The organism is Betaproteobacteria bacterium, from assembly GCA_016713305.1.
In the GTDB taxonomy this organism is placed as follows: domain Bacteria; phylum Pseudomonadota; class Gammaproteobacteria; order Burkholderiales.
Map to the genome: position 1 here is coordinate 288,356 of JADJPK010000031.1, position 113,469 is coordinate 401,824.

Below are 113,469 nucleotides of genomic sequence, written 5' to 3' on the forward strand. Positions count from 1 at the left end.
GGTCGTCGCCGAATTGACGCGCGGACGAAAGGAGTCCCACTGGAGCTGGTTCATCTTCCCTCAGCTGTCCGGTCTCGGCTCGAGTGCCATGGCGGCCCGGTACGCCATCAGCTCGCTCGCGGAGGCCTCGGCGTATCTGGATCATCCGATCCTCGGCGCAAGGCTGCGGGAGTGTGTCAGTGCGATGAACCGGCACGAAGGCACCGGCGCGGAGTACATCCTCGGTCACGTCGATGCGTTGAAGTTCCGGTCGTGCCTCACGCTGTTCCTGGAGATCTCCGAGCCGGATCCTGCGTTCCGGAAGGCGCTGGAACAGTTCTTCGGCGGTGAACCCGATGCCATGACCCTGTCCCTTCTCGGGGCGCGACGCGAGGAAAGCCGGCCATGAAATGGATCTATCTGGGCATTGCCATCATGGCGGAAGTCGTCGCCACGTCCGCACTCAAGGCCGCGGAAGGATTCACGAAGCCTTGGCCCTCCGTCGTGGTGTGCATCGGCTATGCATGCGCGTTCTATTTCCTGTCGCTGACCCTGCGATTCATTCCTGTCGGTATCGCCTACGCCATCTGGTCCGGGGTCGGTGTGTTGCTGGTGACGGCGATCGGATGGCTCGTCTGCGGGCAGACCCTCGACGCCGCCGCCATCGCCGGGCTGGTGCTGATCGTGGCCGGGGTCATCGTGCTTAACGTCTTCTCGAAGTCGGTGGCACACTGAGGAACCCTTGCGGGGCTGCCGTCAGGAGTCGCCTGCCCCGCGAAACTCGAGGAAAAGGATCTCATGCAGGACGCCAGGAACATCACTCAGCACTACGCACGCCAGCATGATCTCCTGACCCGCCTCAAGGCAGCACTCGTCGCCGACGGAGCCGACCCGGACCGTCCGACCATCGACGCGCTCGCGCCGTACGACCAGTTCCATGGCCGGGGCATGGAGGCGACGCTCGAGATTGCGGCACTGATGGAAGCCGAAGCCGCCCATCACCTGCTCGACGTGGGCAGCGGCATCGGCGGGCCCGCGAGATTCTTCGCGGACCGCATTGGCTGCCGGGTGACGGGCATCGATCTCACGCCCGAGTTCTGTGAGCTGGCCACGCACCTCACGCGGCTCACCGGGGCTCGAGGACCGGGTGCGCTTCGAGGTCGGCAATGCCTTGTCCATGCCCTTCTCAGGCGGTACGTTCGATGTGGCCTACTCCATGAACGTCTCCATGAACATCGAGGACAAGCCGGGTCTGTACGCGGAGATTCGCCGAGTCCTGAAACCCGGGGGCTGGCTCATCCTGTCGGAGCTCGCACGCGGCACCGGCGGCATGCTGCAGTATCCGACCCCCTGGGCCGCGTCGGAGGCGACGAGCTTTCTTGCGACCCCGGACGAAACGCGCGAAGGTCTCACGGCAGCAGGATTCGACGTGGTGCTCATGCGCAGTACCCGAGACGCGACGCTCGAGTTCGGCGCGCGTTCTCGCGCCATGGTGGAGCGCGGAGAGAAGGCTCCGCACCGCTCGGTGATGCTGATTCACGAAGATCTCGCGAAGACCGCCATGGCCAATACCGCGCGCGGCGTGGCTGAGGGCGCGATCGAGCCGGTCGAGATCCTGGCAAGAAAGCGGCACTGAACCGGGCTATCCTGTGCCATCACGGAAAACCGGTCGGGAGGACACACCATGAATTCTGCGCTGGCATTCGACCACGTTCACCTCATCAGCCACGACGCCCGGGCTACGGCGCGGTGGTACTGCGAGATGTTCGGCGGAGAGATCTCCAACGAGCAGGAGAACCTTCGCGGCGCACCACAGATCGACGTGCGCGTGGGTGGGATGACGATCGTCGTGCGCGGCTCGCGTCCCGGCGAGTCACCGGATGCGACGAAGCCGATGCAGCACTTCGACGGCTTTTCCAGTCACGACGAATGGGGCACCGATCACTTCGGGTTCACCTATCGCGGCGATCTGCGTGCGTTCTGCGATGAACTGAAGCGCAAGGGCGTGCGCATGGCGGTCGAGCCGTGGGAGTTCAAGCCGGGGATGGTGCTGTGCTATGTCGCCGCCCCTGACGGGGTCAGCATCGAACTGATCCAGACAGCCTGATCCGGAGCAGCCGGCCCCGCGCGGCCGTCACCGGTCGGGTCATTGCAGGAGTCGGTCGGGCCTCCCCGCGCAGCCTCGTATCTCCAGCAGGAGGGCGTCATGCGAATCGAACTGGATCACACGATCGTCCCTGCACGGGACCGGATCGCAGCGGCAAGACAACTGGCCTCACTGCTCGACGTTCCCTGGGCCGAGACTTCTTTCGGGCTGTTCTCCCCCGTCTACGTGAACGACGGCCTGACGCTGGATTTCATTCAGACTGACGATCCGTTCCCGGTCTACCATTTCTGCTTCCGCGTGAACGATCAGGACTTCGATGGGATCCTCGCCCGGCTGCGGACCGCCGGGATTGCCTATCGGAGTGCCGTTCGTGGGCCGAACGACAGCAAGGTGAACACGGACCATGGCGGGCGTCTGGTGTACTGGAACGCACCGGAAGGTCACCAATGGGAAATGCTGACGGTCAGCTACGCTCGGAACACCACGCCCGGGTGACGTGAACGTGTGCCTCGGGAACAGGGATACGGCAGCCATGACGCAGGAGGATCAAGCATGAGCGCTTCGACGGAAACCTCCCGTGCGGAGGCCCTGATCGACGAGTACTGCGCCGCGTGGAGCGCACCCGATCCGGCGCAACGGGCGGAAGTGCTCGCGCGCGTGTGGTCCCACGGCGCCACGTACACGGATCCGAAGGTGCACGCGCCCTCTGCCGACCGGTTGCTGGATCACATTGCCGGAGTGCTTGCCGGACGCCCAGGCGCAAAGGTGGTACGGACCAGCCGGGTCGACATGCATCACGGGCTCGGCAGATTCTCCTGGCAGGTGGTCCAGGCTGACGGCACTGCATTGCCGGAAGGTCTCGACCTCGTGGAATTCACGGAGGACGTCACGCGCATCCGCCGCATCGTGGGGTTCTTCGGACCATTGAAGCGGGACTGACGGCGCAGTCCGCGGCCCGCGACGCGCACCGGTCCCGGGACCCCGCTCGTCCTCCGCATCAAACGATCTTCACGAATCGATCAGACCTTTCTCAGGAGCGCCTCCATGGACATCTATCACATATGGTGCAATCTCAAGCCCGGCGTGAGCGACATGGCGTTCGTCGAGCACCTGGAGAGTTACCTCGGACGTCTGAGGGAAGAGCAACAGCTCGCGGCGTTCCGCATCACCCGATGCAAGCTCGGTTTTCGTCCACCCCAGCTGCGCGAGTTCCACATCATGCTCGAGTTCAACGACATGACGCAGATGCAGGCGGCGTTCGATCAGGTTTCTTCACGCGCAGATCCTGTGGAAAGCCTGCATCATGCCGTCAACTCGCAAGTGCAGGACATCTTCTTCGCGCTGTACCGGGATTTCCCCGACGAAGGCCGGGTGACGGGACAGGAAAAGTTCTGATTCGGGAGAGGCAGACCCCGCCCAGCTCGCGTGGGGCGGGCACGAATTCGAAGATTCGGTGGTCCGGCGTCACGCCGGCATTCGAACGCGTCTTGCCGGGGGTCGTCGAAACGGGACCCATCACTTCCGGAGCCGCCCATGGCCAGCCTCAATGCCGTCGAACTCAAGACTTTCGTCCCCGCGCGGGATTTCCGGCTCAGTCTGCTGTTCTACCGTGACCTCGGCTTCGAAGTGCCGTGGGAAACGGAGGAACTGGCTTCCCTGCGCATGGACCGGGTCAGCTTTCTCCTGCAGAACTTCTATGTGAAGGAGCTTGCCGAGAATCTCATGCTCCACCTGCTCGTCGATGACGTCGACGGGTGGTGGCAAAGCATCTCGACGAAGCGCATCGCCGAGCGCTATTCGGTGCGATGCCAGCCGCCCCAGCTTCGTCCATGGGGCATGCGCGATTTCACGATGCTGGATCCGTCAGGCGTGCTGTGGCGTATCGGACAGACGGCGTCCGACGAATGAGCGCCCGTTCTCCCGGAAACTTCGCGTGCGAAGGATGTCGATCCAGGCTGAAGCCGTTCGACAAGGAATCAACGGACGGACGTCCGTGACCCGCCCTTCATTCAGGAGACCGCCATGCCTGCGCTTCGTACCATCGCTCCCTGCCTCTGGTTCGACCATCAGGCGGAGGAAGCCGCCGCCTTCTACGTTTCGATCTTTCCGGGCTCACGCATCGGCCGCATCGCACGCTACGGCGAGGCGGGTCACGAATTCCACGGCAGGGCCGCCGGTTCGGTGACGACCGTGGAGTTCGAACTCGACAACCAGCCCTTCACCGCCCTGAACGGCGGCCCCGCTTTCAAGTTCAGCGAGGCCGTTTCGTTCCAGATTCTCTGCGATACGCAGCAGGACATCGATCACTACTGGGGCCGGCTGACCGAGGGTGGGGACATGCAAGCGCAACAGTGCGGCTGGCTCAAGGACCGGTACGGCCTGTCGTGGCAGGTCGTGCCTGCCGCAGTGATTCAGATGATGTGCGATCCGGACCAGGAAAGGCGGGACCGTGTCATGAACGCGATCCTTCCCATGAAGAAACTGGTGATCGCGGAACTCGAACGCGCGTTCGAAGGTTCGTAGCGTCCCCCATTCGCAGGTGTCGCAGAGCGATCGAGAAATGCTCAGACGGGCATGCCTCCCAGGGCGACTGTGGCCGCCACGCACCATCCCACGACCCACAGTGCCGACACCCGCCATGCCACGAGCAGCACGAAGCCGACGATGGCGATGGCGACGTCCGCCGGGCTCTTCACCGCCGATACCCAGATGGGGTCGTAAAGAGCTGCGCCCAGCACGCCCACCACGGCAGCATTGACCCCGGCCACGGCGCGCCCCGCGGCGGGGATCGAGGTGAGGCGGCTCCAGAAAGGGAGTACGCCCGCCACCAGCAGAAAGCCGGGCAGGAAGATGGACGTTACCGCGATCAGCGCCCCGCCAACGACGGTGGCGTCCGCCGTCAATCTGCCACCCAGATAGGCAGCGAAAGAGAACAGGGGACCGGGAAGCGCTTGCGCCGCGCCGTAGCCGGCAAGGAACTCGTCGACCGTCAGACCGCCCTGCCGCACCAGACCTTCTTCCAGCAGGGGAAGAACCACGTGGCCGCCGCCGAACACGAGCGCACCTGCCCGGTAGAAGGGCTCGGCAACGGCAAACGGACCGCCGAAGGCTCCGGCCAGTACAGGCAGGAGAATGAGCAGCAGCAAGAAGACGAGAAGCAGGACCGCGCCGGTGCGCGCACCCTCTCGCGAGTGCGCTTCGATGGGCGCGATCGCGGCGCCTTCCTTCAGAAACCACCACCCCCCGAGGGCGCCCAGTCCGATCGCGATCAGCTGCATCCATGGCGTCGATGCGAGCAGCAGCAACGCGGCGGCCCCTGCAGCGATGCTCGCCCGGCGCGGCTCCGGACAAAGCTGCCGGGCCATTCCCAGCAGTCCGCTGGACACCACCGCAAGAGCCACCAGCTTGAGCCCGTGAACGACCGAGCGGCCGACTCCTCCTTCGATCCCCGGGATCAGAAACGCGAGCCCCAGCATGAGCAACGCGGATGGCAATGTGAAGCCGACGAACGCGGCGACGCCGCCCCACCACCCTGCACGCAGAAGGCCCAGCGAAAATCCGAGCTGGCTGCTCGCGGGACCGGGAAGGAACTGGCACAGCGCCATCAGTTGCGCGTAGCGTTCCCCGTCGATCCAGCGGCGCTGCTCCACCAGCGCGCGCCTGAAGTACACGAGATGCGCGACCGGTCCGCCGAAGGACGTGACCCCGAGCCGCAGGAATGTCGTGAACACTTCACGCGCCGTGCCGGCCGGGACGGTGTCCGCAGAATCGCTTTGCGCAGGAACCGAGGATGTCATCGACAACAGGGGGCGGTGGAGCGAAGGCATGATGGTACGCCACTCCCGGCCACCCCATGCCCCATGCGGTCCACGCCATCCCCTTGCCCCGTGGGTTCGCGGTCCGGCGCCGAAGCCTGCCTTGTCCGCGACACGACCACCGGCCTGCGCCGGCGGGCGTGTCAGGCTGCAGTGGGGACGATCAGAAGGAACGACGACGCGCAACGGCGGCCATCAGAACCAGACCGGCCGCCATGAGGGCATAGGTTTCGGGTTCGGGAACGGGGGCCAGCGTATAGCGGAACAGGCTCAGATGGGCATCCAGTTCGTTCGCATCGGGCTCGACGATCATCTCGACGAACATTTCTGCACCGCCGCCGGGCAGCGCGCGCAGCGCGATGCCTTCGGTTTCGTTGAAGGCATTCGGCGCCTTCGGCAACTGGAAGAGTTCGTCCACGTGACCTGTCGCGAGGTCCATGCGGTATACCGACTTGGTCGAGTCGTGCGCGGACATGTACAGCGCGCCGTCGTACACCTTGGCGCCCTGGATGTTGCGCAGCGAACGGTCCATGGTCAGCGTGTGGCTGAAGCTCCAGTCTTCCAGGTTGTACACGTTGATCGTGTTGCCGTTCTTCCACTCCTTGCCGTAACCCAGGCCGGCCGCGCCGTCCACGGCAACCCAGCTCGCAACGTCGTCGTGAGGATTGCTGGGCGCACCGTTCAACTGATAGAGCTTGCCCGTGTAGCTGAGATCCGATGCATTGAACAGGGCCACGTGGCCGTTCTGGTAGTCGCCCACTTCAGAATCGAGAGACGCGTAGAGGATTCCGTTGTAGACATCGCTGTCACCGACGTGGTCGAAACCCTGGGAAGCCAGTTCTGCCGGGATGCCGGTGTTGATGGTCGCAGGCAGTGATACGGATCCGGTGCGTTGCAGCGAGTTGAAGTTCGCGTCGGTCCGCTCGAGTCCATACTGCCAGGTGAAGATCCATTCGTTGCCGTTGGGCGCGATGCCTTGCGTGCGGTACAGGCCGGTCATCTGGCCTTGATAGATCGGGTACTGGACTTCGGACTGGAACTGCCAGTTCTCCACGGCCGCGTGTGCCTGGAAGGAAAGCGCGACGGTGCTGGCCGCGAGCATGCTGCGAACGAGCGACATTTTTTTGGCTCCTGCGACGGTTGTGGGGTTCAAGGTCATGGCTCTCGGCCTGACATGCCGCACGTTATCGAACCGACGTTTCACCGCATCGCGAAGCCTCTGCGTCTTTCGGATCAGCTGTCGCGGTTAACCCGCCCGCAGAACCAGAGCGGAATCCTGGTCTACGCATGGCGGGAGCACGACCCTCTTCGGGCCTTCCGCCTCTCGGACCGATTCGAGGACTGCAACGCGGGACATCGGCATCGTGCGACAGTTGGGCACGCCGCGACCACTGCGCGGGCGACATGCCGGAAGCGGGTTCCGGCTTTGTTCCGCCGACCGTGGTGGACGGCCGGGTCTATCGGGCCACGCAGGCGGGGACCGTCGTGGTCTACGGCGCGATCGAGCGCCGCGAGTGTGCGTGCACTGAAGCGCCTCTCCTCCCGCCCACGCTGCAGTTCTGAATCAGGACGTTCAATGGAAGACGCGGCCGGCGTCGATGGCAAGCGTCTGACCCGTGATGCTGTCCGTGCGGCAGAACGTCACCACCTGATCGGCCACATCGTCCTTGTCGGCCGCGCGCTTGAGCAGCGCCCCGTCGCGGGACCGCTGGCGGTAGGCGGGATCCAGATTGGACGTGGCGCGCGTATCTTCGAGATAGCCCGGTGCGACGCAGTTGACCAGGATGTCCGGCGCGAGCCCGACCGCCATGCACCGGGTCAGGTGAATCAGCCCTGCCTTCGACACGGCATACGGAATCGATGAACCCGAAGGCGCGAGGCCAGCCACCGAGGCGATGTTCACGATGCGCCCACCGCCTTGCCTGCGCATGTGTGGAACGACTGCCTTCATGCAAAGCATCGGACCGGTCAGATTGACCGACAGGATCTTCTGCCAGTCATCGAGCCCGAGCGCGTCGAGGTCGTTGAACGGGATCCATTTGTTGTAGGCAGCATCGTTGACGAGGATGTCGATCCGGCCGAAATGTTCGCCGACGGCGTTCACCATGGCGTCGACCTGAGCAGGATCCGACACATCACAGGCGAAGGGTTGCGCGCGCGCGCCTTCCGCGCGCAAGGCCGCCGCCACCTCCCCTGCACCCGCCATGTCTCTCGCGCACACAACGGCAACGTCGCAGCCAGCCGCAGCCAGAGCGGCACAGATCCGGCGGCCCAGGCCGCCGTTGCCACCGGTGACGATGGCCACCTTGTCCTTCACGTCCATATCCGTCTCCTTTGATGCGCTGCCCCGACATCCACTCGCTCTCGGGACAAGCGGGTCACTGACCGGCCGAAGAATACACGTGCGTTCCAGGGCTTCCAGAAAGCGAAAAAGCCGGGCTCGAGAGCCCGGCTTTCGCCGATGTGGACTGCGCCGGGACTTACAGCCAGTACACGAACACGAACAGGATCAGCCACACCACGTCCACGAAGTGCCAGTACCAGGCCACGGCGGAGAACGCGAAGTGGTTCTCCGGCTTGAAGTGGTCGCGCATGGAGCGAACCAGCATGACGATCAGCATGATCGTGCCCAGCGTGACATGGAAGCCGTGGAAGCCGGTCAGCATGAAGAACGTGGCGCCGTACACCCCGCTCTTGAGGGTGAGGCCGAGTTCGGAATAGGCCGTGTGATATTCGTGGACCTGGAGCATCAGGAACACGACACCCAGCGCCACCGTCATGGCAAGACCGAGGACGAGCTGGTTCTTCTTGTTGGCCATCAGTCCCCAGTGAGCCCAGGTCAGCGTCGCGCCGGACGTCAGCAGGATGAGCGTGTTGATGGCGGGAATGCCCCAGGCGCCCATGGGCGTGAACGCCGGGCCCTTCGGGCCGCTGGTGGGCCAGTTCCCTTCGTAGCCGGGATAAGGCGTGAACTGCGGATCGAAGTGGGAGAGTTCCGGAACGGAGATGACCCGCACGTAATAGAGCACGCCGAAGAACGCGGCGAAGAACATCACCTCCGAGAAGATGAACCACACCATGCCGAGCCGGAACGAGCGGTCTTCCCAGTTCTTGTAGAGCCCTGACAGATTCTCCGCCACCACAGCCCCGAACCACGCGAAGACCACGTAGATGATCGCAGCGGCGCCGGCGAGCATCGAAACGAGGCCCGCCCCGACGGCGTTGATCTTGAGGATGAAGCCGAGCGCGAGGAAGAAGATCCCCAGCGAAAGCAGCATCGAATACTTGCTGGAATCCGGTACGAAATAACGATTGTGGGTGGCGGTGCTCATCGGGTTCCTCCAGAAATTCGCTTCGCTGTATCTGTGTATGGGGTGGGATTCATCAGTCCGCCCGGGCGCGAGGCTCGACGGGGTAGAAGGCATAGGAAAGCGTGATGGACGTATCCTTGGCCGGCAGTTCGGGACTCACGTAGAACGTGACGGGCAGTTCGCGCGTCACACCCGGTTCCAGCGCCTGCTGCTTGAAACAGAAGCAGTCGATCTTGTGCAGATGGGCGGCCGCGCTTCCGGGACTCACACTCGGCACCGCCTGACCGATGATGGTCGTGTTGGTCGGATTCCTCACGCGGTACTTGGTCGTGACGATCTCGCCGGGATGGACGACCAGCGAGTTCTCGGTCGGCTCGAAGGTCCAGCCCGCACCCGGCATGGCCGTGCTCATGAGTTCCACGGTCACCCAGCGGTTCCGGTCGACCCCCACCGGCCGGTCGGCCGCGGCTCTGGCATCGACCGGCTTGCCGCCGATGCCAGTTACTCTGCACAGGACGTCATACAGCGGAACCAGCGCGAATCCGAACCCGAACGCCGCCACGGAAATCACGGCGAGCCAGCGCGCGATACGTGCGTTGGAACGACGATGGCGTGGGGTATCCGGGGTATTGGTCATTTCAGAACGGACGGAACTGCCACAGGGCCAGCCCGAAGATCACGAGCGCGATGGCCCCGATTCCGAAGGCAAGCGTGACGTTGCTGACACCGCCACGGCCGGCGGGCGAATCACCCGCCTGACAGTGAGGCCCTGCATCCTGCCTCGATGCTGTCATCGAGTGGTCGCGCCGAACTGGGGCTGCTCGTCGAACGTGTGGTAAGGCGCCGGCGAGGGCACGGTCCACTCGAGACCCTGCGCGCCTTCCCAGGCGCGGCTCTCGGCCTTCTTGCCGCCTCGCGCAGCCTGGACGACGACGAGCAGGAAGACGAGATGGGAAGCGCCAAGGATGAACGCGCCGATGGAGGACAGCATGTTGAGATCGGAGAACTGCAGCGCGTAGTCGGGAATCCGGCGCGGCATGCCGGCCAGGCCCAGCATGAACTGCGGGATGAAGGTGAGGTTGAAGCCGATGGCCACCAGCCAGAAGTGCAGCTTGCCCAGCGACTCGTTGTACATGTGGCCGGTCCACTTGGGCAGCCAGTAGTACACGGCCGCGGCCATCGCTCCCATGACGGGCGTAGGATACAGAGCGTAGTGGAAGTGGGCGACGAGGAAGTACGCGTTGTGGTATTGCGCATCGGCAGCGGCGTCCGCCAGAACCAGCCCGGTGAGGCCGCCCCAGCCGAAGAACACCACGAAACCGAGCGCGAACAGCATGGGCGTCTCGAGGCTGATGGAACCACGCCAGAACGTCGAGATCCAGCAGTAGAACAGCACCGCCAGAGGCAGGGAGATGAGCATGGTGCTGTACATGAAGTACAGCTGTCCGCCGGTGGACATGCCGCTCGTGAACATGTGGTGCGCCCATACGATGATGGACAGCCCGGCGATCGCGATCATCGACCAGACCTGGGCCTTGTAACCGAAGGTGTCCTTGCGGGAGAAGCAGGAGATGATGTGCGGAACCACGCCGGCGATCGGCAGGAGCAGCACGTACACCTCGGGGTGTCCCATGAACCAGAAGATGTGCTGCCAGAGGACGGGGTCACCGCCGCCGGCCGCATTGAAGAAGTGAGTGCCGAAGTGCCGGTCCATCAGCATCATCGTCACGCCACCCGCCAGAACGGGCATGATGAAGATCAGCAGGATCGCGGTCAGGAGGAAGCCCCAGGCGAACAGCGGCATCTTCCACATCGTCATGCCGGGCGCGCGCATGTTGACGATGGTCACGATCACGTTGATGGACGCGAGGATCGACGACATGCCCAGCATGTGGACCGCGAAGATCGTGAAGTCCATGCCCCAGCCGGCCTGGATCGACAATGGCGCATACATCGTCCACCCGGTGTCGGCACCGCCGGTGCCCACGCCCGCGAGACCCAGGATGAAAGGGATCACGAGCAGGACAGCTGCCGGCGGCAGAATCCAGAAGCTCCAGTTGTTCAGTCGGGGGAGCGCCATGTCCGGCGCGCCGATGACCATCGGCAGCATCCAGTTGGCCAAGCCCGTGGCCGCGGGCATCGCCGCGCCGAACACCATGATGAGGCCGTGAAGCGTGATGAGCTGATTGAAGAGCTCGGGCTTCACCACCTGCAGGCCGGGCATGAACAGCTCGGCGCGCACCATGAGGATCATCGCTCCGCCCGTCAGCAGCATGACGAAGGCGAAGATGAGGTACATCGTGCCGATGTCCTTGTGGTTGGTCGTCACGAGCCACCGTGTGAATCCGGCGGGGTGGCCATGGTGGTGGCTGTCGTGCCCTTCTATGGTCGTCGCAGTCATTGCGTTCTCCTGTCCTGGATCCGTACCTGTGTCAGCGCATCTTCTTCACGACGGCGGGCTGGACGGCATCGCCAGTCTTGTTGCCGAAGGAATTGCGCTCGTATGTCACGACCGACGCGATATCGGCGTCGCTCAGGGTTTCGCGGAAGGCCTGCATGGCGGTGCCGGTCTTGCCGTTCAGCACGCGATCCAGATGACCGTCCTTGACGAGGTGGCCGTCGCTGTCGACGTACGGACCGGTGGCGATCTTGCTGCCGGCCAGCGCAGGGAACGCGGGCGGCATGCCCGATCCGTCCGGCTTGTGGCAGGCGGCGCAGGTCTTCTCGTAGACCTCCTTGCCGTGAGCCATCAGTTCGTCCTTCGTCCATTCCTTGCCGGCGGATTCCGCAGCAGCGACCTGGACGGCCTTCTGCTCGTCGATCCACTTGCGGAACTCTTCTTCGGGCACGGCCTTCACGACCACGGGCATGAAGCCGTGATCCTTGCCGCACAGTTCCGCACACTGGCCCCGGTAGATGCCGGGCTTCTCGATGGTCGCCCAGAACTCCCGCAGGAAGCCCGGAATGGCGTCGCGCTTCACGCCGAACGCGGGCACCCACCAGCTGTGGATCACGTCCGTGGACGTGGTGATGAAGCGGATCTTCTTGCCAACGGGAAGAACGACGGCGTTGTCGACTTCGAGCAGGTAGTTCTCGCCCTTGGGCTGCTGATTGTGGATCTGCTCCTGCGGGGTCGTGAGGACGCTCACGAACTTGACGTTGTCCGCCGGATACTCGTATTGCCACTTCCACTGGCTGCCCGTGACCTTGACGACCATGTCGGCGTTCGTCTTGGTGTCCTCGTAGGCCAGCACCGCGTGGTAGGCCGGAATGCCGAAGATCACGTAGTCGATGAAGAGCAGGCCCGCGAACGGCGCCAGGGTGAAGAACACCTGCTTGCCGCCCTTGGGGCCGGTGAACGTGGCCGCCTTGTAACCCTTGCTCTTCCGATGCGTGAACACCGAGTAGAGCACCAGGGCCAGCACCACGAAGAACAGCGTCGAGGCGATCAGCATGAAGAGGTTGTGCACGTGCGCGGTGTCTTCCGCGACGGGCGTGACCGCCTCGGGCAATGTCCACCCTCCAAACGCCTGTGCGGACAGACACGCAGCCAACGCGGCGAAGCCTGCCGTGGCGGGCCGACGCAATCGATTCATTCCTCCTCCCATGATGTGCACCTCAGTGATACGCAGTGCCGACCCACGACTGCAGATGCTGCGCGAGCGCAGCCTTTCGATCCGCAGAGGCGAGCCAGCCGATTTCGATCTGTTTGCCGTGCGAACGCACCCACAGGCGGGGAGCGTTCCGACGGCCTTCGCCACTGACGACCAACCTGGCCCAGTAACGGTTGAACTCCGTGCTGAACAGGCGTCCTGCCGTGCACGTTTCGATGATCAGGCGGTCGCCCTGAACGAGGACCCGCTCGAAATCACCGTCCTGCACGTGGATGCAGGCCAGCAGCCAGACGAAGGAAAGGGAGACGGCACCCGCGAAGACGACAACGGGCCATGCGCCGATCCATGCGAACACGACAGCCACGAGGGCGGGGGAGGCGATGGCACAAACGTGACCGATACGGCGCCCGGCGTCCCGGGCATAGGCATCCCGGCGATAGGCGGTAAAGCAGAATTCGGACGTTTGCGCTGAATCCATGGTGCGATTCGGCGATTCCGCTGCCCGGCCGTTCACAGCCGAAGCCCGACAGCAACAGCACGCGGGCGCGCACCCATGGGGTATCGAGCCCGCCGCTTGCAACCGGACGGAACCACCTTGGTCAGCCGCGTACCCATCGCCAACAAATGGCTGATGTGCCGCGACTTCCTTTTGACTCCCGACGTTTACTGCGTTTCTGACGGGGCTCGCCGATACGGCTTGGCGTCCCCTTCCCTGTGGGTCGGTAAGGTAGTGGCAGGCGCCTTCACGTGCTTGTCTATTCGTGACTCGTTTTTGTCGAAATACGCCAGACCACCCCGTGACGGCTGGGGAAAAGTGCAGTCGCGCTCCAGGGAGGGGCCGGTGTCCATGACACCGCGTGCCTCCTAGGACGGATCGGACGCGGAGCGGCCCGCGCGCAATGCGCTGGGGGTGGTGCCGAAGCGCTTGCGGAAGGTGCGGCTGAAATGCGCCTGATCGTTGAATCCCCAGGAATAGGCGATCTCGCCGATGGTGCGCGTGCTGGCCGCGTCCTGGGACAGTTCCTGGAAACAGCTGTCGAGCCTCTGTTCCAGGATCCACTGGGTCAGGGACACCGTGTCCTCGGAGAACAGGCGGTGCACGTGCCGAGCCGACAGACCGACGCTCCGGGAAATGAAGGCGATGTCGAGCGCGGGGTTGCGCAACTCCTTCTCGACCAGTTTTTCGATCCGGTCGCGATGATGCTGGTCCCGTTTGGAGGTCACGCGCGAACCGAAATGTCGCCGCAGTGAACCGTTGAGCAGTTCGACCACGGTATCCGTCGTCTTGATGTTCTCGCGCGTATCCAGCGATTCGTGAAACCGGGCCAGCGCGGTCACGAAGGCGACGAACAGTGCGGGCGACTCGGCTGTCGCATCCATCCGGACGACGTCTCCCGCGCTGCGGCGGCGCTGGAACGCAGGCAGTCGATGGCCCGGAACGCCCACCGCCACGAGTCTGAAGGTGCCGGGAAACTCCAGATCCACTGCCTTGCCAGTGTCCAGCACCCCCAGGCTGCCCGGCTCGAGACCGACGGGTTCACCGCCGCTGCGCACGATGCACCGGCCCGAAACAGGCACCAGTGCGACGAGTTCGGGGCCGTCCCCGGTCATGGCGCAGGAGAGGGTGAACGCCTCCCCTCGAACTGCATGAGCCGGATCGCGCCGAAGGAATGCGTCCGGGCGACGGCCTGGAAATCGTGGCCGGCATGGGGGAAGACCCGGAGCTCCGCGCAGAAGAACTGGAGCATCATGCGCTGCCAGTGTTCGATGCGGTGATCGGGCGGAAGGGCTGAGGTATCGACGACGTGGCACATGAATCGGACGGTATGGTACCCGTCACAGGCTCGCGCTCACCAGCAGTTTTCCGAAAGTGCCTTTCCCGGAGGGTGGCCGTATTCTCCTCCTTGCGGGCAGGGCGATCGCCAACGCCCCGGCCCCTGTCATCGAGGCGATCCCATGCTCACCCGACCCTGGTCCTTTCCGCTCGAAGGCGGATGCACCTGCCGGCTGGTCCGTTACCGGATGGAGACCGAACCGCTGTTCGTCCATTGCTGCCACTGCCGCTGGTGCCAGAGGGAAACCGGAACTTCGTATGCGCTCAACGCGCTGATCGAGTCCGACCGGGTGACCATCGCGAGCGGCAGTCCGGAACTCGTGGACACCCCGTCGGCGAGCGGCAGGGGGCAGAAGATATTCCGCTGCCCTCGGTGCCACGTGGCGGTCTGGAGCCACTACGCGGGGGCGGGACCGCTCGTCCGTTTCGTGCGCATCGGAACGCTGGACGAGCCCGACGCGCTGGCACCCGACATCCACATCCATACCGAATCGAAGCAACCTTGGGTGGTGCTGCCGCAGGACACACCGGCGGTGTTCCGGTACTACGATCGCGAGGAGATGTGGCCGGCCGCGAGCCTCGCTCGACGACGGGCGCTTCTGGGTCGAGCGGCTGGAGGCTGAGGCAGATGGCTGTCGCCCCGCGAGACCCCGGGCCGCGCCGTCGGCCCGAAGTCTCTCCTCCTGCGGTGTCAAAGGTGGAGAAGACGATCCGTACGCGCGGCATGGCGTTCTTGCGAGCCCGCCATCGCGGACCAGTGCCGACGGACCCAGTCGAAGGAGTGTTGCCATGCGTTGCCCCACCGGGATGCCGGCGTCCGCACGTCCTTCACGTGGAGCGTGGCCGTCCCTTCGAGCGACTGGATGACCGCCAGACCATCGCCGCTCAGGCGAGTGCGCTCTCCGGGTCCGAGCACGACATCGCTGGCATCGCCCGCCTGGGTGATCCAGACGTGGCCCCGCAGGACGTCGACGGCAAGTTCGCCGGGCTCATCCAACGCCACGGCATGGTTCTGCCGTATGCGGAAGTGCTGATCGAGCTGTCGCTGAACTTTCATGGCGCCTCCTTGATGCATGAGTGGCAGGCATGGCATAAACCGCAAGTGCTGGTCGTTTGCCAGCGCCTGATGCGTTGCAGTATCGGAGGATGGATGGGTCGAAACAAACGGATTGTCTGCATCCGTCTCATGCATTTATCGCATGCGTAGCCGGCGCTATGAAGTCCCGCCGCTGGATCAGCTGCTCGCCTTCGAGGCCGCAGCCCGGCATCTGTCGTTCACCCGCGCCGGAGAGGAATTGTTCCTCAGCCAATCGGCAGTCAGCCGGCAGATCCAGGCACTGGAGTCCGACCTCAATGCGCGTCTGTTCGAGCGGCGCACTCGGGCGCTGCGCCTTACCGAGCAGGGGACTGCCCTGTACCGCGTCGTGCAGACGGTGCTGCAGCAACTGCACGAGACCGCTCGCAGAGTGCGCGGCAGCTCGAGCGTGCGCACGGTCACGGTGACGACAACGCCCGGTTTCGCTGCCCTCTGGCTGATCCCTCGGCTGACCGGATTCACACGCGGCAATCCGGGCATCGACGTGAGAATCTCCGCCGCCAACGAGTTGCTGGACATCGAACGCTCCGGCGTGGACGTGGCGATCCGCTACGGCCCTGTGGACAACGCGCGCGGGCTTCCGCAATTGTTCGGAGAAGTGATCTTTCCGGTGTGCGCGCCGTCCCTGATCGCGGATTCATCGCGGCCGCTGCGCGAACCAGCGGATCTGCGCCATCACACTCTGCTCTCCATGGACGACACGCGGGCGGCGTGGCTCGACTGGGAAGTCTGGTTCCATGCGCTCGGTCTGGGAGACCTGCCCGCGGACGCCGCGCGCCTGCACTTCAGCCACTACGACCAGCTGATCCAGGCGGCTGTAGGGGGCCAGGGGATCGCGCTGGGCCGCCATCCGCTCGTTCACACGCTTCTGGCCGACGGCCGACTGCGGGTTCCGTTTCACCGGGACGTCGTGTCTTCGCGCACCTACTACATGCTGCAGTCGTCGGCCACGCGTTCGCAGCCCCATGTGCAGGCGTTCGTCGCCTGGCTGATGGAAGCGGCCGAGCCGGAGCGCCGCGCTGCGGCTGCTTGCGCGTCCGGCGACGCGGCCTCCCCATGAGGCGGCACGGTCCGGCCCGCCGAGGGGCGATCGATCCGTGCGCATCGCGAAGGCCCCCGCACCGCGCCCAGGGCGTCCACCGGATTCGTTCCGGGGCGCGCGCCCGCAGGCGGACGGGTGAGTTATCCTGCCCCGGTCTCGCCGCCGCTCCTGCCGGGACGCCGAGGGAATCCTGCGACATTGATCACCGCTGAGAAAATCCGGACCTACGCCGCCTTCGCCGGCGACGCGGATGCGTGGGCCCGGCAGCCTGCCCGGCGACGCGCCGGCATGACCGATGCCGACTGGCGGTCGATCGACGAGCTGCTTTCGGGTCTGGTATCGGCCGGCACCGGCCTTGCCTCGGCCGCATTCCGTCAACGGATCGAGGCTCTTCTGATGGGGGAAGTGGCGGACGAAGCCGCTCGCGAAGCGCTCCGTGAGCTCGCGATGCGGTCGGGGGCCCGCTGATGGACAAGGCCGGCGGGGACGCTGCGGCCATTGGCAAGATGGCAATCGGGAGGCAGGGCATCTGTCGATGAGAAAGGCAAGACACATGAAGCGGGTGATGCAGACAGCGGTGAAACCGAGAAATCCCGTCGCAGCCGCACTCGCCACTTCCGTCGGCCCCCGCGGAAGCGGCGTGCACGGCAAGACCCGCGCGGCGCAGCGCCGGCGCGACAAGATCGCGCTCGCGAAGGAACCGACCGAGGAATGAAAATCGAGGCCAGAAGACCCGGAGCGGTTCCGGCCCCCTGCCCCCTCCGCACGAATCGGCGATGCTGCCGCAGCTGAAAGTCTTCGGCCTGTTCGTCGCGACCGCGCTGGCGGAAATCACCGGCTGCTATCTGCCGTATCTGTGGCTGACGAAACGTGGACCGGCGTGGCTGCTGCTTCCTGCGGCCGCCAGCCTCATCCTGTTCGTATGGCTGCTGTCGCTGCACCCCACCGCGGCGGGCCGCGTCTACGCGGCCTATGGCGGGGTGTACGTGGCTGTCGCGCTTGCGTGGCTCTGGCTGGTGGACCGGGTCGCGCTCACTGCGTGGGATGTGCTCGGTGCGTCGGTCAGCGTGCTGGGCATGGCCATCATCATGTTCGCGCCGCGTTCCTCGGCCTGAGGAGCGTTCGCGGACACCCCGGAGCAACGACATGGACATCATGGTAGCCGTCGAAGAAGACATTCCGGCGTTGTGCGAACTGCTGGAGGTCCTCTTCACTCAGGAAGCGGAGTTCCAGCCCGATCGCGAAGCGCAGATCCGGGGCGTATCGCAGATCCTGCGCAACCCTCACACGGGTGCGATTCTGGTGGCGCGGCAGGACGGCAGGGTGGTCGCCATGGTAAACCTTCTGTACACGGTATCGACCGCGCTTGGCGCACGCGTGGCATTGCTCGAGGACATGGTCGTCAGTCCGGAGGCGCGCGGACGCGGCGTCGGCTCGCAGCTTCTGGATCACGCCATCGGGTATGCGGCATCGCACGGCTGCAAGCGGATCACGCTGCTGACCGACGCCACGAACGAGGCGGCGCAACGCTTCTACGGCCGTCGAGGTTTCGCCCATTCGGAAATGATCCCGATGCGGCTCACCCTGGAGTGATCACTCGGCCCGGCCTGCGAAGGCGAGCATGTCCCCCAGGTAGTCGTCCATCTCCAGGACTTCCTGCCGCATCATCGCGTGGATGCGCTCTGCGCGCCGCTGCGCGAAGCGGAACAGCGCAGGCCCGGTGAGATCCTTGCCCGGCGCCTTTCCGGCAATGCCCGGCGCGAGCTTCGCGTAACGGGTGATGATCTCATCCTCGTAGCTCGCGAACAGTTCGCAGGAACCAGGGTCGCCCTGCCGTCCGCAGCGACCGAACAATTGCCGGTCGACCCGGCCGGCCTCCGACAGCTCGGTCACGATGACGTGCAGGCCGCCCGATTCCAGCGATTCGGGCGTGAGCTTGATGTCCGTGCCACGGCCCGCCATGTTCGTGGCCACGGTGATCCTGCCCGGCTCGCCGGCGAGTGCGACGATGTCCGCTTCCTCCTTGTCCTGGCGGGCGTTGAGCAGACGATGGTCGAGCCCCGCATCGGCAAGCAGCGCGGACAAGGTCTCCGACGCAGCCACGGAACGGGTGCCGACGAGCACCGGCCGCCGCTTCGCGTGTTCCCGCTGGATGGATTCGAGCACTGCCGCCCACTTCCGCTCCGCCGTCTCGAAGATCTGGATCTGCCCGATCTTCCGCTGCACCGGGCGGCGGGTGGGCACACGCATGACCTTGAGGCGATACACGGACCACAACTCGCCGGAGATCTCCTTCGCCGTCCCTGTCATGCCCGACAGGCGCACGTAGCGGCGGAAGAAACGCTGATAGGAAATCCGCGCAAGCGTTTCGCGCTGGCCGGTGATCTCGCAGCCCTCCTTCACCTCGATCATCTGATGCAGGCCCCGCTCCCACGAGCGGTCCGGCATCACCCGGCCGGTGAACTCGTCGACGATCTGGACCTTGCCATCGACGACGAGATACTGCTGATCCCGCTGGAACAGATGCAGGGCGCTCAATCCCTGACGCACGAATTCCTCGCGCCTGTTGGGCCCCGTCCACATGCCTCGCATGCCCGCCGCGAGTTCGCCCAGTCTGCGCTTGCCATCGTCGGTGATGCGGATGTGCGTGCGCTGATGCTCGATGACGAAGTCCCGGCCCTCTTCGAGCTGGCTCGCGAGCGAGAGCGCCTCGCGATAGATCCGTTCGATGGCACTGTCGTCCGTTTCCGCCGACAGGATGAGCGGCGTGCGCGCTTCATCCACCAACACGCTGTCCACCTCGTCGACGATGGCGAAGTGCAGGCCGCGGAGATTGAGGCCCGAGTCCCCCCCCGAACCGGTCACCTTGTGCACGGCATGGCGCAAGGGGCGGGGCCGGCCCTTCAACTTCAGGCGGTCACGCAGGTAGTCGAAGGTGAGGTCCTTGTTGGTGCAATACACGATGTCGCAGTCGTACTGCGGGCGCCGCTCGTGCGGCGAGACATGGTGCGTGACGCAACCGACGCTGAGCCCGAGCGCCTTGTACAGGACGCCCATCTCTTCCGCGTCGCGTTGCGCGAGGTAGTCGTTCACGGTGACCACGTGGACCGGCATGCCCGCGAGTGCCGCCGTGGCAGCGGCCAGGGTAGCCGTGAGCGTCTTGCCCTCGCCCGTCTCCATTTCGGCAACCCGGCCGCTGAGGAGCACCCAGCCTCCGGCCAGCTGCACGTCGTAGTGCCGCTTGCCGAGCGTAAGCTGCGCGGTCGCGCGGATCAGCGCGAAGGCCCGCGCGACCAGGGCATCGGTGAATCCGTCGCGCTTCAGCAATGGCCGCAATGCCGCCGCAGCCCTGCCCACGCCGTCGAGATCCAGCGTGTCGTATTCCCTGGCGAACGCTTCTACGTCGCGCACCAGCATCTTGAACCGCCGGCTGCCGTGATCGATATCCCGCCCGATCCACATGACCGGGTGCCGCAGTGTGCGCTCCAGCCAGTTCTCGCGCTTCTCTATCCGCTCGGGATAGAAACCATAGCCCAGGATGTCGGCGGATGCGGCGTGCGCCACGATCGATCAGACAGTGAACCGGCGCAGGAACAACCGCCGGAGGCCGCGCCACGCCTGGTTGCCAAGCGGCTCTGCATCGTGCTCGAACAGCACGTGCACCCGGCCTCCGATGTGCAGTTCGTCCTGGCTGGGCGGCATGTTGAGCTCGAAGTGGAAGACCGGGTTGAGCGCCGTCGGACGTTCGGTCTGCCGCGGATCCAGCGCGATCCTGCCACCGCCCCTCTCGGAGAGCGCCAGACTTGGCAGCTCTCCCGACGCCGCAGGCACTTCCCGGAGCACGCTTGCCGGCAGCACCTCCGGGACCTTCTCCGCCAGGCGCACCTTGATGGCGTTCGTATGTGAACGGACCAGATCCACGTCGTCCTGCTCGACGACCACCCGTACGAGCCTGCGATCCCTGGGCGCGACGAAGCCCAGCTGTTCTCCCTTGCGCCCGAATCTCGCCGGCATGTCCGCCGGCTCGGGCACGACGAATCGACCCGCCGAAGGAGCGGTCACGGTCAGCGCGGACAGCCGCTCCCGCACCCGCGCAAGCTCCTTTTCCGTGTACGAGATCTCTTCCTTGACGATCTGGGCCTGGACGCGGTCCTGGACCTGCATGTTGCGAAGCTGCGAATCGAGTTCGGTCAGGCGCGCCACCAGGATCCGTTCCTGCGGTTCCAGCAGAGGATCCTCCAGACGGAACAGCGTGACGCCGTTGCCGACCTGCGCACCGGGAGACGCTTCGACCTTCAGCACGAATCCGTCCGCCCCCGCACGCACGACCGACTGCTCAGGCACCCACAGAACGCCTTCCGTGCGTGTCCACACCGGAAACGGCAGCGCGAACAGAAGAAGGAGCAGCGCGACCACGGCGCTCCCGGTGACGGCCAGGGCACGGTTGCGGCGCCGGCGCAGATTGCGGCCATTCGCGACGTGGGCCAGGCCCTTGCCCAGCGGGAAAAGGATCGAGCTGATGGCAGCCCAGATGGCGAGGATCACTCCGATCACGAAGTATTGCGTCGCGACGAAGAGAACGATGGCGAACGTGATGAACTGACGGTAGACGAAGGACGTGATGCTGTAGAAGACGAACCAGCGCTTCTCGCCAGGCGTGGCCTCGGGGGCCTGCATCTCGCGTGCACCGAACCCGTAGCGCTGCACCAGATAGCCGAGAAAGCGATTGCCGCGCGGTCCGAGATTGGGAATCTCGATCAGGTCCGCGAACATGTAGTACCCGTCGTAACGCAGGAGCGGATTACCGTTGAACAGGACGGTGGAAATGCCTGCGATCAGCATCACGTTGAAACAGATGGCTCGAACGATTCCCGGTTCGACGGCGAGCCACAGGAACATGGCGAGCGACGCCAGCGCCAGTTCGGCCATCATGCCGGCTCCGCCCACGAGGAAGCGATGCCACTTGCTGCGGAACGCCGACGACGCCGAGGCGTCGACGTAGGGAATCGGCAGGAACACGAGGAACATCACGCCCATCTCGTGGACTTCGCCTCCCCGCGCGCGCACGGAGCAAGCGTGGCCGAACTCGTGGATGATCTTCACGAAGGGAAAGATCAGCAGCATTCCCAGCAGGTTGCCGGGGGCGAGAATGCGGTCCGCCACATTCTCGGTGAGTTCCCGCCAATGGGAAGCGGCCGCGACCGAAGCAGCGCCGATCAGAGCGAGCCAGAGAAGCAGGCCCCAGACCGAAAAGATCCAGCTGTAGTAAGGGTACGTTCGCTGGAGGAAGCGATCGGGATCGATGAGCGGCAGTTTGACCGACATCGGATTGCGGAGATTGCGCCACCACTTTCCCTTTTCCTGCTTGGTGTAGCGGCGAAGCAGTTCGTCGACGTCCGGAGCGATCTCGCTCTGCAGCAGATCCGCCCCGTGGAGCTGGCCCAGCAGGCGGATCGTCTCGTCCTGCGTCGGTGCATCGTCACCGAGCCGGTGACAGGCGAGATCCCATGCGTCCTGGACGGTGCGCTCGCCGTCGAGCAGTCCGATCACCTGCCACGCAGACGGATTGAACCGGTACATCCTGCGCGAGGCGCGGTCCTGGAGCACGTACCAGAGATGTCCCCGGTAGTGGTGCCGGTGGACTTCCGCATGGCTCTTGAGCCGCGGCCTGAGGCCCGCGACGCGGTACCACGACGGGCTGTGAAGATCACCGCTCATCGCGCGATCGCCGCACGATCGGCGGGCCCATTCCCGTCCCGGCCCTCAGCCTGCAGGCCCATTCGGCCCACCGTCACGGCAGCAGCCACCAGAGTTGGATGCGCAGCCAGTCGACCAGGTAGCGTGTCCAGATCCAGATGAGCTTGCGCTCTCCCACCTGCACCTTGCCGACGCCTTCCATGCCTGGACGCAAGCGCTCGACGCCCTGCTCCAGCTTGGCTTCCACCCGGAAATAGTTCTTGCCATCCTCGGCCGTGCTGACCGGCGTGATGCGCGCCACATGAATGGGCAGCTTCTGCGACGGCATGGAGGACAGCACCAGTTCGCCCTTCTGTCCGACCGTCAGATCGCGCACGTCGCGCTCGTCCACCTTCAGGACGACCCGGTAGTCCTCCAGGGGCGCCACTTCGAAGAGCACCTGGCCCCGCTGGACCGGAGCCCCGAGTTGCTGGGAGAGGTCGCCGCTCACGATCACCCCATCGAAGGGAGCCTTGATCTCCGTGCGCGCCAGCTTTTCCTGGACCACCTGCAACTCGGCCTCCGCCTGGTCGATCTGGGAGCCGATGACGCGGATCTGCGCACGGTCGTGGTTCGCCAGCGCTTCCCTGTATTGCTTCACGAGTTGCTCGCGCCGGCTGACGTTCTTGAGGCGTTCGAGCTGGAGATCGCGATCGTCCAGCCGGGCGACCATCGCTCCCTGCTTGACGACGTCACCGGGGCGGACGAACGCCTCCCGGACGTAGCCTTCGAAAGGCGCAGCGAGAGCACGCTGCACGGCGCCTTCGATCTTGGTGTTGGCCGCGACGCGGTAGGTGGCCGTCATGAACGTGAAGAACAGGACGACCAGTGCCGTGATGACCCCCGCGAGCTTCCAGACGAGGTGCCCCGGGCCGAAGAACCGGCTCCACAAGTCCTTTGCGGAATCCCACATGCGTCCGAACGGCCCGCGTTCGGCGGCCCGCTGCACCGAAACCAGAGGACCGAGGAGAGCCGCCAGACCGTCCACGAGTTCCACGCTGTCGGCGTCGAATGGCCGATCGCGCTCCAGGCAGAGCGCTCCCACCGGATCTCCGAGACGGTTGAGCGGTACCGTCAGCACACCCGCGGAGCCCTGGGACTGAGCAAGCTGATCGTGTTCCTTGCGTACGTGACCGTCGCCCTCGGGCGCGCCGGGCCAGACGAGCGTGGTCTTCTGGTCGACCGCCTCCTCCATGGCCGCTTCGATGGCACGGGTGAGTTCGGCGTTCTTCTCGAAGTTGACGGTGTGGGACAGTGCCTTGACGCGAAGACGCTTGCCGTCCGTCACCGCGAGCGCGACGCGATCGCAATCGAGCAGGGTCGCCAGCTCGGTCACCGTGGCCGTGGCCGCGGGAACGAAACCGTGGTGTTCGAGCGAGGCACTGAAGAGGTCGAAGACCTTGCGCAGGCGGACCGAGGTTTCGGATTCGCGGGCGTTCAGGCTGCGGCGCAGCAGGGCCTCCAGCCAGCCAGCCCCCCAGGACAGGTCGCGGGCAAGGGACTTCAGTTCGCGCTCGGCCCGGGGCTCGACATCGACGGCAACGGCGCCGAGCAGTTCGCCCTCGAGTTCGATCGGCTGGGCAACGTGGAGACGGGCATCCTTCTCCCCCACCGTGACCGCCACGAGGGCGCGCTTCTCCAGGGCGTGTTCGATCGCTTCCGCCAGCTTGGCGCGGTCCCGCTTCGTCTCGGGCCACGCTGCAGCGGGCACGAAACCGCGGCCGTCCGGACTGGCAAGTACCAGGATTCCGTCGACCGCCCCTGTCCGGGTGCAGGTCACCGCCAGCCAGCCGTGACAGAAGGCTTCTACACTCGTGGCTGCCGAAAACCGGCTCCAGGCATCTTCTTCGGCCGCAGCTTTCAGCCGGACCGGGTCGGCTACCTGAAGGTGGGGACGATTGTCAGGATTTCCGGCAGTCGGGGCGCTCATCGCGGACCTCCTCGCTCTTCGTTATGTGCCGACCTGAAGATCGATCGGTCTGCCCGATTCTATTCAGAGTCCCTTCGCCCAACCCGTCTGAGGATCCTCAGATGATCGGCGGATTCCCGTTCGACGAGCGCCCGAAAGGTCCGGCGGCCGTTCGGTTCACTCGAGCCGCGTTCTCCGCTGGCGTCTCGCTCCCACCGCCACCACTCCAAGTCCGGCGAGGATCAAAGCATACGTTTCGGGCTCCGGAACAGAGGCCGCGTAGACGGTATTCGAGTCACTGTCGTAGGAAGCCAGAGGATCGACCAACGAAAGGCCGAAATGGACCGAGTTGATCGCGGAAATCGCCCCCATTTCCTGTGCCTCGACCATGAGCATGCTCGCAAGGTAGAACGGCTGGTCGTATTCGAAGGACAGCGTCCCCTTGAGGGTCGCGTTCACGTTCACGGGCCCGTTGGATTCGGTCCTGCGAGCGGAGATCACGATCATCGAGGAGGGGATGCCACTGGTGAAGTAGTCGGTAGCGAGGGACTCGGGGCTCCGCGACTGCATGTCCATCAACTGCTCGGGCGTCAGCTTGAGCAGGTAATAAAGTCCTCGCGCCTTGAAATCGTCCTGAATCGTCGCCGTCACGCTCGCGCTCACGCGGGCGGAACCGCTTCCACTGCCCCCTGTCACCGTGAACTTGTCGAACCACAGTGACAGCGCATTGGCCTGCCCGGCAGGCGAGCCGGGGAGACTCGCGATTGCTTCCGCACGGTTCACGCCCATGGTCGTCATCGCTTGCGACGACAGCGCGTCGGGAATGGCCGCCTGCACCATCGACGTGCCGTTCGTCCAATTGAAGTCGTCGATGGAAGAAGAACCGGTGGTGTCATCGATCAGATCGCCATCCAGATCCGCCAGGGCCGCCGAGAGGGTGCCGCTGGAGGGCGGGATCGAAACTACAGCATGGGAAACGTCCGGGAGGGCCAGGACGATTGCGAGGCTCAACCCCGCTGCGGCGAGTGTTTTCATGGTTCAGGTCCCTGTCGGTTCTGGTGCGTCGGGGTGGCCGGGGCCCCCTGTGGAAAGCAATGCAAGAGTCACGCCGAAAAAACTACTACAACGGGAAGTTTATTCCTTTTCGGTCGCCTGAGAAGCCGCTTCTCCCGACCAGGTGTAAGACAAGAGTTTCCCGGACGGATCGAACTTGACCTGAAGCAGCTTGAACTGGCTTTCAGAACCGGACGGCAGGCGTGCCGACCCGTAGTAGTAGGTCCACTGGTCGTTCTTGGTCCCGTCCGCCTCCAGCACCATTCCCTGGGCAGAAGGGCTGCCGAGCATCTCCTTGACCTGCTCCTTCGTGGTCTCGCCCTGCCTTGCCCGTGAAGCGAAGTCCCCGAACTCGAAATTGCGTCCCACCTTGGCCGTTGCAGCGCAACCGGCCAGGAAGATCACACCCGTGGCCGCGAGCACTGCAAGTCTGCGCGTCGATCGAGTCAATCCGGGCATCGTGAACCTCCGTCGGAAGAAGAAAGAACCGCAGTTTCGACCGGACGGCGTCGGGAAAGTTGGCGGATGCCTCTCCTCTTTCCGGCGGACAGCCTCGCCCGGATCCGCCGCGCCATCGTGGCGTTCCCGGGGGATTCCGCCCCGTCAGTTCGCCGGCAACGACCTGGCCACGAACTCGTCGAAGGCTTGAACGGCCTCCGCAGCGTACATCAGTGAGGGCCCGCCGCCCATGTAGACGGCCACGCCGAGCGCTTCCATCACCTGCTCGCGGGTCGCCCGTAGCCGCACCAGTGCCTTGGCGTGAAATCCGATGCAGCCATCACAGTGTCCGGCAACACCGATCGCCAGCGCGATGAGTTCCTTCTCCAGTTCACTCAACGCACCCGGCTTCAATGCCCCCTTCGCCATCGCAGAGAAACCTGCCATGGCATCCGGCATTGCCTTGCGCAACTCGACGATTCCTTGATTGATCGATTCCGTGATCGCCACATACGACTTCGACATGAAGCACCTCCTCGCGACTGAAGCGCCCCATGCTAGGGATGCGTGGCCATACCCGGTTGATCGACATCAACCGTTGCGCACCGCACCGGCAGTCAGCCCATGATGTAATGCTCGAGCTGCTCGATGATGAACTTCTGTTCCGCGATGGTTTCCTTGACGACGTCGCCGATGGAGATGACGCCGATCACGTGCTTGTCCGAGAGCACGGGAAGATGGCGGACCCGCTTGTCCGTCATGACCGCCATGCATTCCTCGATGGTGCTGGAGGGCCGGACACAGATGACGCGGTGCGTCATGATGTCTTTGACGGGGGTGTCCTTCGATGCCTTGCCCAGAAGGATGATCTTGCGCGCGTAGTCTCGCTCGGAAAGGATGCCCACCAGCCGTCCTCCGTCGAGCACCACGACCGCACCGACCTCCTTCTCCGCCATGAGTTGCAGTGCAACGAAAACGGTGGCGTCGGGTGCGACTGAAATCACGCTCGAACGCTTGCCCTCCAGAACCTGCGCAACGGTCTTCATGGAGCCCTCCCTGTTCTTGGTTGGAGCCGCGAGACCAGTTTAGGGGCAAATGCGACGCAAATGAAACAGGGAGCACGCAACCCGCCCGAAAGTCCGGCGGCAGGGACGGGGAGCGGCAAGGACAACCAGCGCGGAGAATCCGCCGAACAGAGGGGACAGGTGGGACTCCGCCGTCCTACAGGATCGGCGGAGCCCTGAAATGCTCAGCGCTTGCTGCGCCTGGCGACTACAGTGACAAGAGCGAGTCCGGCGGCCATCAGTGCATAGGTCTCCGGCTCCGGCACGGCCATGGCCATGACGGAGGCCTCGAATGCTTCCTCATCCAGCCCGCGGTTGAGCACGAGGTAGAACTCGTCGGAGTCCGTGTAGCCTTCGGCGAACAACTGCAAACCGACGCGGTACGCTCCAACGGCCGGCGCAGGCAGCCCGGACACCGCACGCTGCAGCGTGAACGCCAGGTGCTGATGGATCTGCCCGGTCGGGCCGCCATCCGAGATGGCGCCGGTGAAGTCCGGGCTCGGGCTCAGTCCCGCGGTGCCGACCACCAGTTCTTCGTCCAAGGAATCCCGGATCACTATCGTCTCGCCATTGGGCACGCTCGATTCCCAGGAATCGCCATCCCAGAAGGCGAGGCTGCCCCAGCCCCGGAAATAGAGGATATCCGCGGGTGCGAATGTTCCCGGCTCGGAGTCGAAACCGGGATCCGTGGTGCGATATCGCGGCCCCGAGAGGAGAGTCTCGAGCGACCCCTCGAAAATCTGCCGACCCGTCCCGTACTCCGACTCGTGATTGCCTGCGACGGTCAGCTTGCCGCCGGCGATGGACATCTCGATGTCGCCTTCGTGCAGATGCTGCGCGGCAGCACCGCCCGACACCAGGACCAGGGCTGCCGCACTCAGCAGGCCAATCATTTCCTTCATCATTTTCAGTCTCCTTGCGATGGTATTCATACGCTCTCCCGCCAGATCATCTGCCATATCAACACTCGTACATCGATATCGTTTGTGCTGTACGGCTGTTCTTGCTATGTTGTTGCATCTTATGTGGCTCCATGTGAGTCGTCAACGACGAATTCCAGGCCCCTGCGCATTCCACGGCGGACATCGTGGCGCGCCTGCCATTACCCCCGCGGGACTTTCAGATGCTTGGTCGCTTTCGCCCCGTCGCGGGGATCCTGATTGCCTTTGCAGTCGTTGCATCGGCGGAATCGCCAGCTCAGACGCCTGTCACCGCCCCGGAGGTTGTGGTTCGGGGTCAGGAGCCCCGGCCGGCGACCGTGAAGCCAAGCCCGTGGATGTGCTGACGGGCGAGGACCTTCGGCGCAACGCGGCGAACACGCTGGGGAGACCGTCTCGCAAATGGCGGGAACCCACAGCGCCTCGTTCGGACCGGGCGTGGGCATTCCGGTCATTCGCGGCATGTCCGGGGCAAGAGTCAAGATCGCCATCGACGGCATCGGAACTCACGACGCATCCAGCTTGAGTCCGGACCACGCGGTCACTGTCGAACCGATGCTGGCCGAGGAGATACGGGTACTCCGGGGCCCGGAGGCCGTCCGTTATGGCAGCGGTGCAATCGGTGGCGCGATCGAGGTCAGCGATGGCCGCATCCTGATGCGCCGGTTGTCCCGCCCCGTCGAAGGGCAGGTCGAAACCCGCTATGGCACGAACGGTCACGAGCGCGCCGGCGCCGCCAAGGTTCGAGCGGGCATGGGTCCGCTGATCCTGCACACCGACGTGTTCCACCGGGAAAGGGGCAACCTGGGCATTCCGGGAATCGCCATCGACGAGGGCGCCGTGCTGCGGCAATTCGGTGTACCGACCCGGCGGAACACCTCGCAGGGGGTGCCTGGCACGGACTTGCGCACCCACGGCGGCGGCCTGGGCCTCAGCTGGGTGGGAGAGAAGCTCAACCTCGGCGCCTCCATCGGCTCCATGGAGAACAACTACGGCGTACCTCCCGGAGCCCACTCGCAGGAGACAACGGTCCTCCTCGACCCGACTCTCATCGAAGGGCAGAACGTCCGGATCGACATGCAGCAGACACGTGCCGATCTCAAGGGAGAACTCACGGTGGGCAAGCGCGCGCTGGAGAAGCTGCGAATCCGGGCGGGGCGAGTCAACTACCGTCACGACGAACTCGACAACGGCCGGCCAGTGACGACATTCCGCAATCACGTCACCGAGTACAGGCTGGAGGGCGACCATGCCGCGTCTGCCTCGGTGAACGGAACCATCGGCCTGCACATGACGAATCGGGACGTTTCCGCCCTCGGCCAGGAGGCGTTCCTGCCCCGGGCTCTGGTAGATTCCAACGCGATCTACGTCAACGAGAAGTTCGAGAATCGTTGGCTGGTCCTGGAAGGAGCCTGGCGCAGCGAAAACCAGGACATCGTGCCGGATCCCATCGTCCGCGGAGCCAGCGTGTTCACGTTTCCTCAGACGAGCTACCGCCCCACCACGTGGTCGGTCTCGCTGTCGCTCAAGTTCTCCGGGAAGAGCAGACTCACAGGGACGGTGTCACATCCCGAGCGTGCGCCCGACGTCCAGGAGTTGTACTCCCTTGGGCCTCACCTCGCGACGCGTACGTACGACATCGGTAACCGCAGTCTCGGTATCGAGTCCATGGAACGGCTGGATCTGGGTTACGTGCACGAATGGACTTCCGGCCGGCTGCGGCTCAACGCCTTCCGGTACGAGGCAGGAGGCTATATCTATCAGCGCAGCCGGGGGGTCTTCTACGACCTGGACCGCAGACGGCTCATTGCCCGCTGCATCCGGCCCGAGCGGTGCCTTCCGGTGTTCCAGTACGACCAGCAGGATGCCGTCTTCAACGGCTACGAAGCCGAGTGGCTCGCCCGCCTGGGGGACACGCGATTCGGCGCCATGGAAGTGACTTTCTTCACCGATGCGGTTCGAGGCCGGTTCACTGCAGCGGGGAGCGGCGACGTTCCCAGACTTCCGCCCCGACGATTCGGGGCCGAATGGGCTCACTATGCCGACAGCGGATGGGTGTCGAGACTTCGCTGGTCGCACTCGATGGCCCAGAGCAATCCGGGCGTGAACGAGAGCCCTTCCGCCGCCTACGACCTGTTGAACCTCACCATCGACAGGACGATGGCGCCGGTCGGAGGCGTGGAGATGACCGTCTTCGCGCACGCGCGAAACCTGCTGGACGCGGAGATACGCAACTCCACGTCGTTCCTCAGAAGCTTCACGCCGGAGGCCGGACGCCGTCTGGAAGTCGGTCTGAGGGCGACGTTCTGAGCCGGCGCCGGCCGAACAGCGTTGCCAGTCCTATCCCGCCCGCAAAGAGTGCCCAGGTCGACGGTTCCGGGACAGGTGCCGGCACCGTCATCGTCTTGAGCGCATTGGCAAACTGGCCGTCGGTGACGTCGTTGCGGAAGATGATGTAGAAGGGATCGGAAGGCATGTACTTGTCTGATCCGCCCACCTGGGCGGACGAGAACAGACTCATCTTGAGCAGGTACGTTCCCTTGGCAGCCTGGGCCGCGCCTTCCAGGTCCCAGTCGAGGTGATAGTGCATTCCCCCCAGGTCGGATGCGGCCGTAATCGGCGCCGTGACAGGCCCCGTGATGCCGTCGCCGGAAAACAGGGTTCCGCCCGCATAGTGGAGATACTCGGCTTCTCGCACCCCATAGTACGAATAGTCGAAAGCGACGTCATCCGGGATGGAACCATAGAGGCGGATCCCCCCACCGGATGGCGCCGATTGCCATTGAGTCCCGCCGACCGGCAGATACCACAGGTGTTCGAGGGCTCTGAAGTGCAGTTCCTCGTGGGGAAGGAACTGGCCGGCGAACGTCTGGAAGCCGGGGTTGTCGGTGGAATAGGGTCCGCCGTCGAAGTCGTTGAAATTGGCAGGGAAAATCAACAGGCCGGTATCGTGATCGACGGGAAGACCGCCCGCCTGATTGACGTACCAGTTAAGGTCTCCGTAGACATCCAGGACCAGCTTGCTGCCTGCCACGGGCCCACTGCTGGTGGACAGCTTGACATCCAGGTGCTGGGCGAAACCCGTCTCGCCGAACAACGTCATCACTCCGGCGGCGACAGCCGCGCGCAGCAATTGATTCATGGCTCTGATCTCCTCGCATCCGTTCTGGCGACGCACGACCTGGTTCACTACCCATCGCCACGACGGGCGAGATCCCGCACTTCGGGCCGGCGCATCCCTGCCACCGGGACGTTACTGCATTCCCGATTCTCGTGCAATGCAGTTGCTGATCAGGGCAAGTCCGACGAGCCTGAAGGACTCCCGCCACCTGCGGGGAATACCATGGATCGACGCGGGACCGGGGTGGCCCTGCAAAGCCGTCAGATCTCTCCCCAGGCCTTCTCGAGCCGCTTGAACGACACCGGATACGGGGTCTTCAACTGCTGCGCCCACAGGGAAACACGCAACTCCTCCAGCATCCAGCGGAACTCCTCCAGGCGGGGATTGCGCACGCCACGGGCACGGTCGGCATCCAGCCGCTGATTCCATTGCCGGGTCCACTGGGCAATGACTTCCTGCCATTGGGCGTCGCGCGTGGGGTTGGACGCGAACCGGTCGAGCCGCAGGATGATCGCTTCGAGGTAGCGCGGATAGTGCTTGAGTCGCACGAACGGCACGGTCTCTATGAAACGAGCAGGAAACAACGCCTTCAACTGCGTCCTGATGTCGTTCATCAATCGGGTCCACGCCTGCGCCCCCTGCTGGTTCAGCCGGGGGCGGATCGCGTGCAACTTCCCGAGGATGTCCGCAACCAGCCGGCACACCTCCTGCGAGACCTCGGCGAGCCGTGCGCGGGCCTTCACCAGCCGCGCCTCGAACTGCTGCGCATTCCGGATCGGCTCGTTCTCCACGAAGAACGCGCGATCGCAGATGGCGCCCACGAGTTCCTCCTGCAGCTTGTCCATGGTGGAGGCCTTGTCCTGGACCTTGCCCTCCAGTTCGTTGACCAGCGCGTACTTGAGCGCCATCTCCTGCAGACCTGCGAGGTTGCGGGACACGTAGCGAACCTGCTCCACGGCGCTCAGGTGGAAAAGCCGGCGAAGCCCCTTTCTCGTGGCCGCCTCCGCTTCGGCCTCGGTGTCCAGCAGCACGAGCGATACGCTCTTGCCCTCGTCCACGATGGCGGGGTGGCCCACGAGGGTCTGGCCCGCACGGGTGAACTCCACCTGCTCGGGCAGTTCGCCGAAGTCCCAGCGCGTCACGCCCGTCCGTTCGAAGGAGCCGCGGGCGTTCTCCGTGAACTGGCGGCGAGCCTTGACACCCAGTTGCAGCCGCAGCTCGGGCAGTTCCCGCCCGGCCGCCATCTCGTGCCCCTTGTCATCCAGGACCCGGTAGTTCATGCGCAGATGTGGCGGAATGTCCGTCTCGTCCCACGCGTCCTCGGCACCTCGACGCCCGTCCGCGGCCTTGATGGCCATGCCCAGCGCCTCGCACAGCGGCGTGTCGTCCGGTTCGAGCACGCTCATGACCTCCGTGACGACCTGGGGCACCGGGACCAGATGCTTGCGCAAGCCTTTCGGCAATCCTTTCAGCAGATGAGTGATCTTGTCCCGGAGCAGACCCGGAACCAGCCACTCGCAGCGGCGTTCGTCCACCTGGTTGAGGAGGTGCAGCGGCACCACCAGGGTCACCCCGTCGAGCGGATGCCCGGGTTCGAACCGGTACTTGAGCGAGTACTTCACACCCCCCATTTCCAGCACGTCGGGAAAACGCTCGATGGTGATGTCCTGGGCCGCATGCCGCATGAGCTGCTCGCGCGCCATGAACAGCACTCTCGGATTCGCCTTCTCGGCATCCCGGCGCCAGCGTTCGAACGCACCCAGATTGTGGACGCCCGCCGGAACCACGCCGTCGTAGAACGCAGCCATGACCTCCGGATCCACCAGAACATCGTGCCGTCGCGACTTGTGCTCCAGAGCTTCCACGTCACGGACCATGGCGCGGTTGGCGCGCAGGAACGGTGCGTCGAGATTCACGTCGCCGTCCACCAGCGCGCTGCGGATGAAGATGCGCCGGGACTCCACCGGATCGACCGGTCCGTAGCTCACGCGCCGCTTCGGGACGACCGTGAGGCCGTAGACGGTGACGCGCTCGTACGCAACCACCTGGGCGGAGGTCTTCTCCCAATGGGGGTCGAAGTAGTGCTTGCGGGCGATGTGGGGAGCGAGCTGCTCGATCCAGTCCGGCTCGATGGAGGCGACACAGCGTGCGAACAGCCGCGTCGTTTCGGTGAGTTCCGCCGCCATGACCCAACGCGGCTGCTTCCGGCGCAGCGCCGAGCCGGGAAAGATGTGGAACTTGATGCCCCGGGCACCGAGATACTCGCCGCCCTCCTCGCCCTTGAGACCGATGTTGCCCAGCAGACCGGACAACAGAGCCTTGTGGACTTCCGGATATCCCGCAGGTTTGTCGTTTTCCCGCCAGCCCATCTCGGAGACCAGCGCGTGGAGCTGGCCATGCAGGTCACGCCACTCGCGCAACCGCAGCCAGGAGAGGAACTGCTCGCGGCAATCCGCCTGCAGCTTGCGCGTGGACTTCTTGTGCTTGAGCAGTTCGTCGTAGAAATCCCAGATCCTGAGGTAGCCGAGAAAGTCGGAGCGCTCGTCCACGAACTTCGCGTGCGCGTAATCTGCGGCATCCTGCTTGTCCAGCGGGCGGTCGCGCGGGTCCTGAACCGACAGGGCCGCGGCGATGACGAGCACCTCACGCAGACACCCTTGCCGCTTTCCCTCCACGATCATTCGCGCGATGCGCGGATCGATCGGAAGCTTCGCGAGCTGCGCCCCCACCTGCGTGAGACTGCGGCGTTCGTCCACGGCACCCAGTTCCGTGAGCAGCTGGTAACCATCCGCGATCATCTTCGGCAGCGGCGGCTCGACGAACGGAAACTGCTCCGGCTCTCCCAGCTTCAGAGCCTTCATCCGCAGGATCACGGACGCGAGCGAGGACCGCAGGATCTCGGGGTCCGTGAACTCGGGCCTCGCGTCGAAATCCTCGCGCGAATACAGCCGCACGCACACACCGCTGCTCACCCGCCCGCAACGGCCGGCACGCTGATTTGCCGACGCGCGCGAAATCGGCTCCACCTGCAACATCTCGACCTTGTTGCGGTAGCTGTAGCGGTTGACACGCGCGAGCCCGGGATCGACGACGTAGCGGATGCGCGGCACGGTAAGAGACGTTTCCGCCACGTTGGTGGCGAGGACCACCCGGTGCCCCCGGTCCGGCTTGAAGACCTGGTCCTGTTCCGCCGCGGACAGGCGGGCAAAGAGTGGCAGGATGTCCACGCCCGCGTCGCCGATCCGGGCCTTGCCCACCGGATGCTTGCGGAGGTACTCGGCCGTCTCGCGGATCTCGCGCTCGCCCGGCAGGAACACCAGCGCATCGCCCGGCCCCTCGGTCCTGTACAGGGCGTCGAGCGCATCTCCGATGACCTCGGACAGATCCGGCGCCTCCCCCTCGTCGTCCTCCGGCAAGGGGTGATACCGGACTTCCACCGGATAGAGCCGGCCGGACACTTCGACAATCGGCGCATCCAGAAAATACCGCGAGAAGCGCGTCGCGTCTATGGTGGCCGAAGTGATGATCAGCTTGAGGTCGGGCCGCCTGGGCAGCAGCTGGCGCAGATAGCCCAGCAGGAAATCGATGTTGAGACTGCGCTCGTGCGCCTCGTCGACGATGATCGTGTCGTAGGCGCGAAGGCTGCGGTCAGTGACGGTCTCCGCCAGAAGAATGCCGTCGGTCATGAGCTTCACCAGCGGCTCTCCGCCCGTCACCTCATTGAAACGGACCTTGTAGCCGACGATGTCGCCCAACGGCGAATTCAGTTCCTGCGCGATGCGTCCCGCCACGGTGCGGGCGGCGATCCGCCGCGGCTGGGTGTGCCCGATCGCTCCTGCGATTCCGCGTCCGAGTTCGAGGCACAGTTTGGGAAGCTGCGTCGTCTTCCCGAGCCCGTCTCACCGCAGACGATCGTGACCTGGTGCTCGCGCAGCGCACGTGCGATGTCGTCCCGGCGTTCGCTGACCGGCAGTTCTTCCGGATACGAAACCGGCGGCAGCCGGGATCGCCGAGATAGCAGACGTGCGCTGGAAGCCTCGATGGCGGCATCGATCTCCGCCAGCTCTTCCGCGGAGGGTGGCGCGCCACGATCGCGCAGGCGTGCGAGCCTGCCGCCGATACGCGACCGGTCTGCCAGCATGCAGCGATCGAGCCGCGCAAAGCGCGCCTGCAACGCGGGGACGGACGGCCTTGTACTCTGATTGACGGACAACGGAGGGAGGGAGAAACGCTCTCGAAGCGGGAGCCGCATTGTAGCGGTCCCGCTGCTCAGCGGCGCCTGCGTCCCGACGGCGCCTTTCTCCGGTGTCCATTGCCTGTGGCGGCGACCAGTCGCTCCATGACGAATCCGGAAATATCCATGGGGAGGTCGGCTGCCACGGCGAGAAAGGTCTGGGTCACGCCATCCGGATCCCACGGCTCCCGTTCTTCCAGCACGGGGGTGCTCTTCTGCCACCCCATCCGCTCGCCGTCGTCGACACGCTGGTGCGCGAAGCCGGTCTCGGGCTTCCATGTGAGCGCACGTTCCACCGCGCCCTTTCCGTAGCAGAACTGGAAGGACCGGGGCGAGTCGTCTTCCGCCAGCCAGACAATCAGATCGTGTTCCTCGTCGGTGAACCACCGGCGCCGCGGTTCGCCTGCCTCCTGCCGCACCGCCCCCACTTCGTTCAACATGACTGTGGCTCCATCGTTCGTCCCGTCGACCTTCGGTACGTCCGTATGCAACAGGCGGAACACGGTCTATCGTGCTCCCGGCATCGCTCACCCTTGCCCTTTGCAACCCGTCCCTGCGCCCATGACCGCACCGGCATTCCACGTTCCCTATCGACACCCGTATGACTTCCCCGCGTTGCTGGCGTTCCTCGGCCGGCGGGCGATCGACGGTGTGGAACAGGTGTCGGCAAACCGGTACCGCCGGTCGGTGCGTCTGCACACGGACGGTTTGGAGGTGAGCGGGTGCATCGATGTCACCGACGACCCGGAGGCGGGACACCTCGTGGTCGTCACGACGCCCGGCCTCGAACCGGCCGCCGGGGAACTGCGCGGACGCCTGAGCCGCCTGTTCGACGCGGACACGGATCCGGCCCCGATTCTCGCCTGCCTCGGCCCGCTTGCCACGAACCGTCCGGGCCTCCGGCTGCCTGGAGCCTTCGACGGCTTCGAAATGGCGGTGCGTGCGATCCTCGGACAGCAGATCACGGTACGAGCGGCGACGACCCTGGCCGGGCGGCTGGCTCAGACGTTCGGCGATCCGCTGAGCACGGGGGACGGAGTACTTCGCTGCACGTTTCCCGACGCCCGGCGCATGAGCGATCTGGAGCCTTCCGCCATCGCCGAGCAGGGGGTCATTCGCGCAAGAGCGACCGCCATTGTCGAACTCGCCCGCGCCCTGAAGGAGGGTCGCATCCTGCTCGAACCGGTGCCCGACCCGGAAAGGGAGGTGGCCGAACTCCTGCGCATCCCCGGCATAGGCCCGTGGACGGCCCATTACCTCGCCATGCGGGCGCTGCGATGGCACGACGCCTTTCCCGATGGCGACTACGGCGTCAGGAAGGCACTGGGTACGGTGTCCCGGCGAGAACTTCTGGAGCAGGCCGAACGCTGGCGCCCCTTTCGGGCCCGCGCCGTCATGCATCTGTGGCACTGCCACGGTGGCGGCGTGGGCGGAGACACGGAAGATGGCTGAACGGCCTCTGGCGGCGCGATAATCGGCCCGGTTCTCCAGGGCAAATCCGGGACACGAGGCTTCTCCCATGAACGATCTGCTGATTCGCGGTGCGAGGGTGTACGACGGCCTGGGAAATCCCGGGCGCGATGTGGACGTGGCGGTGCGGGATGGCCGCATCGTCCCACCCGGCGAAACTTCCGCGCCCGCCCGGAAGACCGTCGACGCCGGCGGACTTGCACTCATGCCCGGCATCGTCGACATCCACACTCACTACGACGCGCAGATCACCTGGGACCGTACGCTGTCGCCTTCCCCGTCGCTGGGCGTGACCACGGTGATCGCAGGCAACTGCGGGTTCGGCATCGCGCCCTGTCCCGCGCCCCTGCGCCAGACCGTGGTCAAGAACCTGTCCGTGGTGGAGGGCATGGACCTCGACGCACTCCTCACCGGCACACGCTGGGAGTTCGAGACCTTTCCCGAATACCTCGACCAACTTCGCCGCATCGGGCCGTACGCCAATGTGGGAATGCTCGTGGGGCACTCCACGCTCCGCACGGCTGTGATGGGGGAAGAGGCCTCCACGCGGCGCGAACCCACGGCCGCGGAAATGAACCAGATGCGAAGTCTCGTGCGCGAAGCGCTCGCGAACGGAGCCGCGGGTTTCGCGTCGTCCTTCTCTCCCAATCACGCCGGCTACGGCGGGCTGCCGATGCCGTCCACCATCGCCGGGGATGATGAACTGCGCATGCTTACCGACGAACTGCGGGCCGCGGGCCGCGGCATCTTCGTCATGGCCACGGGTTCGCGCGGCACGCCGGAGTACATGGAGGAGATCGCGTCCCGGACGCGCCGTCCGGCGTTCATCGTGACCGTGCTCACGATGCACAATGCAGGCGCTCCGGGCGTCGCGCCGGACTGGTATGCGCGCTGTCGCGCCGCCCTCTCGCGCGGCCACGAGGTCTATGTCCAGACCAGTTGCCAGCCGCTTTCCTTCGACTTCACGCTTCGCGACCCGTACCTGCTCTATTCCCACCCGGCCTTCGACCGCGTCAAGGCAGCGAGCGCGGAGGAACTGCCCGCGATCTATGCCGATCACGCGTTCCGGCGACGGTTCCGCGACAACCTCGCGCATCCGGGTCAGGGAATCCTCTTCTACGGGGACTGGAGCAAGGTGGAATTCGCCGACGGCACCACGGTCGCCGAGCGCGCGGGACGCGGGGCAGGATCCGCTCGACCTGTTCTTTGACACCGCCCTGGCAGACCAGCTGAATACCCAGTACATCGCGAAGCTGTTCCAGAACGACGATGCCGCCGTGACCCCTCTGCTGCAGGATGAAGCCGGCGTGCTCGCCTTCTCGGACGCGGGCGCTCACCTCATCTATTTCTGCGACGCCGGGTTCGGATTGCATTTCCTCGCGCACTGGGTCCGCGAGACCGGCACCTTCCCGCTTGCCGAGGCGATCCGGCGCCTCACCAGCGATCCGGCGCGGAAATTCCGCATTCCCGGTCGCGGAACGATCGCGCCCGGCGCCTGGGCGGATCTGCTTCTTTTCGATCCCGCCACCGTCGGGATCTCCAAGCCGCTGCGCCAGCGGGACCTTCCGGGCGGAGGCGAACGTGTGATCCGCACACCCAAGGGTGTGCATGGGGTGTGGGTGAACGGCGTGCAAGTGTTCGACGGTGAGTCGTATTGCGCGCTCGAGCGCGGCCCGGGCCATGTGCTCGATCGATTCGACGTCTGAAAGGGATCACCCGTATGCGCGCGGTCGGCTTGCGACGACAGGCGATGGCGCTGCAGAATTCGCGAACCCAGGGCCGCGGGCGCTTGCCGCGAGCACGCGCCGGTATTCCACTCACTGAGTCGAGTTTCCCGTGTCCAGCCATTCCCGATTCGCAGGCCTGTTGTTCTCATGGCTGCTGCTTTGCAGCACGGCAAGCGCGTTCGCCGCTCAACCGGTCTATCACCAGACGATAAAGAACGGATCGCGAGCGCTCCCGGGAAAGATTCTTGTGGTGACTCCGGATGTCCACATCTACGAAGTCACGGCCGGCGGAGTGGTGGAAAAGCTGGCTCAGCGCAGCAACGATGCAGTGAAGCGCTTCCAGACATCGCTGCGCAAGTTCGCCGACGAGCACACGGTCCCCATCGAAGTGGTGCCCCTGCCGGAAACATCCGAGGACGAAAAGGAGCAGGTCGCCGAATTCGTGGCTCAGTACTCCGTCGTCTCATCGGCCGCCCTGGCGGCGATGACCGGCGGTGCGGCGTGGAAGGACAAGGTCGACCATTTCGACTATTCGGTCGGCTTCGGACTCGGCTTCCTGAAGGCCCGCTCCGGCGCTGATGCCGTGCTGGTCTGCTCGGGTTCGGCCAGGACGGCGTCCACCGGACGCATGACCATGAGCCTGCTGACCTCCGTCCTGATCGCCGTCGCTTCCGGTGGTGCCTACGCTCCGATGAGAAACGACGATTTGGCGGAAGTCTCCATGGGCCTGGTCGATCTCGACACCGGGGATATCCTCTGGACGCGGAGCGACGCGACCGGCCCGAAGGTCCTCGAGGACGACTCGGCGAACTACGCGTTCGTGAAGTCGGCGGTGGAAGCATATTTCGCGGACAGCAAGCGCTGAAGGCGATCGTGCGCAAGGCGCTGCTGCTTCCGGCTGCCCTGATTCACGTGGCGGTGGCCTACGGTGCTTCTGACGTGACGCCGTTCACGGCCGTCGAGCAGCTCGCGCATCTGGAAGAACCGGAGCAGCGGGTCTGGGCGGAATCGGCGGACGTGGACAAGGCGTTGTCCCGGAGCGGCCGCCTGATGAACGATGCGGCGGTGGACGAGTACCTGCAGGCGCTGGTCAACCGCCTGTTTCCAGATGTCGCCAGGGCCGTCCGTGTCCGCGCGATCCGCGACCCCGAGATGAACGCGTTCTGCATGCCCAACGGCAGCGTCTACATGAACCTGGGGATGCTCTCGCGCCTGCGCAACGAGGGGCAGTTGGCGACCATCCTGGCGCACGAAGGGTCCCACTTCACTCATCGGCATGGATTCCAGCAACGTACCCGCGCGATCACGACCGCCGCGATCATGCAGGTCACGGCGTTCGCGGGGCTCGGGGGCGCCGTTCTAGGCAATCTCATCGGACTTTCATCGATCCAGGGCTTCTCCCGGGACCATGAACGTGAAGCGGACCGCGCCGGCTTCCGCCGGCTCGTCGATGCCGGATTCGACTATCGCGAAAGTCCCCGCGTCTTCGAGATGCTGGCGGCCGAGTCGCAGGCATTGGCCATGAAGGAGCCGTATTTCTTCGCATCCCATCCGGCGCTGAAGGACCGCATCGCCAGCTTTCAGGACCTGATAGGCAATACTGTCACCGCCATGCCCGGTTCGGACGAGGCCCGCTTCCGCAGCATCGTCACTCGCGTCCACCGTAGCTGGTACGAACTGGAGATCGCAAAAGGCAGGGGCGACCGACTCATTCACGTGCTGACGCAGCCAGGCGCTGGTGAGTTCTACGGCGCGGAGTCGTCGTACTATCTCGGCGAGGCGTACCGCGTGCAGGGCAACAAGGCAGACGAACCGAAGATGCTGGAGGCGTACAGAATGGCGATGTCGACCGCGCCCCGTTTCGCCCCTTCCTTTCTGGCGCTTGGCGTCCACTACTACAAGCAGAAGGATTGCCGCCAGGCATCTCCTCTGCTTTCGACCTATCTCGAACTCGAACCGGCGGGCGCCATGAGTGCCCATGCCCGACGCTTTCTGGACAAGTGCAAATGAACCGGTCGCGCCACACCCTGTTTCGTGTCCTGTCCTCGATGTGCATGCTCGCGCTGCTGGCGGCGTGCGACTCCGTCGCCTGGAAGCGCGTGGAAAGTCCGTCGTTGAAATCCAGGGACAAGAGCTTCGAGGTGCAGGTCCCGTCCGGCTGGATGCATCTGGACGGTGCCACCGACGGCGTGCTCGTGTCCCGCGATGGTCTTGCGATGCAGTTCGTACGTGTCCAGCGTCCGGCCCACGACAAGGCCTTTGCCGACATCAAGAAGACCAGCAGCGCCGACATGCTGCCCAACGAACTGGGCGAACTGATCGTCGCTTCCCCGCCACGCCTGGCCGGGCATGACGTCGCTGACGGTGAAGCAGAACGAACCGGCCACCTTTTCCGGCATGGACGGCGTTCAGGTGCGCATGTCCTACCGCAACGAGCGGGGTGCATCGTTCGATCAGCTCGTGTTCGCCGCCGCCGAGGAGAAGACAGTCCTTCTGTTCGAGTATCAGGCGCTCTCCCGCGTGTACTTCGATCGCGATCTGCCGGTGTTCCAATCCATCATGGGGTCCTTCAAGGATCTGAGCGCGGGGCGCACGACACCCAAGTAGCGTGCGCGGGCGGGTTCTCACCCGCCCCCGTTTCGGCGAGAATCACCGTTTGCCGACTGGCCGCCGTCGAATGATCATCACCTCGCTGCTCGATACCGATCTCTACAAGTTCTCCATGATGCAGGTCGTCCTGCATCAGTTCCCGGGGGCGCAGGTCGAGTACCGCTTCAAGTGCCGTTCGCGGGGTGTGGATCTGTCGCCCTACATCCACGAGATTCGAGACGAGATCCGGCACCTCTGTTCGCTGCGTTTCACCCCCGGAGAGCTGTCGTATCTGCGCGGCCTGCGATTCCTGAAGAGCGACTACGTCGATCTCTTGCGGCTCTTCCAGCTCGACGAGGGTTTCATCGACGTCCGCCCGGCTCCCGATGTGGAATGCGGTGTCGACATCACCATCCGGGGACCCTGGCTGCACACGATCCTGTTCGAGGTCCCGGTGCTGGCCATCGTGAGCGAGGTGTGGTTCCGCAACACGCGCCCGGGCAAGGACACTTCCGAAGGTGTGCGGCGCCTGGAGGAGAAGATGGCGCTGGTGCGCGATCATCCCGACCGCGACTTCAAGATCTCCGATTTCGGAACGCGCCGCCGATTCTCGCGACAGTGGCAGGGCACGGTTCTCGAAACGCTCAGGAACGGTCTGGGGGATCGCATCACCGGCACCAGCAATCTCCACTTCGCCATGCGGATCGGCATGATTCCCCTGGGAACGATGGCGCACGAGTATCTGCAGGCTTGCCAGGCCGTCGGTCCGCGCCTGCGCGACTCGCAACGATTCGCCTTCGACAAGTGGGCGGAAGAGTACCGGGGAGACCTCGGAATCGCGCTCACCGACGTCTGCGGCATGGACGCCTTCCTGCGCGATTTCGACCTCTTCTTCTGCAAGCTCTTCGACGGCGTGCGCCACGATTCGGGCGATCCTTTCGAGTGGGGCGAGAAGATGCTTGCCCACTACCAGCGCATGCGCGTCGACGCGAGAGGCAAGACGTTCGTCTTCAGCGACAGCCTCAATGTGCCGCTTTGCATCAAGCTCTACGACCGGTTCAAGGGACGCTGCAAGCCCGGCTTCGGCCTGGGGACCAATCTCACCAACGACCTCGGCGTCGAGCCGCTGCAGATCGTGATCAAGATGACCCGCTGCAACGGCCAGCCGGTGGCGAAGATCAGCGACACCCCCGAGAAAGCGATGGATTACGACCCGTCCTACGTCGCCTACCTGCGCCAGGTGTTCAATGTCCCGGCCCCGACCTCCGATTCGGACGACTGACTCGGGAAAGGCCCGACCGATGCGCGAGGACCTCCACCTCGGCCGCCCGAAGAACCGCCGTCGCGACGGCGTGATCCGGTGAGACCGTCGCCGGCGCATTCTCTTCGACGGCGAATCCTCGGTGCGCTCTGCACCTTTCTCCTCATGCCGCTGGCCGCGTACGCGCGCGTGGTGGATGGCCACGTGCTGAGGGTTTCGGACGGCGACACATTGAGTGCCGTGATCGGCGGCCGGCAGACGACCCTCCGGCTCCTCTACATCGACGCGCCCGAACGCGACCAGAGATTCGGCCCCGAATCCGCGCGAAGCCTCGAGCAGCTCGTGCGCCTGGAGCATCTCCGGTTCGACCTGCGCGGACGGGACAAGTACCGGCGCACGCTCGCCCTGATTGTTCGCGTCTCGGATGGTGCAGTGATCAACCTTCAGCAGGTCGAACGCGGCATGGCGTGGAGCATTGCACGGGGCGAGACCGAGATCGCCTACGAGCGCGCCCAGTTACGGGCCCGCCTTGCGCACAAGGGGCTGTGGGAAGATCCGCGCCCTGTCGCACCAGGCGTTTGGCGCAGGAGCAAACGAGCGAACCGGTGAGCTGCGGCGACCCCCGCAGGCCTCGAGAAAGACCGGGGAAGCAGGAAGAGTCCCATCGATGGTCACAACCACCGCCAGTGATCAGAGGCCCCTTACACCGGCATCCTGCAGGCCGACGCCAGCCATTCCTCCTGCGGCGAACCCGGGTCGGGGCTCGCGTAATCCCAGGCTCCCGGCGGCACGCCGAAGCTCTTCACCACACGGCTGCTTGTATCGAACACGGCGACGGCAGCAACGGCGAGTTCCTTGCTCTCGCACTTGGCCAGATAGCGGACCACCCTCAACGGTGCCTCGTTCTCCGGACGTTCCTCCGGATTCTTCCAGGCGACTCTCACTTCGAACCGGAGCAGTTCTCCGAAGCGCGTCACGCTGTCGCGCTGCAGGCGGGTGACGTGCTTCCCTCCGATCTTCGAGGCGGCCTCGATCGTGTCGTAATACTGGGGGTCCGCGATGCTCTGGCCGGACACAAGTGTCATGGCGAGAGCGAGCGACGAGACGCAGCGGTTCATGGGTGTCTCCATGGATCGATGGATCGTGATCCGGACGCCGCCACCCCGCGCTACGCCCGGACTACCGGCTGGGACATCGGCCGGAGGCAGCAGTTCATGGAGCCGCAGCAGCGAGACCGGGAAGCCAGAGCGCAACCTCGGGATACAGGACCACCAGCGCAAGGACGAGCACTTGCAGGCCGATGAAAGGCCAAACGGCAGAGAAGATCTCGTTGAGCGTCACGTCCGGGGGAGCGACTCCCTTGAGATAGAACGCCGCGGGTCCGAAGGGGGGGGACAGATAGGAAACCTGCATGTTGAGGCAGAACAGGACCCCGAACCAGACGGCGCTGTACCCCAGGCCCGTCACGATCGGCACGAAGATGGGCATGGTGAGCAGGCAGATGCCGACCCAGTCCATGATGCAACCGAGGACGGTCAGAATCAGCATCATCACGGCAATGAGACCGAGCGGCGGTAGGGGCAGACCGGTGATGGCCTCCCTGACGAACGCCGGCCCCCCGGCCAGGTTGTAAACGCCGATCATGGCCGTGGCGCCGAACGAAAGCCACAGCAGCATTCCGCAGGTCGTCATGGTCTGGCGGGCTGCATCGCGAACGATCCGCCAGCGGAGCTCCCCTCGCGCAAGTGCGGCCAACGCGGTGCCGACCACGCCCATGGCCGCCGCTTCCGTGACCGACGCGATTCCCAGATAGATCGTTCCCAGCACGAGCAGCACCACGACCCCGGGCAGGAGGAGGTGCACGGCGAGCCGGAGCTTCCCGGCGAACGGCATCGAACGTTCCTCCTTCGGGGCCGGCGGACCGAGTTCGGGTCGCAGCCGGCACCGCAGGAAGATGTAGAGCATATAGACGCCCGACAGGATCAGCCCGGGAAGCAGGTTCGCGGTAAAGAGATCGCCGACCGAGACATTCACCGTAAGCCCGTAGATCACCAGCACGATCGACGGCGGGATCATGGTGCCGAGGGATCCTCCGGCGCAGATGGTGCCGATTGCGAGTTTGCGGTCGTAGCCCAGGCGGAACATCTGAGGCAGGGCGATGAGGCCCAGGAGCACGATCTCGCCCCCGATGATTCCCGTCATGGCGCCCAGGGCGGTGGCGGCCACCATCGTCTGGAGGGCGAGCCCTCCCGGAAGTCCGCCGGACCACACCCGCATCGCTGTGAACAGGTCCGTCGCCACGCCGGAGCGCTCCAGGATCGACGCCATCATGATGAACATCGGCACCGAAACCAGCGCGTACTCGTTCATGAAGGTGAAGATGCGGCTGGCGACGAGTTGCAGGCCATCCAGTCCGAACAGTCCCGCCGTGAAGCCGACACCGATGAGGCCCGTGACGAAGGCCAGCGGCAACCCCGAGCAGGAGCAGGATCATCATCGATCCGAACATCGCGACCGTGATCCATTCGATGCTCACGGACGCCCGGCCCCGCGACGCAGTTGTTCGATGTCGGCCAGCACATGCCCGACCGTCTGCAATGCGAGGGCGAGGGACGCGAGGGCAAACAGGCTCTTGAGGATCACCGGCGAGGGCAGATTGAGCGCCGTGCCCGATGTTTCCATGTCCCGGATGGAGACGCCCGCCTGGTCGGCCGCGGCGTAGGCGAGCAAGGCCAGAAAGACGATGGCGAGCACGGAATTGAAGATGCGGATCGACAACCGCCAGCGTTCCGGAAATCGCTCCAGGAGCACCGTGATCGCGATGTGGGCACGGCCGGCGTGCGCAGCCGGCCCTCCCAGAACGAAGGCGCTCGCTGCCAGCAGGACGGTGATCTCGTGCACCCACACGGTCGGAGCTCCGAACGCATAGCGCATGATCACCTCGTACGCCGTGATCGCGACGATGACGACGAACAGCAGACTGCCTGCGCGCCCGGCAGCTTCGGCCACGCGGTCGAGTGGTCCTTTCGTCGGCATGAGATCCTCGTCGCGTCCGCCGTGGAGGCTCTACTGGATCTGGCCCGTCAGACGAAGGAACTGAAGCTGGGATTCGTGGATGCGCCGGGCGAGATCGCTGCGGCTCGCATACTGTCCCCAGACCTTGCGCGCGATCTCCCGGAACTTCCTCCGCTCGTCCGGCGGCAGATCGAACGGTTCGAAGCCCAGCGCCTTCGCATCCCGCGCGACCTTGAGATCATCCACGGCATGGCGCTGGATCATCTCCCTGGCCATCTCGTGGCCTGCTGCGTCCACGATCGCTTTCAGATCGTCCGGCAAGGCGTTCCACTTCTTGAGATTCACCGCCAGGTCGTTCATCGGCATCGAGTGGAAGCCGGGAAACGACGGATGACGCGCGAGCTTGTGGTAGCCGAGATCCTGGTTCATGGAAAGCGTTCCCCAGTCGGAGGCATCCACGACACCCCGCTCGAGCGCGGTGTAGACCTCGCTGCCGGGCAGGTTGACCGGCGAGGCACCGAGCGCCTTCCAGATGTCCTGTCCCATGCCCACGGGCGCACGGACCTTCATGCCCTTGAAGTCGGCCAGCGTGCGGACCGGCTTCTTGGACAGAACCGACTCGACACCGTACCAGACACCCGTCACGAAATAGGCGTTGTACTTCCGGTAGAGCTCTCGGGCCAGTTCCCTGCCCCCGCCCTGCTCCATCCAGGCCTGCGCCTGGTACGGGGTGTCCCACGCGCCCTGCAGGTCGCCGAGCACGGAGAACGCCGCATCCTTCGTGGTGAAGTACGCGGTGCCACCTTGCTGCGCATCGATCACTCCCGCCTGCAGGGCATCCAGACTCTCCGTGGGCGCCACCACCGATCCCGCCGGCAACACCTCGATCAGGAGTCTGCCTCCGCTCAGGATCCTCACCCTCTCGCCGAACGCCTCCACCACCTTCTGCGGCACCGTTCCCGCAGCCCACGAAGAAAGCAGCTTCCACTTGATCGGTGTCTGGGCGTGCCCGAACGCGGACCATGCAAGAAGCGTCAGCGCCAGAAAGAGACGTACCGGGAAATTGATCACGATCTTCGCCGTTCAGGACTGCGGACGATTGCCCGTACCGCGGTAGAGGATGGTGATGGCGTCCTCGGTGATGCGCTTGTGCACGGCGCGCTCGTTCTCCCCCATGTCGACCTGCGGTCTCGGTTCGGGATCGAAATTGCCGAACCGGTCGACACCCCGGACGAGCATCGCCGAGTCCCTGTGTCCGGACATCTGCTTCACGTACGTCGGCACGTAACGGATCGCGAAGCCGATGCGCCGCCGGGTGGAGCGGTTGGGCTCCGACCCGTGCACGAGCCGCACGTGGTGCAGCGACATCTCGCCAGGCTGAAGAACGACGTCGACGGCATGCGCCGGATCGACATCGACCTGAACTTCCTGGCCGCGCGTCAGCAGATTGTTGGCGGCGAAGGTATCGGCATGCGGCAGCTGGTCCAGGGTGTGAGTCCCCGGCATGACTCGCATGCAGCCGTTTTCCGGCATGGAATCGGAGAAGGCGACCCAGGCGGTCACGACGTCGGGTTCCGAGAGGCCCCAGTAGGTGGAATCCTGGTGCCAGGAGACGAAGGCGGGATCGGACGCTTCCTTGGTGAAGAAACTCGCGCTCCACACGAACAGATCCGGCCCCAGGACATCTTCCACCGCATCGAGTATCCGCGGATGCCGCACGATCTCGTCGGCCCACGTGAAAAGAAGGTGCGGCTTGTTGCGCATCTGCCCGGAGAGGGGGCCACCGGTGCGGCGTTCGATCTCCTCCAGTCGGGCTCGGTAGCCGGCAATCTGAGCCTCGTCGAATACACGAACGGGAAAGTGATAGCCGAGTTCGTCGAACAACCGGGTCTCGCCTTCGTTCAGTACGTTGTGGGATACGGCATTGCGGGCATGCCACACGTTCGGTGTCCGGCCTTGCACTTGCATCTGACTCTCCCTGGTATCGCGATGAACCGCATCTGCCGCCTCGCCGCTCGGTTGCCGCGCGAGACCGACTCCATGAATCGGCGGGTCCTCGTTCGACTTGACCGTGGCGGGTCCCGCTTCTCCTGCCGGACTTCACGAAGGACCGGACGGCACGCTGCCATCGACGACCAGCAGTGCTCCCCTTCCCCACGCGTCTGACACATCATCCGCGGCGGAGGACGAACGCCCCGTCCGTGGCCGGTAGTTCACATCAGAGCATCCGTCCATCCCGTTCGACGCGGACGGATGCTCTGGGTCGCGGTCTACCGGTCACCCGCGCCCTGGCATTTCGCGAGAGTGCGGTCTCCGGCCCGCGAGCGGCCGGGGCTCTCGACCGTCGGGGGCGGGCAACGAAAAAGTCGGGCCCGCGTCCTGCAATGCGTCAGGCAACGGTGGCGGTGACGCTGAAGTACCGGCTCTTGGCAGCCGACTGGTTCTCGTAGATCGAGCCCTGATTGAGAGCGGGTGGCAACGGCATGCGCACGGGCACCGGCTCGAGCCGCGGTTCGATCGTGGGTTCGCCGCAGATCATGCGGCTGTCGAATTCATCAAGATTGGTGAAATTCACCAGGGCCACGCGTCTGCGGCGGCGCACTCGTACAGGAGCAGGGGTCTCTCCCGAGTCGACGTGTTCTCCGCCGATCCGTGCACGAGACGCACGTGGTGGAAGGACACTGCACCGGCCTTGCCCACGCATGGAACGGCCTTCGACAGGTCGAGCCCGCTTCCGGACACGTCCATCGCTCCGCAGAAGCGGCCGTCGGCGTGATGGTCGTACGTCGGTCCCGTGTGAGTGTCCGGCAGCGCGAACATGGCGCCGTTCTCGAGCGTCGTGTCCTCCAGCATCACGCCGACGGCGAGAATGTCGTCGTTCGTGTGGGGATAGAACGCCCAGTCCTGATGCCACTCCACCGGAGAACCGTAGCCTGCCGCCTTGATGTTGAGCTTCGATCCGTGCAGCCGGACATGGGGCCCCAGGAGCTTTTGCAGGATGCCCAGGAGGGAGGGCATGCGGAGGATGTCCAGGAACACCGGATTCAGGAGATGAGGCTTCTTGATGCGGCGAACGCGCGGGCGGTCAGGCCGGTGAGTCGGCTCCAGGTCGTAGACGTCCGTGTGCGTTGCGAGACCCCGGGCGCCTTCCACCAATTCCGCAACCACGGATTTGGTGCGGGACAGCATGGCAGCATCGAGCACACCTTCCACCACGACGAAGCCATGCTTCCGGTAGAAGTCCACCTGCGAATCGCTGATCATCCAACCCTCCTTCTTGCACCGCAGCACACCGATCTCGCGCGCGAGTCCGGCGGCGCGCCCTGTGCAATGTGCACCGTCGTGAAGTGTGATGTCAACGCGCACGCTGCGGAGGGTCCGACCCATGTCCAGAGCCGGTATCGACACCCGTCCTCGGCGTCGCGCACCGCCTCGTCGCGGCGCATTTCCGCCAGCAGCGCCATCCCCGTGCATCATTCCGATGTTCCTCGGGGCGTTGCCCTTGCAACCGCCAATGTTCCGTGTAATTCTCTTCTCGGGGGTAAGAACAATGGTCCCCTCTTCCGATTCAATTCATGTCACACAATTCTCTGGAGGAGAGAGCATGAAACGTTCGGTCATTGCCGCAGCGGTTGGCGGCGCGCTGCTTGCCTATGGCATCGGCGCAAGTGCGCATCAGGCCCTTGAAGGTCCCATCGACGATTCCGCGTTGTCCTGGGGTCCGAGCAAGTGGGGCAAGGACGATCGCGCCGGTTCGTCCAACCACACCAAGAACTCCGCAAACATCCGCAAGGCGCTGTCCACCATCAAGCAGTACAAGGCGCTGACGGTCGGCAAGTACTATCACAGGGAAGCTCCCGCCTTCGGTCCCCGCAGCTGGAGCATGTACATCCCTGGCACGCCTACCGGCGGCCCGTTCGGCAAGAACGCCCTGGTGTATCACGACGAACTCGTGATCACGCAGATCGGCCAGATCCAGACCCAGTTCGACGGTCCCGGCCACATCGGCGTGAACACCTCCAAGGGCCCGATGTTCTACAACGGCGTCATTTCGTGGGATGCCTATGAGCGTGGCGCAGGCGGCCAGGTGCAAGGCATGGGTCCGCTGGGCGTGGAACACGTGGGCGAGAACGGCTTCGTCTGCCGCCTTGTGGTGCTCGACGCCGTCGCGCTGCGCAAGGCCGAAGGCAAGATTTCCGCTTCCGCGGAAATGCTGCCGATACCGAAGAAGCCCGGCGATGTCGGCATCGTTACGGCTGACGACGTCAAGGCGATGGTGAAGGCTGCCGGCCTCGGCGAGATCGGCGCAGGCGACTGCGTTGCGCTGCACACCGGCCAGGGCAACACGTGGAGCAACGACCGTTACAAGTCGATGAACTCCGAGCAGCGTGCCGCCGCCCGCGCAATCTTCGCGCAAGGCGAACCCGGCTTCGGTATCAGCGCGTGCAAGTACTTCGCCGATCGTGACATCGCCCTTACCATGGGCGACACCTCTGCGAACGACGCGCAGCCCGGCAACGAGGAAGACGGCATGGCGGTGCCTTGCCACACGATGCTGCAGCCTGCCCGCGGCATCTGGAACCTCGAGAACGTGGACACCAAGTCCCTGATCGATCACAAGATCAAGGAAGCGGCGTTCATCTTCGCCCCGCTGCGGATCATCGGCGCGACGGGATCTCCCGCCAACCCGGTGGTGCTGTACTGATCCAGGCGTTCAGGCAATACGAAAAGCGGCCCTTCGGGGCCGTTTTTCTTTTCTGGTTGACCGGCGATCCGCCCGAATCCGACGAACGTTGGCGACAGCGGCCCGGCAATGAACAGCAATGCCCCGCACGCCTCGCATTTGCTGCAGTGCTCCGCTACTGCGTGATGCCCAGCACGCCCAGCACGAAGGAATACGTGAAGGCGATCTCCTTGAGATAGTCGTAGCGTCCCGAGGCACCTCCGTGCCCTGCCTCCATGTTGATCCGGAGCAGCAGGGGATTGGAGTCCGTCTTCAGCGTCCGGAGCCTCGCGACATACTTCGCCGGCTCCCAGTACATGACCTGGCTGTCGTTCAGCGAGGTCTCGACGAGCACGGCCGGATACGGACCCGGCTTCAGATTGTCGTAGGGTGAATAACTCTTCATGTACTGATAGGCCTCCGGTTCGTTCGGATTGCCCCACTCCTCGTATTCGCCGGTCGTCAGTGGCAGCGTGTCGTCCAGCATGGTGCTGACCACGTCCAGGAAAGGCACCTGGAACACGACGGCACGGAAGAGATCGGGCCGGAGATTCATCACGGCTCCCATGAGCAACCCCCCGGCGCTTCCGCCTTCGATCACGAGCCGGTCGCTGGCCGTGTCCCCGCGGGCGATCAGGTGCTCTGCGCAGGCCACGAAGTCGGTGAAGGTGTTGCGCTTGTGCATCATCCGGCCTTCGTCGTGCCACCGCTTGCCCATCTCGCCTCCGCCTCTCACGTGGGCCAGCGCAAAGACCACGCCCCGATCCAGCAACGAAAGTCGGACCGAGGAGAACGTGACCATCTCGGGGTAGCCGTACGCGCCGTAGCCCGACAGCAGCATCGGCCGCGGCCCCTTTCCGCTTCGATCCTTGCGGTAAACCATGGAGACGGGAATTTCCGACCCGTCCTCAGCCTTCGCATAGGTGAGTTCCGCGCGGTACCTGGCGGGATCGTACCCTCCCAGGACCTCGAACTGCTTGAGCAGTGTCCGGGCGCGGGTATTCATGTCGTAGTCGAAAACGGAGTCCGGTGTCACGAAGGACTCGTAGGTGAACCGGAAGACATCGGTATCGAACTCGGCATTGGCCGCACCGAACACGCTGTAGGCCGGTTCCGGAAACTCGATGTCGTGTTCGTTTCCGTCGGCCATGCGGACGACGGCAAGCCGTGGAAATCCTCCGCGCCGCTCGTGACGAACGAAGTGCCGCTTGAAGATGTCGATGCCCTCCAGCATGACGTCCTCCCGATGCCCGGTCACTTCTTTCCAATGAGGTTCCGAAGCATCCTCGACCGGACAACGCACGAGACGGAAGTTGCGGCCGCGGTCGTTCGTCACGATGTAGAAACTGTCACCGTGATGATCGGCGTAGTACTCATGTCCCTGCCGCCTTGCGGCGATGCAGCGCAGATTGTGGCGCGGCTCGTCTGCCGGGAGCCAGTGGACTTCCGATGTCGTGGCGCTGTGGACCGTGACGAATATGAACTCGAGACTTCGGCACAGATCCACGCCCACCGAGAAGCGGGCATCGCTTTCTTCGTACAGGAGGACATGCTCGTCGGTCCCCAGGGCATGGCGCCACACGCGGTACGCGCGCTTCGCGTCATCCTCTGTCACGTACAAGAGCACGTTGCTGTCCGCCGACCAGGCGACGGAGCGCGCACGAGCGATCTCGAGCGGCATGACCTCACCGCTGCGGAGATCCTTCACCTTGAGCGTGTACTCGCGAAAACCGCTGAAGTCCGTGGAGAACGCGAGCAGATTGCCGTCCGGGCTCACGTCCAGCACACCCAGGCCCAGATACGCCTGGCCGGTGGCGAGACGGTTCATGTCCAGAACGATCTGCTCCTTGGCCTGCATGGAACCGGGCTTGCGGCAGTAGGTCGGGTACTGCCTGCCCTTCGTCGTTCGTGAGTAGTAGAGCCATCCCCCTTCCCGATAGGGCACGCCCATGTCCGTTTCCTTGATGCGCGAGACCATCTCCCTGTACAGGGAACGCTGGAACGGACTGCTTGGACGCATCATCGCGTCCGTATACCGGTTCTCCGCGCGAAGATGTTCGAGCACTTCCTCGGACTCCTTCTCACGCAACCACCAGTAGTCGTCGATGCGCACGTCGCCGTGATGCTCCAGCCGATGGGGCCGGGCAGGCGCGAGAGGAGGGAGCGGAACGCGGGACGGGGACTTGGCCATGGCGATGACGGGGTTCAGTAGAAGCGTTTGGAGATCAGCCGGAAGCCGAGCGTAAACCACTCGATGCGGTCACCGCCATTCAGCTGCGCACCGTACGTGCTGTCCAGCTGCACGTGGTCGGGAACTATCCACACCCGGATGCCCGCCTGGGTGAAACGGTCGAACCCCGTAGCACCATAGATCTCTCCCAGCAGGACGACGCGGGGCGTCACGTAGAACTCCCCGCCACCGCCCCACAACAGGCCGCGGCGATCGGCGTCCCTGTTGTTCACCACGCCCACGTTGCCCAGCAATACCACCTTGTCGTCGGCCAGCGATCGCGAAACCGGCACGTAGGCGTAATAGTTGCCGATGAGATTCGGCGCAAGGTTGATGTCGGCATGCCGCACCACTCCTGCAGCGAGGCCCCAGCCGAAATCGTTGGCGCGCAGCTCGCGGAACAGTCCCTTGACCTGGAACTGATAGTCCCGCTCATCGTGAACATCGGGGCCGCCATGCTGGAGAACTCCCACGCCTGCCGACAGTTCCAAGCCGAAGGGATTGCAGGCAGGCAGCGCCCAGTATTCCGTGCTGGCGGCATTTCGCTTGTACCAGGATTCGACCTGACACGCCCCTTGGTCCACGATGCGGGCGTCGTCCACGACGAAAGGGCGGGCGGCCCACGTTGAGGCCGAGGTCAACAGCAGCACGCCGACCGACCCGAGAGTCGCGAGGCAGCGGGAGACGATCAAGTGAAGGAAGTGCAGCATGGAACGGTGACGCGGCGAGTGCCAGCAGCTACAATGTCTGGACATGTTTTTTCTTTGATTTCAGAGCGATAAAGTCATGGAAAGATACGAATCGGAAACGACGTTGTTCCTGCGGGAGTTTCTGCAGAAGCACCCGGAGGTGGTCGAGAAGCAGAAAGCCGCTCGGGCCACGTGGTGGGACAAGCCCTACGACGCCCAGCAACGGACCGACTTCGAACAGTCGAGAGTGTCCAAGAAGCCGTACGAGTATTACAGCAACGATCGTTGAGGCCGCCTCCATGAAGCGATTCTTCGCTCTGCTCATTGCAGCCGGCATGTCGGGCACCGTACTGGCCGGCTGGGAAGAAGCCGTGAATGCGTACAACAGTGGCGACTATGCCACTGCCGCAAGAGAGTTCCGGCCCTTCGCGGAACAGGGGCAGGCCACGGCCCAGTACATCCTTGGCTGGATCTACCAGACCGGCGATGGCGTGAAGCAGGACTACTCCGAATCCGCGAAGTGGTACGCCAAGGCCGCCGACAAGGGCAACGCGGATGCTCAGTACGCCGTGGGCTCCTACTACATGACCGGAGTGGGGGTGCCGCAGGACAACAAACAGGCCATGCTCTGGTTCCGCAAGGCGGCCGACCAGGGCAAGGCGCCCGCGCAATATCTGCTGGGCTATCTTCTGGCGCGAGGCGAGGGCATCGACCACAACGAGGCGGAGTCTTCGTCCTGGTACCTCAAGGCTGCGAACCAGGGTTACGCGGAGGCTCAGTACGCGTATGCGCTGGCACTGGCCGCCGGCGCAGGCGTGGAAAAGGACGAGCAGGCAGCCAACGAGTGGCTGCGGAAGGCCGCGGACCAGAAGCACACGGAGGCGGCCTATCTCCTGGGATGGAACCACGAGAAGGGCGTCGGGATGCTGCCGGACTATGCCCAGGCAGCCAAGTGGTACAGGCAGGCGGCGGATGCCCATCACGTCGAGGCTCTGTATCACCTGGCGACGCTCTTGCGCGATGGGCGCGGCGTCGCGAAGGACGACCCACAAGCATTGGAACTGTTCCGCAAGGCCGCAGAGGCGGGTCAGACGGCCACACCGGCCGCCATCGACGAGTATCTGAAGAGCAGCCGGTTCGACAATGCATTTGCGCTGGCCGATACGTGGCTTGCGAAAAACCCCGATGACGTGCAGCTGCTCACCGTGCTAGGCGTATCGGCGGCGAACGAGGCACGGTCCGATCCGGCGAAATTTTCGGGACCTGCGCGTTCGTACGGAGACCGGGCGATCGCACTGATCGAAGCGGACAAGCGGCCAGGCTCCATGGACGAGGCGCAGTGGAACGAATACCGGACGCGTTGGTTGCCCCAGCTGCATCTCCGGCTTGGCGTGATCTCGCAGAAGTCGGGGCAGATCGAAGACGCGCGGGAACGATTCACCAAGGTCACCCGGATTGACCCGAAAGATCCTTACGGCTGGTACTTCCTGGGGCAGACGCATTTCAGCGAGTACGAGAAGATCAACGCAGCGTCCAAGGGACTGGACGGTCCGTCCAAGTCCGAATCGGTGGCCAAGGCTTTCGCTCAACTCGACCGGGTCATCGAGTACTACGCCCGCGCGATCGGATTGGCGGCAGGAAAGGAAGACCTGCGCGAGCCGCTGTTGCGGGACCTTCAGGGCATCTATGAATTCCGCAATGGTTCACGGATGGGGTTCGACGATCTGCTGGCGAAATACCGGCAATGAACGGCATGCCCCCGCCGAACGCCGTTACCGGGGGGAGATCTCCAGATCGATGGCGAAGATGGAGGCACGGTTCACGAACTTGCCGCAATCCAGAATCATCTCGCCTCGCTCACCCGTCCATTCCCGGGAACGATGCTGGATGCCGTCCTCCACACGTGTCGTGAATTTTCCCGGTTCCCCATACTTGGCGACAATCGTGTCGAGCACACGCTTGCAGCCGGGATATCGGCGCTCCGTCTGTTCCGGCTTGTTGCCGGTACCCGACCGTTCGAACGAGAAGATCCAACGTCGGACCGACCCCTTGTCCAGCGACACGCTGATGGCTGTCACGTCAGCACGCGTATCGTTGGGCGAGAGCTTGACGATGTAGAGACCGTCGCCGGTCTTCAACCAGTCGTCGAATCGGCCATCACCATCCTCGGGGCGGGCAATGCTGCCGGACCCCCTCTGCCAGAATTCGTGGCGCGACTCCGGAAACAGGGTCCGCAGCGAATCCGGTGAAACGCCTACCCCGAGACCGGCGAATTCGAATCCGAACGCGGTGCCCGTCATCGCGGCCGCGCTCAGCAGTCCCAGCATTCCTCTCGAGAGCAAGTTCATGTCAGTGTGATCGGAAAATGTGTTGGCATGCCGCGGCCGGCATTCTCGCCGCCGGGCCGTTGATCCTCTCCCGCAAATATAATCCCCGTCATGTGCGGCCGATACGCCCTCAATGAAAACGCCCGTGAACTGGCTGACCACTTTCACCTGGTGAGCGTTCCTGAACTCGTCCCCAGGTTCAACATCCCGCCCGGCGTGCAGGTGCTCGTCGTCAGGCAATCCGTCAGCGGCCCCATCGGCGAAATGATGCTTTGGGGCCTGACACCCGCCTGGACCCGCTCGGCTGCGCAGTCCCGCGCGTATCCCAAGCCCATCAACGCGCGCGCCGAATCGATCCAGGAGCGCCCGATGTTCCGCTCCGCGTTTCGCGCCCGACGCTGCATTTTGCCAGCATCGGGCTTCTATGAATGGAACCGGCCCCAGGCAGGGCCCAAACAGGCCTACTACTTCCATCCGGCAAACGATCCGGTGTTCGCCATGGCGGGCCTGTTCGAGCCCGGAGACGGCGACTTTCCGGCTTCGTGCTGTATTCTCACGACAGCCGCGAACGAGGTCATGGCGCCGGTCCACGACCGCATGCCCGTGCTGTTGGACTTGAAGGACGTGCAGGCGTGGCTTGATCCCGCGACCTCTCGAGCAAGGCTCTTGCCGCTGCTGGCGCCCGCACCGTCCGATGAGATGTTCGCCCATCCGGTGAGTGCACGTGTGAACGCCGCCAGGAACGACGATTCCTCGCTGATCGAACGATGTGCCCCGGCGGGCGAAATCCAATGACGGTGCGCTCGGCTCGTGCAGCGGGGGCTCCCGTCCAGGCCCTTCGCTGCCGCACAGACGCTGACCGACCTACCAACACGGAGGAGTTCCCTTGAAGACGATCGACTACTATTTCTCGCCGGTTTCGCCCTGGACCCACTTCGGCCACGCCCGCCTGCGCGAAATCGCCCGCAGATGCGACGCTTCGATTGCCGTGAAACCGATCGACTATGGCCGCGTGTTTCCGGTTTCGGGGGGACTCCCGCTCAAGCAGCGAGCCGCCCAGAGACAGGCGTATCGCATGTTCGAACTCAAGCGCTGGCGCGACTACCTGGGGGTGCCCATCAACCTGGAGCCGAAGCACTTCCCCGTGCCGGCCGATCTGGCTGCCCGAACGATCATCGCAGCCGCTCCGGAGGGCTCGGACAGACAGCTCGATCTCGCCGGCGCACTGATGAAGGCATGCTGGGAACAGGAACGCGACATTTCGGATCCGTCCACCCTGCGCGCCATTGCGGAAGCGCAAGGTTTGAACGGCACGGCGCTCGTCGCAACGGCGGACAGTCCCGCCACCTTATCCGAATATGATCGCCTTACGCAGGAGGCCATCGAGCGTCAGATCTTCGGTGCCCCGACGTATGTCGTCGATGGAGAGCCGTACTGGGGACAGGACCGGCTCGACTTCGTGGAACGGGCGTTGCAGCGATGAAGACGGCGACTCTGCTCGCGACGTTCGTCACGATCCTTGGGTGCCTGGCGGGCATCCGCATTGCTGCGGCCGAGAATCCGGTACCGATCGACGAAGAACCGAAGCATCGCTTGGTGTTCCGCAATTCGCACGTTCGCTTCTTCAACGTGCAGATACCTCCCGGCTATCGAAGCCTCATGCACGTTCACCACCACGACGGTGTCTTCGTGAACATCGCGCCCAGCGAAACCGAAGCCGAAGACTGGGGGGCTGCGACGGTCCGCCGCCCTGGACGGACACCTGGTGAGACCTACTTCATCGGATACGCGTCGCGGCCCAAGGCCCATCGGGTCAGCAACGTCGGTGCGGATCTCTATCACGTCACCGACACGGAGATACTCCAGGGATGCGGCGCCCGGTCGCTCGACGAGGCGATGGCGGGGCCTCTGATCCTGGAGAACGACCGCGTCAGGGTGACTCGCATCGAACTGCCGCCCGGAGCATCGACGACGCTCTACGGTCCCTGCGGCATGTTCGTGGCGGTGACTGCCGGCGAAATGACCTTCGCCGCTCCGGGCGGCAAGGAGCAGGTCAGCTTCGAAGCAGCGGGTTTCAAGTGGCGCGATGGCCAGGAGCCCATGCTGATCACCAACTCGGGACCCGGCCCGATCCACGCCGTCGATATCCTGGTGAAGTAGGTCATCATTGGCGGAAAGCCACGGCGACGCGTAAGACGCATACCATGACACTGAAGCTTTCTGTTCTCGATCAATCTCCGGTGATCAACGGTCACTCGCCGGCAGAGGCGCTGCGCAGGACGGTAGAACTGGCGCGCGAGACCGATGCCATGGGGTTCCAGCGCTATTGGCTCGCCGAGCATCACAGCACACGTGCACTGGCGGACCCCTGCCCCGAAATCCTGCTCACTGCGGTGGCATCGGCGACCACGAGGATCCGCGTGGGAACGGGCGGAGTCCTGCTTCCCTACTACAGTCCGTTGAAGGTCGCCGAAGTGTTTCGAATGCTTGAGGCCCTCTTTCCGGGCAGAGTGGATCTGGGCATCGGCCGTGCCCCGGGGTCGGATGGCCTCACAGCCAGAGCACTTTCGGGCGGCGCTTTCTACGACTTCGACCAGTTTCCCGCTCATGTTCAGGAAACGGTTTCGTTTCTTGACGATGCCTTGCCGCCCGATCATCCCTATGCTCGGGTCAAGGCCATGCCTTCGGGAGAAGGAGCACCGGAAGTGTGGCTGCTGGGATCGTCGGATTACAGCGCGACGCTTGCCGCCTATCTGGGGCTGCGATTTTCCTTCGCGCACTTCATCAATGCATTCGGCGGCGAGGAAGTGACGAAAGCGTATCGCAACGGATTCCGGCCATCACGCCGCGAAAGGACGGCACGGTCCATGGTGGCCGTGTTCGCCATCTGCGGCGCAACCGATCGCGAAGCCGAACGGTTGGCATCCTCCATCGACCTGCGGCGCTTGCAGATGGCCCGCGGTCTGGACGAACCCGTCGCCACGATGGAAGAAGCGCTCGCGCGCACCTACACGGCCGAGGAAGAGGCCATCATTCATCGCGAGCGTCCACGAGCGATCATAGGGACCGCCGATCGCGTTCTCGACCGCATTCGCGAAGTCGCACTGGCGTTCGATGCCGACGAAGTGATGGTCCTGACGATCACGGGCGACTACGCGTCACGCCTGTAATCCTACGAACGTCTGGCCTGCGCCGCAGACCTCCGAGACCGGGACGGAAAGCCACTCGTACATCGGCATCGCGGGCCTTGAAGATCTGATCGGCCCGCGCCGCCACGAGGACACGGTCCCTGACGCCTTCGGCAGTCGCCTTGGCATCCAGTTCCATCGGCAGAAGCCCTTCTCCGCACGTCGCTTGGACTTGCGTCAGAAGCGCAGACCGGCCTTGAGGCCGAACGACGTGGCTTCTCCCGTGCGATCGACCTCGAAGGCAAGATTCATGAGCAGCACGTTGAAATTGAGTCCGGCAAACACCTTGTTGAGCCCGAACGACTCCTCTGCAAGACCGGCCACTCCGTTGGGCGTGCTCTTCACCCATACCCTGCCAATACCGCCGTAGGGCGTGAAATTCAACAGGCCCTTCGAGATCGACAAGTCCAGACCCTTGGTGTCCAGGTCGACCTGATCGACTCCGTTGAGCCGGGTATAGCTTCCCCGGACGGCGACCGCGGGCAGAGCGACATTGCCGGAAACGATGGCGTATCGCAGTTCACCGCCGTAGAAACGGATATTGGTGCCGGGAACCATCCCGCCCATCACCCCGACGTCGAAGTCGAGCGGGAGGCCTTTGTGTACCCGGATGGTCGGAACAGGGAGGTAACTGGGAATGTCTCCGCTCGATGTGGCCCGGTCGAACACGTCGACGTTCTTGAGCCTGGTGGCCGTCACCGCGATTCCGATGTCGAATCCGGTGATTCCCAGGGGTTCGGCCGGTGTCAGCGGCTTGTACGAAAGCGCAGCCCCCAGATCTTCGGACAACGCACGGAACTGAGTCTGATTGAGGAGGTTCAGGGCATCGAGATCGGCGGCTTGCGCGTGGGCGCAGACCAACCCGAGGGCCACCAGCATCGTATTGAGCAGTTTCATGTCGGTGTCTCCACTTGCAAAGGAAGATCTCAGCTAGAGGCAGTGTAGCGGGAAGCAACCACCGGCTTGGATCGCCGGCTTGCGCACCGCCAGGACAGGTCGGTGACGACACTCAGACGTCATGCCAGGAGGTGATCATGCCACGGAGATGCCCAGATCGGCGATTGCCCGCCAGCAACCCACGTACCATCGATTCGGTCCGTCATCTCCCCTGCATCCCTGCGGGTTGCCATGCCGTGTCCACGATCGTCACGCGTCATCCGAGACTCGGGGGACGAGACGATAGTCGTCTCCATGACCGACCGCGAAGTCGTTACCGGCCCGGTCCTCACCACGCACGAGCCAGATCGGGCGCCGACTGAAGCTGAAGCTGACGCCCGCCTGGTCCTGCATGCGGTCGACACTCCGGTCGAACAACGACGTGGCCGGCATGAATCGAACCACGAATCCAGCCCGCCTGCGAACGGAACGATTGGCATTCGAGCCATGCACCAGATAGACGTCGTGAAGAGAGAATCCCCCGGCCGGCAGGACGTCGTCCATGACGGCGGCCCCATCTATCGAACCGGGGTCGACCTCCTGATTGAGCACGATGTCGGTTCCGGACCTGATTCGGTGCGGGAGAAGTCCACGGTTGCGGTGTGATCCGGCGATGTATCGCATGCAACCATTCTCGGGCGAGACGTCGTCCAGTGCGATCCAGACGGAGCAGGTGGCAAGCGGCCTGATGGGCCAATATTGACCGTCCTGATGCCACGGCACTTCCCGGCCGGTCAGAGCGGGCTTGCAGAACACCTGGCTGCCCCACAGTATGACGTCGGGGCCTATGAGTTGGGTGACCAGATCGAGCATCCCCGGGTCCGTCGCGAACTCGAACCACTTTCCTGCCGCCGCCGCATCGTGTCGAGGGCCATTGGGAATGTGCGGGCAGACCAGACTCTCAGGCGCGACGTCCGCGTTGTCGCGGAGCAACCGTTCGAGGCATTCGCGCATGCTCTCCAATCGCGCCGGGGAGATCCGGAAAGGAGACACGACCAGTCCGTCGGCGTGATAGCGAGCGGTCTCTTCGTCACTGAACTTCCAGGCGGGCTCCGAGAACCGTTCCGCGGGCGACACGTTCGCTGGGTACATTGCCGTCGTTCCTCCTTGCGTGAGATTCTAACGATCTGGTCGACAGGCGGAATAGAGATGGTTCGCCGCCACGTCCCGGCAGGTCCGACCGAGGGACGCCTGACCCCTTCTGCCGCGGGGACCTCCACACCGGGCACCGTGGTGCGGCCGACTCTGCCGGCTGGAGCCTTGGGCGTTTTCGCACATCCTGCCCCGATGCGCGCCTCGCGGCCGCGCGTGAGGCCCCACCGGGTCGATCGATCAGACCGGTTTCCTTTGTTTCGAGTCCCTCCGGAGAGGTACCGCCATGCCCCGTCTGAGAATGGTTGTCGCCAACAAGAACTACTCGTCCTGGTCCATGCGCCCGTGGGTACTGCTGCGGCAGGCAGGAATCCCGTTCGAGGAAGTCCCTCTATGGTTCGGTCAGGATGGACACGTGGAGGGCATCGAGCGGTGGTCTCCCACGGGCAAGGTCCCGGTTCTATGGATCGACGAGGAGCCGGTATGGGACTCGCTGGCCATCTGCGAAGCGGTCGCCGAACTGTATCCGGACCGCGCGTTGTGGCCGGCCGATCCTGTCGCACGCCGGTACGCGCGCAGCATGTGCGCAGAAATGCACTCCGGATCTCAGGAACTGCGGCGCAACATGCCCATGAATCTTCGCAGCCGTCTGCCGGGACTGGGGCGCACACCCGGTTCGGAACGGGACATCGCTCGCGTCGTGTCGCTTTGGGAATCATGCAGGTCGCGATTCGGAATCGATGGCTCTCTGCTGTTCGGACACTTCACCTGCGCGGACGCCATGTTTGCGCCGGTGGCGACCCGGTTTAGAACCTACGAGGTGTCTCTTCCCTCCGTTGCAGAGGACTATTGCACCTCTCTGCTTGCCCTTCCCGGAGTGCAAGCATGGTGCGATGCCGGACGGCAGGAGACCCAATTCGTCAGTGCCGACGAGCCCTATGCCGCCAAGCCGAATGCCGCGCACGATGGATGACGCATCGAGGCACGGGGCTGTTCGTCTCCCGCGATGGCAGTCCGCGTCGTCACGGACAGTGAAGGCTATTCCAGTTCCTGCTTCATCTCGAAGGCAGGGGTGTCGGAGCGGCCCGTACCCACGATCTTTGCGGGGACGCCGGCGGCCGTCGTGTGAGGAGGCACAGGCGTCAGCACGACACTGCCCGCGGCCACCTTGGAACCTTCCCCGACCTCGATGTTGCCCAGGACTTTCGCGCCCGCCCCGATCATCACGCCTCGCCGGATCTTCGGATGCCGGTCGCCACTTTCCTTGCCGGTCCCGCCCAAGGTCACGTTCTGCAGAATGGACACGTCGTCTTCCACTACGCTGGTCTCGCCGATGACCAGCCCGATGCCGTGATCGACGAACACCCCCCGGCCTATCCTGGCCGCGGGATGGATGTCGATCGCCAGCGAATCGGCGACACGGCTCTGCAGGAATCGCGCGACTCCTCGTCGGTCTTCCGACCACAGAGCATGTGCCACCCGATGCGCCTGCAATCCCTTGAAGCCCTTGTAGTACAGAAAAGGCACGAGAACGCACTCCGATGCCGGATCGCGCGCATTGACGGCGTGCAGATCGTCAAGGCTTGCCGCAACGATGTCCGGGTGGCGTTCGACAGTCTGTCCGATGAGATCCACCATGCCGGCAAGACTGAACACCTGGTTCGACAGAGTGGCGGCGATCAGATACGACAGCGCTTCCGCGTAGCCCCGGTGTCGCAGGACGAAGTCGTACAGATGGCCTGACAGGATCGGCTCCCGTTCGACCTGTTCGATTGCAAGTCGCTTGAGTTCCGACCACAGATCGGCTTCGATGGGTTTCATGGGGAGTCTCCCGGACGTGCCCGGCGCCGGACATCGGCCAACGTTCAGTGCCCGTCTCGGATCAGCGATTGATTTCCAAGGGTCCCATTTTACGGCGTGACGAGGGAAGGCGAAGGAAGTGCAAGGCAAGAAAAACACGGCGCATCGACTTTCGTCGATGCGCCGCGGGGTCTCCGCCGCAAGGGCGGAACGGGCGGGTCCTGGCCAGGCCAGTCCGGATGCGCCGCGATGGCGGTTCATCCGATGTTGCGAGAGCACCGGACACCCGGGACTCTCTCGTTCGATCGGCGAGCCGTGCCGGCTCGCCGCGTGACGCGCGATCAGCTCGCGAGGGCATTCATGTCCGCGGCAACGCGGGCTGACTCCTCGTCGAACAGACATTCGAGCGTGGCATGAGTCCCCCGCATTTCCTCGACCTCTGCGCGCAGCGCCGCAAACGTCTGGGCACTCTCTTCCGGGAGGTCCGGTTCCCGAGTCATTTCGCGAAGCGCTGCGATCTGCTGAGCGAGTGTGATGAGCTTCGCGCGATGACTCGGTGAGCCCACCGCGTGCAACCGGAGCGGCGGACGGTCCTTCAGAAAGCCGCTGGATTCATCCGTGAGTTCGACGACCGTATCGGCCACGAGCGGTCCGAACTGCCGCCGAAGATCCATGTACCTCAGCTGGGTATCGGCCAAGGTGTCTTGCAGGACGGCGGCAACGAGTGTCACGTCGTCCGTGATCCCCGCCTCGTTGCACAGGATGTGCACCAGTGCTATCGCGTGCTCGAGCGAACCCGCTGAACCGTCCTTCCGCCGCCGCCGGGCATCGCGCCGGCGCTCCGAGGCTGTCGCAAATGCCTCGATGAGCAGTGCGTAGGGTTGCTGCCTGAACGGCTGCACGCGTCGGGTGGTGATGGCTACGGTCGGGCCCCGATGCCCGGGCTCCACGGCGATTCTCTGAAGCATAGCGGTCTGTCTGCCTTTAAGTTCAATTGCACTGCGGGCGGAACTCGAATCCGATCGGGGCAGACTCGAGCCGACACGCGACTCTGGTTCACATCGCTCGGGGCGTTTCTTAAGTATCACCAAGTGCGACGCTACGTATGCCTCGTATCGCAGAAATCGGGCCTCCCCGCACCGATGCCTATCGATCAAGGACTTGTGAGCACCTTTCGCGTTACACGTTGCCGTTTCGTAAATCCTGTCGACACCGCCGGACGTGGTCGTACCGTCGTCGGAATGACACCGACGGTATTGCGGTCGGACAAGTGAGGTTTCGCTTGCAGCGACCTGCAGAAAATCAAACGCTTTTTGCGAAAGTCGAGGTGTCATCCGAGGAGGTTTCTTGTAAATTCGAGGCGTTGTCATCGTTGGACGCGGCAACTGTCCAAAGTCGCGAGAAAGTCAATGTCTCGTAGACCAGACAGGCGGTGTGCAGGAAGAGGTGATTCGCTGTGAGACGAACGAGCCGGTGTAACAGGTGCGTTCGAAGATGGACGCGCTTAACCGCGCCAGCGCAGTCGGACCGAACCAGTTCCATGCGCTGTGAGAAGGGCCCGGCGTTCCCATAGATCAGGGCCCTAGAGAGAGACCGAAATCAGAACGTCGAATGCAATCCGGGATGCACGCCCACGCTCGCCTGGCGCGAAGCGTGCGATTGCGCGCGGCACCGCCGTAAACACTTCAGGAAGAGGGAACGAGAGATGACAACCGCATCGATGGTCAGCGCCGCAGTCGCCCGCAGGTCCGGAGTCCCGCAGGCCTTGGACGTGTCGTTCTTCGAACAGGTCTTTCGCGCACGAGGATCCACGCCCGAAGAAAACTCGATGTCCTCGGCCGCAACGGGCAGACCGAGCGGTGAAATCGGCGTAGCGGTGGCCACCACCCGAGAAATGCTGCTGGAAGCCGCCGAGCTGGTGCGGGAGCGCTACGAGTGGCGGGGCTACGTCACTCGATCGATCACGGTGGATGCGGACTCGATGCGCCCGTCTACCACGCTGGTTGCCGTCCAGGACTCGCGCGTCGTGGGCACCATGACGCTCGGATACGACGGACCTTCGGGACTCTGGATCGACCATACCTATCCCGACGAAATATCGCAGGCTCGCGCTGATGGTCGAACCCTCATCGAACTGACGCGACTCGCAGTGACGCCAAATAGCGACAGTCGAAAGATCCTGTCGTCGATGTTCGCGCTCGCCTACCGAGTCGGCCGCGTGGCGCACGGGGCGACAGACCTCTACATCGAGGTCAATCCCCGTCATGCTCCGGTCTACCGGAAACTGTTCGGATTTACAGCAGTTTCCGAGGTCCGGTTGTGCGGCCGAGTGAAGGCGCCCGCTGTCCTGCTGCGCATGGACATAGAACGTCTCGACGAACAGTTCGCGAAATATCTGGGAACCCGCGCGGCTGACTTCTCGGACCTGGGACACCCTGAAGCCACAGAAGTGTATCCAACCAGAGACAGATACGCCGTTGCCGCTTGACCGCGGCTGAGATGGCAGGGACGAGACGAGGCTGCGTCCGGGGGTCGGGAGGCGTCCGCAAGCGCTCCCGACCGGAACGCGCACTTCAGCGGTTGCGAATTCTCTCCGCGATCGCAAGCATGCGATAGTAAGACCGGACCACCGGCAACTCGATCAGTTCGTTGTCTACCACGACGAGGCCGCTGGAGCTCGCCTCGAAGGCTGCGCACACCTTGCGCGCCTTCTCGATCTGAGGCTGACTCGGGGTGAAGGCGTCGTGGATCACCGGTATCTGCGAGGGATGGATGGACGCCTTGCCGGTAAAGCCCAGACGGGCGCAGGCAGTGGATTCAGCCTGCAACCCGCTGGCGTCGTCGAGGTTGAGGTACGGAACGTCCAGAAGGTCTATGCCGGCCGAGGCGGCCGCATGGACCAGGCGGGAACGCGCATAGAGCAGCGGTTCCCACGCCTTGACGCATCGCAGGTCGGCACTCATGTCGACGGCGCCTAGGATCATCGAATCGATTCGGGCGCTGGCGCGGGCGATGTCGACGGCGCGTTCGAGTCCCTGGTTTGTTTCTATGATCACGCAGAAGCGGATCTGGCGAGCCGGCCCGGTGGACAGGAGGACGTCGATCAACTGAACCTCCTCCGCGGAACGGATTTTCGGGATCATGATCGAAGGTGGCGGGCTGGCGCATTCGATCAGCGCCTGCAGATCTTTCAGACCGTGGTAGGTGGAGAGCCCGTTGATCCGGACCATCTGCTCGACATGAGGATGGGATCTCTCCCGGAACAACGGCAGTGTCGCCGCCCTGCCCTCGTCCTTGCGTTCCAGCGCTACCGCGTCTTCCATGTCGATGCATACGATGTCAGCACCGGATTCGAGTGCCTTGGCGAACCGGTCGGGGCGCAGGGCAGGCACGAAAAGCAGGCTGCGGCGGGGACGGACATTCGAGTTCAGGGTCTGTGTCACGGCGTCACTCCTTGGCCAAAGCAGGGGATGCTACCGACAGGATCGCCCGCATTCCAGTTGGAGATCGTTGAACGAGCCCCGTCGACCGCCCTCGCAGCTTTGGGCCGTCGAGGATCTTGGCGGTAAACTCGCGCCACGTCACAAGACCGGGGAGGGTGCTCGTGAAGATCACGGCGGTAGAAACGATACAGTTGGGCGAATTTCCGAATCTGCTGTGGGTTCAGATTCACACCGACGAGGGCCTCGTTGGACTGGGCGAGACCTTCTACGCGGTGACGCCCGTGGCCGCTCACATCCACGAAACCTCGGCGCGCTATCTTCTCGGGAAGAATCCCTGGAGATCGACGGGATCTCGCACCACTTCCTCAACACCTACCTCGGCTTCAACAGCGTGGGCGTGGAGATGCGAGCCGCCTCGGCAATCGACATCGCACTCTGGGACCTGTTCGGGCAGGTCACCGGTCAGCCCATCTATCAGTTGCTGGGGGGCGCCTCCAGGGATCGCATCCGCGTATACAACACCTGTGCGGGATATCAATACGTGCGCGCCGAGCCGACCCAGGGCACCGAGAATTTCGGTCTGCCGTCCAAGGTCGACCGAAAGAAGCGCCCCTACGAGGACCTTCTCGCCTTCAAGAGCGACGCCGGTGAACTGGCGGAAAGCCTGCTCGACATGGGCATCACCGGCATGAAGATCTGGCCGTTCGACGAAGCGGCCGAGGCATCGAACGGGACTTACATCTCCAACGCGGATCTCAAGAAGTGCATGAAGCCCTTCGAGAAGATCCGCAAGGCAGTCGGAGACCGGATGGACATTCATGTGGAGTTCCATTCCATGTGGCAACTGCCGGCCGCCATCCGGATCGCAGGCGCGCTGGAACAGTTCGACCCGTTCTGGTACGAAGACCCGATCAAGATGACCAATCTCGATGCACTGTCCGACTACGCGCATCGGACCAACGTCTGGGTGACTGCCAGCGAAACGCTCGCCACACGTACCGGCTTCCGTGAGCTGTTCCAGAAACAGGCGGTATCGGTCTGCATGCTGGACGTGGGCTGGTGCGGCGGTCTGTCGGAATCGAAGAAGATCGCCACGATGGCCGAAGCGTGGGCACTGCCGGTCGCGCCTCACGACTGCACGGGGCCGATCCTTCTTACCGCGTCCGTGCACCTGTCTCTCAACAGTCCGAATGCGCTCGTGCAGGAGATGGTCCGCGCGTTCTACTACGATTGGTATCCCACGCTCGTGACCCAGTTGCCGCCCGTCAAGGATGGCCACATCAGCGCCCCGCCGGGACCCGGCCTCGGCACGAAGCTCCAACCGGACCTGGCAAGACGCAAGGACGCGATCGTGCGCGTCTCCCGATTGGGGAAAGCCTGACTGATATCCGCGATGGCTTCACGTTAACCGGACCCTGAGAAGGTGAACACCATGAACGAGACTTCTCGAACAGATCCGCGGGTTCTGATACTCGCCCCCGGCGACAACGTCGCCATGGCCAAGCAGGATCTCCGCGCGGGAGAGACCGTCGACGTGCTGGGGCACCGATTCGCCCTGGCAGCGTCGATATTGACGGGGCACAAGTTCGCATTCAAGCCGATCGCCAGGAACGAGATCATCGTCAAGTACGGGGCCCCCATAGGGAGGGCGACCGCCGAGATCGCACCAGGAGAGTACGTGCACATCCACAACGTCACGAGTGACTATCTCCCCACCTATACGCTGGACGAGGGTCACGAGTTCCTGCAGGAGGCGCACTGATGGACATACAGGCCTACCTTCGCGCTGACGGGCGCAAGGGCATACGGAACGTGGTGGCGGTTGCCTACCTCGTCGAGTGCGCGCACCACGTCTCTCGCGAGATAACCCATCCCTACCGGGACGTGGGCGCGCATTTGATCGGATTTCCCGGCTGTTTCCCCAACGCCTACTCGTTCAAGATGATGGAGCGCCTGTGCACCCACCCGAACGTGGGGGCGGTGCTCCTGGTGTCTCTCGGCTGCGAGGGATTCAACAAGGGGAAGCTGCTGGACACCATTCGCGCTTCCGGCCGTCCGGCAAAGCTCCTGGTCATTCAGGAGTCGGGCGGTACGAGAAGCACCATCGCCGAAGGTCAGGCCTGGGTGAGACAGACCTTGGATCAGTTGCAGAACACCCCTCGTACCGCCATGCCGATCGATGAACTCATCGTCGGAACCATCTGTGGCGGCTCCGATGCCACCAGCGGTCTCACCGCGAATCCGGCCATGGGGCGGGCCTTCGACTTCCTGGTGGAGAAGAACGCCACCTGCATCTTCGAGGAAACGGGTGAGCTGATCGGAATGGAGCACTGGATGGCCCGACGTGCGCAGCATCCTGCGCTGGGCGACGAAATCGTCAAGATCGTGGCCAAGGCCGCCAAATACTACGCGACGTATGGACACGCGAGCATCGGCCCCGGAAACGCGGACGGCGGTCTCACCACCATCGAGGAAAAGTCTCTGGGCGCCTATGCAAAGTCTGGCCAGTCCGTGATCTCGGGAATCATCAAGCCTGGGGATACGCCGGTAGCAGGAGGGCTGTATCTGCTCGACGTCGTGCCCGACGGGGAACCGAGGTTCGGCTTTCCCAACATCAGCGACAACGCCGAGATTGCGGAACTCATTGCGTGCGGTAGCCACCTCACCTTGTTCTCGACAGGACGTGGATCGGTCGTCGGCTCCGCGCTGGCACCCGTGATCAAGGTCTGCGCCAATCCGGACACATACAGACGCATGACCGACGACATGGACGTCGATGCAGGCCGGATCCTGGAAGGACGTGCCACGCTCGATGACGTGGGCCGGGAGATCTACGATCTCATTCTCCGGGTCGCCAATGGAGAGAAGACCAAGTCCGAAGCCCTCGGACATCAGGAGTTCATCTTGACCTACAAGTCGTTCGAACCGCTCGGTCCGGCGTGCTTCCCGAGCGCAGCGTGATGCGAGCGATCCTCCTTGTCACATCGGTCCTGACGCTTGGCGCCGTCCTTTCCGGTTGCTCGGCCACCGGAGATTCGGTGAGAAAGGCATTCGGAACGCGCAAGGCGAGTTTTCAGCGGCCCATTCTGAGCACGCTGCCATGCGTGAAGGATGCGATTCGCACGACCTTCGGTGTGCCTGCCGAGTCGCAGGGCAGCTACGCCGAGCCGCAGGTCGTCGAGCGAACCCATGTGAAGTTCAAGCTCCTGGTGCGCCTCGACCCGTCCGCCACCAAGGAGCCTGCGGAAACTTCACGAACCGTGCGCTACGAGTTCTATCATCGGAGCGACACAGAGACGGGCGTCAACTTCGACGTGGACTTCAAGGGAGCACTCCGGGACGAATGGCTGGAGCAGGCGTTCATCCCCTTGGAACAATGCGGCGCGAATATGCTTCGTTGAACCGGCGCGCGATCCTCAGCGTTCGCGGCCAGCTTCATGAAATGCCTTGCGCAAAGGCGAGAGCACGTAGTCGATCGCCCTTCTCTGACCGATTCGTATCTCTGCGTCGATGCGCATGCCGGGCACCAACGGGTATTCGACCCCCTCGGACCGCAAGCGCTGGTTCGCGATGTCGATGACGGTCCTGTAATTCAGCCCTGGTGAAGGGCCGTTCGATGATGCTTGTGAACCTTCCATGCCGGTCCGCTCGGTTGCATCCACGCTCACGGATCTCACCGTCCCCTGCAACAGGCCATATTTCTGAAACGGGAACGCAGCGAGCTTGATGCTGACCGGCTGACCCTCGCGCACGAAACCGATATCTTCGTTGTCGACCCAGACTTCGGCACGCAGTGCATCGCCAAGCGGCATGAGCGTCATGAGGACCGTCCCCGGGGCGACGACGGCACCCGGCGTATGCGTGGCGAGATCCTTGACGAGAGCATCCTGAGGGGCTCGAAGTTCGAGGTGCCCATCCCGGACCTCCTGTCTTGTCGTTTCCTGCTCCACCCTCTGCATGGAGGCCGTCGCTTCGGTGCGGTCGCGCATCAGTTCTTCCCGCCGTCGGGCGGCGATCTGCGCGAGCCGCTTCTCGCTTTGCTCCATGCCTTCCCGGGCGGCCGCGATGGCGTGTCGCTGAGCCTGCAACTCCTGCTCGGTCTCGCTCCTCTGACGCGCCTTGCCGCGCGCCTGCAAGCGTCCCGCAAAGCCGTCTCGGTGCAGTTGTTCCCAAGCTTCTTCCTCGTCACGATGACTGGCCAGAGTCGCCTCGAGCTTGGCCGCCAGAGCGATCGCCGCCGCGTGATCATGCCGCGCTCGCTCGAGGGCCGTGCGCTCGGCCGCAAGCGCTGCATGGAATGCCGCCCGGTTTGCATCCAGGGTCTGCCGCGCCTCCTCCCATGCTCGCGCGGGATCATGCGACGACCGCGCCAGTGCTGAACCCGAAAGCTCGGCGTCTATGCGGCGCAGCGTGAGGTCGATGCGAAACCGGTCCTGCGACAGTTGCATACGATCGGCTCGCGCAAGGCCATCGTCCATGCGCACGAGAATCTGTCCCGCGCGTACCCGGTCCCCCTCATTCACGAGGATTTCGCGGGCAACCCCTCCCTCTGCCGGCTGTACAACCTTGAGATGACCCGCGGGAACAAGCTTTCCGTGAGCGATGGCGACCACGTCCAGCCGCCCGATCCACGACCAGACGGCAATCGAGAGGACCATTGCGATCACCAGCCCCGTGACGCGGCGGGGCATCGGAGAGGGCACCGTGTCCTGAAGCCTCAGCAGCGCGGGCGAGAACTGCGTTGCGTCCCCCTCGTAAAGCACGCTCCTGCGATGGACGGTCATGACACGCGCTCTTCCTTCGAGTTCTCCGTCCGCGGCCCGCTTCCGGACATCCCCCTCGTCCCGGGCTTGGTCGTGCCGCGATCCTGTCCGTCGTGGGTGCCCAGACGCACGACCCGGTCGGGTCGGAGACCGGGCGGAGCCGAGTGCGTGATGAAAAGGATCGTGGCGCGCCCACGCAATGCATTGACGGTTCGCGCAATGGCCGATGCCGTCTCCACATCGAGGTGGCTGGTCGCTTCGTCGAAAATGAGCACCCGCGGCCTTCGCAGAAGTGCACGCGCGATCGCGATCCGTTGTCGCTGACCGCCCGAGAGTCCGGCTCCCTGCTCACCCAGCCGGGTGGAATACCCATCGGGAAGAGCTTCGATACAAGCATGTATTTCCGCGAGGCGGCACGCTGTCACGACATCGTCCATGCTCGCATGCGGCGCGGCGGCAAGCAGGTTGTCGGCGATGGAGCCGGAGAAGAGTGTCGTCTCCTGGGATACCACTCCGAAGTGCTCGCGCAGTTCATTGGCCGAAAGCCACGCAGTGTCCCGCTCGCCGAGGCGGATCCTGCCGGATCCGGGGTGTTCGAAGCCCAGCAGCAGGCGAGCAAGCGTGCTCTTGCCGCTTCCGGAAGGACCGCTCACGACGACCAGTTCACCGCCCGGCACTTCGCAGGAGAAGTCGTGAAGAACAGGCGATCGACGATCGCCGTAACGAAAGCTCACGTGCTCGAATGCGATGCCGCACGGACCCTCGCCTCTGCTACGCGTGGCAGCGAAGCTGCAGGGCTCGGCGGGCGCATTCATGAGGTCGCCAATCCGTGTCACCGCCACGGAAGCCTGCTGGAATTCCTGCCAAAGCCCGGCGAGGCGCAGCAGCGGCTGTGTCACGCGTCCGGCGAACATCTGGAACGCCACCAGCATTCCGATGGTGAATCCGTCGTTGCGCATCACGAGCATGGCGCCGGTCAACAGGATCGCCAATTGCATGAACTGCTCCACCGTGCTGGTGGCGACATGGTAGGTATTGACCAGAGTACGCGTGCGAAACGACGCGTCGAGGTATCGCGAAAGAATATCCCCGTACCGGCGCTCCAATCCGGCTTCCATCTGCAACGCTTTCACGGTCGCGATGCCTGAGACGTGCTCCGTGAGGAAGGATTGAGTGCGCGCTCCGGCGAGGAACTGCCGGTCCACGCGGGCCCGCAGAGCCGGTGTGGCCAGCAGACTCAGCATGGCCACCATCGCCACGCATCCGAGCGCGATGAGCGCCAGTTCCCAGGAATAGGTGAACATCAGGACGATGAAGACGAGCAGAAATGGCGAATCGAGAACCGCAGTGATTGCCGCGCTGCAGACGAACTCTCGAATGACGTCCACCCCCTGCAGGCGCGCGACCACGGTACCGACCGGGCGCTGCTCGAAGTAGCGAGGCGGCAGGTGCAGCATGTGGGCCACGATGCGGTGACCGAGAACGGCATCGATGCGATTGCCCGTATGCAGCACGAGATACTGGCGTACCCACGAGAGGACCCCTCCGAAGGCGAGGAACAGTACAGCGGCGGTGCCGACGACAGCGAGCGTGGACAGCGTGTGATGGACCACCACCTTGTCGATGATGATCTGCGCGACCAGCGGCATCGTCAGGCCGATGACCTGCAGCACGGCCGAGGCGACGAGCACATCCCTCCAGATGGCACGATGCCGAAGGATCTCGCGGGCGAACCATCCGAACCCGAAGCGGGTGTCCCCTGCCGCCGGAGACGGAAGCTCATCGTGGTCCCGCGGCCCGACCGGATGCACTGCCAGAGCTGTTTCCTCGAAGAGGTCTTTCGCATCCGCTTGCGATGCATGAACCGGTTGATCGCTTCCCGCAACCAGATAGGTCACGCGTCCTTCTTCAAGACCGACGATCACCGCCGGAACGAGCAGTCGCGCGTTCGGGTCCACGCCTGGCTCCGGCAAGCCGTGCGTGCGCAGAAACGCGATGAGGGTTCCGCGAAGCAGGGTTCCGCGCGATACGTCGATGGAGACTTCCTCCATTCCCAGACCGCTCCGGAGCAGGCTCTCGCACAGACCGGCGCCGTCCGGCGCAACCGGGGCGTCACGCAGTACGCGATGGAGATCGACGTGGCATCCGTGTCGCTTCGTCACGAACGCGAGGAGCCAGGGAAGCGAACCCGGGGACAGCGGACTCCTCGCCGATATCGGCGAGAAGCGGGCTGCCCGGCGCCGCGCGCGCGCACGAAACCACGCAGGCATCGGCACGGCGAATTGGCGCCGGACGGTTCGCAACATGATCGATCTCCCTGGGCCCCCATTCTTCGTGGGGTCGCTGCATCGGATCACTCCGGATCCGTGCCAACCTGGCGCCTGAAATCGAGTGGTCTTCGCTTCGGGATGTCAGGCGCTCCGACAGCACGATGAAGGCCACCTGCACCCTGGCTCTCTCTGGGAACGAGGGATGCGCGGCACCGCGCCATACGTCACAGCGCTATTCGCAAGGCGCGTGCCTTGTCCTGACCGGGCCGGCACGACAAGCTCGGCAAGCGCCGCGTCTACGACCCTCGGGCACGCGAGGGAACTTCGAAGATCGCATCACCGGCAATGCCGAACACCCTGTCGGATGGCTCGGCCACAATGATCGAATGGCCAGTGAAACTACCGAATGCGGGCAGGACGCCCACCTGATCGGAGAAGTGATAGCACGGAATCGTGACCCGCTCGCCGGAACGCCCGGTGACACGGACTGCGGGATGAAGGTGTCCCGCGAGTACGTAGGCGGTGGGACACGCTTTCGGCTGATGGCTCAGTCGGAAGGGCATCTCGTCCCAGGGATCGTCCACCGCCTCGATGTCCAGATCTGGCGGCGGATCCCCTGCGTGGCGGTCATGATTTCCTCGCACCAGCTTCAGCATGACTCCGGAGTGACCGCTTCTCCAGGCTCGCAGCGCCGCCAGGGTCGTGGACGCCAGCGAGTGCCGATCATGGAAGAAGTCGCCGAGGAAGACGATCCGGGCAGGACGTGAACGCTGTATGGCCGTGTCCAGCCTCGCGAGGTTGTCGGAGGTGGTTCCGCGGGGGACCGGGATTCCGGCGTTGCGAAAGGTGGCCGCCTTGCCGAAGTGAGGGTCGGCGACGTAGAGCGTTCGCGAGGCGGGATGATGCAGCAACCGCTCTGGCAGCATGACGAGCGCCTCGCCCGCTACCGTCACGGTCAGGTCTGCCACGGAGTACCGCCCCGGCAGGGGCCCTCAGGCGCCCACGGTAGGCGTGTATTCGTGCTCTTTCATGTACATGGACAGCACCGTGTCCATGGACGCAGCGTGATTCTCGAACCACTCGTACACGGCTTCGGCAAGAACCTTGCCGAACCGGTACTCGCCATTGGCGACGCGATTCCGGACCTCGCTGGCGATCTGCAGCACTCCCTCGTGCTCGTTGCGGTGACAGTGCAGAGGAGGAAACTGGAGGGATTCCATCCACCGCTCCTCCTGCGCAAAGTGCTGCCTCGTGTGTTCGATGAACTCGTCTATCACCGCAAGGATCTCGCCCTCGGGCGCGTCGGCGACGCGGTTCAACAGATCGACGAACTCCTTGTGCGTGTCGTCCATGACCCCCTGGTCGATCGCCAGCTGGTCAGTCCATGCGATAACCGCCATTGCAGCATCCTCGTTGCGTTGAGCCCGTAACTTTACCTGTTTGCTCTCTGAACCGGATCAATTCCGCTTGAATGCCCGCGCAAGCGCATCGGCCATCGCCCCTCCTGCCGGAGCCGGCTTCTGCGCCGGCATCCTGGCCGCCGGCCGGCCCGCCGGTCCCCGCGGAGGCGCGGCCTCGGTCTTCGCCCTCGGAGGGACAGCTTCGTCGAGCCGCATGGACAATGCGATGCGCTTGCGCTTCTCGTCGACTTCCAGCACCTTGACCTTCACCACGTCACCCGCCTTGACCACCTCGCGAGGATCCTTCACGAAACGATTGGACAGGACCGACACGTGCACGAGCCCGTCCTGGTGCACGCCGATGTCGACGAAGGCACCGAAATTGGCGACGTTCGTCACCACGCCTTCCAGCAACATGCCCGGCTGCAGATCCCTGAGATCCTCCACCCCCTCCTTGAACGAGGCAGTGCGGAACTCCGGCCGGGGATCGCGGCCCGGCTTCTCCAGTTCCTTGAGGATGTCCTGCACCGTCGGCAGACCGAAACGTTCGTCCGTGTACTTGCGGGGATCCAGAGCGCGGGTCACCTCGGTGCGTCCCATCACTTCACGAACGCTCTTCCTCACGTCTGCCAGGATCCGCTCCACGACAGGATAGGCCTCCGGATGAACGGCCGAGGCATCCAGCGGCGCATCGCCGCCGATCACGCGCAGGAACCCCGCGGCCTGTTCGAACGTCTTCGGACCCAGTCGCGGCACGGACTTCAACGCCTCGCGGCTCGCGAAGGCTCCGTTCTGATCCCGGTGACGCACGATGTTGTCCGCGAGCGATGCCGTCAGACCGGAGATACGGGCGAGCAGCGGGGCCGATGCCGTATTCACGTCCACTCCCACGGCGTTCACGCAGTCTTCGACGACCGCGTCGAGTGAACGTGCAAGCCGGGTCTGACTGACGTCATGCTGATACTGGCCCACACCGATGGACTTCGGATCGATCTTGACCAGTTCGGCGAGCGGATCCTGAAGCCGCCGGGCGATCGAGACTGCGCCGCGAAGACTCACATCGAGATCGGGGAACTCGCGCGCGGCCAGTTCTGACGCCGAATACACGGAAGCCCCTGCCTCCGACACCACGATTCGCTGCAGCTTGAGCTCAGGATGCCGTTTGATGAGATCCCCCGCGAGCTTGTCGGTCTCGCGGGACGCGGTCCCGTTTCCGATGGAAACGAGTTCCACGGAATGCCGCGCCGCCAGCCTGGCCAACGTGGCGATGGTGCCGTCCCAATCGTTGCGTGGGGCATGCGGGTAGACCGTCGCCGTCTCCACCACCTTTCCGGTCCGATCCACGACGGCCACCTTCACGCCGGTACGCAACCCTGGATCCAGCCCCATGGTGGCTCGCGGCCCTGCGGGCGCCGCAAGCAGCAGGTCGTGAAGATTGTGGGCGAACACGCGTATGGCCTCTTCCTCCGCCCGGGCACGCAAGTCGTTGAGCAGATCTCCTTCCACCTGCCATGCCACCTTCACTTTCCATGTCCATCGGGCCGTTTCATTGAGCCACGAATCCGCTGGACGCCCGCGGTCCTGGATGCCTGCCCGGGTTGCGATCATCCGTTCGCAGGTCCCCAGCCCGGCCGGCTTCGCCCCGTCGTCCAGTTCCTCCGGCAGCTTGAGCGCAAGACGGAGCATTTCCTCGTTGCGGCCCCGGAACAGCGCGAGCGCGCGATGGGAAGGTATCTCCCGCAGCCGCTCCGAGTAGTCGAAATAGTCGCGAAACTTCGCTACCTCCTCTTCCTTGCCCTCGACCACCTTGGAGACGAGCACGCCGTGCTCGAGCAGATGAGTCCGCACTTGGGCCAGCAGATCCGCGTCTTCGGAGAAACGCTCCATCAGGATCTGCCGGGCGCCCTCCAGTGCGGCCTTGACATCGGCGACACCGGGATTCTCGCCGTCGGCCGAGGTGAAAGGCGGCCGCAGGTACTGCTGCGCTTCGTCTTCCGGCACGCGGGCCGGATCGGACAGGAGCGACTGCGCAAGGGGTTCCAGACCGGCCTCACGGGCGATCTGGGCCTTCGTGCGGCGTTTGGGCTTGTAGGGGAGGTACAGGTCTTCGAGGCGTTGTTTCGTATCTGCATCCTCCACGGCGCCGCGCAGTTCCGGCGTCAGCTTGCCCTGTTCTTCTATGCTGGCAAGAATGGCGGTGCGCCGCCCTTCGAGTTCGCGGAGGTAGCCGAGCCGTTCCTCCAGCGTGCGAAGTTGCGTGTCGTCCAGACCGCCGGTCACTTCCTTGCGATAACGGGCGACGAAGGGAACCGTGGCTCCCTCGTCGAGCAGCGCAACGGCAGCCTTCACCTGGGGCGTGCGGACATTCAATTCGGAGGCGATGCGATCTTCGATGGGCGGCAGCATGAAGCGTTGAACTCTTGGGGGATGAAACGAAGGCGCGGAATATGGCGAAAGCGGGCGCTATGCGCAAGCGGCCGGCCACATCGAACCTGTGGCCGGAAAGCGACATGATCAGCGCCTCTGAGCAGCCAGTTTCGCCTGCAGTTCGTCGATGCGCTTGTGATTCTCGTCCGAGCCGATGTAGGTGCGGAACAGCCACTCCTGAGTCCGCATGGCCGTGTCGAGATCCTGCGCGAGTATCTGGTTGCCCAGACGCTTCGTTTCCACCAGGCATTGCCGGTCGAACCCCGCCATTTCCTTCGCGATGATCATCACGTTGGTCAGCAGTTCGCCTTCGGGGAAGATCCGGCTTACGTAGCCCATGCGTTCGGCCTCCTCCGCCCCGTAGATGCGCCCGGTCAGCGTCACTTCCTTCGCCCTCCCCAGGCCGATGATCCGCCACAGAGGATCCATGATGGGCGTGAGGGCCAGAACGATCTCCCGCTGGCCGAACTTGGCGCGTGTCGATGCGTAGCGCACGTCGCACATCATCGTGAGATCGAATCCGCCGGCAATGGCCGCGCCGCCCACGGCACAGATGACGGGCTGATCGCAGAAGAGGATCGCGCGATAGGTCCGGTGGAACATGGCCGTGTAGGCCTCGTTCGAGACCTTCTCCAGCCGGCGGATTTCGTTCAGATCGAAACCGGCGGAGAAGTACCTTTCGCCGCCCGTGAGCACGACCACGTTCACGTCGTCGCGACATGACAGCGCCAGGAACGCGTGTTCGAGTTCTTCCAGCACGCGGGGTGCGAGCGCATTGCCCTTGTCGGGCCGGTGAATGGTGACCGTGGCGACGGCTGAGTCGACCGACGTGAGCAGGTACTGGTATTCCATGGCAATCTCCTTCAGGGGACCCTGCATTATCCGACGCCGCGCCTGCCGGACAGCCATACGACGGTAAACTTCCGGGCCCTGACACGACACACGAGGCGACGCCGTATGGACGACTATGACTTGGGCCGGGAGCAGTTCAGAAAGATGGTGGGCGATGACAAGATCGACGCCCTCGTGGCGCGATTCGCAGCGGTATGCCCGGACTTCGAGCGAGAGGTCGTGTCGGTGGTCGGCGGACGGATCTGGACTCGGGGCGGCATCGATCTCAAGACGCGATCCCTCTGCAGCATCTGCGTGCTCGCCGCCCAGGGGCGCACGAATGCGTTGAAACTCAACTTCGACATGGCGATCAACAATGGTGCATCGATCGAGGAGATCTTCGAGGCGCTGTTCATGGTAGCCGCTTACGCAGGCTTTCCAGCAATGTGGGATGCGCTGGTCAAGCTGGAAGAAGTGCTCGACGCCCGGGCGCCGGCCTGAGGAATCATGCCTGGCACCTGGAAGTCGGTGATCGCCACGGCCCGGATTCCCTTTCTCGCGCTCACGCCGGCCTGCATGTCGGTCGGGCTCGCCACCGCGCTGGCCGGAGAGCAACCGGTACAGCCGCTCGATGCGATGATCGCTCTGGGCGGCGGCCTCGCTGCGCACGTGGCGGTCAACATGCTCAACGAGTACCACGACTTTCGCAGCGGCCTGGATTCCATGACCGATCGCACGCCGTTCAGCGGCGGTAGCGGCGCGTTGCCCGCTGACCCGGATGCCGCTCCCGCCGTCCTGGCGTCTGCGGTGGTCGCGTTCTCTCTCGCTTGTCTGGCCGGACTCCATTTCCTGTCCGATCGCGGCATGGCGCTCCTTCCCCTCGGGATTGCAGGTCTGATTCTCGTGAGCGCCTACACGCCGTGGATTACGCGGCATCCCCTCGCAAGCCTCCTGGCGCCCGGTCTCGGGTTCGGTCCTTTGATGGTCGTCGGAACCCACATCGCCCTCACCGGTCATGCGACTGCGGCCGCATGGACCGCCTCGGCGGTACCCTTCTTTCTCGTCAACGGTCTGCTGCTTCTCAATCAGTTCCCCGACGTCGAAGCGGACCGCTCGGTCGGCAGGCGCAACGTGCCGTTGCTGCTCGGACGTCCCCTCGCGGCGCGGGTCTACGTGTCATTGCTTGCATCGGCCTATGGCGCCATCTTGATCGCCGTCGCCTTGAACGCACTTCCGACCACCTGTCTCCTGGGACTGCTGACCGCGCCGCTGGCCTATCAGGCAGCGCGCACATCGCTGCGTTGCTCGAACGATATGGATTGCCTCATGCCGGCACTGGGCCGGAACGTCATCGTGAACCTCGCCACGCCCCCCCTCCTCGCCGCCGGCGTCTTCTGGTGAGCGGCCCACCCCGCCCGATGCGTGGTTCGTTCGGTTCTCCCGGAACAGAAGAACGGATCCGTGGCGACGTCGGCACGCTACCATTGGGCCGTGTTCACTTCGCCTTGCCAACGTGACGCTCGCTCCCTCGCTCAACCATCCGCAACGGTTGCCATTGGCCGCCGAAGTGCACGCGCGTCCCTTCATGTTCGTGGAGGCGCCCGCCCGGGTTTCTCATCTTGCCGTCTACGTGGGCCACGATGCGAGCCGGGCGCACAAGCTCGTCCAGGCTTTCTGTGCCCGCTTCGGAGTCGCACCGCCTTCGCCCGGCGCCCAGCATTTCGTGCACGATTTCGGGCACGTCCGGCTGAGGTGGGAGCGCCACACCGAATTCTGTACCTGCACCTTCGTGGAGAACGGCTCGGAAGACGGCGACCCTTTCGGCAAGCCGGCAGTCCGGCACGCCCCGAACGACTGGCTCGAGTTGCTGTCGGGATCGGTCCTGGCCGCCTGCCACATCGCAGTCGAGCGCGGTGAGCCACTGGATTTCAGGGATGAGCGCTTGAAGCGGCTGTTCCCCGCGCCTCCGTTGGTCGGAAGCCGGATCTCCAATGGCGGAGAAGTCTGGACGGATTTCCAGATCGGACCCGACGGATACTCGCGCATTCTTCTACGGGACATCGGACTGCAGGAGAATCAGGCGGGACGCATGGTGCAGAGACTCTGCGAACTGGAGACCTACCGGATCATGGCGCTGCTGGCGCTGCCGGTAGCGCGCGAAAGCACGCAAGCCCTGGGAGCGATGGAAGGAGAACTGACCGAACTTTCGGCCACGATGGTGCAGCCGGAGCGCTCGGTGTCGGACGGGACTCTGCTCGCCCGGCTTTCCGCGCTGGCGGCGAGAGTGGAAGCGCTTTCATTGAGGACGAACTACCGGTTCAGTGCCGGCCAGGCCTACTATCGCCTCGTGCGAGCCCGCATCGCGGACCTGCGGGAGTCGCGCATCGAGGGCATCCCGACCATCGACGAGTTCATGGAGCGCCGCCTGGCACCGGCGATGGAGACCTGCGCGTCGGCGGCCGTGCGGCAGGAAACACTTGCTACAAAGGTCGCGCGCACGAACGATCTGCTGCGCACGGGCGTATCGCTCGCTCAGGAGCGTCACAACCAGGAGATCCTGGAGCAGATGAACCGAAATGCGCAGCTCCAGCTCCGCCTTCAGCACGCCGTCGAAGGACTCTCCGTGGTCGCCATTACCTACTATGTCCTGGGGCTCACCGGCTACCTGCTCAAGGCCGGCAAGGGCATGGGACTCCCGCTCAACGTGGACGCGGCACTGGGCTTCTTGATGCCCCTGGCCTGCGGTCTCACGTGGTTCGGCATCCGGAGAATGAAGCACCGCATCGTCAAGGATGGCGGCTCGCACGCGTGACGACGTCGATCCCTGACGACCGAACCATACAACCCGACAATGACCGGAGGACACATGAGAGAGAACGGCGTGGCGAAACGCTGGGCAGATGGAGGCGCGGCGATCAACGGCTGGCTGGGGATCCCCAGCTCGATCTCCGCCGAGAACATGGCCCAGGCCGGCTGGGATTCGCTCACGGTGGACCTGCAGCACGGCCACATCGACTATCAGGTCGCGGTCACGATGCTGCAGGCGATCAGCACGACGGCGACGACGCCGTTCGCACGGGTCCCGTGGCTGGAACCGGGCATCATCATGAAACTTCTCGATGCAGGTGCCTTCGGCATCATCTGCCCGATGATCAACACCCGTGCCGATTGCGAGGCGTTCGTCGGTGCCTGCCGGTATGCGCCCCGCGGCTATCGTAGCTTCGGTCCCGTGCGCGCCACCTGGTACGGCGGCGCGGACTACTTTCAGAAGGCCAACGATACGATCGTCACCATGGCCATGATCGAGACGACTCAGGCGGTGGACAATCTGGATGGGATTCTGAGCGTCCCGGGACTCGACGCGATCTACATCGGCCCCAACGATCTCGCGATCACTCTCGGTTGCGCCCCGTCCGGAGTGCCGACCGATGCCAAGGTACTGAATACCATCAGGACGATTCTCGCGGGTGCCAAGCGGCACGGAGTACGTGCCGGTCTCCATTGCGGCTCGCCCGCCATGGCGAAGGAAATGATCGGCCTTGGCTTCCAGTTCGTCACCGTAATGGGAGACAACGCCTTCCTTGCGGCGGCAGCGAAGAGCGCCGTGACGGAAGTGCGATCCGGCATCGCAGCTGCACCGAGCGGCGGCAGCACATACTGATCCCGCCATCCATCAATCAGGCGAACGATGATCGCTAAGACGACCCCACAATCGCTCCAGCGCAGGAACTTGGCGGCGAGGACAAGCCTGGCGGCGACATGTGCGGGCTTCACCTGTCTCGTTCCCGGCCTCGCCTTTGCCGGAACCAGTGGACTGAGAGTCGCCGGAATCCCGCTCGAGTTCCTGCTGTTCGCTGCGACGCTGCTGGGCATTGCGCTCTCTCACCGGCATTCCCTCCGCATCGCGATGACAGGGGTCGCGATCGTCGTGTTCTACAAGCTGGCATTCACCGGTTTTCACGGTGGCCCGGGGCTACCCGGTCTGGTGACGCACCTCGCCGGGCACTGGGTGACCCTCGCCAATCTCTTCCTGCTCATCACCGGCTTCGCCCTCCTTGCAGAGCACTTCCACCAAAGCCGTCTGCCCCGCTATCTGCCGCACATCCTGCCCGACGACTGGAAGGGCGGCTTCGTGCTGCTGGTCCTGGTCTTCGTGCTCTCCGGATTCCTGGACAACATCGCCGCAGCCCTGATCGGTGGCACCGTGGCAGCCGACGTATTCAGACGCAAGCTGCACATCGGATACCTGGCGGCCATCGTGGCGGCCTCCAATGCCGGCGGTGCCGGTAGCGTCGTGGGAGACACGACCACCACCATGATGTGGATCGCGGGCGTCAGTCCGCTGGACGTGGTGCACGCCTATATCCCGGCAAGTGTTGCGCTGGTGGTCTTCGGAATTCCCGCAGCCATCCGCCAGCAGAGGCATTCTCCGATCCGCAAGGATCCGCCGGAGGGAGCCCATCTCGACTGGCCCCGGATCGTCATCGTGCTGAAGGTGCTCGTGGTCGCGATCGGAACGAACGTGACGATCAATCTGGCATTCCCCGAAGTCGCCGAAGATTTCCCATGGATAGGCACCGCGGTCTGGGGTTCGCTGTTGCTCGCAAGCCCGCTGCGCGGGCCTTCGTTCGCGGAGTTTCCTTCGGCAGCCCGCGGCAGCGTGTTCCTGCTCTCGCTGGTACTGGCCGCCTCCATGATGCCGGTGAATGAACTGCCGTCGCCCTCGTGGGTGAGCACCTTCGGCCTGGGCGCGGTCTCGGCGATCTTCGACAACATCCCGCTCACCGCACTGGCGCTGGAGCAGGGCGGCTACGACTGGGGCATGCTGGCCTACGCGGTCGGTTTCGGCGGATCCATGGTGTGGTTCGGATCGTCCGCCGGGGTGGCTCTGTGCGCGCAGTTTCCCGAAGGCCGTTCGGCGATCGAGTGGCTGAAGGGAGGATGGTTCATCGTGGCAGCGTATGCCGCGGGCTTCGCCGTGCTGCTGACGACGCTGGGGTGGCATCCCGTTGCAGTGCGGTAACAGGTGGATCTCGTACCTCCGTTGCGTCCCTGTCCCGTCACGGAACATTCCCGGTCGATTCGATGTACTGCAGGAGCGATGGACGGACCGGAGACCAGCCGAATTCCTGCCGCGCCCGCACCGCGCGCACACGACTGTTCGATCCCATCGTGTAGCGTGCGGGGCCTTCGCCCCACACGGCAACGGCTTCGTCAACCGTCATGGCCTGGGTGATTCCCCCGAAACCCAGCGCGCGGCTTACGGCAGCCGCGGCTTCCAGCATCGAGTTCTCCCCGTTCTCGGCGTAGTACAAGGCTCCTGCCGGCGCCCGTTCGAGCACCGCCACGTACATGTCGACGAGGTCGTCGATGTGTACGTTCGACCAGACGTTGCGGCCCGGCCCCACGTGACGTCCGGCCCTGTGCTTTCAGGCCAGATCGAAGAGCCAAGGGATCTGGATGCTGTCCTTGTGCAGACCGCGCCCCGCACCATAGATGAGGCTCGGGACACACCACGATTCCGCGGATGCCTTCGTGGGTCGCAGCAAGTACCCCCTCGTTGAGAGCAACCCGCCCGGCCCTCAACGGGAGCGGATGGACCGGAGTGGTCTCGTCATGGACAGGTCCCGCGTGCTCGCCGTCCGCAAGATCCGCCACGATGCTCGTCCCGCTCGACTGGATGAACGTCTTGCCCGTACCGCGCATCGCCTCCAGCATGGCATCCACCGAAGGCCGGTGATCCGAGTTGGCGGCGTTGATGACCGCATCGGCACGTCGAACTGCATGGACCAGGACTGACGAATCGGACAGGTCGCCGACGACCGGCTCGAGGCCCGGAGCGGCAGTTTCCTGAGCGCGTTGTTCCGTTCTCACCAGACCCAGCACCTCGTGTCCGAGTTCGACGAGCCGCGCCGCGATCGAACCGCCGATGTATCCGGACGCGCCGGTGATGAACACCTTCATGATCGGCCCTCCCCTAGCAAGGAATGATGGTCGATAATCACCTCGTGCAACCGGCACGGCAAGTCCGGGAGCTTCCCCTGGCGGCAGAATCATGAAAAGAGAGCACTTGAGCGGACTTCAGACGGTGCTGATCCTGGGCGGCGCCGCCACCATGCTGAGCCTGGCGATGGGCATGCGGCAGAGCTGGGGTCTGTTCCAACCGCGTCATCCCGCGACATCGGCATCACGGCCGCAGACTTCTCTCTTGCGATTGCGATCCAGAACATCGTGTGGGGAACCACTCAGCCGTTCGTGGGAATGCTGGCGGACCGGCACGGGGCGCGACCCGTCGCTCTCGCGGGAGTCGTGATCTATGCCGCGGGTCTCCTGGTGAGTCTCTATTCGGCATCGGCCCTGACCTTCACCGTCGGTTCTGGTCTGTGCATCGGCCTCGCCCTGTCCTGTACCGGCAGCAATATCGCGATGAACGTGACGGCAAGGACCGCGTCGCCCGCGCGTCGCAGCCTGGCGATGGGATCGGTGTCGGCGCTCGGTTCACTCGGGCTCACGCTCGCGTCGCCCCTTGCGCAATCGCTCATCTCGTCATCGGGCTGGCAGACGGCCATGATCGGATTCCTGGCGCTGGCCGTCGTGATGCTTCCTGCCGCATTCCTCGCCGGAGGAGCCGACCGCATCTCACGTGAGACCGCCTCCGGGGCGCACCAGTCGGTCTCGGAAGCGATCCGCGAAGCGCTGGGACACCGTGGTTATCTCGTTCTCGCCGGCGCCTTCTTCGTGTGCGGACTGCAGCTCGTGTTCATCACGACGCACCTGCCGGCATACCTCCAGATCTGCGGCATGGATGCCAGCGTCGGTTCCACGGCGCTGGCCGTGGTGGGACTGTTCAACGTGGGAGGCTCGTATCTGTTCGGATGGCTGGGCGGACGATACTCGAAGCGCGCGCTGCTCGGTGGCATCTATGTTCTTCGTTCACTCTGTATCGCAGCCTACTTTTCCGTACCGCCTTCTCCGACCAGCACCCTCCTGTTCGCTGCCGCAATGGGCACGCTCTGGCTGGGGGTCGTGCCTCTCGTGAGCGGTCTGGTCGTTCATCTCTTCGGGCTTCGATACATGGCGACCCTGTCCGGCATCGCATTCTTCAGTCACCAGGTCGGCTCGTTCGTCGGCGCTTGGGGCGGTGGAATGATCTACAGCACGCTGGGGTCCTACGAGTGGGCGTGGAAGGGGGCCGTGATCATCGGCATCACGGCGGGACTGTGGCAGATGGGAATGAACGTGAGACCGGCGAAACGGATGGCCGCCCAGGGTGCTGCGGGCGTCGCCTGATGCGGTTTCCGGTCTCGCCGGTTGTCGTCCCCGGGACCGGTCGGGGGAGTCCGGTCGCCGGGATCGCTCTTCAGAGTGTTAGGCGGCCGTGCACTGCGCAATGAAGTCCTTGCGCTCCTCGCCTTTCAGTCCCTTGGACTTCGCTTCGGCAATGCAGGATTTCGACTTCTCCTTGAGCGCCAGCCGCTCCTGCTTTTCCTCGGGCGAGACGGACAGACACTGGCTCATGAAGGCCCGGCGTTCTTCGCCCTTGAGCGACTTGCTCTTCGCTTCGGCATTGCAACTGCGCATCTTTTCCTGCTGCGTGGCGGCGTAGGCGTTGCCTGCTGCAGCGAGCGTGACGAGTGCGGCGATGATGATCTTCTTCATGCGGTTCTCCTGTTCGAGTTGATCGGGTTCGTTCGATCCTGCGGGGATGAACGAAGCGGATGCTATCGAGCGGAACCAGAATGGTCCCGGAGGCGACGCGCTCGGTCGAAATGCGCGACCACTCGTGGCATGTCGCGCGACCGGATCGGAAGAAGGAGCCTCGTACCTGCCTGACAGAAGTGCGAGAGCGGTCGAGGCCGCCACGGCTCTGTCAGGGAAGCAAGATCTCGTTCCGCAGGTCGGCACCGTCTCGCAGACGTGTGCAGTTCTCCATCGCGACGACGAAGCTCCGCTCGAGCGTTTCCGCAGTGAGCCAGGACAGATGGGGCATCACCACCACGTTGGCGAGGGACAGCAGGGGATTTCCGCTCGAGAGAGGCTCCCGGTCGAATACATCCAGCCCGGCCGCGCGAACGTGGCCGGATCGAAGAGCCTCGACCAATGCGGCCTCCTCGATCAATCCGCCACGGGCGGTGTTGACCAGCACGACACCCCGTTTCATGCGACCCAGGGTATCGCGATCGAGAAGATGCCGGGTTTCCTCCGTGAGCGGAAGATGCAGCGACACGATGTCGGAGACCGCGAGAAGTTCATCCAGCGTTGCCGGCTGGGCGATTCCGTCGCCGGGGGTGCGCAGATCGAATGCGAGCACTCGCGCGCCGAGGGCCTGCAGCACTGGCGCCAGACGTCGCGGCACCTCGCCGTAACCCACGAGCCCGACCGTCTTGCCATGGACTTCCGTGACGTCGTCGGTACTGCCTGGAGGCAGAATCCAACCCTCGCCACGGCGGGTGGCCGCATCGAACGGGATCACCTTGCGCAATGCGGCCAGCAGCAGCGCGAGCGCCATCTCGCATACGGCCTGACTGTTGGTGCCTGGCATGTTGGCGACACGAATGCCGCGGCGCTTCGCTTCCACGAGATCGATGGTGTTCACTCCCACGCCGATCTTCTGGATGAGGCGCAGCCGCGGCGCGACTGCCATGAGCTCCCGCGTGACCGGTTCCAGGACATGAAGCAGGACATCGGTATCGACGAGTTCCCTCGCGATGTTCTCCCGGTCGGCCTCGTCCACCGTCACGATGCGCAACCATTCCGGTGCGCGGGCACTCAGGCGCTCCTGCAGGTCGGGACTGGCGCGATAGTGCAACAGTGCCTTCACGCTGGCACTCCCTCAGAAGGTGACGCGGTGACGCGCGATGGCGTCGTCGTCCCAATCGATCCCGAGCCCCGGCGCTTCGGGCGCAGTGACGCAGCCATCGACAATGGGCAAAGGCGAGCGCCGCAGTCCGCCCGCGACATCCATGACTTCCAGCCAATGCGCCGTGGGGGTGACGCTCAGAAGATGAGCGCTCGCCTCCGGAAAAAGATGGGACGACATCGGAATGCCTGCGCTGCGGGCCAGCGCCGCAGCCTCCAGCCAGCCGCTCACCCCATGGATGAACTGGGCGTCAGGCATGACCAGATCCATGGCGTTCGCCGCAATGGCGGCCCGCATCTCGCCAGGCCCGTTGAAGTTCTCGCCGATCTGGATGGGAGTGGCGACGGCGGCCGCAATGCGGGCACAACTCTCGAAATCGTCCGCGATCACCGGCTCCTCGATCCATTCGAGGCCTTCGCCGTCCAGCGCGCGGCACCGTGCCATCGCTTCCACCGGGTCGAGAGACTGGTTGTAGTCGATCATCAGCGCCACGTCGGCCCGCAACGCCTTGCGGGCCGCGCGCACGCAAGCGAGGTCCTCCGCGAACCTGGGGAAGCCGGCCTTGACCTTCATGCCGGCGTATCCGGCGGCGTTGGTCTCCTCCGCCACCGCCACGACGGTCTTCGCGTCGTAGAGGCCCAGGCTGTTGTATGCACGCACGGGCCGGGGCGAGCCGCCGAGGGCGCGAACCAGGGGCACATTCTGCGCCTGCGACCATGCATCCCAGATGGCCATGTCGAGGCCGCCGATGGCGACACCCACCAGATTCTTCATGCCCATCAGACGGCAACGCCGATTGAGAAACGAGAAGACATCGCGGGGCGCCACCGGCATGCCGGCAATCAGCGTCCCCAGACCTGCGATCGTGCGATCGAGCGCAGGAAGGAGTTCCTTCAAGTATGTATCCGTGTACGACCGGCCGACGATCCCGGTGTCCGTGATCACGTCGATGATCACCAGCGGAAACTGTTCGATGCGCCCGGAGGCGGTCACCAGGGGACAGGGAAGCGGAGCCAGGACAGGCGTGGTCCGAATCGATTCGATCTTCATGAGCATCTACTCCTCCAAAATGGGTGCCGATCTGCGACAGTGACCTGATCCGGCGTACGGATCACGCGACGCAGTAGCCGCCGTCGACGGGGAGCACCGCGCCGGTCACGTAGCGGGCCTCGTCCGACACCAGGAACGCGATGACATCCGCGACATCGCGAGGATCGCCCCATCGCCCGAGCGGTATGCGCTGCGTGATGGCGGCATTGCGCACCGGATCGGTCCGGGCACCCGACGAGAGCTGCGTTTCGATCCAGCCCGGCGCCACGGCGTTGACCCGCACTCCCTCGGCCGCGAACGCCACCGCATGCGATCTCGTGAGCGAGACCACGGCACCCTTGCTCGCCGAGTAGGCGGGATTGCGCTGCGAGCCGAACGAACTCCATACCGACGCCACGTTCACAATGGCGCCGCGCCCGGCGGCAAGTGCCGGCCGGAACAGTACCGAAGCGCGCTCGGTGCCGATCAGATTGACGTCGATCACGCGGCGGAACCCCTCGCCCGCGAACTCCTGCCCGTTGTGAAGAATGATCCCGGCCGAATTCACGAGCGCATGCACCACCGGATGCGTCCCGGCCACGGCGGCCAGCGCCTGGTCGTCGGTGACATCGAGCGAACTGAACCGCAACACCTCGGGCCACTGAGCATCGCGATCACGGCCGTAGCAGTGGACGATCCAGCCCTTCTCGACCAGTACCTCCGCAGTCGCCCGGCCGATGCCGGTGCCGCCGCCGATCACGACGGCGATGTTGTTCTCACTCATGGGTTTCTCCGGAAACTGATGCGGCACGATCGCGGACGGGCGCCGGGCCGACGATTGTTCGAGGCTGGCTGCAAGTGTGGAGGATCGTATCGAGGATCGATGCCGTGGTGCAACCTTCGGCTCAGTGGCGCGGGGCCAGGTCCCGATGAACGGATCCTGCACGATCGCGCCCCTGGCCGGCAGGCAGGCCGTAACGATCAGGGCAGACGTAGTACCTTGCCGGGGTTCATCAACAATGCCGGATCGAATGCCCGCTTCAGCGCGCGCATCAGATCGAGTTCCACTTCGCTCTTGTAGCGCGCAGCCTCATCCCGCTTGACCTGTCCCAGACCGTGTTCCGCGCTGATGCTTCCGTCGAAGCGGTGCACCAGTTCGTGCACGACACCGTTGACCGCGCCCGTTTGCTGCGAGAAAGCTTCATCGGTCCAGTTTTCGGGGCGTGTCATGTTGTAGTGAAGATTGCCGTCGCCGAGGTGGCCGAAGGGAACGATGCGTATACCGGGAACGAGCCCGACAAGCGCACGCTCGCCCTCAAGCAGAAACTCCGGAATCTGCGAGATCGGCACGGAGATGTCGTGCTTGATGCTGTAGCCCGCACGGGTCTGCGCTTCGGGAATGTGCTCCCGCAGATGCCAGAAGCTCCGCGCCTGCGCGACATTCTGCGCAACCACCGCGTCGCTCAAGATGCCTGCCTCCAACTGGCGCTCGAGCAGAGCGAGGACCCTCGTCTGCAATGCCGCTTCATCGTCCGAGTCGGTGGCTTCGATCAGCACGTGCCAGGGATGGGGGGCGGCCAGAGGGGACTGGGTGCCTTCGATGTGCCTGAGCGCGAGCGCGAGCGGGAGATCGGCGATCAGTTCGAACGCCGTGAGCCTCGCGCCGAGCGCTTCCTGCGCCGCACCCAGCAACTGCACAGCCGCTCCGGGATCGGGCAGGCCTACCCACGCCGTCACGTTCGCCTTCGGTTGGGGGAAGAGCTTGAGGACCGCTGCGGTGATGATGCCGAGCGTGCCTTCGCCTCCGACGAAAAGCTGCTTCAGATCGTAGCCCGTATTGTCCTTGCGCAAGGCCCTGAGGCCGTTCCACACCCGCCCGTCAGGCAGCACGACCTCGAGTCCGAGCGTGAGGTCGCGCGTGTTGCCGTAGCGCAGGACATGCACCCCGCCCGCGTTGGTGGACAAGTTGCCGCCGATCATGCAACTGCCTTCGGCGCCGAGGCTCAAGGGGAACAGCCGCCCGGCTTCCTCGGCGGCCTGCTGCACCTGCTCGAGAATGCACCCGGCTTCGACCGTGATGGTGTTGTTGTCCTTGTCGACGGACCGGACCCGGTTCATTCGCTTGAGACTCACGACAACCGGCGTGTCGCCCGCCTGAGGTGTGGCGCCCCCGCAGAGTCCGGTATTGCCGCCCTGCGGGACGATCGCGACGCCCGCTTCGACACACGTACGCACAACGTCGGACACTTCGCCCGTCGTCCGCGGGAGCGCCACACAGAGGGCGTCGCCGCGAAGGCGCCTGCGCCAGTCCACGAGGAAGGGTTCGAGATCGGCCGGGTCGGTCAGCAGATCGCCGGGCGCAAGAATGGAGCGCAGCCGGTGAATGAGATGGTCGGTTTCGTTCATGCGTGTCCGGGAGAAATCAGCCTGCACGGCCGCGGGAAGGTGACGGATACCGACATTGTCACTCACAGGAGGCAGCGCAGGAGAGCACCCTGGTACGTCCTACGTGTCAGACGCCAGCGGGATGGGGAGGGGGCCGCCGGATGACCTTGCGTGCGATGTACGCCCGCCGGTGCATCTGCGCTGCGTGGAAGATATCGGTCCTCGAGCGTCCCAGGAGCCACAGACTCAGATTCCAGTCCCCAAGCACGTAGAAGCGCATCACCATCTGGCGCAGCCGGAAGAACCGGCCGACGTACTGCCGCGCCGTCACTCCGCTGCGAAACCGGATGCAGAGCGTGTAGTAGCGGCCTCCCACGCCCAGATGGACATCGTGGATGTCCTCCCACGACGCAAACGATGGTTCACGCCGGTTGTCCGTGATCCCGTGTTCGTCCACGACCAGCACCGGCCCCGATGTGAGCACGGCACGAATTCCCGATTTCGCAGCGATGAGAAAGTACGGCAGCCAGACGAGGATTGCGGTCACACCGGCGATCTGGGTCAGAACATTGCCGAAGATTCCGATGAACACGTTCAGCGAGAGCCATACCGTGACGGCAGCGATCACCGTCAGGAATGCCCAACCGAATCCGCGGGAGTAGCCCACCTCCAGCACTTCCGGAGACGCCCCTGCATGAGGCGGAAGAGCATCGGAAACGTCCGGCCTGGGAGAACGCAGATACATGACCAGACAGACCACCCAGGCGATACCCGTGAGTCCGATGATCTGCCGCCCCGTCCGATGGTGGGGAAGCGCCGATCCGGCAACCCATAGATAGGCCCAGATGAGCGACACCAGCATGGGAAGCGAGAAGACGGCGAGCGCATGCCGGACCCGGGACCGGAGCCACGGCGACGTCGGTAGATCCCTCCCCTGGAACTTGCGCACCGACGGCTGGCGCAATACGGCGTGATGCCAGAGTACGATCAGTGCGCCGATCACCCAGGCGTGAACGAGCCACGACGGACGGGAGGTCCCCGCTTGTATCTGCCATGCCATGACGCCCGCCGCGAACGCGGCGGCGACTGCGAGCATGACGAGCTTGAAACGCAACGTCACCGGATAGGCCCACCCGCCGATTCGGGACGGCCGCGATGTGGAATGACCAGCATTTCCGGACAATCGTCGAACCGCTGCACCATCATCAGATGTCCTTTCGAGACAATCGCCGGCCCACGATCTTCGCGAGCAGCATGCCCGGCAGGGCGAGAAACGCAAGCAGGATCGCCGCAGGCAACCACAGGTTGCCCGGATCGCCCGCTTTCAAGGCCATGCAGACACCCTGCGTCTGGAAGAGCAAGAGGACCCATCGCCAGGGCTGGTGGGGATGGCGATATCCGAGGAGCGCACTCAACAGAAGTCCCAGCGGGTACACGACGACCCAGTACAAGGAAGAGTCCCATGGTTCGCGCCTGTCGGTCAGCACGGACGCGGCGAGCCAGAGAATCACGCCCGACGCCACGGCGGTCATGCCAGCCTGCACGTCGCTGGGGCGAATCATGAAAGGCCGCACTCCTGCCCGATCGCACCCGTGGCCGCCTCGAGTGGCTGGTCGCCGGAACGTCGCAAATCGCAATCCAGTGTTTCGAAACCCTGGCTCACCCACCACGCCCCCTGCGCATCCTTGAACCCAGCGACGGTCTCCCGGCTGTTGTCGGCCCACGGATTGAACACTGAATCGCCAATGGACAGGCAGGTCCCGGTCCGGGTCATGGATACAGTCTGTCCGTGTTGCTGTCCACGATGGCAAGAACGGCCGGCGTGGAGCTCGATTCCGGAGTCGCGACTTCGATACCGTACTCCGAATCGGGCTCCCACATGTAGGGTCCCCCGGGGGCGAACCAGGAGCTCTGAGTCTGCGAATCCAGCTTCGACAGCAGCGTTGCCCCGTCCACGATAGGCGTGATTCCCGCTCTTCCGACCCTGGCCGCCGCAAAGTTCAACTGCGCGGAAGCGTTGGCCGCCGTGTAAACGCCCTTGATGACAGTGAACTTGGCTTCGGCCCGCATGTTCAGGAACTTCGGCAGGGCCACGGCCGCCAGGACGCCGAGGATGACGATCACCGTCACCAGTTCGATCAGGGTAAATCCGTTGCGCCGGTCCATGGGAACATCTGCGTGATTTTCCAGTCTCCCCGTTGACGTCACGAATCGGCGGGGCTTGAGGCTTCCTGCGCGCCTGGAGTCAGGATCCCGCCAGCAGACTTGGCCAGGGCTCGGCGTCCCGTTCGATACGGTCAGGTCACCCGGTCACGCCCCTACTGGCTTCAGTCCGGATTTGCCGGCCGGCAACAGGCTGTTCCAACCTTGCGCGTTCCTCTCCCGGTGTCACCCATCGAATTGCCGGGGTGACCGTTCCTCGAGTTCAATCCAGCAGACCCTCGAACAGCTTGGTGCTGATGTACCGCTCGCCGAACGAGGGAATGATGACGACGATCAGCTTGCCCGCGCTCTCCGGGCGCCTGGCGACGGTGAGAGCGGCCCAGGTAGCCGCGCCGGACGAAATACCCACCAGCAGACCTTCTTCCGTGGCCATCCTTCGCGCAGTGGCGAAAGCATCGTCATTGGTCACGCGCACCACTTCATCGTAGACGGACGTGTTGAGGATCTGGGGCACGAACCCCGCACCGATTCCCTGTATGGGGTGAGGCCCCTTGTTCCCTCCCGAGAGCACGGGTGACGCATCCGGTTCGACCGCAACGCAACGAAACGACGGCTTGCGGGCCTTCAGCACCTCGCCCACACCCGTGATCGTCCCTCCGGTGCCGATGCCCGACACAAGGACATCCGCCTTGCCGTCCGTGTCGCGCCAGATCTCCTCGGCAGTGGTACGGCGGTGGATCTCGGGATTGGCCGCGTTGGCGAATTGCTGGGGAATGAAGTAACGAGAATCCGCCGCGGCCATCTCCTCGGCCCTGCGGATCGCTCCACCCATCCCCTCCGATCCTGGCGTGAGGATCAGTTCGGCACCATAGGCCCGCAGCAGCGCCCGCCGCTCCTTGCTCATCGTTTCGGGCATCACGATCGCGAGCTTGTAGCCGCGGGCGGCGCATACGAAAGCGAGCGCGATTCCGGTGTTGCCGCTGGTGGGCTCGAGAATGACCGTGTCGGGACGGATCAAACCCGCTCGTTCCGCGGCATCGATCATGGCAACGCCGATCCTGTCCTTGACGCTGTGCGCAGGATTGAAGAATTCGAGCTTTGCAACGACCTCCGCGTGGCAACCGGCGGCGACCCGGTTCAGGCGCACGAGCGGCGTATTGCCGACGAGTTCGGTGACGTTTGAGGCGATCTTCATGGCAACTCCTTGCTGCATGACAGTGGCGATGGAACCGCATTCTGACGAAAACCTGCGGTCAACGCATGTCCGGTGAAGCACCGCCGGCCCGTGTGCGGATGTGCTGCGCACGGTATCGGATTCCGCTACGGCGCGCTTGCCAGTGCCGCGCCGGGTTCCAGGCGCTTAAGTTTCGCCCCGTCGATCGCGCATCGATGCAGCCCAGGCGCCGGAGCGGATGTCGACGCGGCGACGACAAGCCACCTCAACAGAACAAGGAGACGCACGAAGATGATGACTGCAAGATCCCGCAACAGCATGACCGCCACGGCCTGCGTGACAGGGGCACTTCTCACCTCGTTGGCTGCCCCATGTGCCATGGCGGCATTGACGGCCGACACGCTGCAAGCCGGCCAGGTCCTCGTCACCGAACTGATGATCGATCCCACCAAGGTGAGCGATGCCAACGGCGAGTGGTTCGAGATGTACAACCCGTTCGCCATGGAAATCGATCCGAACGGCCTGGTGGTGGAGAGTCAGACCGGAAGTTCTCTCGAAAGCTTCACCGTTCACGGGGCTTCGTCCATCCAGCCGGGCGACTACTTCGTGCTCGGCCGGAACGCCAACCCCGCGACCAACGGCGGCGTCACTGTCGACTACGCCTGGGGAACGGCCCTGTCGTTCGGGAATACCGCGGACTTCCTGCGGATCTCGAATCCCGCGGGAGACATGCTCGCTCAGATCTCGTGGACGTCTGCGCCCTCGGGCAAGAGCCTAGAGATGAAGACAGCGAATCTCCCGAGCCTCACGCAAGGCAACTATGTGCCTGCCGGTTCCACGTACGGACTCGGCGATTTCGGTACGCCCGGCATGACCAACACGAGCCCCATGACGGCGAATGGCCTCGTCGCACCACCCGTTCCCGAACCCGGCACTTACGCGCTGCTGGGACTGGGTCTCGGATGCGTGGCACTGTCGAGACGACGCCGGGCTCGCGGAAACTGAAAGAGCACGACTCTTGTGCTCGGATGAGCATCCAGCGTACGTGACCGGGGGGCACGGCGCTGGCAAGAGGGCACCGGTAAGGGGACCACGAGAAGAAGCCTCGCGGTCCCCGCGGTGTTCAGGGAGCAAGGATTTCCAGATTGTCGATGAGACGCGTCGCACCGAGCTTGGCGGCGCCCAGCACAACGAGTTCCCGTTCGTCCGCGGTCGGCTGCATGAGGGTGCGGCGACTGCGCACCACCACGTAGTCGACGTGCCAGCCGTGGCGTGCCAGCAAGGCATCAGCGGCAAACTCGAGCGCTTCGAAGTTGCGGTCCCCCGCCTCCACTGCAGTACGCACCTGGGCAAGCGCCTCGTGCAGCCGGGGAGCCCCGGCGCGCTCGGATTCACTGAGATAGCGGTTGCGGGACGACAGGGCAAGTCCGTCTGCGGCTCTGAAGGTCTCGGCCGCCACGATCTCCAGGGGAAGCGACAGCTGCGAGACCATGTGCCTCACGATGTGCAGTTGCTGATAGTCCTTCTTTCCGAAGACGGCACACTGAGGCTGGACGATGTTGAACAACTTCAGCACGACTGTGGCCACGCCACGGAAATGCCCCTGGCGGAACCGGCCTTCCAGTTTGTTCGCAATGGGCGGCGGATCGACCATGAAGACCTGCGGCTCCGGATACATCTGGCCTTCGTCAGGGTGGAAAACGATGGTGCACCCCGCGGCGTCCAGTTTGCTGCAGTCGTCCTCGAAGGTGCGTGGATAGCGCTCGAAGTCCTCGCCTTGTCCGAACTGAAGGCGATTGACGAAGATCGTGGTGACCACCAGCGGAGCGCGTTCGCGGGCCAGCCCCACGAGGCGAAGGTGACCGTCGTGAATGTTGCCCATCGTCGGAACACAGGCCACGCCGGTCTCCTGGGCGAGGCGAGCGCGCAATGCCGCAACGGTTCGAATGATTTCGAGTGCCATGACGGATCAGGCGAGACGGGATCGGGCGCCGAACGCCCTGGGGGTCACCGCGTGGAACATCGGTGTGTCCTCCGTGAAGGAACGAGTCGCTTGTTATTCGGATCCGACCGGCGAGCACACCGGACTTCCCCGTTCAGGCACCCAGGTTGAAATACTCCCGAGCCCCGCGCATCTGCGTGATGCGGCGCAACAATAGCGCAAAGTCTTCGGCGCGATCAACAAAGTTCAGACGTTCGCTGTTGACGACGAGAACGGGTGCGTCGCTGTACTCGTGAAAAAAGCGGCTGTAGGTTTCCGAGAGCCTGGCCAGATAGGCTTCGGACAGATTCTTTTCGTAACCCACTCCGCGTCGCCGGACGCGGTCCGCGAGCACCCTGGGCGACGCCTGCAGGTAGATCACCAGATCGGGCGTCGGCGCCTGCGGAGAAAGGTGCTCGTAGATCTTGCGATACAAGGCAAGCTCGTCGTCGGCCAGTGTAAGTTCGGCGAAAAGCGGATCCTTGTCGAAAAAGAAGTCGGCAATCGTCACTCCCTTGAACAGGTCTCCCTGCTTCAGGGCACGTACCTGATCGACGCGCTGAAACAGGAAGAAGAGCTGCGCCGGGAGCGCGTGGCGTTCGGGGTCTTCGTAGAAACTGCGCAGGAACGGATTCGACTCGGGATCCTCGAGCAGGACATCGCCGTCGATCTCTGCCGCGAGGCGCCGCGCAAGACTGGTCTTTCCGGCACCGATGGGCCCCTCCACGACCACGTAGCGCAGGCGATCAGGCCAGGACGTCTGCATTCGCTCTTTCGATCCGTTGTTCGCTGGCCAGCCGGGCTGCCAGATCACGTACCGTGACCCCGCCAGGGAGGCTGAGATCAGGGGCGACGTCACCGAGGGGAACCATGACGAACGCCCTGGACAGCATTCTCGGGTGGGGAAGCACGAGCCCCGGTTCGTCCACCCGGAGGTCCGCATGCATCAGAAGGTCGAGATCCAAGGTGCGGGGCCCGTTCGGAACCGATCGGATGCGACCCTGAGACTGCTCGATGGCAAGGAGTGCGTCCAGAAGCGGTCGAGGGGGGAGCGCAGTTCGCAACCGTACGACGGCGTTCAGGAAATCGGGCTGGTGAATGAGGTCGACCGGTGCGGTGCGGTAGAAATGCGAGATGGCATCGACGGAGGTACCCGGCAACCGGTGGAGCGCTGCGATCGCCGTCTGCAACTGCGACTCGGGGTGCTGCAGGTTGGAACCCAAGCCCACGTAAGCATCGACGACCGGATGCCACATGCCGGACATCGTTCTCAACTGCCCTCGACCGGATGCGGATCTCCGGCGTAGTCCGCGGGAGAATCCTCCTTCTTCCGGCCGGTCCGGCGCCGACGACGGCGCTTGGCAGCAGGCGCCCGATCCGCCAGAGCGATGAGCTCCGCCCGTTCCGCCTCGGAGGCGTGCTGGAAGCGTGTCCACCACTCGCCCACCTCCATTTCCAGTTCGCCGCTCTCGCAACGGAGCATGAGGAAGTCGTAGCCCGCACGGAACTTCGGATTCTCGAGCACGCGATACGGACGGCGCCCCGATCGCTGCTCGAGGCGCCATTGAAGCATCCATATCTCCTTCATGTCCGTCCCGAACCGCCGGGGAATCGCGATCTTCTCCGCCTGCACCGACAGCACCTGATCCATTGCATCGTGCATGGCCGGAACCGGGGGAACGCCGCGTTCCTTGGCTGCATTCCAGGCCGTGAGCACCTCGTGCCACAGCAGTGCCGCGAACAGGAATCCTGGCGACACGCTCTTGTCTGCGAGGATGCGCTCGTCCGTTCGTTGCAGGGCGAGGGTCACGAACCGCTCGCCCAACGGTTGCTCGAGGATCACGTCCAGCATGGGAAGCAGGCCGTGATGCAATCCTTCGCTCCGGAGCCGGCCGACACACGCCACCGCATGACCGGACAGGAGGAGCTTCAGCATTTCCTCGAACAGCCTTGCGGGCGGAACGTTCTGGATGAGCGGTGCCATGGCCTGGATGGGGGCGCGGGTGGCCATGTCGATGTCCAGACCGAGCTTCGCCGCCAGACGGACCGCACGCAGCATACGCACGGGATCCTCGCGATAACGTTCGACGGGATCACCGATGATCCTCAGGGTGCGGGCTGCGACATCCTGTGCACCGCCACAGTAATCGAGCACTTCCTCGGTGGACGGATCGTAGTAGAGCGCATTGACTGTGAAATCGCGGCGGAGCGCATCTTCGGCCTGTGAACCGAATACGTTGTCCCGCAGCAACCGTCCGTTGGCATCCTTCACCTGATCGATGTCGCCTTCCGCGCCCTGCAATGCCCGGAAAGTGGACACCTCCACCGTCTCCTGGCCGAACATGACGTGAACGAGACGAAAACGCCGGCCGATGATCCGCGAGCGCCTGAACACGGCGTGGACCTGTTCGGGGGTCGCATCCGTTGCGACGTCGTAGTCCTTGGGCGTACGGCTCAGCATGAGATCGCGCACCGCGCCTCCCACGACGTAGGCCTTGTATCCCTGCGCCTGGAGCATCTCGGTGGTCCGGCGAGCGCCGTGACTGATCGAACCTTGCCTCACTCCGTGTTGCGCCACGGGGATCACCTCGGGAGTCGTCCTCGGTTGAGTCCCATGCCGCGCGGACGCGCTGCCGCGTTTGAAGAAGACCTTCTGGATGAACTTCCTGATCATGCGTTCCCGGGGTGATGGCGAAGCGGCGGATGCGCTGGATGCATCTGGATTATACGGGTGCGCGTCGCCAACCCCCGACGTCATTCCGGCCCTATCTCAGACTGATGATCTCCCAGCCATGCGCCACGGCATGTTCCTTCAGCGTCTCGTCCGGGTCCACGGCAACCGGGTGCGTAACCTTCGACAGCAAGGGAAGGTCGTTCAGGGAGTCGCTGTAGAACCACGTCTCCCGGAACGAGTTCCAGCCAAGGCCGCGTTCCGCCAGCCACTGCTCCACCCGGGCGACCTTGCCTTCCCGGAATGCCGGCAGTCCTGCGACCCCACCGGTGAACTCACCCTTCTCATTCTCGGCCGGGTCCGTCGCCACCAGATTCTCGATGCCGAACTCGCGGGCGATAGGCCGGGTGACGAAGCTGTTGGTGGCGGTGACGACCGCTCGCGCATCCTGGGAATGGCTCTCGACGAGATCTCGCGCCTTCCGGCTGATCATAGGCATGATCTTGTTCTTCAGGTAGTCGGCACGCCAGACCTCGAGCTGGTGCCTCGGGTGCCGGGCCAGGGGCTTCAACTGGAAATCTAGGAATTCATGGATGTCGAGGGTGCCTGCCCGGTACTGTTCGTAGAACTCCAGGTTGCGTGCCTCGTACACTTCGCGGTCCAGGACGCCCCGCGAGATGAGGTACTGAGCCCACTCGAAGTCGCTGTCGCCGGCAAGCAGGGTGTTGTCGAGGTCGAAAAGTGCGAGTTTCATGTCGGTAGCCTGAGATTGTTTCGCAGTAAGGCGTTCGGCGGCGCGTGTTCCGGGGCTGCCGAGTCAGGGCAGGGCGTGCTCAGATCTCCCGAAGCACGTCCCGAAGCAGCGGCAGAGTGAGCGGCCGCTGCCTTTCCAGTGCTCCCCGATCCAGTCGGTCCAAAGTCTGCAGCAGTGCGCGCAGATCCCGGTCCGAGTGGGTGAGCAAGTACCTCGCCACATCCTCGGGCATGTCCAGGCCCCGTGCCCGGGCGTGGCGCGACAGCGCGACAGTCTTCTGTTCGTCCGTGAGGGGATGAAGCTGGAACACCAGCCCGGCTCCCAGCCTCGTACGGAGGTCCTCCCTGAGCTCGAGAGAGGCAGGTGGGGTGCTTCCTGCAACGACCATCCGTCCGCACCCTGCGTCGCGGATCCGGTTGATTTCGTGGAAGAGTTCGATCTGCTCCGATGCACCCAGGCGATCGACGTCGTCAACAAGAAAGAGGGATGCCCCCGAAGGCACACTCGAACGGCCATCCCAGCGATGGACTGTCTGGCCGCCGCGCCGGCCCTCGACTTCGCACGCCCGGAGCGTGTGGGTACGCCCGCTGCCGGGAGCCCCCCAGACATAGACCAACCGCTCCGGACCGGTCCCGGCCAGCATGTGGCGGAGTATCTGGTGCAATTCGACGTTGCGCCCGGCGACGGAATCGTCGAGCCCGAGTTCCGCATCGAGACCGATTCCCAAGGCGAGCTGCTTCATGCGGGCGATTATACAAATCCGCCCGGCATTTCAAGGCGATCCGGTAGAATCCACGGCCCGCAGTCCTGGCATGGCTGCCGGCGACATCACGAGGGGGCGTGGGGGCGCCGCCAGAACCGCTGCTCCGGCAAGTTCCGTCTGACGGCCCAGCCGGAACGAAACACGGCCGCAAGGCAATCATCTCGAGCAGAACAGCAATGACCCAACCCGACGCCGGCAAGCCCGGCATGACGTATCGCGACGCCGGCGTGGACATCGATGCCGGTGACGCACTGGTCGAACGCATCAAACCCATGGCACGTTCCACCCTCCGCGAAGGAGTTCTGGCGGGTATCGGGGGATTCGGTGCACTGTTCGAGGTGCCCAGGCGCTTCCGGGAACCCGTGCTCGTGTCCGGCACCGACGGTGTGGGCACGAAGCTGAAACTGGCATTCGAACTCGACCGTCACGACACTGTCGGCATCGATCTGGTGGCGATGAGCGTGAACGACATCCTCGTTCAAGGCGCGGAACCGCTCTTCTTCCTCGACTATTTCGCCTGTGGGCGTCTGCATGTCGACACGGCCGCAGCGGTGGTCGGTGGAATTGCCGAGGGATGCCGCCAAGCCGGATGTGCGCTCATCGGCGGAGAGACCGCCGAGATGCCGAGCATGTATCCCGATGGCGAGTACGACCTGGCGGGCTTTGCGGTAGGTGCCGTGGAGAAAAGCCGGATCATCGACGGCAGGGACATCACAACGGGTGATGCCATCGTCGCACTGGCTTCCAGCGGTCCCCACTCCAACGGATACTCACTCGTCAGGCGCGTTGTGGACGTCGCCAAGGCCGACCTGCACAGCCCGTTCGGCGACTCTACTCTGGGCGAGTCGCTACTCGCGCCGACGAGAATCTATGTGAAACCCGTTCTTGGCCTCCTGACGCAGGTTCCGGTCAAAGGCATCGCCCACATCACGGGAGGCGGCCTGGTGGAGAACATTCCGCGGGTGCTTCCCGAGAGCACAAGGGCGGAACTCGACCGGTCGAGCTGGCCGCTCCCGCCGATCTTCGGCTGGTTGCAGGAGATGGGGCATATCGCCGATGGCGAGATGCATCGCGTCTTCAACTGCGGAATCGGCCTGGTGCTGGTCGTCGCGGCGGCGGATGCCGACCGGACCGTGTCGATTCTGCGTGCTGCAGGAGAAACGGCGTGGGTCGCTGGCGCGATACACGCCCGGTCGGGCAACGAGCCGCAGACCATCGTTCGATGAATCGCGTCGTCGTTCTCATCTCCGGCCGAGGCAGCAACATGCAGGCGCTCCTCGAGGCAGGGTTGCCAGTTGTGGCGGTCGTCAGCAATCGTCCGGATGCCAAGGGTCTGACCGCGGCACAGGCACGAGGCCTTCCGACGGACGTCGTGGATCATCGGCAATTTCCGGATCGCGAATCGTTCGATTCCGCCTTGCTGGAGCACGTGCTTTCGTACCGGCCCGATCTGGTCGTGCTGGCCGGCTTCATGCGCGTGCTGACAAGCCGGTTCGTCGGGCCCCTGGCCGGGAGACTCATGAATATCCATCCGTCTCTCCTGCCTGCGTTTCCGGGGCTGGACACGCACCGGCGTGCGCTGGAAGCCGGCTCGAAGATCCACGGCTGCACGGTTCATTTCGTGACCGAGGCGCTGGACCACGGTCCCATCATTGCCCAGGCAGCTGTCCCGGTGCGCGATGACGACAGCGAAGACGTGCTTGCAGCCCGGGTACTGGAGCAGGAACATCGTCTTCTTCCTTCTGCGGTAAGGTGGTTCCTTGCCGGCAGACTCCGCGTGAACGGATTGCGCGTATCTCTCGTTGAAGGACAGGTCTCCCTCGACGCACTCCGCGTTCCGGACGCCTCATGACGATACGCCTCCTGCTCGCTATTGCCGCCACGGCCCTGTCGCAGATCCTTCTTCACCCGGTCAAGGCTGCCGACTCCGAAGACAGCGTTTCGGTTCCCGCGGTGGATGTGATCGCCGAACGATTCAAGCTGGTCGAAACAGCTCCTCTGCGCGTCGAGATGACGATCAGTGTGGAGATGAGCGGGATCACCGTCGGCGAAGGGCGCGACAGTTTCGAGCACGACGGCGATCGCTACCGTGTAGTGAGCGAAGCCCGGACAGCAGGTCTGGCGCGCGCCCTCAAGCGGGTGGATGAAAAGCGCGAGAGCCGGGGCTTGGTAACAGGTCATGGGATTCGCCCGCTGTACTTCCGGCAAGAGCGCACGGGGAAGCGCCCCAAGACCGCCACATTCGACTGGGAAGCGGGAAAGCTGAAGCTCTCGGAAGGGGAGGAGTCGGAAACGGTCGATCTTCCCGAGTTCGTGCTGGATCAGACGAGCCTGCCGTACGCGTTCGTGTTCGTGGAGGCTCCTCGTACCGGAAAGTTCAATGTGCACGTGACCGATGGACGCCGGCTCACTGCCTACGAGGTGGGCTTCGTGGGCGAGGAAAAGATCAAGACGAAGCTTGGCGCCCTCGACACGCTTCATTACCGGAAGATTCAGCGGGGCGACGACAGGAGAGGATTCGAGTTCTGGCTTTCCCTCGATCACCACCGGCTTCCGGTACGCATACGAATCGTGGAAAAGGACGGCACTGCGTTCGATTCGAACGTGACTCGGCTGGACTTCAAGACCCGCTGATGCCTTTCTTCGTCGGGAGTATCGATTGGAACTGACGCGAGCGCAGCTAGATGCCGCCGTGATGGCGACTGCGGTCCTCCTCCGGCTGGACCGTCCCGCAGACGCCGCGATAAGGGCCTGGTTCCGCGCCAATCCCCAGGTGGGTGGTCGCGACCGGGCGTTCGTCGCCGACACGGTGTTTGCCGTGTTGCGGCATCTGGGACGACTGGAGTTCCTGGCGCAATCACGATCACCTCGAAAGGTGGTCTTGAGCGCGCTCGTGCTGCTGTTCGGCAGACACGTGCGAGCCCTGCAACCTCACCTGAGAACGGACGAGGGTGCCTGGCTTGCATCGATCAAGGAGCGCAGTGCTGCACTGCCCCCCCACACACGGCTGTCTCTGCCGGAATGGCTCTATGCTCGTCTGCTGGTGGTGTACGGCGCGGAAGAGACGGAACGCATCGGACTTTCGCTGCTCGAACCCGCGCCTCTCGATCTCAGGGTCAACACACTGCTTGCGCGTCGGGACGAGACGATCGCCACGCTTCGCGCCAGCGGGATCGAAGCTTCGGCCACCGCAATTTCACCTACCGGCGTGCGGCTGCGAGGCAAGCCCTCGCTGGAGCGTCACATCCTGTTCAAGAGCGGCCATGTGGAAGTTCAGGACGAGGGAAGCCAGCTTGTCGCCCTGTTGGCCGAACCGAGACGCGGCCAGATGATCGTCGACTTTTGCGCGGGCGCCGGGGGAAAGACGCTCGCGCTGGGCGCGATGATGCGTTCGGAGGGACGCATCTACGCGTTCGACACTTCGGAGCGAAGACTCGCCAATCTCAAACCGAGACTCAAGCGGTCCGGCCTCTCCAATGTTCACCCACAGCTCATCGATTCCGAGAACGATGTGCGGGTGAAACGACTGGCCGGCAAGATCGACAGCGTTCTCGTCGACGCTCCCTGCAGCGGCACAGGGACACTGCGGCGGAACCCAGATCTCAAGTGGCGGATCGACGAACCGGGAGTGGTGGAACTCACGGTAAAGCAGGGTGCGATTCTGCGGGCTGCGGCTCGCCTGCCCAAGGTGGGCGGCAGACTGGTGTATGCGACCTGCAGTCTGCTTCCCGAAGAAAACGAGATGATCGTCGCGGACTTCCTGACCCGCTCCCCCGGGTGGAAGCGGGTCGACGTCCGGCCAATTCTCGAGCGGTTCGCGGTGACGGTGGATGGCACAGACGATACGCTGCGTCTGCTCCCGCACAGACATGGCACGGATGGTTTCTTTGCGGCGATCTTGGAGAGGACCGCCTGAGCCCCACCACGCACTTCCGAGCATGACCTCATCCTTCGAACCCCACAACCTGATTGCCAGATTGCTCGAAGAGTTCGAGACGACGGCCATCCTGCTGCAGATCGGAATCATCGCGCTCGTGCTGGGGGCCGCCTGGATCATCGCCAGGTTCGTTCGCCTCAGACTGAAGCAAGCGCGACTCTCTGCCGAACCTGACCAGGAGGCATTGCGGTTCGGCGCGGCCGGCCTCGAACGCATCGTCTTTCCCGTTGCCGCGTGGGTGATGCTGGGTATCGGACGGGCGATTCTCGATCCACTGAGTTCCGTTCGTTTGCTCGATGTGGTGGTCCCGCTGGTGTCATCGCTCGTCATCGTACGGATTGCGGTCTACGCACTGCGCCATGCGTTCCCCAAGGGAAGCTGGGTCAGCACCTCGGAACGTGCCATTGCCTGGACGGTTTGGGTGGGGATGGTGCTCCATATCGCGGGCGTGCTCTCGGGGATCCGCCTGTGGCTCCACGACGTCCGGCTTCCCATGGGCAAGGATGGCATTTCGCTCCTCAACATCGTCGAGGGTACGCTGTCGATCGCGGTGACCATGGTGTGCGCCGTTTGGCTGGGACGAATCGTCGAGCGCCGATTGATGAGCCTCCCGCAAATGGACGTCAATCTGCGCGTGGTCTTCTCGAAGCTCGCGCGCGCAGCATTCATCGTGGTGGGGGTCCTGCTAGGCCTGTCGCTCGTCGGCATCGACATCACGGTGCTTTCCGTGTTCGGGGGTGCGCTTGGCGTGGGCCTCGGACTTGGCCTGCAGAAGATCGCCGCCAACTACGTGAGCGGTTTCGTCATCCTTCTGGACCGGTCCGTGAAGATCGGCGACCTGGTGACGATAGACAACCAGTATGGAGAGGTCACCCGGCTGACCGTCCGGTACGTCGTTGTGAAGTCCGTCGATGGAACGGAGAACATCATCCCTAACGAGACGGTCATTACCTCCACCGTCGTCAACCACTCGTACTCCGACCGCCGCGTCCGTGTGGATGGCAACGTCCAGGTCGGCTACGGGGCAGACGTGGAACTGGCGCTGGGGGCGCTCCGCGAGGTGTGCCGCCGTCATCCGCGGGTTCTCCCGTCGCCGGAACCCGTGGCACTGGTGAAAGGTTTCGGGGAAAGCGGGATCGATCTGGAGTTCTACGTCTGGATCCTCGATCCTGAGGCAGGAAAGGGCAATCTCAGATCGGACCTCAACCTGAAGTCTGGAAGGAATTTCGCCGTCGTGGCATTGAAATTCCGTATCCGCAACGTGATATCCGGATCATTCAACCGGCTTCCCCTTCAGAAACTTCGATAAATCCCTGATCGGGATCAAGGTTGGCGTCACAGTTGCCGATAGTGTTGACCAGTTTGGTCATTCAAGTGGTTCCTATACAATCCGCGCGGTTTCGTCCCGCTTCCGATGGTCTTCCGGAGCATTCTGGCCACAGCGCTGATTTCCTGGTGCTCGCAGCACCGTTCTTCTAGGGGGGTTCAATGGGGTTCAATGGGTTGATCGATCTTCCTTGGTGGGGCTACGTGCTGGTCGCGCTGGGACTCACGCATGTAACCATTGCCGGTGTCACGATATTTCTTCACCGGCACCAGGCGCACCGCGCCTTGGAACTGCACGCCATTCCGAGCCATTTCTTTCGATTCTGGCTGTGGCTCACGACCGGGATGGTCACCAAGGAGTGGGCGGCGGTCCACCGCAAGCACCACGCGAAATGCGAGACGCCGGAAGACCCACATAGCCCGCAAGTCGAAGGCATCAACAAGGTCATGTGGGAGGGCGCCGAACTCTATCGCAAGGCTGCCAGGGATCACGACCTCTTGGACAAGTACGGCAACGGAACGCCTGATGACTGGATCGAGCGAAACGTATATACCAAGCGCTCCCAGTGGGGAATCGTCATCATGCTGGCGATCAACGTAGTGCTGTTCGGGCCGGTCGGACTGACGATCTGGGCGGTACAGATGGCGTGGATTCCCATCTTCGCCGCTGGCGTCATCAATGGAATCGGGCACTACTGGGGATACCGGAACTTCGATTCGAAGGACACGAGCACCAACATCGTGCCGTGGGGCATCTTGATAGGTGGCGAGGAACTTCACAACAATCACCACGCCTATGCGTCTTCGGCCAGGTTATCCAACAAGTGGTACGAATTCGATATCGGCTGGCTCTATATCCGTCTGATGGAGATGGCGGGGCTGGCCAAGGTGAAGAAGCTTGCCCCTGCCGTGCGGCTGGATCTCGGCAAGATGCGGTGCGACCTGGCGACGTTGCAGGCGGTGATCACCCATCGCTACGATGTTCTGGGCCGCTACAGCCGCTCCGTTGCCGAAACTTGTCTCGAAGAACTTTCCAAGCTGCGTAGCCATGGCATCTCCCAGGCCGAACGCGCTGAATTCGTTCGACTATTCCGGAGCGATCCGGCTTTCCTCAGCATCGAGGACAAGAAGCGGCTGGATGCAATGCTTGCGAAGAGCAAGGTTCTGGGGACGATGTATTCGATGCGCCAGGATCTTGCCTCGGTCTGGCAGAAATCCACCTTCTCCAAGGAACAGTTGGTGAAGCAGTTGGAGGATTGGTGCCATCGTGCGGAAGGCAGTGGCATCGCTGCCTTGGGCGAGTTCTCGAGGCAATTGCGTTCGTACGCCTGATCGTCCACTGTCTCAAGGTCCACAGCACCCATAAAAAAAGCCCGCTTCTGCGGGCTTTTCTCGTTTCGGGCTCTTGTTTCGGGGTTCGCTTTTCTTCTTACACAAGAGCACCCATCAAGATCAGGACCAAGGTGCGACTCTTCGCACCGCCTCGGTCACTTGAGCTTCGTTTCCTTGTAAATCACATGCTTGCGCGCCTTGGGATCATACTTCTTGATCTCCATCTTCTCCGGCATGGTGCGCTTGTTTTTCGTGGTGGTGTAGAAATGACCGGTGCCCGCCGTCGACTCGAGCTTGATCTTGTCACGCATGGGATATTCCTCCTGGAGCCGTTAGATCTTTTCGCCCGCTGCGCGGAGTTCCGCGAGCACGACATCGATACCCCTCTTGTCGATGGTCCTCAGACCTGCATTGGTCAAACGCAGGCTGACCCAACGATTTTCGCTCTCGACCCAGAAGCGGCGGCGCTGAAGATTGGGCAGAAAACGGCGCTTGGTCTTGTTGTTTGCGTGTGAGACGTTATTGCCCACCATGGGTTTCTTGCCGGTGACTTGACACACACGTGCCATGGCTGACTCCAGGCTGAATTTGAGAAACTCGATTTATAGCATGGCAATCGAAGTCTCTCAAGAGCCCGAGCGCTTATGCTGCAGAGGGAACCGCTCCGGGACGCCCTCCCGCACTCCGCACCGACGGGCACGCCCCTCTCCTACAGGAGTCCGCGCTCGGCAAATGACAACGCGCCCTCCGAACCCACGATGATGTGATCCAGCACCCGAATGTCCAGCGGTTCCAGGGTAGCCTTGAGCGAGCGCGTGAGGACCTCGTCGGCACGGCTGGGCTCGACAACGCCGGAAGGGTGATTGTGGGCAAAAATCAAAGCTGCAGCATTGTGGAACAAGGCCCGCCGAACGATTTCCCGCGGAAAGACGGGAGCCTGGGTCAGAGTGCCCGCGAAGAGTTCTTCGATCGCGATCACCCGATGTTGCGCGTCGAGAAACAGGACCGAAAAGCATTCCCGGTGCCTGCCATGCAAGGTCAACCGAAGATAGTCTCTGACCCTGGCCGGCGAGTCCATGACATCCCTGGCCCCGAGTTGTTCCTCCAGTACCCGCCGCGCAAGTTCGAACACCGCCAGAAGCTGGGCATGTTTCGCGGGACCCAGCCCTGGAATGCTGTCGAACTCCTCCGCAGATGCGGCAAGAAGCCGGGACAAGCCACCGAAGGTCTTGATCAGGTCGCGTCCCAGATCCACCGCGCTTGATCCCGATACGCCGGTCCTCAGGAAGATTGCCAGCAGTTCTGAATCCGTGAGCGCATGGGCGCCGCGTTCCCGCAGCTTTTCTCTGGGCCGATCGGCCTCCGGCCAGTCTTTGATTCCCATTTTCTTGCGCACGGACGCGAGCCGGGCGCCATGATGTACGCACACACGGGCTAGTTTACACTCCCGTCTTCCCGCCCAATGACAGCTTGCCATGTCCGAATCGCCTCGCCGGCGCGTTCTCCTCGGTATCACCGGCGGCATAGCCGCATACAAGGCCGCCGAGCTCGTTCGCCTTCTTGTTGCACAAGAAGTGGATGTTCAGGTCGTCATGACAGAGTCGGCCACTCGCTTCATTGCCCCGCTGACGTTGCAGGCCCTCTCCGGGCGCAGCGTACACACGGACATGTGGGACGTGAGCGCCGAGAACGGCATGGCGCATATCCAGCTCTCGCGGGACACGGATCTCATCGTGATCGCGCCTGCGAGCGCCGATTTCATCGCGAAGCTTGTTCATGGTCATGCTGACGACCTGCTTTCCACCCTATGCCTCGCCCGGGATTGCCCCATGTTTGTGGCGCCGGCCATGAATCGGCAGATGTGGGATCACCCGGCCACTCAGCGGAACGTCGCAATGCTCAGGGAAGACGGCGTACGGGTGCTCGGACCCGACAGCGGTTCTCAGGCTTGTGGCGAAACGGGCATGGGTCGAATGACCGAGCCCGAGGCGCTGTGCGATCAGATCGTCGGCTGGTTCGAACCCAAGGTTCTCGACAAGGTGAACGTGGTCGTCACAGCGGGCCCGACCTTCGAACGTTTGGATGCCGTCCGCGGGCTGACAAATCTCAGTTCCGGCCGGATGGGGTATGCCATTGCCCGTGCCGCACGGGATGCTGGCGCCCGCGTGATTCTGGTCACCGGGCCGACCATGCTGCAACCCCCGTCAGGAATTCGTGTGGTGAAGGTGACGAGTGCGCAGGAAATGCTGGAAGGGGTCGAGAAGGCGCTATCGGATTGTCACGTCTTCATCAGCGTGGCAGCCGTTGCGGACTACGCGCCGTTGAATCCCCAGGAACAGAAGATCAAGAAAGACGCGCGGATCCTGGCTCTGGAACTGGCTCCCACCCCCGATATCCTTGCGAACGTGGCAAGCCGCGCGAACCCACCCTTCTGTGTCGGCTTCGCGGCAGAAAGCGAGAAACTGGACGAGTATGCAGAAAGCAAGCGCAAACGGAAGCATCTTCCGCTGTTGGCAGCCAACCTGGCTCATGAGGCCATCGGTGCGGAGTCCAACGAACTGATCCTCTTCGACGACGAAGGCAGACACGTTTTGCCCCGTGCTCCGAAACTGACACAGGCCCGTCTTCTCGTGCACCATCTCGCACGCCTGTTCGCGAAAACCCGATGAACGCACCTTCGGACTCAAGGCCGGTCATCGACGTTCGCATTCTGGATCCACGCGTCGCCGGGCAGTTACCCCAATACGCCACGGCGGGTGCGGCAGGGATGGACCTGAGGGCATGCATTCAGGAATCGGTCAGCCTCCTGCCGGGCGAAACTCAATTGATTCCCTCCGGAATCGCCCTCCACTTGTCAGATCCCGGGCTGGCGGCGATTGTTCTGCCCAGAAGTGGTCTCGGCCACAAGCACGGTATCGTGCTGGGAAATCTGGTCGGGCTCATCGACTCCGATTATCAAGGGCAAGTGTTCGTCTCGGTCTGGAACCGGGGCAAGGATGCCTTCCTCATTCAACCCATGGATCGGATCGCTCAACTCGTCGTCGTTCCTGTCGTGCAAGTCGAATTCAGACGGGTCGACACTTTTGGCGCGACGGAACGAGGGGCAGGCGGATTCGGCAGCACGGGTCAACGCTGAACCCGGCACGTCGATAGGCAGCGCTTCCGCGCGTCCTTCGTTGAAGGCAACACCGGGGCCGATGCCGGACGGGCAATGAAAACAGCGGCCCGGCAACTCCTGCCAGAATCCCGGGTCCTGTCGACATATCCACGAACACATGAAAAAAGACCCCGGATGAGTCATCCGGGGTCTCGCCAAGGACTATCGCGTAACGGCTCAGACCGTCTGTCGTTCAGGCTCGGCAAGTCTCCGAACCCTCTGGGCGTTCCCCGCCCGGTGAAGCCATCCTACTGAGCGGCTGGAGGGTTCTTCGCGGCGGCGATGTCGTCCTTGATCTTCCATTCCTGCAGATAGCGGATATACGCGATGATGTTCAGGATCTCTTCCTGAGACAGCGAACTCGCGAAGGCACCCATCTTGGTATACGGACGGCCAGCGGCAATCGTCGCATAGATGGACGAAGCCTTGCTGCCGTGCTTGTACTTCTGACAGGCCAGGCAGACGCTGCTGCTGCCGCCACGCCCGTCCGGCCGGTGGCAGTACGAGCAACGCGCCTGGAAGCGTTCCTTCCCGTTCTCCAATGCCTGGGGATTGTCCGTGGGAATAGGAATGTCGTTTTCCATCCCATGGCGGTCGATTTCCCCGCCTTCATCCGCCGCCATGGCAGCGGAGATGCCCGTCCCGGCCGACAGCACCAACGCGGCAACACCGATTGCAAACCATTTCCGTAGCATGTTCATCATGGAATTTTCCTCCCGGTACTGGGATCTGTTAGGAAGAGAAGGGTGAATAGAAAGGCACGCCGTAGCTTTCGACGAGTTCCTTGATGCGTCCGCTTGCAAGGAGTTCGTCGATTCCCTCGTTCAGAAAACGAAGAAGATTCTTGTCATCCTTGCGGACGGCCCAGGCACCGTTGAAACGAAGCCCTTCGCTGGGCACAAACCCGGAGGCCATCTCGAACTGGGCCTTGGGAAAGTCGATCTTTGCGACACCGAGCGCTGTCGACCACATCATTCCGGCTTCGACTTCGCCCTTCGTCAGCCCATCCATCATTCGCCGGTTGTCGAGGTAGAGCTCACGCGGAATCTCTCGGGTGAACAGCCAGTCATCCATGGGCGTGGACATCGACACCCCCACCTTGATTCCCGCGTTCTTGATTTCATCCAGGGTCTTCAAGCCCTTGGCCTTACCCTGAGTGACCAGCACGTAGCCCATTCCAATGTATGGCTTCGTGAAAACAAGCTTGTGCATCAGCATGTCGTCGTCGCCGTTGTCAGACAGGCCGAGGAACACGTCGCATCGCTTTGCCAGAATCGAATTCCGGAAGGCGCGAGACGTTCCGCCCCGTGACGCCGTGTTGATCCAGAACATCTCGATGCGCATACCGCCACGCTTGGCAATGGCACGGAGAATCTCCACGTCGAATCCGGGCGGGTCGCCGTTCTGCAATGCGTAGGGGTAGTCGTATGGATCGGCACACGCCGTGATGAGACCGCGTCCCTTCGAACGGGCCAGTGCGTCGCTGCTCTCCGGATCAGGCTGGACATCGTCCGCTGCGGCTGCCATGGATGCCATGGCAAGCGCCAGAACGGCCAGCGAAGTCGTGACGAACGAACGAATAGAACTCAACTTGCACTCCTCAACGATATCGCAGTCGGACTCGCCGCGCGCGCAGAGGACCAGGATTGCGTCACTCGGCCATCCGTACGCCCCAAGGTCTCTGCGGCATGTCCTGATGGAACTCAACGCCCGACCGGACCCAAGGTTACGACCAATGAACATCATGAAAAAACGGGGGAGGGCAGAACCATCGCCCTCCCCCGCCTTGTTGGTACAACCTGATTTCGCTACAGGCAGTGCCCGCAGCTCACGGCATTACTCGACCGAGAACACCATCAGGCCGCCACCCTTGGACTGCTTCTTGTACCACTCACCGTAGTGGAGGGGCCAGATGCCACCACCACCCGCACCGTAGACGATGGCGACGTACTGCTTGCCGCCGGTCGTGTAGGTGGTCGGGTTACCGTACACGCCGGTACCCAGGTTGAACGACCAGAGGTGTTCGCCGGTTTCGTCGTCGAGGGCATTGAAGAAGCCTTCGGGATCGCCGTAGAACATCAGGCCGCCGCCGGTGGTGAGGATACCGCTCGTGGCGGGGTAGGACTGGGACTTCGACCAGACCAGCTTGCCCGTCGCGGCGTCGAACGCCTTGATGTGACCAGCGCCTGCGTTGAAGTTCAGCACCTTGGCACCGAGGTACCATTCGCCGCGCTTCCACTCCATCTTCTTGGCCTGGAGGTCCATCGCGAAGTCATACACCGGCACGTAGACCATCTTCGTGCGCTTGCTGTACGACATCGGGTGCCACTCCTTGCCACCGTCCAGCGAAGGCGCGATGTCGGTCGTGAGCTTGTCGTAGACGATGTCCTTCTCGGGCCAGTTGTAGATCGGCTTGCAGTTGTTGGCCGTCGTGATGGGCTTCGTCCAGTTCACGCGTTGCAGGGCGCTGACCCAGACGCACTTGTGCTCGTTGCCGTACTTGGTCTTGATCGTGTTCTCGCGGTCGATCGCGTACAGGTGACCATTACGCGAACCGTGCAGCCACATCTTCTTGCCGCCGAGGTCGACCAGGACCATTTCGTTGACGCCGTCGTAGTCATACGGATCGTTCGGCGTGTAGTTGAAATAGCTCCTGATCTTGCCCGTGTCGGGGTCGAGGACCAGGTTGCTGTTGGTGAACAGGTTGTCGCCAAGGCGGACGTGACGGTCGAAGTCGGGACCGGGGTTGCCGACGGGCCAGAACAGAGTGTTCGTGTCCTTGTCGTAGGAGCCCGTAATCCAGGCAGAACCACCGCCGTACTTCCAGCTTTCGCCGGCCCAGGTTTCGTTGCCAGGCTCGCCAGGTCCAGGAATGGTGTACGTCTTCCAGACCGGGGCGCCGGTGTCGGCGTCGATCGCTGCAATCCAGCCGCGAACACCATACTCGGCACCGGCAGTACCGAAGATGATCTTGTTGCGCAGGGCCATCGGCATGATCGTGAAGGTTTCGGCGTACGTGTAGTCACCGATCTTCTTGTCCCACACCACCTTGCCCGTGGTGTTGTCGAGTGCAACGATGTGCGCGTCCAGAGTGGCCAGATAGACCTTGTTCTTGTAGACGGCGACACCGCGGTTCACGACGTCACAGCAGAGCTTGGGGAACACGTCGCCCGGAAGTTCACGCTCGTACTTCCAGTTGACCTTGCCCGTTGCGCCATCGACGGACCAGACCTTGCTGTAGGAGGAGGTCACATACACCGTGCCGTTGACCACCACGGCCTGGCTGTCTTGACCATCGAGAACGCCGAAGGACAGGTTCCACGCAGCCTTCAGGTTCTTGATGTTGCCCTTGTTGACGCTGGCGAGCGGGCTGTAACGGGTCGTCTGGTAGTCACGACCGTACAGCAGCCAGTTGCTCGCGTCCTTGTCCGCGTTCAACAGCATGTCGTCCGTGACGTAGTTGGGGTACAGCTTGGCTTCTGCCGAGTCCAGACCCTGGGCAAACGCGCCGGTCGACGCGACTGCCAGGGCGGCCAGAACGGCTGCGCCCTTAACGTGCATATGCTTCATGAAGTACCTCCCGAGTACGCCTGTCCGTCCTATTTTTGTCGGGACTTGAGGCATTGGTAAAAGCAAGACTTCGAGAACCACCGAGTTGTCGAAGAACACCGGCACTTGGCACAGTTCGGCGTCGCGCGAGACGTGAAGTGAACGGTACCCCCTTGTCAACACTGGGCAGCCCCCGACAGAGCGCCTTGTCCAAGCGGGGGGGCGGCAGCCAAGCGGCGGGACCGCAGGAGCGACACCGCAGCGAGGCGCAGTGTCAGAGCAGATTGATCGCCAGGATCGAGGCGTCGTCCTGAGCCGCGTTCGAACCAACGTGAGCGTGGAGCGCGGCCATGACGGCATCCACCGCGCGGCCTCCCCTGGACGATTCGAGACTGTCGCGAAGCAGGTCCATGCCGAAAGGCTCGCCAGCACCGTTCATCGCTTCGATGACCCCATCGGAGTACAGAACCAGCACTTCGCCGGGGTGCCATTGAGTATCGGAACAGTCGTCCTCGAACTGGTCGTCAGGAAGGATCCCCAGCGCCACATGACTGGAACTCAGTTCCGCCCGGATAGACCGGGAAGGGCTCTGGAGGAAGGCGGGAGGCATGCCTCCATTCCAGTACTCGAGTTGCCGCGAACGCTCGTCCAGCACGACCAGTGTTGCCGCAAAATAACGTCCGACGGGTAACTGCTCGCGAAGGCGCACGTTCATTTCCCGGACGAGCTCCGCCAATGGAAGCCCCTTGCGCACCATTCCATAGAACACTTGCAGGGCGGGAATGAGACTGACAGACGCGGCCAAGCCATGTCCGGTCGCATCTCCCAATACTGTATACAGGCGTCCGTCAGGGCTGCGGGCCGCCGCGACCACATCGCCGCTGAAACGGGCGGACGGGAGCATCTGCCACCGCAA

The 113,469-nt window shown here is 63.8% G+C and carries 110 protein-coding genes and 9 pseudogenes (1 of these 119 running past the window's edge); 53 read left to right on the forward strand and 66 right to left on the reverse strand.

Annotated features, from left to right (window positions below; all coding sequences use genetic code 11):
• From IPK20_22840 to IPK20_22885, 10 genes and pseudogenes are all read left to right on the forward strand, one after another.
• A protein-coding gene (locus IPK20_22840; protein ID MBK8019225.1) for a DUF1810 domain-containing protein crosses the window boundary here: on the forward strand, window positions 1–388 show its 3' portion. The gene continues 74 nt to the left of window position 1, outside the view; only the last 388 of its 462 coding nucleotides appear in the window; its start codon lies beyond the left edge, outside the window; the stop codon is at window positions 386–388.
• Complete coding sequence (locus tag IPK20_22845; GenBank protein MBK8019226.1) at window positions 385–714, forward strand: QacE family quaternary ammonium compound efflux SMR transporter; 330 nt, start codon at window positions 385–387, stop codon at window positions 712–714. The genes IPK20_22840 and IPK20_22845 overlap by 4 nt, the downstream gene beginning before the upstream one ends.
• Before the next feature lie 63 nt (window positions 715–777).
• A pseudogene (locus tag IPK20_22850) lies at window positions 778–1,104 on the forward strand (class I SAM-dependent methyltransferase).
• 46 nt (window positions 1,105–1,150) lie between these two features.
• The gene (locus tag IPK20_22855; GenBank protein ID MBK8019227.1) at window positions 1,151–1,615 is read left to right on the forward strand and encodes a methyltransferase domain-containing protein; all 465 of its coding nucleotides are present in this window, start codon (window positions 1,151–1,153) and stop codon (window positions 1,613–1,615) included.
• Between the two features lie 48 nt (window positions 1,616–1,663).
• On the forward strand, window positions 1,664–2,086 hold the full coding sequence (locus tag IPK20_22860) for a VOC family protein (protein ID MBK8019228.1): 423 nt from the start codon (window positions 1,664–1,666) through the stop codon (window positions 2,084–2,086).
• Window positions 2,087–2,185: 99 nt separating this feature from the next.
• Window positions 2,186–2,581, forward strand: a complete 396-nt coding sequence (locus tag IPK20_22865; GenBank protein MBK8019229.1) for a VOC family protein — start codon at window positions 2,186–2,188, stop codon at window positions 2,579–2,581.
• A gap of 57 nt (window positions 2,582–2,638) precedes the next feature.
• Entirely contained in the window at window positions 2,639–3,025 is a 387-nt protein-coding gene (locus IPK20_22870; protein ID MBK8019230.1) for a nuclear transport factor 2 family protein, read from the forward strand.
• Between the two features lie 105 nt (window positions 3,026–3,130).
• Window positions 3,131–3,481, forward strand: coding sequence for a hypothetical protein (locus tag IPK20_22875; protein MBK8019231.1), 351 nt, complete (start codon window positions 3,131–3,133; stop codon window positions 3,479–3,481).
• Between the two features lie 138 nt (window positions 3,482–3,619).
• Window positions 3,620–3,994: a glyoxalase gene (locus IPK20_22880; protein MBK8019232.1), complete on the forward strand. Its 375-nt coding sequence runs from the start codon at window positions 3,620–3,622 to the stop codon at window positions 3,992–3,994.
• 114 nt (window positions 3,995–4,108) lie between these two features.
• The gene (locus IPK20_22885) at window positions 4,109–4,609 is read left to right on the forward strand and encodes a VOC family protein (GenBank protein MBK8019233.1); all 501 of its coding nucleotides are present in this window, start codon (window positions 4,109–4,111) and stop codon (window positions 4,607–4,609) included.
• 41 nt (window positions 4,610–4,650) lie between these two features.
• On the opposite strand, the gene chrA is transcribed toward IPK20_22885, so the two are convergent.
• Both chrA and IPK20_22895 read right to left on the reverse strand, forming a co-directional pair.
• A complete protein-coding gene (chrA, locus tag IPK20_22890; GenBank protein ID MBK8019234.1) occupies window positions 4,651–5,883 on the reverse strand; it encodes a chromate efflux transporter in 1,233 nt (410 codons plus the stop codon).
• Between the two features lie 181 nt (window positions 5,884–6,064).
• Complete coding sequence (locus tag IPK20_22895) at window positions 6,065–7,021, reverse strand: PEP-CTERM sorting domain-containing protein (protein MBK8019235.1); 957 nt, start codon at window positions 7,019–7,021, stop codon at window positions 6,065–6,067.
• Between the two features lie 284 nt (window positions 7,022–7,305).
• Between IPK20_22895 and IPK20_22900 the strand changes: the two genes are divergently transcribed.
• Window positions 7,306–7,464, forward strand: a complete 159-nt coding sequence (locus IPK20_22900) for a hypothetical protein (GenBank protein MBK8019236.1) — start codon at window positions 7,306–7,308, stop codon at window positions 7,462–7,464.
• Between the two features lie 10 nt (window positions 7,465–7,474).
• On the opposite strand, the gene IPK20_22905 is transcribed toward IPK20_22900, so the two are convergent.
• The 8 genes from IPK20_22905 to IPK20_22940 all read right to left on the reverse strand — a co-directional run bounded on the left by IPK20_22905 (window position 7,475) and on the right by IPK20_22940 (window position 14,437).
• Window positions 7,475–8,224 (reverse strand): SDR family oxidoreductase, encoded by a 750-nt coding sequence (locus IPK20_22905; GenBank protein ID MBK8019237.1) that lies wholly within the window; start codon window positions 8,222–8,224, stop codon window positions 7,475–7,477.
• A 157-nt stretch (window positions 8,225–8,381) separates the two neighbouring features.
• Window positions 8,382–9,233, reverse strand: coding sequence for a cytochrome c oxidase subunit 3 (locus tag IPK20_22910; protein ID MBK8019238.1), 852 nt, complete (start codon window positions 9,231–9,233; stop codon window positions 8,382–8,384).
• Between the two features lie 52 nt (window positions 9,234–9,285).
• The gene (locus tag IPK20_22915) at window positions 9,286–9,849 is read right to left on the reverse strand and encodes a cytochrome c oxidase assembly protein (protein ID MBK8019239.1); all 564 of its coding nucleotides are present in this window, start codon (window positions 9,847–9,849) and stop codon (window positions 9,286–9,288) included.
• A 1-nt stretch (window position 9,850) separates the two neighbouring features.
• Window positions 9,851–10,006: a hypothetical protein gene (locus tag IPK20_22920; protein ID MBK8019240.1), complete on the reverse strand. Its 156-nt coding sequence runs from the start codon at window positions 10,004–10,006 to the stop codon at window positions 9,851–9,853.
• Complete coding sequence (locus tag IPK20_22925; protein MBK8019241.1) at window positions 10,003–11,613, reverse strand: cbb3-type cytochrome c oxidase subunit I; 1,611 nt, start codon at window positions 11,611–11,613, stop codon at window positions 10,003–10,005. The genes IPK20_22920 and IPK20_22925 overlap by 4 nt, the downstream gene beginning before the upstream one ends.
• A gap of 31 nt (window positions 11,614–11,644) precedes the next feature.
• Complete coding sequence (coxB, locus tag IPK20_22930) at window positions 11,645–12,808, reverse strand: cytochrome c oxidase subunit II (GenBank protein MBK8019242.1); 1,164 nt, start codon at window positions 12,806–12,808, stop codon at window positions 11,645–11,647.
• A 22-nt stretch (window positions 12,809–12,830) separates the two neighbouring features.
• The gene (locus IPK20_22935) at window positions 12,831–13,304 is read right to left on the reverse strand and encodes a DUF2244 domain-containing protein (GenBank protein ID MBK8019243.1); all 474 of its coding nucleotides are present in this window, start codon (window positions 13,302–13,304) and stop codon (window positions 12,831–12,833) included.
• A gap of 386 nt (window positions 13,305–13,690) precedes the next feature.
• Window positions 13,691–14,437, reverse strand: a complete 747-nt coding sequence (locus IPK20_22940; protein ID MBK8019244.1) for a helix-turn-helix domain-containing protein — start codon at window positions 14,435–14,437, stop codon at window positions 13,691–13,693.
• Between the two features lie 345 nt (window positions 14,438–14,782).
• Between IPK20_22940 and IPK20_22945 the strand changes: the two genes are divergently transcribed.
• A complete protein-coding gene (locus tag IPK20_22945; protein ID MBK8019245.1) occupies window positions 14,783–15,283 on the forward strand; it encodes a GFA family protein in 501 nt (166 codons plus the stop codon).
• Window positions 15,284–15,351: 68 nt separating this feature from the next.
• Here the strand turns inward: IPK20_22945 and IPK20_22950 are convergent, their stop codons facing one another.
• Entirely contained in the window at window positions 15,352–15,717 is a 366-nt protein-coding gene (locus IPK20_22950) for a DUF2917 domain-containing protein (protein MBK8019246.1), read from the reverse strand.
• Between the two features lie 142 nt (window positions 15,718–15,859).
• On the opposite strand from IPK20_22950, the gene gcvA reads away from it, so the two are divergent.
• From gcvA to IPK20_22975, 5 genes are all read left to right on the forward strand, one after another.
• Complete coding sequence (gcvA, locus tag IPK20_22955) at window positions 15,860–16,816, forward strand: transcriptional regulator GcvA (GenBank protein ID MBK8019247.1); 957 nt, start codon at window positions 15,860–15,862, stop codon at window positions 16,814–16,816.
• Window positions 16,817–16,996: 180 nt separating this feature from the next.
• Window positions 16,997–17,266: a hypothetical protein gene (locus IPK20_22960; GenBank protein ID MBK8019248.1), complete on the forward strand. Its 270-nt coding sequence runs from the start codon at window positions 16,997–16,999 to the stop codon at window positions 17,264–17,266.
• Window positions 17,267–17,333: 67 nt separating this feature from the next.
• Window positions 17,334–17,513: a hypothetical protein gene (locus IPK20_22965; protein ID MBK8019249.1), complete on the forward strand. Its 180-nt coding sequence runs from the start codon at window positions 17,334–17,336 to the stop codon at window positions 17,511–17,513.
• A gap of 61 nt (window positions 17,514–17,574) precedes the next feature.
• The gene (locus IPK20_22970) at window positions 17,575–17,913 is read left to right on the forward strand and encodes a YnfA family protein (protein MBK8019250.1); all 339 of its coding nucleotides are present in this window, start codon (window positions 17,575–17,577) and stop codon (window positions 17,911–17,913) included.
• A gap of 31 nt (window positions 17,914–17,944) precedes the next feature.
• Window positions 17,945–18,391 (forward strand): GNAT family N-acetyltransferase, encoded by a 447-nt coding sequence (locus IPK20_22975; GenBank protein ID MBK8019251.1) that lies wholly within the window; start codon window positions 17,945–17,947, stop codon window positions 18,389–18,391.
• Here the strand turns inward: IPK20_22975 and IPK20_22980 are convergent, their stop codons facing one another.
• From IPK20_22980 to IPK20_23015, 8 genes and pseudogenes are all read right to left on the reverse strand, one after another.
• Entirely contained in the window at window positions 18,392–20,260 is a 1,869-nt protein-coding gene (locus tag IPK20_22980; GenBank protein ID MBK8019252.1) for a preprotein translocase subunit SecA, read from the reverse strand.
• Between the two features lie 108 nt (window positions 20,261–20,368).
• Entirely contained in the window at window positions 20,369–22,516 is a 2,148-nt protein-coding gene (locus IPK20_22985; GenBank protein MBK8019253.1) for a PqqD family peptide modification chaperone, read from the reverse strand.
• Between the two features lie 73 nt (window positions 22,517–22,589).
• On the reverse strand, window positions 22,590–24,464 hold the full coding sequence (locus tag IPK20_22990) for an efflux RND transporter periplasmic adaptor subunit (GenBank protein ID MBK8019254.1): 1,875 nt from the start codon (window positions 24,462–24,464) through the stop codon (window positions 22,590–22,592).
• Between the two features lie 156 nt (window positions 24,465–24,620).
• Window positions 24,621–24,719, reverse strand: a pseudogene (locus IPK20_22995) (PEP-CTERM sorting domain-containing protein).
• Window positions 24,720–25,577: 858 nt separating this feature from the next.
• The gene (gene bamE / locus IPK20_23000) at window positions 25,578–25,955 is read right to left on the reverse strand and encodes an outer membrane protein assembly factor BamE (protein MBK8019255.1); all 378 of its coding nucleotides are present in this window, start codon (window positions 25,953–25,955) and stop codon (window positions 25,578–25,580) included.
• Between the two features lie 144 nt (window positions 25,956–26,099).
• On the reverse strand, window positions 26,100–26,459 hold the full coding sequence (locus IPK20_23005; protein ID MBK8019256.1) for a carboxymuconolactone decarboxylase family protein: 360 nt from the start codon (window positions 26,457–26,459) through the stop codon (window positions 26,100–26,102).
• A 92-nt stretch (window positions 26,460–26,551) separates the two neighbouring features.
• Window positions 26,552–26,980: a CBS domain-containing protein gene (locus tag IPK20_23010; GenBank protein ID MBK8019257.1), complete on the reverse strand. Its 429-nt coding sequence runs from the start codon at window positions 26,978–26,980 to the stop codon at window positions 26,552–26,554.
• Window positions 26,981–27,183: 203 nt separating this feature from the next.
• Complete coding sequence (locus tag IPK20_23015; GenBank protein ID MBK8019258.1) at window positions 27,184–27,957, reverse strand: PEP-CTERM sorting domain-containing protein; 774 nt, start codon at window positions 27,955–27,957, stop codon at window positions 27,184–27,186.
• A gap of 381 nt (window positions 27,958–28,338) precedes the next feature.
• Here IPK20_23015 and IPK20_23020 point away from each other — a divergent pair, with 381 nt between their 5' ends.
• On the forward strand, window positions 28,339–30,246 hold the full coding sequence (locus tag IPK20_23020) for a TonB-dependent receptor (GenBank protein MBK8019259.1): 1,908 nt from the start codon (window positions 28,339–28,341) through the stop codon (window positions 30,244–30,246).
• Here IPK20_23020 and IPK20_23025 read toward each other — a convergent pair.
• The 3 genes and pseudogenes from IPK20_23025 to IPK20_23035 all read right to left on the reverse strand — a co-directional run bounded on the left by IPK20_23025 (window position 30,194) and on the right by IPK20_23035 (window position 35,731).
• Window positions 30,194–31,078 carry a PEP-CTERM sorting domain-containing protein gene (locus IPK20_23025; GenBank protein MBK8019260.1) on the reverse strand — a complete coding sequence of 295 codons (885 nt, stop codon included), beginning with the start codon at window positions 31,076–31,078 and terminating at the stop codon, window positions 30,194–30,196. The two genes, IPK20_23020 and IPK20_23025, sit on opposite strands and share 53 nt — an antisense overlap.
• Before the next feature lie 239 nt (window positions 31,079–31,317).
• A pseudogene (hrpA, locus tag IPK20_23030) lies at window positions 31,318–35,198 on the reverse strand (ATP-dependent RNA helicase HrpA).
• A 128-nt stretch (window positions 35,199–35,326) separates the two neighbouring features.
• Complete coding sequence (locus IPK20_23035; protein MBK8019261.1) at window positions 35,327–35,731, reverse strand: hypothetical protein; 405 nt, start codon at window positions 35,729–35,731, stop codon at window positions 35,327–35,329.
• Between the two features lie 121 nt (window positions 35,732–35,852).
• Here IPK20_23035 and IPK20_23040 point away from each other — a divergent pair, with 121 nt between their 5' ends.
• From IPK20_23040 to IPK20_23070, 7 genes and pseudogenes are all read left to right on the forward strand, one after another.
• Entirely contained in the window at window positions 35,853–36,743 is an 891-nt protein-coding gene (locus tag IPK20_23040; protein MBK8019262.1) for a hypothetical protein, read from the forward strand.
• 67 nt (window positions 36,744–36,810) lie between these two features.
• Window positions 36,811–38,467: pseudogene (locus IPK20_23045) on the forward strand (amidohydrolase family protein).
• 130 nt (window positions 38,468–38,597) lie between these two features.
• Entirely contained in the window at window positions 38,598–39,353 is a 756-nt protein-coding gene (locus tag IPK20_23050) for a hypothetical protein (protein ID MBK8019263.1), read from the forward strand.
• 8 nt (window positions 39,354–39,361) lie between these two features.
• A complete protein-coding gene (locus IPK20_23055) occupies window positions 39,362–40,498 on the forward strand; it encodes a M48 family metallopeptidase (protein ID MBK8019264.1) in 1,137 nt (378 codons plus the stop codon).
• Window positions 40,499–40,837: 339 nt separating this feature from the next.
• Window positions 40,838–41,095, forward strand: a complete 258-nt coding sequence (locus IPK20_23060; GenBank protein ID MBK8019265.1) for a hypothetical protein — start codon at window positions 40,838–40,840, stop codon at window positions 41,093–41,095.
• Between the two features lie 70 nt (window positions 41,096–41,165).
• A complete protein-coding gene (pncB, locus tag IPK20_23065; protein MBK8019266.1) occupies window positions 41,166–42,359 on the forward strand; it encodes a nicotinate phosphoribosyltransferase in 1,194 nt (397 codons plus the stop codon).
• A gap of 144 nt (window positions 42,360–42,503) precedes the next feature.
• Entirely contained in the window at window positions 42,504–42,947 is a 444-nt protein-coding gene (locus IPK20_23070; protein ID MBK8019267.1) for a thermonuclease family protein, read from the forward strand.
• 92 nt (window positions 42,948–43,039) lie between these two features.
• Here the strand turns inward: IPK20_23070 and IPK20_23075 are convergent, their stop codons facing one another.
• The 6 genes and pseudogenes from IPK20_23075 to IPK20_23100 all read right to left on the reverse strand — a co-directional run bounded on the left by IPK20_23075 (window position 43,040) and on the right by IPK20_23100 (window position 48,617).
• Window positions 43,040–43,456, reverse strand: coding sequence for a hypothetical protein (locus IPK20_23075; GenBank protein ID MBK8019268.1), 417 nt, complete (start codon window positions 43,454–43,456; stop codon window positions 43,040–43,042).
• Between the two features lie 94 nt (window positions 43,457–43,550).
• A pseudogene (locus IPK20_23080) lies at window positions 43,551–44,847 on the reverse strand (TRAP transporter large permease subunit).
• Window positions 44,848–44,870: 23 nt separating this feature from the next.
• Entirely contained in the window at window positions 44,871–45,374 is a 504-nt protein-coding gene (locus IPK20_23085; GenBank protein ID MBK8019269.1) for a TRAP transporter small permease, read from the reverse strand.
• Window positions 45,375–45,404: 30 nt separating this feature from the next.
• Window positions 45,405–46,424, reverse strand: a complete 1,020-nt coding sequence (locus IPK20_23090) for a TRAP transporter substrate-binding protein (GenBank protein MBK8019270.1) — start codon at window positions 46,422–46,424, stop codon at window positions 45,405–45,407.
• A 12-nt stretch (window positions 46,425–46,436) separates the two neighbouring features.
• Complete coding sequence (locus IPK20_23095; GenBank protein MBK8019271.1) at window positions 46,437–47,321, reverse strand: phytanoyl-CoA dioxygenase family protein; 885 nt, start codon at window positions 47,319–47,321, stop codon at window positions 46,437–46,439.
• A gap of 421 nt (window positions 47,322–47,742) precedes the next feature.
• A pseudogene (locus tag IPK20_23100) lies at window positions 47,743–48,617 on the reverse strand (phytanoyl-CoA dioxygenase family protein).
• Between the two features lie 340 nt (window positions 48,618–48,957).
• Between IPK20_23100 and IPK20_23105 the strand changes: the two are divergent.
• Window positions 48,958–50,058: a cyclase family protein gene (locus IPK20_23105; GenBank protein MBK8019272.1), complete on the forward strand. Its 1,101-nt coding sequence runs from the start codon at window positions 48,958–48,960 to the stop codon at window positions 50,056–50,058.
• Between the two features lie 154 nt (window positions 50,059–50,212).
• On the opposite strand, the gene IPK20_23110 is transcribed toward IPK20_23105, so the two are convergent.
• Window positions 50,213–52,267, reverse strand: coding sequence for a S9 family peptidase (locus tag IPK20_23110; GenBank protein ID MBK8019273.1), 2,055 nt, complete (start codon window positions 52,265–52,267; stop codon window positions 50,213–50,215).
• Window positions 52,268–52,281: 14 nt separating this feature from the next.
• Entirely contained in the window at window positions 52,282–53,016 is a 735-nt protein-coding gene (locus tag IPK20_23115) for a hypothetical protein (GenBank protein MBK8019274.1), read from the reverse strand.
• Window positions 53,017–53,092: 76 nt separating this feature from the next.
• Between IPK20_23115 and IPK20_23120 the strand changes: the two genes are divergently transcribed.
• Both IPK20_23120 and IPK20_23125 read left to right on the forward strand, forming a co-directional pair.
• Window positions 53,093–53,284 (forward strand): DUF3460 family protein, encoded by a 192-nt coding sequence (locus IPK20_23120; GenBank protein MBK8019275.1) that lies wholly within the window; start codon window positions 53,093–53,095, stop codon window positions 53,282–53,284.
• Between the two features lie 10 nt (window positions 53,285–53,294).
• Window positions 53,295–54,743: an SEL1-like repeat protein gene (locus tag IPK20_23125; GenBank protein ID MBK8019276.1), complete on the forward strand. Its 1,449-nt coding sequence runs from the start codon at window positions 53,295–53,297 to the stop codon at window positions 54,741–54,743.
• Window positions 54,744–54,767: 24 nt separating this feature from the next.
• On the opposite strand, the gene IPK20_23130 is transcribed toward IPK20_23125, so the two are convergent.
• Window positions 54,768–55,343 carry a hypothetical protein gene (locus IPK20_23130; GenBank protein MBK8019277.1) on the reverse strand — a complete coding sequence of 192 codons (576 nt, stop codon included), beginning with the start codon at window positions 55,341–55,343 and terminating at the stop codon, window positions 54,768–54,770.
• Between the two features lie 90 nt (window positions 55,344–55,433).
• Here IPK20_23130 and IPK20_23135 point away from each other — a divergent pair, with 90 nt between their 5' ends.
• The 4 genes from IPK20_23135 to IPK20_23150 all read left to right on the forward strand — a co-directional run bounded on the left by IPK20_23135 (window position 55,434) and on the right by IPK20_23150 (window position 58,492).
• Window positions 55,434–56,117 (forward strand): SOS response-associated peptidase, encoded by a 684-nt coding sequence (locus tag IPK20_23135; protein ID MBK8019278.1) that lies wholly within the window; start codon window positions 55,434–55,436, stop codon window positions 56,115–56,117.
• Window positions 56,118–56,208: 91 nt separating this feature from the next.
• Window positions 56,209–56,805: a 2-hydroxychromene-2-carboxylate isomerase gene (locus IPK20_23140; protein MBK8019279.1), complete on the forward strand. Its 597-nt coding sequence runs from the start codon at window positions 56,209–56,211 to the stop codon at window positions 56,803–56,805.
• Window positions 56,802–57,482, forward strand: a complete 681-nt coding sequence (locus tag IPK20_23145) for a hypothetical protein (protein MBK8019280.1) — start codon at window positions 56,802–56,804, stop codon at window positions 57,480–57,482. Before IPK20_23140 ends, IPK20_23145 begins: the two co-directional genes overlap by 4 nt.
• 44 nt (window positions 57,483–57,526) lie before the next feature.
• Window positions 57,527–58,492, forward strand: coding sequence for an LLM class flavin-dependent oxidoreductase (locus IPK20_23150; protein MBK8019281.1), 966 nt, complete (start codon window positions 57,527–57,529; stop codon window positions 58,490–58,492).
• A gap of 195 nt (window positions 58,493–58,687) precedes the next feature.
• On the opposite strand, the gene IPK20_23155 is transcribed toward IPK20_23150, so the two are convergent.
• Together IPK20_23155 and IPK20_23160 are read right to left on the reverse strand one after the other, a co-directional pair.
• The gene (locus IPK20_23155; protein ID MBK8019282.1) at window positions 58,688–59,407 is read right to left on the reverse strand and encodes a hypothetical protein; all 720 of its coding nucleotides are present in this window, start codon (window positions 59,405–59,407) and stop codon (window positions 58,688–58,690) included.
• Between the two features lie 249 nt (window positions 59,408–59,656).
• A complete protein-coding gene (locus IPK20_23160) occupies window positions 59,657–60,538 on the reverse strand; it encodes a phytanoyl-CoA dioxygenase family protein (GenBank protein ID MBK8019283.1) in 882 nt (293 codons plus the stop codon).
• A gap of 295 nt (window positions 60,539–60,833) precedes the next feature.
• On the opposite strand from IPK20_23160, the gene IPK20_23165 reads away from it, so the two are divergent.
• Window positions 60,834–61,511, forward strand: a complete 678-nt coding sequence (locus IPK20_23165) for a glutathione S-transferase family protein (GenBank protein MBK8019284.1) — start codon at window positions 60,834–60,836, stop codon at window positions 61,509–61,511.
• A gap of 65 nt (window positions 61,512–61,576) precedes the next feature.
• Here IPK20_23165 and cysE read toward each other — a convergent pair whose 3' ends face one another.
• Together cysE and IPK20_23175 are read right to left on the reverse strand one after the other, a co-directional pair.
• Window positions 61,577–62,359, reverse strand: coding sequence for a serine O-acetyltransferase (gene cysE, locus IPK20_23170; protein ID MBK8019285.1), 783 nt, complete (start codon window positions 62,357–62,359; stop codon window positions 61,577–61,579).
• Window positions 62,360–62,679: 320 nt separating this feature from the next.
• Window positions 62,680–63,306, reverse strand: a complete 627-nt coding sequence (locus IPK20_23175) for an HD domain-containing protein (GenBank protein MBK8019286.1) — start codon at window positions 63,304–63,306, stop codon at window positions 62,680–62,682.
• Window positions 63,307–64,103: 797 nt separating this feature from the next.
• Between IPK20_23175 and IPK20_23180 the strand changes: the two genes are divergently transcribed.
• Window positions 64,104–64,826 carry a hypothetical protein gene (locus IPK20_23180; GenBank protein MBK8019287.1) on the forward strand — a complete coding sequence of 241 codons (723 nt, stop codon included), beginning with the start codon at window positions 64,104–64,106 and terminating at the stop codon, window positions 64,824–64,826.
• 85 nt (window positions 64,827–64,911) lie between these two features.
• On the opposite strand, the gene IPK20_23185 is transcribed toward IPK20_23180, so the two are convergent.
• Window positions 64,912–65,769 carry a CoA ester lyase gene (locus IPK20_23185; protein ID MBK8019288.1) on the reverse strand — a complete coding sequence of 286 codons (858 nt, stop codon included), beginning with the start codon at window positions 65,767–65,769 and terminating at the stop codon, window positions 64,912–64,914.
• A gap of 173 nt (window positions 65,770–65,942) precedes the next feature.
• On the opposite strand from IPK20_23185, the pseudogene IPK20_23190 reads away from it, so the two are divergent.
• The 4 genes and pseudogenes from IPK20_23190 to IPK20_23205 all read left to right on the forward strand — a co-directional run bounded on the left by IPK20_23190 (window position 65,943) and on the right by IPK20_23205 (window position 69,182).
• Window positions 65,943–67,162 (forward strand): annotated as a pseudogene (locus tag IPK20_23190) (mandelate racemase/muconate lactonizing enzyme family protein).
• Window positions 67,163–67,213: 51 nt separating this feature from the next.
• Window positions 67,214–67,543 carry a UxaA family hydrolase gene (locus IPK20_23195; protein MBK8019289.1) on the forward strand — a complete coding sequence of 110 codons (330 nt, stop codon included), beginning with the start codon at window positions 67,214–67,216 and terminating at the stop codon, window positions 67,541–67,543.
• Window positions 67,543–68,742: a UxaA family hydrolase gene (locus IPK20_23200; protein ID MBK8019290.1), complete on the forward strand. Its 1,200-nt coding sequence runs from the start codon at window positions 67,543–67,545 to the stop codon at window positions 68,740–68,742. Before IPK20_23195 ends, IPK20_23200 begins: the two co-directional genes overlap by 1 nt.
• Window positions 68,743–68,819: 77 nt before the next feature.
• Entirely contained in the window at window positions 68,820–69,182 is a 363-nt protein-coding gene (locus IPK20_23205) for a hypothetical protein (protein MBK8019291.1), read from the forward strand.
• Window positions 69,183–69,197: 15 nt separating this feature from the next.
• On the opposite strand, the gene IPK20_23210 is transcribed toward IPK20_23205, so the two are convergent.
• From IPK20_23210 to IPK20_23235, 6 genes are all read right to left on the reverse strand, one after another.
• Window positions 69,198–70,565: an HlyD family type I secretion periplasmic adaptor subunit gene (locus IPK20_23210; GenBank protein MBK8019292.1), complete on the reverse strand. Its 1,368-nt coding sequence runs from the start codon at window positions 70,563–70,565 to the stop codon at window positions 69,198–69,200.
• A complete protein-coding gene (locus IPK20_23215) occupies window positions 70,562–72,850 on the reverse strand; it encodes a peptidase domain-containing ABC transporter (protein ID MBK8019293.1) in 2,289 nt (762 codons plus the stop codon). Before IPK20_23215 ends, IPK20_23210 begins: the two co-directional genes overlap by 4 nt.
• Window positions 72,851–73,110: 260 nt before the next feature.
• Window positions 73,111–73,773, reverse strand: a complete 663-nt coding sequence (gene pdeM / locus IPK20_23220; GenBank protein MBK8019294.1) for a ligase-associated DNA damage response endonuclease PdeM — start codon at window positions 73,771–73,773, stop codon at window positions 73,111–73,113.
• Between the two features lie 33 nt (window positions 73,774–73,806).
• Window positions 73,807–74,214: a hemerythrin domain-containing protein gene (locus tag IPK20_23225; GenBank protein MBK8019295.1), complete on the reverse strand. Its 408-nt coding sequence runs from the start codon at window positions 74,212–74,214 to the stop codon at window positions 73,807–73,809.
• 57 nt (window positions 74,215–74,271) lie between these two features.
• Window positions 74,272–76,620: an RNA-binding transcriptional accessory protein gene (locus IPK20_23230; GenBank protein ID MBK8019296.1), complete on the reverse strand. Its 2,349-nt coding sequence runs from the start codon at window positions 76,618–76,620 to the stop codon at window positions 74,272–74,274.
• 108 nt (window positions 76,621–76,728) lie between these two features.
• Window positions 76,729–77,520, reverse strand: a complete 792-nt coding sequence (locus tag IPK20_23235) for an enoyl-CoA hydratase/isomerase family protein (protein ID MBK8019297.1) — start codon at window positions 77,518–77,520, stop codon at window positions 76,729–76,731.
• A 78-nt stretch (window positions 77,521–77,598) separates the two neighbouring features.
• Here IPK20_23235 and IPK20_23240 point away from each other — a divergent pair, with 78 nt between their 5' ends.
• The 5 genes from IPK20_23240 (at window position 77,599) to IPK20_23260 (ending at window position 82,495) form a co-directional block, all read left to right on the forward strand.
• Complete coding sequence (locus tag IPK20_23240; GenBank protein MBK8019298.1) at window positions 77,599–77,973, forward strand: carboxymuconolactone decarboxylase family protein; 375 nt, start codon at window positions 77,599–77,601, stop codon at window positions 77,971–77,973.
• A gap of 6 nt (window positions 77,974–77,979) precedes the next feature.
• The gene (locus tag IPK20_23245) at window positions 77,980–78,873 is read left to right on the forward strand and encodes a prenyltransferase (protein ID MBK8019299.1); all 894 of its coding nucleotides are present in this window, start codon (window positions 77,980–77,982) and stop codon (window positions 78,871–78,873) included.
• 112 nt (window positions 78,874–78,985) lie between these two features.
• Window positions 78,986–80,284, forward strand: coding sequence for a DUF3422 domain-containing protein (locus IPK20_23250; GenBank protein ID MBK8019300.1), 1,299 nt, complete (start codon window positions 78,986–78,988; stop codon window positions 80,282–80,284).
• A 54-nt stretch (window positions 80,285–80,338) separates the two neighbouring features.
• The gene (locus tag IPK20_23255) at window positions 80,339–81,133 is read left to right on the forward strand and encodes a 2,4-dihydroxyhept-2-ene-1,7-dioic acid aldolase (GenBank protein MBK8019301.1); all 795 of its coding nucleotides are present in this window, start codon (window positions 80,339–80,341) and stop codon (window positions 81,131–81,133) included.
• A 153-nt stretch (window positions 81,134–81,286) separates the two neighbouring features.
• Window positions 81,287–82,495: a citrate transporter gene (locus tag IPK20_23260; protein ID MBK8019302.1), complete on the forward strand. Its 1,209-nt coding sequence runs from the start codon at window positions 81,287–81,289 to the stop codon at window positions 82,493–82,495.
• A gap of 37 nt (window positions 82,496–82,532) precedes the next feature.
• Here the strand turns inward: IPK20_23260 and IPK20_23265 are convergent.
• Window positions 82,533–83,436: pseudogene (locus IPK20_23265) on the reverse strand (NAD-dependent epimerase/dehydratase family protein).
• A gap of 91 nt (window positions 83,437–83,527) precedes the next feature.
• Between IPK20_23265 and IPK20_23270 the strand changes: the two are divergent.
• Window positions 83,528–84,762, forward strand: a pseudogene (locus tag IPK20_23270) (MFS transporter).
• A 78-nt stretch (window positions 84,763–84,840) separates the two neighbouring features.
• On the opposite strand, the gene IPK20_23275 reads toward IPK20_23270, so the two are convergent.
• The 10 genes from IPK20_23275 to cysK all read right to left on the reverse strand — a co-directional run bounded on the left by IPK20_23275 (window position 84,841) and on the right by cysK (window position 93,104).
• Complete coding sequence (locus tag IPK20_23275) at window positions 84,841–85,131, reverse strand: phosphate starvation-inducible protein PsiF (protein MBK8019303.1); 291 nt, start codon at window positions 85,129–85,131, stop codon at window positions 84,841–84,843.
• Window positions 85,132–85,342: 211 nt separating this feature from the next.
• Window positions 85,343–86,293: a hydroxyacid dehydrogenase gene (locus IPK20_23280; protein MBK8019304.1), complete on the reverse strand. Its 951-nt coding sequence runs from the start codon at window positions 86,291–86,293 to the stop codon at window positions 85,343–85,345.
• A 12-nt stretch (window positions 86,294–86,305) separates the two neighbouring features.
• Window positions 86,306–87,382: a mandelate racemase gene (locus IPK20_23285; protein MBK8019305.1), complete on the reverse strand. Its 1,077-nt coding sequence runs from the start codon at window positions 87,380–87,382 to the stop codon at window positions 86,306–86,308.
• A gap of 61 nt (window positions 87,383–87,443) precedes the next feature.
• Entirely contained in the window at window positions 87,444–88,145 is a 702-nt protein-coding gene (locus IPK20_23290) for an SDR family oxidoreductase (GenBank protein MBK8019306.1), read from the reverse strand.
• A 197-nt stretch (window positions 88,146–88,342) separates the two neighbouring features.
• Window positions 88,343–89,767: an FAD-binding oxidoreductase gene (locus tag IPK20_23295; protein MBK8019307.1), complete on the reverse strand. Its 1,425-nt coding sequence runs from the start codon at window positions 89,765–89,767 to the stop codon at window positions 88,343–88,345.
• A 106-nt stretch (window positions 89,768–89,873) separates the two neighbouring features.
• Window positions 89,874–90,860 (reverse strand): hypothetical protein, encoded by a 987-nt coding sequence (locus IPK20_23300; GenBank protein MBK8019308.1) that lies wholly within the window; start codon window positions 90,858–90,860, stop codon window positions 89,874–89,876.
• 91 nt (window positions 90,861–90,951) lie between these two features.
• Window positions 90,952–91,308, reverse strand: a complete 357-nt coding sequence (locus tag IPK20_23305) for a hypothetical protein (protein ID MBK8019309.1) — start codon at window positions 91,306–91,308, stop codon at window positions 90,952–90,954.
• Entirely contained in the window at window positions 91,305–91,520 is a 216-nt protein-coding gene (locus IPK20_23310) for a hypothetical protein (GenBank protein MBK8019310.1), read from the reverse strand. The genes IPK20_23305 and IPK20_23310 overlap by 4 nt, the downstream gene beginning before the upstream one ends.
• On the reverse strand, window positions 91,517–91,912 hold the full coding sequence (locus IPK20_23315; protein MBK8019311.1) for a prepilin-type N-terminal cleavage/methylation domain-containing protein: 396 nt from the start codon (window positions 91,910–91,912) through the stop codon (window positions 91,517–91,519). Before IPK20_23315 ends, IPK20_23310 begins: the two co-directional genes overlap by 4 nt.
• 259 nt (window positions 91,913–92,171) lie before the next feature.
• Window positions 92,172–93,104 (reverse strand): cysteine synthase A, encoded by a 933-nt coding sequence (gene cysK / locus IPK20_23320; GenBank protein ID MBK8019312.1) that lies wholly within the window; start codon window positions 93,102–93,104, stop codon window positions 92,172–92,174.
• Window positions 93,105–93,812: 708 nt separating this feature from the next.
• On the opposite strand from cysK, the gene IPK20_23325 reads away from it, so the two are divergent.
• The gene (locus tag IPK20_23325) at window positions 93,813–94,088 is read left to right on the forward strand and encodes a PEP-CTERM sorting domain-containing protein (protein MBK8019313.1); all 276 of its coding nucleotides are present in this window, start codon (window positions 93,813–93,815) and stop codon (window positions 94,086–94,088) included.
• 118 nt (window positions 94,089–94,206) lie between these two features.
• On the opposite strand, the gene IPK20_23330 is transcribed toward IPK20_23325, so the two are convergent.
• The 6 genes from IPK20_23330 to hda form a co-directional block, all read right to left on the reverse strand.
• Window positions 94,207–95,046 (reverse strand): pantoate--beta-alanine ligase, encoded by an 840-nt coding sequence (locus tag IPK20_23330; protein ID MBK8019314.1) that lies wholly within the window; start codon window positions 95,044–95,046, stop codon window positions 94,207–94,209.
• Window positions 95,047–95,179: 133 nt separating this feature from the next.
• Window positions 95,180–95,830 (reverse strand): deoxynucleoside kinase, encoded by a 651-nt coding sequence (locus tag IPK20_23335; protein MBK8019315.1) that lies wholly within the window; start codon window positions 95,828–95,830, stop codon window positions 95,180–95,182.
• Entirely contained in the window at window positions 95,811–96,320 is a 510-nt protein-coding gene (gene folK, locus IPK20_23340) for a 2-amino-4-hydroxy-6-hydroxymethyldihydropteridine diphosphokinase (GenBank protein MBK8019316.1), read from the reverse strand. Before folK ends, IPK20_23335 begins: the two co-directional genes overlap by 20 nt.
• 14 nt (window positions 96,321–96,334) lie before the next feature.
• Window positions 96,335–97,738: a polynucleotide adenylyltransferase PcnB gene (gene pcnB, locus IPK20_23345; GenBank protein ID MBK8019317.1), complete on the reverse strand. Its 1,404-nt coding sequence runs from the start codon at window positions 97,736–97,738 to the stop codon at window positions 96,335–96,337.
• Window positions 97,739–97,829: 91 nt separating this feature from the next.
• On the reverse strand, window positions 97,830–98,489 hold the full coding sequence (locus IPK20_23350; protein MBK8019318.1) for an HAD family hydrolase: 660 nt from the start codon (window positions 98,487–98,489) through the stop codon (window positions 97,830–97,832).
• Window positions 98,490–98,568: 79 nt separating this feature from the next.
• A complete protein-coding gene (gene hda, locus IPK20_23355) occupies window positions 98,569–99,231 on the reverse strand; it encodes a DnaA regulatory inactivator Hda (GenBank protein MBK8019319.1) in 663 nt (220 codons plus the stop codon).
• Window positions 99,232–99,428: 197 nt separating this feature from the next.
• Between hda and purM the strand changes: the two genes are divergently transcribed.
• The 6 genes from purM to IPK20_23385 all read left to right on the forward strand — a co-directional run bounded on the left by purM (window position 99,429) and on the right by IPK20_23385 (window position 105,847).
• A complete protein-coding gene (purM, locus tag IPK20_23360) occupies window positions 99,429–100,478 on the forward strand; it encodes a phosphoribosylformylglycinamidine cyclo-ligase (protein ID MBK8019320.1) in 1,050 nt (349 codons plus the stop codon).
• On the forward strand, window positions 100,475–101,104 hold the full coding sequence (locus tag IPK20_23365; protein ID MBK8019321.1) for a phosphoribosylglycinamide formyltransferase: 630 nt from the start codon (window positions 100,475–100,477) through the stop codon (window positions 101,102–101,104). Before purM ends, IPK20_23365 begins: the two co-directional genes overlap by 4 nt.
• Window positions 101,101–101,886 carry a DUF3108 domain-containing protein gene (locus IPK20_23370; GenBank protein ID MBK8019322.1) on the forward strand — a complete coding sequence of 262 codons (786 nt, stop codon included), beginning with the start codon at window positions 101,101–101,103 and terminating at the stop codon, window positions 101,884–101,886. The genes IPK20_23365 and IPK20_23370 overlap by 4 nt, the downstream gene beginning before the upstream one ends.
• A 61-nt stretch (window positions 101,887–101,947) precedes the next feature.
• Window positions 101,948–103,168: an RsmB/NOP family class I SAM-dependent RNA methyltransferase gene (locus IPK20_23375; protein MBK8019323.1), complete on the forward strand. Its 1,221-nt coding sequence runs from the start codon at window positions 101,948–101,950 to the stop codon at window positions 103,166–103,168.
• A 22-nt stretch (window positions 103,169–103,190) separates the two neighbouring features.
• Window positions 103,191–104,498: a mechanosensitive ion channel gene (locus IPK20_23380; GenBank protein MBK8019324.1), complete on the forward strand. Its 1,308-nt coding sequence runs from the start codon at window positions 103,191–103,193 to the stop codon at window positions 104,496–104,498.
• A 179-nt stretch (window positions 104,499–104,677) separates the two neighbouring features.
• The gene (locus IPK20_23385) at window positions 104,678–105,847 is read left to right on the forward strand and encodes a fatty acid desaturase (GenBank protein MBK8019325.1); all 1,170 of its coding nucleotides are present in this window, start codon (window positions 104,678–104,680) and stop codon (window positions 105,845–105,847) included.
• A 155-nt stretch (window positions 105,848–106,002) separates the two neighbouring features.
• Here the strand turns inward: IPK20_23385 and rpmG are convergent, their stop codons facing one another.
• The 3 genes from rpmG to radC form a co-directional block, all read right to left on the reverse strand.
• Window positions 106,003–106,158, reverse strand: coding sequence for a 50S ribosomal protein L33 (gene rpmG, locus IPK20_23390; GenBank protein MBK8019326.1), 156 nt, complete (start codon window positions 106,156–106,158; stop codon window positions 106,003–106,005).
• A gap of 21 nt (window positions 106,159–106,179) precedes the next feature.
• On the reverse strand, window positions 106,180–106,416 hold the full coding sequence (gene rpmB / locus IPK20_23395; GenBank protein ID MBK8019327.1) for a 50S ribosomal protein L28: 237 nt from the start codon (window positions 106,414–106,416) through the stop codon (window positions 106,180–106,182).
• A gap of 140 nt (window positions 106,417–106,556) precedes the next feature.
• Entirely contained in the window at window positions 106,557–107,231 is a 675-nt protein-coding gene (radC, locus tag IPK20_23400) for a DNA repair protein RadC (GenBank protein ID MBK8019328.1), read from the reverse strand.
• Between the two features lie 91 nt (window positions 107,232–107,322).
• Here radC and coaBC point away from each other — a divergent pair, with 91 nt between their 5' ends.
• A complete protein-coding gene (coaBC, locus tag IPK20_23405) occupies window positions 107,323–108,516 on the forward strand; it encodes a bifunctional phosphopantothenoylcysteine decarboxylase/phosphopantothenate--cysteine ligase CoaBC (GenBank protein MBK8019329.1) in 1,194 nt (397 codons plus the stop codon).
• Complete coding sequence (dut, locus tag IPK20_23410) at window positions 108,513–108,983, forward strand: dUTP diphosphatase (protein ID MBK8019330.1); 471 nt, start codon at window positions 108,513–108,515, stop codon at window positions 108,981–108,983. The genes coaBC and dut overlap by 4 nt, the downstream gene beginning before the upstream one ends.
• Window positions 108,984–109,252: 269 nt before the next feature.
• On the opposite strand, the gene IPK20_23415 is transcribed toward dut, so the two are convergent.
• The 4 genes from IPK20_23415 to IPK20_23430 form a co-directional block, all read right to left on the reverse strand.
• A complete protein-coding gene (locus IPK20_23415) occupies window positions 109,253–109,708 on the reverse strand; it encodes a cytochrome c (protein MBK8019331.1) in 456 nt (151 codons plus the stop codon).
• Window positions 109,709–109,736: 28 nt separating this feature from the next.
• The gene (locus tag IPK20_23420; GenBank protein MBK8019332.1) at window positions 109,737–110,594 is read right to left on the reverse strand and encodes a transporter substrate-binding domain-containing protein; all 858 of its coding nucleotides are present in this window, start codon (window positions 110,592–110,594) and stop codon (window positions 109,737–109,739) included.
• Between the two features lie 246 nt (window positions 110,595–110,840).
• On the reverse strand, window positions 110,841–112,574 hold the full coding sequence (locus IPK20_23425; protein MBK8019333.1) for a PQQ-dependent dehydrogenase, methanol/ethanol family: 1,734 nt from the start codon (window positions 112,572–112,574) through the stop codon (window positions 110,841–110,843).
• Window positions 112,575–112,827: 253 nt separating this feature from the next.
• Window positions 112,828–113,457, reverse strand: a complete 630-nt coding sequence (locus IPK20_23430) for a serine/threonine-protein phosphatase (protein ID MBK8019334.1) — start codon at window positions 113,455–113,457, stop codon at window positions 112,828–112,830.
• Window positions 113,458–113,469 lie beyond the last annotated feature (12 nt).

Bases quoted from the DNA above. Each gene is read 5' to 3' on its own strand.
- IPK20_23110 (MBK8019273.1), bottom strand. From the start codon at position 52,267: ATGGCCAAGTCCCCGTCCCGCGTTCCGCTCCCTCCTCTCGCGCCTGCC.
- pcnB (MBK8019317.1), bottom strand. From the start codon at position 97,738: ATGATCAGGAAGTTCATCCAGAAGGTCTTCTTCAAACGCGGCAGCGCG.
- IPK20_23200 (MBK8019290.1), top strand. From the start codon at position 67,543: ATGGACATACAGGCCTACCTTCGCGCTGACGGGCGCAAGGGCATACGG.
- IPK20_23350 (MBK8019318.1), bottom strand. From the start codon at position 98,489: ATGAAACTCGCACTTTTCGACCTCGACAACACCCTGCTTGCCGGCGAC.
- cysE (MBK8019285.1), bottom strand. From the start codon at position 62,359: ATGAAACCCATCGAAGCCGATCTGTGGTCGGAACTCAAGCGACTTGCA.
- IPK20_22860 (MBK8019228.1), top strand. From the start codon at position 1,664: ATGAATTCTGCGCTGGCATTCGACCACGTTCACCTCATCAGCCACGAC.
- IPK20_23295 (MBK8019307.1), bottom strand. From the start codon at position 89,767: ATGAACGAAACCGACCATCTCATTCACCGGCTGCGCTCCATTCTTGCG.
- dut (MBK8019330.1), top strand. From the start codon at position 108,513: ATGAACGCACCTTCGGACTCAAGGCCGGTCATCGACGTTCGCATTCTG.
- IPK20_22970 (MBK8019250.1), top strand. From the start codon at position 17,575: ATGCTGCCGCAGCTGAAAGTCTTCGGCCTGTTCGTCGCGACCGCGCTG.
- IPK20_23210 (MBK8019292.1), bottom strand. From the start codon at position 70,565: ATGACCGTCCATCGCAGGAGCGTGCTTTACGAGGGGGACGCAACGCAG.
- IPK20_23020 (MBK8019259.1), top strand. From the start codon at position 28,339: ATGGCGGGAACCCACAGCGCCTCGTTCGGACCGGGCGTGGGCATTCCG.
- IPK20_23125 (MBK8019276.1), top strand. From the start codon at position 53,295: ATGAAGCGATTCTTCGCTCTGCTCATTGCAGCCGGCATGTCGGGCACC.
- IPK20_23290 (MBK8019306.1), bottom strand. From the start codon at position 88,145: ATGAGTGAGAACAACATCGCCGTCGTGATCGGCGGCGGCACCGGCATC.
- IPK20_23335 (MBK8019315.1), bottom strand. From the start codon at position 95,830: ATGCAGACGTCCTGGCCTGATCGCCTGCGCTACGTGGTCGTGGAGGGG.
- IPK20_23305 (MBK8019309.1), bottom strand. From the start codon at position 91,308: ATGATTCGCCCCAGCGACGTGCAGGCTGGCATGACCGCCGTGGCGTCG.
- IPK20_23130 (MBK8019277.1), bottom strand. From the start codon at position 55,343: ATGAACTTGCTCTCGAGAGGAATGCTGGGACTGCTGAGCGCGGCCGCG.
- IPK20_23325 (MBK8019313.1), top strand. From the start codon at position 93,813: ATGCTCGCTCAGATCTCGTGGACGTCTGCGCCCTCGGGCAAGAGCCTA.
- gcvA (MBK8019247.1), top strand. From the start codon at position 15,860: ATGCGTAGCCGGCGCTATGAAGTCCCGCCGCTGGATCAGCTGCTCGCC.
- IPK20_22895 (MBK8019235.1), bottom strand. From the start codon at position 7,021: ATGTCGCTCGTTCGCAGCATGCTCGCGGCCAGCACCGTCGCGCTTTCC.
- IPK20_23120 (MBK8019275.1), top strand. From the start codon at position 53,093: ATGGAAAGATACGAATCGGAAACGACGTTGTTCCTGCGGGAGTTTCTG.
- cysK (MBK8019312.1), bottom strand. From the start codon at position 93,104: ATGAAGATCGCCTCAAACGTCACCGAACTCGTCGGCAATACGCCGCTC.
- IPK20_23275 (MBK8019303.1), bottom strand. From the start codon at position 85,131: ATGAAGAAGATCATCATCGCCGCACTCGTCACGCTCGCTGCAGCAGGC.
- IPK20_23365 (MBK8019321.1), top strand. From the start codon at position 100,475: ATGAATCGCGTCGTCGTTCTCATCTCCGGCCGAGGCAGCAACATGCAG.
- IPK20_23085 (MBK8019269.1), bottom strand. From the start codon at position 45,374: ATGCCGACGAAAGGACCACTCGACCGCGTGGCCGAAGCTGCCGGGCGC.
- IPK20_23330 (MBK8019314.1), bottom strand. From the start codon at position 95,046: ATGGCACTCGAAATCATTCGAACCGTTGCGGCATTGCGCGCTCGCCTC.
- pncB (MBK8019266.1), top strand. From the start codon at position 41,166: ATGATCATCACCTCGCTGCTCGATACCGATCTCTACAAGTTCTCCATG.
- IPK20_23245 (MBK8019299.1), top strand. From the start codon at position 77,980: ATGCCTGGCACCTGGAAGTCGGTGATCGCCACGGCCCGGATTCCCTTT.
- IPK20_23175 (MBK8019286.1), bottom strand. From the start codon at position 63,306: ATGCTTCAGAGAATCGCCGTGGAGCCCGGGCATCGGGGCCCGACCGTA.
- IPK20_22875 (MBK8019231.1), top strand. From the start codon at position 3,131: ATGGACATCTATCACATATGGTGCAATCTCAAGCCCGGCGTGAGCGAC.
- IPK20_23135 (MBK8019278.1), top strand. From the start codon at position 55,434: ATGTGCGGCCGATACGCCCTCAATGAAAACGCCCGTGAACTGGCTGAC.
- IPK20_22870 (MBK8019230.1), top strand. From the start codon at position 2,639: ATGAGCGCTTCGACGGAAACCTCCCGTGCGGAGGCCCTGATCGACGAG.
- IPK20_22910 (MBK8019238.1), bottom strand. From the start codon at position 9,233: ATGAGCACCGCCACCCACAATCGTTATTTCGTACCGGATTCCAGCAAG.
- IPK20_22920 (MBK8019240.1), bottom strand. From the start codon at position 10,006: ATGACAGCATCGAGGCAGGATGCAGGGCCTCACTGTCAGGCGGGTGAT.
- IPK20_23005 (MBK8019256.1), bottom strand. From the start codon at position 26,459: ATGTCGAAGTCGTATGTGGCGATCACGGAATCGATCAATCAAGGAATC.
- radC (MBK8019328.1), bottom strand. From the start codon at position 107,231: ATGGGAATCAAAGACTGGCCGGAGGCCGATCGGCCCAGAGAAAAGCTG.
- IPK20_23160 (MBK8019283.1), bottom strand. From the start codon at position 60,538: ATGTACCCAGCGAACGTGTCGCCCGCGGAACGGTTCTCGGAGCCCGCC.
- IPK20_22940 (MBK8019244.1), bottom strand. From the start codon at position 14,437: ATGACCGGGGACGGCCCCGAACTCGTCGCACTGGTGCCTGTTTCGGGC.
- IPK20_23155 (MBK8019282.1), bottom strand. From the start codon at position 59,407: ATGAAACTGCTCAATACGATGCTGGTGGCCCTCGGGTTGGTCTGCGCC.
- IPK20_23060 (MBK8019265.1), top strand. From the start codon at position 40,838: ATGACGTCGCTGACGGTGAAGCAGAACGAACCGGCCACCTTTTCCGGC.
- IPK20_23035 (MBK8019261.1), bottom strand. From the start codon at position 35,731: ATGTTGAACGAAGTGGGGGCGGTGCGGCAGGAGGCAGGCGAACCGCGG.
- IPK20_23105 (MBK8019272.1), top strand. From the start codon at position 48,958: ATGAAACGTTCGGTCATTGCCGCAGCGGTTGGCGGCGCGCTGCTTGCC.
- IPK20_23215 (MBK8019293.1), bottom strand. From the start codon at position 72,850: ATGTTGCGAACCGTCCGGCGCCAATTCGCCGTGCCGATGCCTGCGTGG.
- IPK20_23235 (MBK8019297.1), bottom strand. From the start codon at position 77,520: ATGCAGGGTCCCCTGAAGGAGATTGCCATGGAATACCAGTACCTGCTC.
- IPK20_23015 (MBK8019258.1), bottom strand. From the start codon at position 27,957: ATGGCAGATGATCTGGCGGGAGAGCGTATGAATACCATCGCAAGGAGA.
- IPK20_22915 (MBK8019239.1), bottom strand. From the start codon at position 9,849: ATGACCAATACCCCGGATACCCCACGCCATCGTCGTTCCAACGCACGT.
- IPK20_22905 (MBK8019237.1), bottom strand. From the start codon at position 8,224: ATGGACGTGAAGGACAAGGTGGCCATCGTCACCGGTGGCAACGGCGGC.
- IPK20_23255 (MBK8019301.1), top strand. From the start codon at position 80,339: ATGAGAGAGAACGGCGTGGCGAAACGCTGGGCAGATGGAGGCGCGGCG.
- IPK20_23115 (MBK8019274.1), bottom strand. From the start codon at position 53,016: ATGCTGCACTTCCTTCACTTGATCGTCTCCCGCTGCCTCGCGACTCTC.
- IPK20_22845 (MBK8019226.1), top strand. From the start codon at position 385: ATGAAATGGATCTATCTGGGCATTGCCATCATGGCGGAAGTCGTCGCC.
- folK (MBK8019316.1), bottom strand. From the start codon at position 96,320: ATGTGGCATCCGGTCGTCGATGCTTACGTGGGCTTGGGTTCCAACCTG.
- chrA (MBK8019234.1), bottom strand. From the start codon at position 5,883: ATGACATCCTCGGTTCCTGCGCAAAGCGATTCTGCGGACACCGTCCCG.
- hda (MBK8019319.1), bottom strand. From the start codon at position 99,231: ATGAAGCAGCTCGCCTTGGGAATCGGTCTCGATGCGGAACTCGGGCTC.
- IPK20_23145 (MBK8019280.1), top strand. From the start codon at position 56,802: ATGAAGACGGCGACTCTGCTCGCGACGTTCGTCACGATCCTTGGGTGC.
- IPK20_22985 (MBK8019253.1), bottom strand. From the start codon at position 22,516: ATGAGCGGTGATCTTCACAGCCCGTCGTGGTACCGCGTCGCGGGCCTC.
- IPK20_22865 (MBK8019229.1), top strand. From the start codon at position 2,186: ATGCGAATCGAACTGGATCACACGATCGTCCCTGCACGGGACCGGATC.
- rpmG (MBK8019326.1), bottom strand. From the start codon at position 106,158: ATGCGTGACAAGATCAAGCTCGAGTCGACGGCGGGCACCGGTCATTTC.
- IPK20_22980 (MBK8019252.1), bottom strand. From the start codon at position 20,260: ATGTGGATCGGGCGGGATATCGATCACGGCAGCCGGCGGTTCAAGATG.
- IPK20_23415 (MBK8019331.1), bottom strand. From the start codon at position 109,708: ATGATGAACATGCTACGGAAATGGTTTGCAATCGGTGTTGCCGCGTTG.
- IPK20_23240 (MBK8019298.1), top strand. From the start codon at position 77,599: ATGGACGACTATGACTTGGGCCGGGAGCAGTTCAGAAAGATGGTGGGC.
- IPK20_23315 (MBK8019311.1), bottom strand. From the start codon at position 91,912: ATGGACCGGCGCAACGGATTTACCCTGATCGAACTGGTGACGGTGATC.
- IPK20_23230 (MBK8019296.1), bottom strand. From the start codon at position 76,620: ATGCTGCCGCCCATCGAAGATCGCATCGCCTCCGAATTGAATGTCCGC.
- IPK20_22925 (MBK8019241.1), bottom strand. From the start codon at position 11,613: ATGACTGCGACGACCATAGAAGGGCACGACAGCCACCACCATGGCCAC.
- purM (MBK8019320.1), top strand. From the start codon at position 99,429: ATGACCCAACCCGACGCCGGCAAGCCCGGCATGACGTATCGCGACGCC.
- IPK20_23385 (MBK8019325.1), top strand. From the start codon at position 104,678: ATGGGGTTCAATGGGTTGATCGATCTTCCTTGGTGGGGCTACGTGCTG.
- IPK20_23425 (MBK8019333.1), bottom strand. From the start codon at position 112,574: ATGAAGCATATGCACGTTAAGGGCGCAGCCGTTCTGGCCGCCCTGGCA.
- IPK20_23075 (MBK8019268.1), bottom strand. From the start codon at position 43,456: ATGAACCGCTGCGTCTCGTCGCTCGCTCTCGCCATGACACTTGTGTCC.
- IPK20_23095 (MBK8019271.1), bottom strand. From the start codon at position 47,321: ATGCAAGTGCAAGGCCGGACACCGAACGTGTGGCATGCCCGCAATGCC.
- coaBC (MBK8019329.1), top strand. From the start codon at position 107,323: ATGTCCGAATCGCCTCGCCGGCGCGTTCTCCTCGGTATCACCGGCGGC.
- IPK20_23430 (MBK8019334.1), bottom strand. From the start codon at position 113,457: ATGCTCCCGTCCGCCCGTTTCAGCGGCGATGTGGTCGCGGCGGCCCGC.
- IPK20_22900 (MBK8019236.1), top strand. From the start codon at position 7,306: ATGCCGGAAGCGGGTTCCGGCTTTGTTCCGCCGACCGTGGTGGACGGC.
- bamE (MBK8019255.1), bottom strand. From the start codon at position 25,955: ATGCCCGGATTGACTCGATCGACGCGCAGACTTGCAGTGCTCGCGGCC.
- IPK20_23040 (MBK8019262.1), top strand. From the start codon at position 35,853: ATGACCGCACCGGCATTCCACGTTCCCTATCGACACCCGTATGACTTC.
- rpmB (MBK8019327.1), bottom strand. From the start codon at position 106,416: ATGGCACGTGTGTGTCAAGTCACCGGCAAGAAACCCATGGTGGGCAAT.
- IPK20_23225 (MBK8019295.1), bottom strand. From the start codon at position 74,214: ATGGCGGTTATCGCATGGACTGACCAGCTGGCGATCGACCAGGGGGTC.
- IPK20_22950 (MBK8019246.1), bottom strand. From the start codon at position 15,717: ATGAAAGTTCAGCGACAGCTCGATCAGCACTTCCGCATACGGCAGAAC.
- IPK20_23070 (MBK8019267.1), top strand. From the start codon at position 42,504: ATGCCGCTGGCCGCGTACGCGCGCGTGGTGGATGGCCACGTGCTGAGG.
- IPK20_23010 (MBK8019257.1), bottom strand. From the start codon at position 26,980: ATGAAGACCGTTGCGCAGGTTCTGGAGGGCAAGCGTTCGAGCGTGATT.
- IPK20_22885 (MBK8019233.1), top strand. From the start codon at position 4,109: ATGCCTGCGCTTCGTACCATCGCTCCCTGCCTCTGGTTCGACCATCAG.
- IPK20_23310 (MBK8019310.1), bottom strand. From the start codon at position 91,520: ATGACCCGGACCGGGACCTGCCTGTCCATTGGCGATTCAGTGTTCAAT.
- IPK20_23195 (MBK8019289.1), top strand. From the start codon at position 67,214: ATGAACGAGACTTCTCGAACAGATCCGCGGGTTCTGATACTCGCCCCC.
- IPK20_23375 (MBK8019323.1), top strand. From the start codon at position 101,948: ATGGCGACTGCGGTCCTCCTCCGGCTGGACCGTCCCGCAGACGCCGCG.
- IPK20_22975 (MBK8019251.1), top strand. From the start codon at position 17,945: ATGGACATCATGGTAGCCGTCGAAGAAGACATTCCGGCGTTGTGCGAA.
- IPK20_22945 (MBK8019245.1), top strand. From the start codon at position 14,783: ATGCTCACCCGACCCTGGTCCTTTCCGCTCGAAGGCGGATGCACCTGC.
- IPK20_22935 (MBK8019243.1), bottom strand. From the start codon at position 13,304: ATGGATTCAGCGCAAACGTCCGAATTCTGCTTTACCGCCTATCGCCGG.
- IPK20_22990 (MBK8019254.1), bottom strand. From the start codon at position 24,464: ATGAGCGCCCCGACTGCCGGAAATCCTGACAATCGTCCCCACCTTCAG.
- IPK20_23370 (MBK8019322.1), top strand. From the start codon at position 101,101: ATGACGATACGCCTCCTGCTCGCTATTGCCGCCACGGCCCTGTCGCAG.
- IPK20_23150 (MBK8019281.1), top strand. From the start codon at position 57,527: ATGACACTGAAGCTTTCTGTTCTCGATCAATCTCCGGTGATCAACGGT.
- IPK20_23285 (MBK8019305.1), bottom strand. From the start codon at position 87,382: ATGAAGATCGAATCGATTCGGACCACGCCTGTCCTGGCTCCGCTTCCC.
- IPK20_22965 (MBK8019249.1), top strand. From the start codon at position 17,334: ATGAGAAAGGCAAGACACATGAAGCGGGTGATGCAGACAGCGGTGAAA.
- coxB (MBK8019242.1), bottom strand. From the start codon at position 12,808: ATGAATCGATTGCGTCGGCCCGCCACGGCAGGCTTCGCCGCGTTGGCT.
- IPK20_23025 (MBK8019260.1), bottom strand. From the start codon at position 31,078: ATGAATCAATTGCTGCGCGCGGCTGTCGCCGCCGGAGTGATGACGTTG.
- IPK20_22880 (MBK8019232.1), top strand. From the start codon at position 3,620: ATGGCCAGCCTCAATGCCGTCGAACTCAAGACTTTCGTCCCCGCGCGG.
- IPK20_23380 (MBK8019324.1), top strand. From the start codon at position 103,191: ATGACCTCATCCTTCGAACCCCACAACCTGATTGCCAGATTGCTCGAA.